Origin of the sequence: Staphylococcus sp. Marseille-Q1834 (genome assembly GCF_916858875.1) — a bacterium.
Taxonomy (GTDB): Bacteria; Bacillota; Bacilli; order Staphylococcales; family Staphylococcaceae; genus Staphylococcus; species Staphylococcus pragensis.
The window spans coordinates 980,416-1,095,758 of sequence record NZ_CAKASN010000001.1 but is presented as its reverse complement, the minus strand read 5'-3'; the positions used below and the strand labels follow the sequence as shown (position 1 = coordinate 1,095,758).

At 34.0% G+C, this 115,343-nt stretch carries 107 protein-coding genes, 2 pseudogenes and 3 riboswitches (1 of these 112 running past the window's edge); of the genes and pseudogenes, 45 read left to right on the top strand and 64 right to left on the bottom strand.

The genetic code is table 11. The features are described from left to right. Window positions 1-64 precede the first annotated feature (64 nt). Window positions 65-1,840, bottom strand: coding sequence for an oleate hydratase (locus tag LIX58_RS05485; RefSeq protein WP_226386150.1), 1,776 nt, complete (start codon window positions 1,838-1,840; stop codon window positions 65-67). A gap of 198 nt (window positions 1,841-2,038) precedes the next feature. Here LIX58_RS05485 and LIX58_RS05480 point away from each other — a divergent pair, with 198 nt between their 5' ends. Further along, window positions 2,039-2,626 carry a TetR/AcrR family transcriptional regulator gene (locus tag LIX58_RS05480; RefSeq protein ID WP_154837085.1) on the top strand — a complete coding sequence of 196 codons (588 nt, stop codon included), beginning with the start codon at window positions 2,039-2,041 and terminating at the stop codon, window positions 2,624-2,626. A 98-nt stretch (window positions 2,627-2,724) separates the two neighbouring features. Here the strand turns inward: LIX58_RS05480 and LIX58_RS05475 are convergent, their stop codons facing one another. The 3 genes from LIX58_RS05475 to LIX58_RS05465 are packed head-to-tail and all read right to left on the bottom strand — an operon-like array spanning window position 2,725 to window position 5,673. Beyond that, on the bottom strand, window positions 2,725-3,378 hold the full coding sequence (locus LIX58_RS05475; protein WP_154837083.1) for a DUF6977 family protein: 654 nt from the start codon (window positions 3,376-3,378) through the stop codon (window positions 2,725-2,727). 3 nt (window positions 3,379-3,381) lie between these two features. Further along, window positions 3,382-4,119: a DarT ssDNA thymidine ADP-ribosyltransferase family protein gene (locus LIX58_RS05470; protein WP_154837081.1), complete on the bottom strand. Its 738-nt coding sequence runs from the start codon at window positions 4,117-4,119 to the stop codon at window positions 3,382-3,384. Window positions 4,120-4,125: 6 nt separating this feature from the next. Then, window positions 4,126-5,673, bottom strand: coding sequence for a UvrD-helicase domain-containing protein (locus LIX58_RS05465; RefSeq protein WP_226386149.1), 1,548 nt, complete (start codon window positions 5,671-5,673; stop codon window positions 4,126-4,128). A 144-nt stretch (window positions 5,674-5,817) separates the two neighbouring features. Between LIX58_RS05465 and LIX58_RS05460 the strand changes: the two genes are divergently transcribed. Continuing rightward, window positions 5,818-6,549 carry a nuclease-related domain-containing protein gene (locus tag LIX58_RS05460; protein ID WP_154837077.1) on the top strand — a complete coding sequence of 244 codons (732 nt, stop codon included), beginning with the start codon at window positions 5,818-5,820 and terminating at the stop codon, window positions 6,547-6,549. A gap of 133 nt (window positions 6,550-6,682) precedes the next feature. Here LIX58_RS05460 and pbp4 read toward each other — a convergent pair whose 3' ends face one another. The 6 genes from pbp4 to LIX58_RS05430 all read right to left on the bottom strand — a co-directional run bounded on the left by pbp4 (window position 6,683) and on the right by LIX58_RS05430 (window position 14,711). Beyond that, window positions 6,683-7,834: a penicillin-binding protein PBP4 gene (gene pbp4, locus LIX58_RS05455; protein WP_154837075.1), complete on the bottom strand. Its 1,152-nt coding sequence runs from the start codon at window positions 7,832-7,834 to the stop codon at window positions 6,683-6,685. A gap of 237 nt (window positions 7,835-8,071) precedes the next feature. Further along, window positions 8,072-9,217, bottom strand: a complete 1,146-nt coding sequence (locus LIX58_RS05450) for a polysaccharide deacetylase family protein (protein ID WP_154837074.1) — start codon at window positions 9,215-9,217, stop codon at window positions 8,072-8,074. Window positions 9,218-9,632: 415 nt separating this feature from the next. Then, a complete protein-coding gene (gene rbsK / locus LIX58_RS05445) occupies window positions 9,633-10,514 on the bottom strand; it encodes a ribokinase (protein WP_154837072.1) in 882 nt (293 codons plus the stop codon). 117 nt (window positions 10,515-10,631) lie between these two features. Then, on the bottom strand, window positions 10,632-11,534 hold the full coding sequence (gene yut / locus LIX58_RS05440) for an urea transporter (RefSeq protein ID WP_154837070.1): 903 nt from the start codon (window positions 11,532-11,534) through the stop codon (window positions 10,632-10,634). A gap of 319 nt (window positions 11,535-11,853) precedes the next feature. Further along, a complete protein-coding gene (locus tag LIX58_RS05435) occupies window positions 11,854-13,500 on the bottom strand; it encodes a phospho-sugar mutase (RefSeq protein WP_154837068.1) in 1,647 nt (548 codons plus the stop codon). A gap of 233 nt (window positions 13,501-13,733) precedes the next feature. Next, window positions 13,734-14,711 carry an SMP-30/gluconolactonase/LRE family protein gene (locus LIX58_RS05430; protein ID WP_226386148.1) on the bottom strand — a complete coding sequence of 326 codons (978 nt, stop codon included), beginning with the start codon at window positions 14,709-14,711 and terminating at the stop codon, window positions 13,734-13,736. A 279-nt stretch (window positions 14,712-14,990) separates the two neighbouring features. Between LIX58_RS05430 and LIX58_RS05425 the strand changes: the two genes are divergently transcribed. From LIX58_RS05425 to LIX58_RS05415, 3 genes are all read left to right on the top strand, one after another. Further along, window positions 14,991-15,953, top strand: coding sequence for a rhodanese-related sulfurtransferase (locus LIX58_RS05425; RefSeq protein ID WP_126564572.1), 963 nt, complete (start codon window positions 14,991-14,993; stop codon window positions 15,951-15,953). Between the two features lie 113 nt (window positions 15,954-16,066). Then, window positions 16,067-17,281, top strand: coding sequence for an MFS transporter (locus LIX58_RS05420; protein WP_226386147.1), 1,215 nt, complete (start codon window positions 16,067-16,069; stop codon window positions 17,279-17,281). A 40-nt stretch (window positions 17,282-17,321) separates the two neighbouring features. Beyond that, window positions 17,322-18,296 (top strand): choloylglycine hydrolase family protein, encoded by a 975-nt coding sequence (locus LIX58_RS05415; protein ID WP_154837062.1) that lies wholly within the window; start codon window positions 17,322-17,324, stop codon window positions 18,294-18,296. A 291-nt stretch (window positions 18,297-18,587) separates the two neighbouring features. Here the strand turns inward: LIX58_RS05415 and LIX58_RS05410 are convergent, their stop codons facing one another. Beyond that, the gene (locus tag LIX58_RS05410) at window positions 18,588-19,961 is read right to left on the bottom strand and encodes an MFS transporter (RefSeq protein ID WP_186805187.1); all 1,374 of its coding nucleotides are present in this window, start codon (window positions 19,959-19,961) and stop codon (window positions 18,588-18,590) included. A 205-nt stretch (window positions 19,962-20,166) separates the two neighbouring features. Continuing rightward, on the bottom strand, window positions 20,167-20,940 hold the full coding sequence (locus tag LIX58_RS05405) for an acetoin reductase (protein ID WP_126564661.1): 774 nt from the start codon (window positions 20,938-20,940) through the stop codon (window positions 20,167-20,169). Between the two features lie 265 nt (window positions 20,941-21,205). On the opposite strand from LIX58_RS05405, the gene LIX58_RS05400 reads away from it, so the two are divergent. The 8 genes from LIX58_RS05400 to LIX58_RS05365 all read left to right on the top strand — a co-directional run bounded on the left by LIX58_RS05400 (window position 21,206) and on the right by LIX58_RS05365 (window position 28,346). Next, the gene (locus tag LIX58_RS05400) at window positions 21,206-21,910 is read left to right on the top strand and encodes a DUF969 domain-containing protein (RefSeq protein WP_154837058.1); all 705 of its coding nucleotides are present in this window, start codon (window positions 21,206-21,208) and stop codon (window positions 21,908-21,910) included. Next, on the top strand, window positions 21,903-22,829 hold the full coding sequence (locus tag LIX58_RS05395; RefSeq protein ID WP_226386146.1) for a DUF979 domain-containing protein: 927 nt from the start codon (window positions 21,903-21,905) through the stop codon (window positions 22,827-22,829). Before LIX58_RS05400 ends, LIX58_RS05395 begins: the two co-directional genes overlap by 8 nt. A 22-nt stretch (window positions 22,830-22,851) precedes the next feature. Beyond that, window positions 22,852-23,490 (top strand): pyroglutamyl-peptidase I, encoded by a 639-nt coding sequence (pcp, locus tag LIX58_RS05390; RefSeq protein WP_154837054.1) that lies wholly within the window; start codon window positions 22,852-22,854, stop codon window positions 23,488-23,490. Between the two features lie 225 nt (window positions 23,491-23,715). Continuing rightward, window positions 23,716-25,278 carry an ABC transporter substrate-binding protein gene (locus LIX58_RS05385; protein ID WP_154837052.1) on the top strand — a complete coding sequence of 521 codons (1,563 nt, stop codon included), beginning with the start codon at window positions 23,716-23,718 and terminating at the stop codon, window positions 25,276-25,278. After that, complete coding sequence (locus LIX58_RS05380) at window positions 25,271-26,230, top strand: ABC transporter permease (RefSeq protein WP_154837050.1); 960 nt, start codon at window positions 25,271-25,273, stop codon at window positions 26,228-26,230. The genes LIX58_RS05385 and LIX58_RS05380 overlap by 8 nt, the downstream gene beginning before the upstream one ends. Further along, window positions 26,220-26,987: an ABC transporter permease gene (locus LIX58_RS05375; RefSeq protein WP_154837048.1), complete on the top strand. Its 768-nt coding sequence runs from the start codon at window positions 26,220-26,222 to the stop codon at window positions 26,985-26,987. Before LIX58_RS05380 ends, LIX58_RS05375 begins: the two co-directional genes overlap by 11 nt. Next, complete coding sequence (locus LIX58_RS05370) at window positions 26,954-27,727, top strand: ATP-binding cassette domain-containing protein (RefSeq protein ID WP_154837046.1); 774 nt, start codon at window positions 26,954-26,956, stop codon at window positions 27,725-27,727. The genes LIX58_RS05375 and LIX58_RS05370 overlap by 34 nt, the downstream gene beginning before the upstream one ends. Further along, the gene (locus LIX58_RS05365; RefSeq protein WP_126564667.1) at window positions 27,714-28,346 is read left to right on the top strand and encodes an ATP-binding cassette domain-containing protein; all 633 of its coding nucleotides are present in this window, start codon (window positions 27,714-27,716) and stop codon (window positions 28,344-28,346) included. The genes LIX58_RS05370 and LIX58_RS05365 overlap by 14 nt, the downstream gene beginning before the upstream one ends. 83 nt (window positions 28,347-28,429) lie before the next feature. Here LIX58_RS05365 and LIX58_RS05360 read toward each other — a convergent pair whose 3' ends face one another. Further along, window positions 28,430-29,095 carry a CPBP family intramembrane glutamic endopeptidase gene (locus LIX58_RS05360; RefSeq protein ID WP_126564668.1) on the bottom strand — a complete coding sequence of 222 codons (666 nt, stop codon included), beginning with the start codon at window positions 29,093-29,095 and terminating at the stop codon, window positions 28,430-28,432. Between the two features lie 171 nt (window positions 29,096-29,266). Between LIX58_RS05360 and LIX58_RS05355 the strand changes: the two genes are divergently transcribed. Further along, window positions 29,267-30,082 carry a CPBP family intramembrane glutamic endopeptidase gene (locus LIX58_RS05355; protein ID WP_226386145.1) on the top strand — a complete coding sequence of 272 codons (816 nt, stop codon included), beginning with the start codon at window positions 29,267-29,269 and terminating at the stop codon, window positions 30,080-30,082. 195 nt (window positions 30,083-30,277) lie between these two features. Here LIX58_RS05355 and LIX58_RS05350 read toward each other — a convergent pair whose 3' ends face one another. The 4 genes from LIX58_RS05350 to LIX58_RS05335 form a co-directional block, all read right to left on the bottom strand. Beyond that, entirely contained in the window at window positions 30,278-30,904 is a 627-nt protein-coding gene (locus tag LIX58_RS05350) for an NDxxF motif lipoprotein (protein ID WP_154837042.1), read from the bottom strand. An 83-nt stretch (window positions 30,905-30,987) separates the two neighbouring features. After that, on the bottom strand, window positions 30,988-31,809 hold the full coding sequence (locus tag LIX58_RS05345; RefSeq protein ID WP_126564671.1) for a CPBP family intramembrane glutamic endopeptidase: 822 nt from the start codon (window positions 31,807-31,809) through the stop codon (window positions 30,988-30,990). 105 nt (window positions 31,810-31,914) lie between these two features. Continuing rightward, window positions 31,915-33,447, bottom strand: a complete 1,533-nt coding sequence (locus LIX58_RS05340) for a sodium:solute symporter (RefSeq protein WP_126564672.1) — start codon at window positions 33,445-33,447, stop codon at window positions 31,915-31,917. Window positions 33,448-33,496: 49 nt separating this feature from the next. Continuing rightward, window positions 33,497-34,378, bottom strand: a complete 882-nt coding sequence (locus LIX58_RS05335) for an N-acetylneuraminate lyase (RefSeq protein WP_126564673.1) — start codon at window positions 34,376-34,378, stop codon at window positions 33,497-33,499. Window positions 34,379-34,619: 241 nt separating this feature from the next. Here LIX58_RS05335 and LIX58_RS05330 point away from each other — a divergent pair, with 241 nt between their 5' ends. Then, window positions 34,620-35,483 carry an ROK family protein gene (locus LIX58_RS05330; RefSeq protein WP_126564674.1) on the top strand — a complete coding sequence of 288 codons (864 nt, stop codon included), beginning with the start codon at window positions 34,620-34,622 and terminating at the stop codon, window positions 35,481-35,483. 52 nt (window positions 35,484-35,535) lie between these two features. Here LIX58_RS05330 and LIX58_RS05325 read toward each other — a convergent pair whose 3' ends face one another. After that, window positions 35,536-36,342 (bottom strand): MurR/RpiR family transcriptional regulator, encoded by an 807-nt coding sequence (locus tag LIX58_RS05325; RefSeq protein WP_126564675.1) that lies wholly within the window; start codon window positions 36,340-36,342, stop codon window positions 35,536-35,538. A gap of 215 nt (window positions 36,343-36,557) precedes the next feature. Here LIX58_RS05325 and LIX58_RS05320 point away from each other — a divergent pair, with 215 nt between their 5' ends. Then, complete coding sequence (locus LIX58_RS05320; protein ID WP_126564676.1) at window positions 36,558-37,223, top strand: N-acetylmannosamine-6-phosphate 2-epimerase; 666 nt, start codon at window positions 36,558-36,560, stop codon at window positions 37,221-37,223. Between the two features lie 89 nt (window positions 37,224-37,312). Next, a complete protein-coding gene (nagB, locus tag LIX58_RS05315) occupies window positions 37,313-38,044 on the top strand; it encodes a glucosamine-6-phosphate deaminase (RefSeq protein WP_126564816.1) in 732 nt (243 codons plus the stop codon). A 58-nt stretch (window positions 38,045-38,102) separates the two neighbouring features. Here nagB and LIX58_RS05310 read toward each other — a convergent pair whose 3' ends face one another. Together LIX58_RS05310 and nagA are read right to left on the bottom strand one after the other, a co-directional pair. Continuing rightward, window positions 38,103-38,351 (bottom strand): hypothetical protein, encoded by a 249-nt coding sequence (locus tag LIX58_RS05310; protein WP_126564677.1) that lies wholly within the window; start codon window positions 38,349-38,351, stop codon window positions 38,103-38,105. A gap of 165 nt (window positions 38,352-38,516) precedes the next feature. Then, the gene (gene nagA / locus LIX58_RS05305) at window positions 38,517-39,671 is read right to left on the bottom strand and encodes an N-acetylglucosamine-6-phosphate deacetylase (RefSeq protein WP_126564678.1); all 1,155 of its coding nucleotides are present in this window, start codon (window positions 39,669-39,671) and stop codon (window positions 38,517-38,519) included. A gap of 208 nt (window positions 39,672-39,879) precedes the next feature. Between nagA and LIX58_RS05300 the strand changes: the two genes are divergently transcribed. Together LIX58_RS05300 and LIX58_RS05295 are read left to right on the top strand one after the other, a co-directional pair. Beyond that, on the top strand, window positions 39,880-41,496 hold the full coding sequence (locus LIX58_RS05300) for a BCCT family transporter (RefSeq protein WP_126564679.1): 1,617 nt from the start codon (window positions 39,880-39,882) through the stop codon (window positions 41,494-41,496). Between the two features lie 283 nt (window positions 41,497-41,779). Continuing rightward, a complete protein-coding gene (locus tag LIX58_RS05295) occupies window positions 41,780-42,565 on the top strand; it encodes a putative hydro-lyase (protein WP_126564680.1) in 786 nt (261 codons plus the stop codon). Window positions 42,566-42,630: 65 nt separating this feature from the next. Here the strand turns inward: LIX58_RS05295 and LIX58_RS05290 are convergent, their stop codons facing one another. Beyond that, entirely contained in the window at window positions 42,631-43,830 is a 1,200-nt protein-coding gene (locus LIX58_RS05290) for a DUF819 domain-containing protein (RefSeq protein ID WP_126564681.1), read from the bottom strand. Between the two features lie 194 nt (window positions 43,831-44,024). Between LIX58_RS05290 and LIX58_RS05285 the strand changes: the two genes are divergently transcribed. From LIX58_RS05285 to LIX58_RS05260, 6 genes are all read left to right on the top strand, one after another. Then, window positions 44,025-45,443: an anion permease gene (locus tag LIX58_RS05285; RefSeq protein ID WP_226386144.1), complete on the top strand. Its 1,419-nt coding sequence runs from the start codon at window positions 44,025-44,027 to the stop codon at window positions 45,441-45,443. Window positions 45,444-45,577: 134 nt separating this feature from the next. Further along, complete coding sequence (locus tag LIX58_RS05280) at window positions 45,578-45,745, top strand: hypothetical protein (RefSeq protein ID WP_186805181.1); 168 nt, start codon at window positions 45,578-45,580, stop codon at window positions 45,743-45,745. A 438-nt stretch (window positions 45,746-46,183) separates the two neighbouring features. Next, on the top strand, window positions 46,184-46,441 hold the full coding sequence (locus tag LIX58_RS05275; protein WP_126564683.1) for a hypothetical protein: 258 nt from the start codon (window positions 46,184-46,186) through the stop codon (window positions 46,439-46,441). 163 nt (window positions 46,442-46,604) lie between these two features. Further along, the gene (locus LIX58_RS05270) at window positions 46,605-47,102 is read left to right on the top strand and encodes an HTH domain-containing protein (protein WP_186805180.1); all 498 of its coding nucleotides are present in this window, start codon (window positions 46,605-46,607) and stop codon (window positions 47,100-47,102) included. A gap of 81 nt (window positions 47,103-47,183) precedes the next feature. Continuing rightward, the gene (locus LIX58_RS05265) at window positions 47,184-47,891 is read left to right on the top strand and encodes a hypothetical protein (RefSeq protein ID WP_154837038.1); all 708 of its coding nucleotides are present in this window, start codon (window positions 47,184-47,186) and stop codon (window positions 47,889-47,891) included. A 12-nt stretch (window positions 47,892-47,903) separates the two neighbouring features. Further along, the gene (locus LIX58_RS05260) at window positions 47,904-48,719 is read left to right on the top strand and encodes a hypothetical protein (protein WP_154837036.1); all 816 of its coding nucleotides are present in this window, start codon (window positions 47,904-47,906) and stop codon (window positions 48,717-48,719) included. 53 nt (window positions 48,720-48,772) lie between these two features. Here the strand turns inward: LIX58_RS05260 and LIX58_RS05255 are convergent, their stop codons facing one another. The 4 genes from LIX58_RS05255 to LIX58_RS05240 all read right to left on the bottom strand — a co-directional run bounded on the left by LIX58_RS05255 (window position 48,773) and on the right by LIX58_RS05240 (window position 52,819). After that, window positions 48,773-50,050, bottom strand: a complete 1,278-nt coding sequence (locus LIX58_RS05255; protein ID WP_126564687.1) for a hypothetical protein — start codon at window positions 50,048-50,050, stop codon at window positions 48,773-48,775. A gap of 182 nt (window positions 50,051-50,232) precedes the next feature. Further along, window positions 50,233-50,433 carry a hypothetical protein gene (locus LIX58_RS05250; RefSeq protein ID WP_126564688.1) on the bottom strand — a complete coding sequence of 67 codons (201 nt, stop codon included), beginning with the start codon at window positions 50,431-50,433 and terminating at the stop codon, window positions 50,233-50,235. Between the two features lie 56 nt (window positions 50,434-50,489). Next, on the bottom strand, window positions 50,490-51,455 hold the full coding sequence (gene bioB / locus LIX58_RS05245) for a biotin synthase BioB (RefSeq protein WP_126564689.1): 966 nt from the start codon (window positions 51,453-51,455) through the stop codon (window positions 50,490-50,492). Window positions 51,456-51,628: 173 nt separating this feature from the next. Next, a complete protein-coding gene (locus LIX58_RS05240) occupies window positions 51,629-52,819 on the bottom strand; it encodes an NADH-dependent flavin oxidoreductase (RefSeq protein WP_126564690.1) in 1,191 nt (396 codons plus the stop codon). Window positions 52,820-53,057: 238 nt separating this feature from the next. Here LIX58_RS05240 and LIX58_RS05235 point away from each other — a divergent pair, with 238 nt between their 5' ends. The 7 genes and pseudogenes from LIX58_RS05235 to LIX58_RS05205 all read left to right on the top strand — a co-directional run bounded on the left by LIX58_RS05235 (window position 53,058) and on the right by LIX58_RS05205 (window position 57,943). Then, a complete protein-coding gene (locus LIX58_RS05235) occupies window positions 53,058-54,059 on the top strand; it encodes an LLM class flavin-dependent oxidoreductase (RefSeq protein ID WP_126564691.1) in 1,002 nt (333 codons plus the stop codon). A gap of 21 nt (window positions 54,060-54,080) precedes the next feature. After that, window positions 54,081-54,422: a glycine cleavage system protein H gene (locus tag LIX58_RS05230; RefSeq protein ID WP_103297350.1), complete on the top strand. Its 342-nt coding sequence runs from the start codon at window positions 54,081-54,083 to the stop codon at window positions 54,420-54,422. Next, on the top strand, window positions 54,423-55,223 hold the full coding sequence (locus LIX58_RS05225; protein WP_154837030.1) for a protein-ADP-ribose hydrolase: 801 nt from the start codon (window positions 54,423-54,425) through the stop codon (window positions 55,221-55,223). After that, a pseudogene (locus LIX58_RS05220) lies at window positions 55,207-56,168 on the top strand (SIR2 family NAD-dependent protein deacylase). Before LIX58_RS05225 ends, LIX58_RS05220 begins: the two are co-directional and overlap by 17 nt. Next, window positions 56,128-57,150 carry a lipoate--protein ligase gene (locus LIX58_RS05215; protein WP_126564694.1) on the top strand — a complete coding sequence of 341 codons (1,023 nt, stop codon included), beginning with the start codon at window positions 56,128-56,130 and terminating at the stop codon, window positions 57,148-57,150. Before LIX58_RS05220 ends, LIX58_RS05215 begins: the two are co-directional and overlap by 41 nt. 237 nt (window positions 57,151-57,387) lie before the next feature. Further along, window positions 57,388-57,741, top strand: coding sequence for a hypothetical protein (locus tag LIX58_RS05210; protein ID WP_126564695.1), 354 nt, complete (start codon window positions 57,388-57,390; stop codon window positions 57,739-57,741). A gap of 13 nt (window positions 57,742-57,754) precedes the next feature. Beyond that, window positions 57,755-57,943 (top strand): helix-turn-helix transcriptional regulator, encoded by a 189-nt coding sequence (locus tag LIX58_RS05205; protein ID WP_126564696.1) that lies wholly within the window; start codon window positions 57,755-57,757, stop codon window positions 57,941-57,943. 500 nt (window positions 57,944-58,443) lie between these two features. Here the strand turns inward: LIX58_RS05205 and arcC are convergent, their stop codons facing one another. Beyond that, entirely contained in the window at window positions 58,444-59,373 is a 930-nt protein-coding gene (gene arcC, locus LIX58_RS05200) for a carbamate kinase (RefSeq protein WP_126564697.1), read from the bottom strand. An 18-nt stretch (window positions 59,374-59,391) separates the two neighbouring features. Beyond that, entirely contained in the window at window positions 59,392-60,390 is a 999-nt protein-coding gene (argF, locus tag LIX58_RS05195) for an ornithine carbamoyltransferase (protein ID WP_126564698.1), read from the bottom strand. An 802-nt stretch (window positions 60,391-61,192) separates the two neighbouring features. Between argF and LIX58_RS05190 the strand changes: the two genes are divergently transcribed. Further along, window positions 61,193-61,972 (top strand): CPBP family intramembrane glutamic endopeptidase, encoded by a 780-nt coding sequence (locus LIX58_RS05190; protein ID WP_168210230.1) that lies wholly within the window; start codon window positions 61,193-61,195, stop codon window positions 61,970-61,972. 411 nt (window positions 61,973-62,383) lie between these two features. Here LIX58_RS05190 and LIX58_RS05185 read toward each other — a convergent pair whose 3' ends face one another. The 8 genes from LIX58_RS05185 to LIX58_RS05150 form a co-directional block, all read right to left on the bottom strand. Beyond that, window positions 62,384-62,788, bottom strand: coding sequence for an NINE protein (locus LIX58_RS05185; RefSeq protein ID WP_226386143.1), 405 nt, complete (start codon window positions 62,786-62,788; stop codon window positions 62,384-62,386). Window positions 62,789-62,947: 159 nt separating this feature from the next. After that, entirely contained in the window at window positions 62,948-63,775 is an 828-nt protein-coding gene (locus tag LIX58_RS05180; RefSeq protein ID WP_226386142.1) for a CPBP family intramembrane glutamic endopeptidase, read from the bottom strand. A 37-nt stretch (window positions 63,776-63,812) separates the two neighbouring features. After that, window positions 63,813-64,148, bottom strand: coding sequence for a helix-turn-helix domain-containing protein (locus LIX58_RS05175; protein ID WP_126564702.1), 336 nt, complete (start codon window positions 64,146-64,148; stop codon window positions 63,813-63,815). A 207-nt stretch (window positions 64,149-64,355) separates the two neighbouring features. After that, the gene (locus LIX58_RS05170; protein ID WP_226386141.1) at window positions 64,356-67,724 is read right to left on the bottom strand and encodes a choice-of-anchor I family protein; all 3,369 of its coding nucleotides are present in this window, start codon (window positions 67,722-67,724) and stop codon (window positions 64,356-64,358) included. Between the two features lie 99 nt (window positions 67,725-67,823). After that, window positions 67,824-68,162, bottom strand: a complete 339-nt coding sequence (locus LIX58_RS05165) for a nucleotide pyrophosphohydrolase (RefSeq protein WP_126564704.1) — start codon at window positions 68,160-68,162, stop codon at window positions 67,824-67,826. Continuing rightward, window positions 68,155-69,885 carry a DUF2075 domain-containing protein gene (locus LIX58_RS05160; RefSeq protein WP_154837025.1) on the bottom strand — a complete coding sequence of 577 codons (1,731 nt, stop codon included), beginning with the start codon at window positions 69,883-69,885 and terminating at the stop codon, window positions 68,155-68,157. The genes LIX58_RS05165 and LIX58_RS05160 overlap by 8 nt, the downstream gene beginning before the upstream one ends. Before the next feature lie 177 nt (window positions 69,886-70,062). Then, on the bottom strand, window positions 70,063-72,681 hold the full coding sequence (locus tag LIX58_RS05155) for an ABC transporter permease (RefSeq protein WP_226386140.1): 2,619 nt from the start codon (window positions 72,679-72,681) through the stop codon (window positions 70,063-70,065). Window positions 72,682-72,692: 11 nt separating this feature from the next. Further along, on the bottom strand, window positions 72,693-73,394 hold the full coding sequence (locus LIX58_RS05150) for an ABC transporter ATP-binding protein (RefSeq protein ID WP_226386139.1): 702 nt from the start codon (window positions 73,392-73,394) through the stop codon (window positions 72,693-72,695). 197 nt (window positions 73,395-73,591) lie between these two features. Between LIX58_RS05150 and LIX58_RS05145 the strand changes: the two genes are divergently transcribed. Next, complete coding sequence (locus tag LIX58_RS05145; RefSeq protein WP_126564708.1) at window positions 73,592-74,182, top strand: TetR/AcrR family transcriptional regulator; 591 nt, start codon at window positions 73,592-73,594, stop codon at window positions 74,180-74,182. 53 nt (window positions 74,183-74,235) lie between these two features. Here the strand turns inward: LIX58_RS05145 and LIX58_RS05140 are convergent, their stop codons facing one another. Together LIX58_RS05140 and LIX58_RS05135 are read right to left on the bottom strand one after the other, a co-directional pair. Beyond that, on the bottom strand, window positions 74,236-74,841 hold the full coding sequence (locus LIX58_RS05140; RefSeq protein WP_154837021.1) for a stage II sporulation protein M: 606 nt from the start codon (window positions 74,839-74,841) through the stop codon (window positions 74,236-74,238). Window positions 74,842-75,079: 238 nt separating this feature from the next. Beyond that, complete coding sequence (locus tag LIX58_RS05135; RefSeq protein ID WP_226386138.1) at window positions 75,080-78,277, bottom strand: CDP-glycerol glycerophosphotransferase family protein; 3,198 nt, start codon at window positions 78,275-78,277, stop codon at window positions 75,080-75,082. 228 nt (window positions 78,278-78,505) lie between these two features. Here LIX58_RS05135 and LIX58_RS05130 point away from each other — a divergent pair, with 228 nt between their 5' ends. Further along, window positions 78,506-78,694: a hypothetical protein gene (locus LIX58_RS05130; RefSeq protein ID WP_126564711.1), complete on the top strand. Its 189-nt coding sequence runs from the start codon at window positions 78,506-78,508 to the stop codon at window positions 78,692-78,694. Window positions 78,695-78,913: 219 nt separating this feature from the next. Here LIX58_RS05130 and rarD read toward each other — a convergent pair whose 3' ends face one another. Continuing rightward, a complete protein-coding gene (rarD, locus tag LIX58_RS05125; RefSeq protein ID WP_126564712.1) occupies window positions 78,914-79,819 on the bottom strand; it encodes an EamA family transporter RarD in 906 nt (301 codons plus the stop codon). Between the two features lie 165 nt (window positions 79,820-79,984). On the opposite strand from rarD, the gene LIX58_RS05120 reads away from it, so the two are divergent. Then, entirely contained in the window at window positions 79,985-80,647 is a 663-nt protein-coding gene (locus LIX58_RS05120; protein ID WP_154837015.1) for a hypothetical protein, read from the top strand. Between the two features lie 115 nt (window positions 80,648-80,762). Here LIX58_RS05120 and thiC read toward each other — a convergent pair whose 3' ends face one another. From thiC to LIX58_RS05055, 13 genes are all read right to left on the bottom strand, one after another. Continuing rightward, window positions 80,763-82,499, bottom strand: coding sequence for a phosphomethylpyrimidine synthase ThiC (gene thiC / locus LIX58_RS05115; protein ID WP_126564714.1), 1,737 nt, complete (start codon window positions 82,497-82,499; stop codon window positions 80,763-80,765). A 186-nt stretch (window positions 82,500-82,685) separates the two neighbouring features. Then, a riboswitch (TPP riboswitch) is annotated at window positions 82,686-82,789 on the bottom strand. Between the two features lie 106 nt (window positions 82,790-82,895). Beyond that, on the bottom strand, window positions 82,896-83,111 hold the full coding sequence (locus tag LIX58_RS05110) for a zinc ribbon domain-containing protein (RefSeq protein WP_126564715.1): 216 nt from the start codon (window positions 83,109-83,111) through the stop codon (window positions 82,896-82,898). A gap of 157 nt (window positions 83,112-83,268) precedes the next feature. Further along, window positions 83,269-84,039, bottom strand: a complete 771-nt coding sequence (locus LIX58_RS05105; RefSeq protein WP_154837013.1) for a hypothetical protein — start codon at window positions 84,037-84,039, stop codon at window positions 83,269-83,271. A gap of 5 nt (window positions 84,040-84,044) precedes the next feature. Continuing rightward, entirely contained in the window at window positions 84,045-84,368 is a 324-nt protein-coding gene (locus tag LIX58_RS05100) for a PadR family transcriptional regulator (protein WP_126564717.1), read from the bottom strand. A gap of 619 nt (window positions 84,369-84,987) precedes the next feature. After that, window positions 84,988-85,749, bottom strand: a complete 762-nt coding sequence (locus tag LIX58_RS05095; RefSeq protein ID WP_126564718.1) for an alpha/beta hydrolase — start codon at window positions 85,747-85,749, stop codon at window positions 84,988-84,990. A 27-nt stretch (window positions 85,750-85,776) separates the two neighbouring features. Beyond that, on the bottom strand, window positions 85,777-86,424 hold the full coding sequence (locus LIX58_RS05090) for an ABC transporter permease (protein ID WP_126564719.1): 648 nt from the start codon (window positions 86,422-86,424) through the stop codon (window positions 85,777-85,779). Next, window positions 86,424-87,377, bottom strand: coding sequence for an osmoprotectant ABC transporter substrate-binding protein (locus tag LIX58_RS05085; RefSeq protein ID WP_126564720.1), 954 nt, complete (start codon window positions 87,375-87,377; stop codon window positions 86,424-86,426). Before LIX58_RS05085 ends, LIX58_RS05090 begins: the two co-directional genes overlap by 1 nt. A gap of 18 nt (window positions 87,378-87,395) precedes the next feature. After that, window positions 87,396-88,031: an ABC transporter permease gene (locus LIX58_RS05080; protein ID WP_126564721.1), complete on the bottom strand. Its 636-nt coding sequence runs from the start codon at window positions 88,029-88,031 to the stop codon at window positions 87,396-87,398. Continuing rightward, complete coding sequence (locus LIX58_RS05075) at window positions 88,028-89,215, bottom strand: betaine/proline/choline family ABC transporter ATP-binding protein (protein WP_126564722.1); 1,188 nt, start codon at window positions 89,213-89,215, stop codon at window positions 88,028-88,030. Before LIX58_RS05075 ends, LIX58_RS05080 begins: the two co-directional genes overlap by 4 nt. Before the next feature lie 148 nt (window positions 89,216-89,363). Next, entirely contained in the window at window positions 89,364-89,834 is a 471-nt protein-coding gene (locus LIX58_RS05070; RefSeq protein WP_126564723.1) for a thioesterase family protein, read from the bottom strand. Then, window positions 89,835-90,797 carry a 3-hydroxyacyl-CoA dehydrogenase NAD-binding domain-containing protein gene (locus tag LIX58_RS05065; RefSeq protein ID WP_126564724.1) on the bottom strand — a complete coding sequence of 321 codons (963 nt, stop codon included), beginning with the start codon at window positions 90,795-90,797 and terminating at the stop codon, window positions 89,835-89,837. Further along, complete coding sequence (locus LIX58_RS05060) at window positions 90,797-91,684, bottom strand: 3-keto-5-aminohexanoate cleavage protein (protein ID WP_168210229.1); 888 nt, start codon at window positions 91,682-91,684, stop codon at window positions 90,797-90,799. Before LIX58_RS05060 ends, LIX58_RS05065 begins: the two co-directional genes overlap by 1 nt. 133 nt (window positions 91,685-91,817) lie before the next feature. Then, complete coding sequence (locus tag LIX58_RS05055; RefSeq protein ID WP_126564725.1) at window positions 91,818-92,360, bottom strand: TetR/AcrR family transcriptional regulator; 543 nt, start codon at window positions 92,358-92,360, stop codon at window positions 91,818-91,820. A gap of 196 nt (window positions 92,361-92,556) precedes the next feature. On the opposite strand from LIX58_RS05055, the gene LIX58_RS05050 reads away from it, so the two are divergent. Beyond that, window positions 92,557-93,126 (top strand): LPXTG cell wall anchor domain-containing protein, encoded by a 570-nt coding sequence (locus LIX58_RS05050; RefSeq protein ID WP_126564726.1) that lies wholly within the window; start codon window positions 92,557-92,559, stop codon window positions 93,124-93,126. A 60-nt stretch (window positions 93,127-93,186) separates the two neighbouring features. Here LIX58_RS05050 and LIX58_RS05045 read toward each other — a convergent pair whose 3' ends face one another. The 4 genes from LIX58_RS05045 to LIX58_RS05030 form a co-directional block, all read right to left on the bottom strand. Further along, window positions 93,187-93,600: a carboxymuconolactone decarboxylase family protein gene (locus LIX58_RS05045; RefSeq protein ID WP_126564727.1), complete on the bottom strand. Its 414-nt coding sequence runs from the start codon at window positions 93,598-93,600 to the stop codon at window positions 93,187-93,189. A gap of 14 nt (window positions 93,601-93,614) precedes the next feature. Continuing rightward, window positions 93,615-94,811 (bottom strand): 3M3SH-releasing C-S lyase, encoded by a 1,197-nt coding sequence (locus LIX58_RS05040; RefSeq protein WP_154837011.1) that lies wholly within the window; start codon window positions 94,809-94,811, stop codon window positions 93,615-93,617. A 145-nt stretch (window positions 94,812-94,956) separates the two neighbouring features. Continuing rightward, complete coding sequence (locus tag LIX58_RS05035) at window positions 94,957-95,469, bottom strand: DUF308 domain-containing protein (protein WP_154837009.1); 513 nt, start codon at window positions 95,467-95,469, stop codon at window positions 94,957-94,959. Between the two features lie 99 nt (window positions 95,470-95,568). Next, window positions 95,569-96,141 (bottom strand): ECF transporter S component, encoded by a 573-nt coding sequence (locus LIX58_RS05030; protein ID WP_126564730.1) that lies wholly within the window; start codon window positions 96,139-96,141, stop codon window positions 95,569-95,571. Between the two features lie 101 nt (window positions 96,142-96,242). Further along, window positions 96,243-96,341, bottom strand: a riboswitch (TPP riboswitch). Window positions 96,342-96,440: 99 nt separating this feature from the next. Then, window positions 96,441-96,540: riboswitch (TPP riboswitch) on the top strand. A gap of 70 nt (window positions 96,541-96,610) precedes the next feature. Here LIX58_RS05030 and LIX58_RS05025 point away from each other — a divergent pair. The 4 genes from LIX58_RS05025 to LIX58_RS05010 all read left to right on the top strand — a co-directional run bounded on the left by LIX58_RS05025 (window position 96,611) and on the right by LIX58_RS05010 (window position 100,684). Beyond that, window positions 96,611-97,678 (top strand): long-chain fatty acid--CoA ligase, encoded by a 1,068-nt coding sequence (locus LIX58_RS05025; protein ID WP_226386137.1) that lies wholly within the window; start codon window positions 96,611-96,613, stop codon window positions 97,676-97,678. A gap of 10 nt (window positions 97,679-97,688) precedes the next feature. Beyond that, entirely contained in the window at window positions 97,689-99,122 is a 1,434-nt protein-coding gene (locus LIX58_RS05020; RefSeq protein WP_126564732.1) for an acyl-CoA reductase, read from the top strand. Window positions 99,123-99,142: 20 nt separating this feature from the next. Continuing rightward, window positions 99,143-99,910, top strand: coding sequence for an SDR family oxidoreductase (locus LIX58_RS05015; protein WP_126564733.1), 768 nt, complete (start codon window positions 99,143-99,145; stop codon window positions 99,908-99,910). An 87-nt stretch (window positions 99,911-99,997) separates the two neighbouring features. Next, on the top strand, window positions 99,998-100,684 hold the full coding sequence (locus LIX58_RS05010; protein WP_126564734.1) for a type 1 glutamine amidotransferase domain-containing protein: 687 nt from the start codon (window positions 99,998-100,000) through the stop codon (window positions 100,682-100,684). Between the two features lie 199 nt (window positions 100,685-100,883). On the opposite strand, the gene LIX58_RS05005 is transcribed toward LIX58_RS05010, so the two are convergent. From LIX58_RS05005 to LIX58_RS04985, 5 genes and pseudogenes are all read right to left on the bottom strand, one after another. Next, window positions 100,884-101,741, bottom strand: coding sequence for an ABC transporter substrate-binding protein (locus LIX58_RS05005; protein ID WP_126564735.1), 858 nt, complete (start codon window positions 101,739-101,741; stop codon window positions 100,884-100,886). A gap of 158 nt (window positions 101,742-101,899) precedes the next feature. Further along, a complete protein-coding gene (locus tag LIX58_RS05000; RefSeq protein ID WP_154837007.1) occupies window positions 101,900-102,883 on the bottom strand; it encodes a DUF418 domain-containing protein in 984 nt (327 codons plus the stop codon). A gap of 111 nt (window positions 102,884-102,994) precedes the next feature. Then, window positions 102,995-104,074 (bottom strand): amidohydrolase family protein, encoded by a 1,080-nt coding sequence (locus LIX58_RS04995; protein WP_126564737.1) that lies wholly within the window; start codon window positions 104,072-104,074, stop codon window positions 102,995-102,997. A 120-nt stretch (window positions 104,075-104,194) separates the two neighbouring features. Next, the gene (locus LIX58_RS04990; protein ID WP_126564738.1) at window positions 104,195-105,268 is read right to left on the bottom strand and encodes an NAD(P)-dependent alcohol dehydrogenase; all 1,074 of its coding nucleotides are present in this window, start codon (window positions 105,266-105,268) and stop codon (window positions 104,195-104,197) included. Window positions 105,269-105,434: 166 nt separating this feature from the next. Next, window positions 105,435-107,533, bottom strand: a pseudogene (locus tag LIX58_RS04985) (peptidase domain-containing ABC transporter). A 317-nt stretch (window positions 107,534-107,850) separates the two neighbouring features. On the opposite strand from LIX58_RS04985, the gene LIX58_RS04980 reads away from it, so the two are divergent. From LIX58_RS04980 to LIX58_RS04970, 3 genes are all read left to right on the top strand, one after another. Further along, on the top strand, window positions 107,851-107,985 hold the full coding sequence (locus LIX58_RS04980) for a bacteriocin (protein WP_126564740.1): 135 nt from the start codon (window positions 107,851-107,853) through the stop codon (window positions 107,983-107,985). Window positions 107,986-108,046: 61 nt separating this feature from the next. Further along, the gene (locus LIX58_RS04975; protein ID WP_168210228.1) at window positions 108,047-108,196 is read left to right on the top strand and encodes a hypothetical protein; all 150 of its coding nucleotides are present in this window, start codon (window positions 108,047-108,049) and stop codon (window positions 108,194-108,196) included. Between the two features lie 55 nt (window positions 108,197-108,251). Then, window positions 108,252-108,407, top strand: a complete 156-nt coding sequence (locus tag LIX58_RS04970; RefSeq protein WP_126564741.1) for a bacteriocin-type signal sequence — start codon at window positions 108,252-108,254, stop codon at window positions 108,405-108,407. A gap of 142 nt (window positions 108,408-108,549) precedes the next feature. Here the strand turns inward: LIX58_RS04970 and LIX58_RS04965 are convergent, their stop codons facing one another. Continuing rightward, a complete protein-coding gene (locus tag LIX58_RS04965; protein WP_126564742.1) occupies window positions 108,550-109,932 on the bottom strand; it encodes an NAD-dependent succinate-semialdehyde dehydrogenase in 1,383 nt (460 codons plus the stop codon). A 175-nt stretch (window positions 109,933-110,107) separates the two neighbouring features. Between LIX58_RS04965 and LIX58_RS04960 the strand changes: the two genes are divergently transcribed. After that, complete coding sequence (locus LIX58_RS04960) at window positions 110,108-111,766, top strand: FAD-binding dehydrogenase (RefSeq protein ID WP_154836999.1); 1,659 nt, start codon at window positions 110,108-110,110, stop codon at window positions 111,764-111,766. A 138-nt stretch (window positions 111,767-111,904) separates the two neighbouring features. On the opposite strand, the gene LIX58_RS04955 is transcribed toward LIX58_RS04960, so the two are convergent. From LIX58_RS04955 to LIX58_RS04945, 3 genes are all read right to left on the bottom strand, one after another. Then, complete coding sequence (locus LIX58_RS04955) at window positions 111,905-113,608, bottom strand: ABC-ATPase domain-containing protein (RefSeq protein WP_226386136.1); 1,704 nt, start codon at window positions 113,606-113,608, stop codon at window positions 111,905-111,907. 278 nt (window positions 113,609-113,886) lie between these two features. Then, a complete protein-coding gene (locus tag LIX58_RS04950) occupies window positions 113,887-114,669 on the bottom strand; it encodes a glucose 1-dehydrogenase (protein ID WP_126564745.1) in 783 nt (260 codons plus the stop codon). Between the two features lie 15 nt (window positions 114,670-114,684). Continuing rightward, a protein-coding gene (locus tag LIX58_RS04945; RefSeq protein ID WP_126564746.1) for an MFS transporter crosses the window boundary here: on the bottom strand, window positions 114,685-115,343 show its 3' portion. Its footprint extends 646 nt past the window's final position; the window shows 659 of its 1,305 coding nt (coding positions 647-1,305); its start codon lies beyond the right edge, outside the window — the gene reads right to left on this strand; the stop codon is at window positions 114,685-114,687.

Below are 115,343 nucleotides of genomic sequence, written 5' to 3'. Positions count from 1 at the left end.
ACCCCCGCATGATGGCTGATGTCACGCGGGGGTTAAAGCTTGCACGATAAAAGTTTACCTACACTTATAGTAACTTGTGCTGCTGTAACAATTCTTCAATATAGGTGTTCTTAATCTTTTTCAAGAAAGTATTTAGGGCGAATTGTTGAATTTTATTTTGTTCGGCTAATTCTGTTAAATCTTTGCGATCATTCAATTCATACAGTGCCTCCATGAGCACACGTATATCGAATTCTGACGCAACCACTTCAGGGACACCTCTATCAATATCCAAGAGTTGGTATACCGCTTCCATTACGGTTCTTACGGAATATTCTGTTGTAAAGACCGTATCTCTTTCTGTTTCAGCAAAATTCCCAATAAAGGCTAAGTTACGAGAATCCTTAGGCACAACAAGTGGTCTATCACCAACGGCTCTAGGCATAAAATATGAACAGATATATGGCATATAGACAGGTATACTATTACAGTGATTGTGGGCGAGGTTTTCTATTTGATTGTCAGGGATGCCTATATGATATAACCACTCTTGGCAAATTTCGCTACCACTACATTCAACAATAGTTTTATGAATATAATCGCCTTCTACATTAGAGTATAAAGCGTAAACCCATACACTCATTTCATCGTTTGACTGTGTTTTAAATTGTTGTTGTCGATTAATAGTAAAGCTCATTTGCCAATTAGAATCATTTACAGTAATAATGCCACCTGTAACGGTCTTGCCAGATAAAGGATTTCGTTTACATATACGTTCAATGGTGTCGATAATCGTTTTGTTATTGGTAGTGATAGTTGCTGAGACGAACCAACTTTTGTCAGGTAAATCTTGGTAGAACTTTTCAGGGTAACCAAATTCAGAGCTTTGTTTCGCAAGATTACGCCATAAGTTCCAACTACCGCCGGGTTGATGATTAGGGGACGCCGGCGTGTCATTATCTCCGTAAGTTGAACTTTCTGTGATACTGCCATTCGTCACAAAGACGAAATCATTGGGCGTTAATGTAATCGTTTCAAGTTGACCTTGACGTTTCAATTGAATTTCTCGAGCAACTTTCTCTTTAGTTGTGACATCCACTTTAATATCAAGCACTTGTACATCATACTGGAACTGGACATCATGGAACTTTAAGTAAGCAATCATAGGACGTACGAGTGATTCATATTGATTATATTTGGTGAATTTCAAAGCACTGAAATCAGCTAATCCACCAATATGATGAACAAATCTCATTAAATAGCGACGCATTTCCATTGCAGAATGCCAAGGTTCGAAGGCAAACATTGTTTTCCAATAAATCCAGAAATTGGAATGCATAAAATCATTCGAAAAGACATCTGAAATTTTTACGTCATTCAAATCTGCTTCTCTCTTCAAACATAAAGCGACGATTTCTTTAATGGCTTGTTTTGTTAATGTGAAGTCACCATCAGTGGCTAGCTGATGCCCCCTTTTTTCAATAACACGACATCGTGAGTAATTGGGATCCTCTTTGTTCAACCAATAAAACTCATCTAAAACGGAAGCGCCTTCTATTTCTAATGATGGGATGGAGCGAAATAGATCCCATAAACATTCGAAATGATTCTCCATTTCCCTTCCGCCACGTACAACGTAGCCTTTCATCGGAAGTTCAGCACCATCCAAACTTCCACCAGGTTTAGATAACTCCTCTAAAACATGGATTTTTGACCCATCCATTTGCCCATCTCTAATCAAGAAACATGCAGCTGCTAAAGACGCTAATCCAGACCCGATTAGATAAGCAGACTTTCCCTCTACATTTTCTGGTTTTTTAGGACGCGCAAATGCTTCATAATTTCCATTACTATAGTACATATATTTCACTTCCCAAATGTTTAAAGTATTTTTAATAATTTTCTGAAAAGTAGTAAACTATAAGTAATTCTTTATGAAATTAATCTACCCTTCGACCTTATTATAGGGAGGCCATCATGTTAATTGTGCGTCAATAAGAAGGAAATGTAACTTAAGTGACAAATACGTAAAATTGTCCGATATGGGGAGTGATCAACTTTGAATCCACAAGATTTACGCGTTCAAAAAACACGCCAAGCTATATTAACTACGTTCTTTGAACTTCTCCAAACAAAGACGTTCGAACAAATTACGATTCAAGATTTATGTGATAAAGCCAATATTCGTAGATCTACATTTTATCGTCATTTTAATGATAAATATGATTTATTAAATTACGGTATTGGGCTAATGATTGATCATTTTAGAGCGTTATATTTACCAGAAATTCATCCAGATAATCCTCGTCATTTTTTTGAAAAGTTAATCAAAGATATTTTGCAGTTTATTTATGAGAATAAAGCGATTGTGCGGAGCGTCATTAATTTAAACTATTATGGTGAAGTTTATAGTATCTTTTATGACCAAATTTACGAAGCTGTAAAAAAACAAATTGAATTCGATCAACGAAGCGGGCAATTTTATGTAGATACAATGATGTATGGCCAATTTCTAACCGGAGGCATCTTGAGTGTGATTACTAACTGGCTTCAACAAGGACAACAACAGTCCATTGATAAAGTCACTGCAGAAATCGTGACACTTATTTGTGGCGCTAGAGAAATCCATTTGAAAAAGTTGAAATAGTATGACTATGTCTATCTAAAAAATGAACTATGAATGTTTTATCCAAAATAAAATTCATAGTTCATCTTTAAAATACTTTCAAAAAACTATTAAGTATATTAGCTATACACTAAATTTAAGAATTCTTTAGGTGAGGTTAGTGCTTGTTGTAACTTATTACTTTTAACTAATGAAACGAATATTGAACATGCTTCAGCCTGACAATTAAAGGATCGTTTAGGATTAAATTCAATATCTGTAAAAGCATCAAATTCAATTATTTTATTAGCTAATACTGTGTTTTTAGATAAAGCATTAATATAAAGCCAATTATAAAAATAAGTTTTAGGTTCTAATGGAAATTCTTGGTTAAAACATTCAAATTTAATTAATTTGTCATTGTCATCAATCTCTCGTAACTTGTGCTTTATTTCTTTTATAGATAAATTTTCTTCTAGTAAAAAAGACTGTTTACCTGCTTTTTCATACACTTTACTTGTCTGGAATAATTCTTCGACTGTAAAAATATGTCCTTTTTTTGTTTTAACTTTCAAATTAAACGCACTAGCTTGAACCCCTATGTCTATCGGCGATTTACTTGAAATTTCTAAAATATTGTATTGAGGCATTTTCTTAGAAAATGCTTCATGTAAACTAGTAATATTTTTTTGTTTTTGTGATTTAGAAAAACCTGAAATCCATTTAAATTCAATATTTTTCTTGTCGTAGTATCCATTATTTTTATTTACTAAATATACGTATCTATTAGCCATTTTTTAAATTAATACCCCTTCTTCAGGTAATACACCATCTTGCAATGCTTTATTTATTGAATTTCCTTCAAATAATGGTTCACAGTATTTGATTTTAATCTCACTTAAATCTATTCCACATAATTCCAATCTTAATTTTTCCTTTTCTGCTTTATTCTGATTATGAAAAATTAATCCTTTAATATTCTCTTTTGGAATTTTATGTTTAATCATTACTTCAGCTTGAATATTTGTAGGAATATTATCAGGTGTAAACATACTGCGTTCATATTTTACCCGTTGCTCTTCATGTTTTTTCTTCTGGTTACCATCTATTCTCTTAATTTTCTTTCCATATACTATACTATTAAACATACCTTCAAACGCTTCACTACCACTCTTAATTAATTTACCTCTTTCAGTAGCAGCATTAACAGGACAAAATAAAGTAGTTTCATCAATGATTTCTGGGTCAATTTCTAAAATCACCCATTCACTGAATAATTTTTCCTTTTCTCTATTACGGATTGTATTAAAATACAATCCATTAGGATATTGAACAGACGTACAAATATAATCTTTCTTTCCATCAATTCTTAGTTCATCTGTAGGTTTCAAAAATGATTTATCTGTTATTAAACTATTAGCTATAATACCTTCATGACTATCGTTTCCATCTCCTAAAATAAAAGGTAAATTATTTGTTCTCGTAAAATGACAAAGACGAGTGATATGACGTTTTTTTATAATACTCTTATCCATATTTCATTACTCCCTAAAATATAAATATTTCTCAAATGTTTCTGAGTTTAATAATGGCGATAATTCTCCCGTAGCAGTGATATATAGTCTTTCTCTTGCCCTTGTTATACCTACATATATTCGTGCGATATGCTCTTCTAATAACTCTGTTCCGACTTGCTCAATTGCGAAAGTTTCATCGTCTAAATTAAGTTCTTCATTTTCTAGACTTACTGTTTCCTTGAATGTTTCTGTATCCATAAATGGTAAAAATACGATATCAAACTCTAGTCCTTTAATTTGAAAATACGTTCCTAAATATATTATTCTTTCCGTTCCATTTTTCTGAGCATCTCTGACATTTCTATACTCTATATGTTTTTTTTCTAATTGTTTTTTTACATCTTTATATTTATGAGTTGGAACTATGATAGCAATATTTCGGAATTTATTATCAGTTTGATTTACTTTTTCGAGATAATGCATAATTTCTGCCATTTCCTTGTTCTGATCTTTATATATAATTACTCTTGGTGGTTTTCCTTCACGCTTACCTTTTTTAGCGTTGATATAGTACTCACTGCTTTTATCAAAATAATCAGATTCGGTTATTAGTTCTGCAAATTCACTTATCTCTTTAGTATTACGATAATTATTATCTAAAGTATGTCTTTTAAACTGGTTCATATTGATACCTAATGATTTAAAAGAAACCCTTTTCCCAAAGACACCTTGATTAACATCACCTAATAAAGTTAAAAAACCATAACTTCCTAATAAATCATTAATTGTCATTAGCATATCTGACGTGAAATCTTGAAATTCGTCTATAAATACATATTTATATTTAAATTGACGATTAAACGCCTCTTTTTCAGCTATAAAACTTAACATTTCTCTAACTTTAGTACCGACATCTTCAAAGTCGAAGACCCCTTCATAATCATCTGAAGCTCTTAATTCTTGATATTTTTGATAAACTTCATAAAAATAAGGACGTTTAGCACGTTCTATACGCGTATCTCTTCTTCCAATACGTTCCGCTTCAATATATTCTGTTTCATCTTGAATTGACATTTGTTGCATCCATCTAATTTCATCTATAAAGACTTTAAGTGGTCTTTGTAGTGTTTTTTCTTGAGGATGATTTTTCCTTACTATTTCTAAAGCCTGTTCAACAATTTTATTTTTTTCATTGTTATAATTCTTAGCTACGTTATACTTTTCATTAATATAATTTTTTAAAAGTGGGATTTCATTTCCATAATATTCCCATAATTGAGTGATTAGTTTTTTCATAAATATATGATATGTATCTACAGTTAAATTATGAGGTGCTTCTTCATTTCTTGAAGAAGCAATAGCAGCTAATTTTTCTTTCATATCATTATTTACCGGCTTATTAAAAGTAAGTAACACAATATTTTCAGAAGTATTTACCTTAGCTAGCCAATACACTCTATACAAAGCTAATAATGATTTTCCGCTTCCTGCACTTCCTGTTACAAACAAATTTTTTTCTTCAGGCAAATACAAAATTTCAGTTTGATGACCTATTAATCTAGGTAAACTCATATTCACACTCCCCTATCTCATAAACAATATATTTAATATTTATATTTAGTTTTCCCCTATATTTTTACAAAATAACATCTTCATTCTATAATTGAATTAATTTATTTGTATATTTAAACATTATTAAATTTAGGTGGGCGAGATATGTCATTTTCAAGTGAAGAAACTATTTTAAAGCTACAAAAAGAAAATAAAAAACTCATAGAAGAAAATGAGTCTCTTAAAACTAGAATGAATATTCCTTCAAATAAAGGAGAACAAATAACAGCAGATCATTTACAATTAGTTTTAGAAGATTTAAAAAGAAACGGAGTTATATCAAAATATAAGGTATACAATAATTTATCTATTGATGGAATTGAAAATAATTCTCCTAGACAAATTGATCATTTAATAATCACTACCCGAGGTATTTTCGTTATTGAAACAAAACATTGGAAAGGCGATATTTATTATAATTTTAGTGAGAAAGATTTAAATAAATATAATCTTGGAGGATTAAAAGAGTATTTATATGACGAGGAAGCAAAAAGTTATAAAACTTTCATCTTAGATAGCAATAATTATAATTTAGTATTTAATTCATATGGGCACCCGTTTAAGCAGGTTTTGACAACTGCCAAAGCAGTTAAAGAAAAATTTTCCTTAGATTTTGTAAATCCTATTATTTATTTTAATTATTGCGGTGACTACAAACTTTATATAGGAAATAATGAAAAATATGTAAGTTGTGCTTCTTCTAAAAATGAATTATCTGATACAATCTATAAAAAAATGACTACTGACAATAAATTTAATCGTTATTACTCTGACGATGAAATCAATGAAATTTCTCAAAGAGTAGAACGTCCTTTTAAATTAAACAATAATGATTGAAGAAATTTAAAAATATAAATATATTTAAACACCTCAAAACTATTTATTTGAATAGATAATTTTGAGGTGTCTTTTGAATAATTTTTAAAAATTGTTAGATTAACTTTGTATAGCTAAAAAATATATTTCCTTTTTAATATAAATTCCATTTCTTTTCTACGGCTACTTTAGGAGAGCTTGTGTTAGGTAAAAAACTACGTTTATAAGAGACATAGGCTTGATTATTATTATTTACTTTAATTTGCCATTTCTTTCTATCTTTCGGCACGGTATCATATAAATCCTTTTTCACTTCATAAGTACGGTTTCCTATCGTATGTTTACCTTTAGAAAGCACTTTTTTATATTCATATTGTTGACGATAGTATTGAATAATATGATTTCCTATCTTATTTCTACTGTATCTCGCATACCCATCCCCATAAGGTTTAACGTTCATCACAGTTTCGTTTAAACGTAAGTGATTTAATTTATTAGTTAACGTAATATTGTAACCTTTATCACTTGTCCCTGTTTTTAAACCGTCTGTACCTGGTAAATAGAGCGGTTGAGTTCTTAACGATAGATTCGTATTCGTAAAGGTATAACCTTTTTGTGTATCTTGAAGCATTTGCGTTACCTTCAATATTTCAGGATGCTTAGCGATGAGTTCATGCGCTAATATAGTCATATCTTTCGAAGTACTTGTAGGATAGATTTGGTTTCTATATTTTGACGGTGCAGATGGCCCTAATAAATTATTTTGTGCACCGGCAGGATTAACAAAATGTGTATTATACATATTAAATATTTGGGCTTGTTGATTCATTTTATCTGTAAATGCTGATGTATTGCCACTTACTTTTTCTCCTAAAATGAGAGCTGCTGCATTACTTGAAGGCAAGGCAGCTTGTTTAATTAATTGATCAATCGTATATATTTGTCCTGTCTGTAATGGCACAGAAGTTAAATTGGGTGCTTTAGATAATTGTGCATATTGCGCCTTTATTTTTACAGTGTCATTTAACTTTAGTTTTCCACTATCAATGGCTTCATATACTAAATATAAGGTCATCATTTTAGACAATGAAGCTGGATCAGCCTTTTTATTTCCCTGGTAATCATATAAAATTTGGCCCTGTTGTGTCGTTAAAGTAACACCATCTGGTTGATAATACGAGCTGACTTCATTAGGATGAAGTCGATTAGAAATATTTACTGGTGTTTCTGCTGCATATGCGCTTGTTGCACTTAATAAAGCTATAAAACTGATGCTTCCTATACTCTTTACTATTTTCTGAAACATGTCCTTCCCTACTTTTTATATTTTTTATATTGCACAATTTATTATAACTTATTTTTGCCTGTTAATTACATATTAATTTAAAAAATAAACGACTTTACCATCTATTAATAAAGTTATATTAGTAATTAAATTAATAATAACTCGTTTCATCTTTTCAAAATAAAAACTCTGAAAAGAATTTGATGTGTTCTTCTCAGAGTTTCTATGATTCTACGTGATACCCGACGCATAAATCAGTTATTTATAATCTTTGTCACCTTTAAAATACTTACGGTCCTCTTTGCTATAGACCTTTTCCGGATCTAAGAATGGTTTCAATTTATATTTAAATTCATATAAGTTTAAACCATCGATAGCCACACGGTCTTGATAAACACTGTCTTTACCAATATCTGTAAAGTTATCAGGACCTACACCCGCAATGTATTTAAAGCCTGCTTGATGATCTAAATAATTATATGCTTGCGAGCCTCTATCTTGCGCACCATGTGGGAAAATGAAGAGGTCCGTTTTACCTACGATTGGTGTTACTTCTTTCTCCCATCGCTTAGTATCAGCAACTATACGATCGTATGAACTGTGAGCGAAGTCGATATGTCCCCAAGAATGACTTGCGAATGTCCAACCATCACGTTTCATTGCATTTGCGACTTTAGTGGCTTGTTCTTTACGTTTGTCATAATCTTTACTATCTAATTCATTTGTACGATAGCCAAGTACACCATTGTAACCTGTTAAAGCAACAACACCCTTTTGGCCATTGTATGAGAAATCAGGATGTTTTTTCACGAAGTTATTTAAAATTGGCACGATATCGTTTGTTTCACTTTGTGTAACTTTGCCATCTTTACCTTTTGTTTCAGATACTACGTGATTATTTTTATCTAACACTAAACGGTCTGCATAACCATGCCCACGCATATAGTCATAATAATTCATGTCATCAATAGATAAGATAAGTGGTTTTTTTCCTTTAGGTAATTTAATTTCTTTCTTTTTAACTGGATTTGATTTTAAATCAAAAACATCATGCGGATCTACTAATATGTAATTATGTTTATAAAGCTCATCTAACGATTTATTGAACTCATCAACGGTAATCATCCAATCATTATTCCCTTTAGCAGAACTTGGATCCCCCGTAAATGCTACCTTTGGTTCTGTAATTAGTGGATGATAGAAGACATGCGCAACGTCGCCCTTATATGTAACCCAATCTTTTTGGTCTTTGTTCTCCTTCTTCGCATACATGTTTTCTTCTTTTTTTCTATCTTCTGCGGATTTCTTGTCTTTCCCATCTTGTGATTGTGATGTAGATTGACAGGCACATAAAACAATTGCTAATAAAATGGTGCCTAGCCCAAGTAAATATTTTTTAGCCATTCATCTGCTCCTTTATTCTATGTATAAATTTTATGCCGTTCACCAATTTATTATATAGTATTGTTATATTATTTATAATACATCAATTAGAACTTAACAAAATTTTTACATGAATTTAATCACATAGATGAATAAATAGCCTAATTTTTATTTACCAGTTTCACAATGACATTGATAATAAGAATAAAGACAATAATAGACTTTATAATAAGTTCATATAATTGTGGCATATTCATCGTACTAATCAGGCAGAAAGCAATAATAAGGACGAGTGCTATCTTGTCATAAATATCAAAATTCATATCATTCACCCTTTCTTTGATACAAGCGAACACCGCCCACTTAAGATACACTCTAAAGTTAACGGTGTTCATTATCGTTATCTATTTTAGCTTCTATTTTCAAACATAAAAATTTAAAATTCTAAATCGGCTTCTAAGTCTTCAAACGTTGGCATACCGCCTTGTGCGCCCATGCCTGTCACAGAATAACTAGCGGCTAAGTTAGCAAAAGAAACCGCGTCTGCAAGGTCATATCCTTTCTGTAACCCTACTGCAAGCGCACCATTAAACGTATCGCCGGCGCCAGTTGTATCTTTCACTTCACGCTTAAAGCCTTTTATTTCCACTTGTTCGAGGCCATTATGATATACCGCGCCCAGCTCGCCTAACGTCACGATCAATTTATCAGGATAACGTTCTAAAGCACCATCAACATCGCCTTCAAACAGATTCTCACTTTCTGTTTCATTCGGTGTGAGATACGTCACCTGTTCAAGCACATCATCAGAAATATCTCTGTATGGTGCTGGATTTAAAATAGAAATCACGTCATGTTCATAACAATATTTCACTGCCGCTTCGACCGTTTCAGCCGGAATCTCTTGTTGCAATAGCACGATATCGCCAGGCTGAGTAGACGCTAAAGCCTCTTGAACATAGTCAGGCGTTACTTCATTATTCGCAGATGGCACAACAATAATACTGTTATCGTTATCAGCCAATGTGATGTGCGCAGTACCCGAAGGACCTCCCGTAGGTTTCACATGTTCCACATTAATTTGGTTATGCTTTAAATTTTGGAAAATGTCTTCCCCAAACGTATCGTTGCCAATACGACCAATCATATGTACATCTCGTCCTAAACGTGCAGCTGCTACAGCTTGGTTGGCACCTTTACCACCCGGTGTCGTGAAAAATGACTCGCCGAGTACGGTTTCACCTTTTCCAGGGACCTTATCCGTCGCTACAACTAAATCCATCGACATACTTCCAATTACATAAATTTGTCTCTCCATCGGTTACACCTCTTTATTATTGTCTGATGTCTTAGTCTTATCATACCCAACTTCATTCGAGAGGGAAAATATAAAATAAGAGCCGGATGTTGAAATCCGACTCCCTAACGCTCTACGTTATACTTCATTTGTCTGTGTATCTTTACCAGCAAAGAGCACAAGCCACGTCGCGAAGATAAATGGCGCGGTAAAGATAGGCAAACCTACTGGTGCAAGCATTGTAGCTAAGGCCCCATGCATCACTACTGTAAGCAACAAACCACTTATAACAGCCACGTAGGTATTTAATTTCGTATTGAAAATAGCGCCTAATGCGATACCAGTTAAGATAGAGTTATAACCATACAATCCATTAGTAATTGTAGGATAATCGCCACCAAGTAAGACGATAAAAATTACAGCTAAAATACTTGAAATTACAGCGTAAACCCCTGCTTTAACTGAACCTATAAAGATACCAATTATAATTAAAATACTACCGATGATAGACGTCACAAGGAAGATCTCACTAAAGTTCGTCGTAATCCCACTGAGCCAGCTAATATGATTATGGTTGATTTCTGGGTGCTTAATCTGTTGTGGCAAGATATCGATGCTGACGTGCAATTTCGCAAATTGTGTCGTCATTGCTAAAACAAGCCATGACATTAAAACGAAAGGAAACGTCAACATTGGTACACCAAAAGGTTTCAACAATTCACGGATGGCTGCGCCAACAGGTAACGTTAAAATGGTTGCTAAGATTAACACAACCCATGCTTCTACACTTGATTCCAAGAATAATGCTAAGCCGATTGCGGTTAAAACTGAGTTATAACCTGCTAAACCATCTCGGATTTCTGCGTCACTATAATTAAAAAATGGGGCTAATAGTAGTGCTAAACCGCTTCCTATCATAGCGGCTAAACCAACTTCCCAGTTGGCTATAAATAATCCTATTAAGATGAATAACCCCGTCCACATATTATTCATGAACACAACTTGTCCAATGTTTTTAAAGAATACTTCTAAATATTTCACATACTCACCTTACTCTTTATTATTTTGTTTTATTAACTTCCAAATTTTAACATTTATATTTATTGTTTAAAAATTTAAAATTATAATGATAAAGTTTTTCGAAACATAGTTTGCTTATAAAAATAGAAAACTAGCGATACGCAATACTATATTTCTCTATTCGTAGATTAATTTTAAAAAAAGCGATTAATCATTCTACTTACCTTATTAAAGGATTACATGTCATGATTAACCGCATTTTGTTACTATCAATTTTATTTTATCGTTTTTTTCTTCTATATTATTAAGAAATAAATGAGGAGTTTCTATAATTTTCTCATTATCTTATATCATTAAATATATACTCATATATCTCTTTTGCTACTTGGTCGAAGTTATCGACGTTAAGTGAGATATAGAATTTCAATTTAGGTTCTGTGCCTGAAGGTCTTAGGGCAATGAAGCCTTCTTCAAAGATGATTCTAATGACGTTCGCTTGTGGTAATGTAATGGTTTCTACGTTATTATCTTTTTTATTTACACGTTGTAATGTGTCGTAATCCTCCACTGCGATGACGTTTAAACCTGCGATAGTATCAGGGATATGACGTCTGACTTTAGTCATTAAATCTGCAATATGTTGTTGGCCTCGTTTACCTTCAAACACTTTTGAAACAAGGTGATCACGATAGTGTCCTACCTCATCATAGATTTCGTTTAAAGCGTCATGAAGTGTTTTGCCTTCATTTTCTAAAATAGAAGCATATTTAATAACTAAAGGCACGATTTGAACGGCATCTTTGTCTCGTACGAAATCATCGGCTAGGTAGCCATAACTTTCTTCGTAAGCGAATAGAAATGATTGGTCATCGGCAAATTCGCGAATCGCTTTGGCAATGTGTTTGAAACCAATTAAGACTTCCTTCACAGTGACCCCATGCTGTTGCGCAAGCCGCTTACCTAATTCCCCGCTAACGATAGATTGGATAACAACGGGATGTTTAGGGAGCGTCGTATGTTCAATAAGATATTTAATGAGTAATGCTCCAATTTCGTTGCCACCGAAGTAATAGATTTGACCATCTTTGTGTCGCTCAACAAAACCCATACGATCAACGTCAGGATCTGTGGCGATAATAAGATTTGCGTCAATGTCTTGAGCTTGTTGGATGGCTAAGTCAAAGGCTTCGCGTTCTTCGGGATTTGCGCTTTTCACAGAACTGAAATTAGGGTCGACTTGGCACTGTGCTTCAACCAAGTTAAAGCTTTGAAAATGAAGGTACTGTAAAATATCGGGAATAATGGGTACACCAGTGCCATGTAAACTTGTATATACGACCTTTAAATCTGACTGCGGAATGTCACCGACAAGATGAGTAATTTCATTAATATAATTATTGTAAACGTCATCTGGTAAAGTATGAATATTTTTCTCAATCAGCGTAGGTTCAAAATTTACTTCTAATTGAAGTGGATCTTCTAAGTGATTAATATATTTAGCGACTTCCAATGAAGTTTCTTCATCTAATTGTGCACCATCTGAACCATACACTTTAATACCGTTATAATCTTTAGGATTATGGCTTGCTGTAATCATGATACCTGCAGAAGTATGTAAGTGTCTTACGGCATATGATAATTCTGGCGTAGTCTTATATTGTTCAGCTAAGTAGACTTTAATATGATTTGAAGCAAGAATTTGAGAAATCAGTTCTGCAAATTCTGCAGATAAGTGACGAATATCATAGTGAATGACAATCGAAGGATGCGCCTCTTTATCGTGTAAATAGTTAGCAATACCTAGCGCTAAACGTTGGATAGTATAGCGATTTAGACGACCGGGGCCAAGTCCGAATTGACCTCGAATACCCGCTGTACCGAAAGCTAATTCAGTTTCAAAGCCTTCTTCTTGGAATTCAGGCGTTTGCGCATCATAAAATGATGCCACAAGACTTTCTTCTTTATGTTTCATCCAACTGTCTTTCATCATATACTCCTTTCATACTTATACAGATGTCTTATTATTCTATTTTAGTATACTGGAAATTCGCACAAGTTTCATTGGATTAGAAAATATGCATTACTTAGTAATCATTTAGCACGTCTAAATAAACTTACAAGAAGTTACTCTTAGTGATAAATTACATTTATAAATTAATTCCATTGGCAACACCAAACCCCTCACTATCGCTCTAGTGAGGGGTTTTACTTATTTTATTCTTACTGGAATTGGTAGCTTTCATGTCCTTTGGCGAAGCCTTCTACGGTATAGATCATAGAACCGCTTTCTGAACCATTTTCAATATCATTCGTACAAATTAATAGTTGATTTGTACCTGGAATAAATTGTGGATGTGTTGAACGTAGCATTTTACCTTCATCACGGCCAGGCATTAAAATTTGTCCAATTGGATAACCACGTTTATTAAAGACTAACACACGTCCTTGTCCATACATTGCTACATATAAATTATCATCGCTATCAATACATACTGAGTCTGGTCCTTCATGGCCAGTAAAGTAATATGGAATCGTTGCGCCAAATGGTGCAATCGTTACGCCATCGTCTTCTAATTGGATACGATGAAGTCGATTAGTTGTCGTTTCCGTTACCCATAATACTTTCTCATCCGTACTTAACGCTACACCGTTCGCAACAGAGATATTCTGAATCACCGGTGTGACCGTCTTGAAGTCAGGTGACACATAGTAAACGCCACCTTTAGGATTTGTCGAATAACCTCTGAAATCTGTGAAGTAGAATCCGCCTTTACTGTCGAAGACCATGTCATCAATGCAGTATTCTGAGTTTAATTCAGAAATAATTTCTTCAAAATTGTCACCATGTTCATCCGTCGCAAAGATGCCTCCCGTAGATTCGAAGTCACCTAAATAACATGTGAATAGGCGTCCATCTTTATGGATTTTAACTGCAGCTGGATTTTGTTTTGTTGATTGGAATGCAGTAGATACTTCTTTCGTTTTCGTATCGACTTTAAAGATTTTGCCACCAAATACTTCACATAAAAACAGATTATGGTCTCTATCGAAGATTAATCCTTCCAATTGAAGTCCTTCATCTGAAATTTTTACCCAAGGTTCTGCGGTCACCGTTTGTAATTCACTTTCTGAAATAATCGGCACTGCACTTTTTGACGCTCCAGTATATGTAAGTTTCGGTAATGATTCGTTTGACATAAAATATATTTCCTCCTTTTTGAAAAGTAATATTTTAATATCTCAATTTCTAATATACGCTTTAATATCATGTTACTATATGTAATCGTTTTCAAAAAGAAATAATGCTCACTCACCTAGGTCTGTTGTCCTATTTTCAAAACTGAAATATTGAAAGTTATTGTAAATTTGGTAAAATAATATAATGTTGATTTTTATAAAAAACGAAAAGAACGACAATTTTAACTATTACGGCATGCCCTTACGATAAATTCAAAAATTTAAGAGGAGAATCAGAAAATGGATTATAGAGTGTTATTATATTACAAATATACAACGATTGATGACCCTGAAACATTTGCAGCTGAGCACTTAGAATTCTGTAAAGCAAACAACTTAAAAGGTAGAATCTTAGTTTCTACTGAAGGTATTAACGGTACGTTATCAGGTACGAAAGAAGACACAGATAAATATATCGAGCACATGCATGCGGATGAACGTTTCGCAGATATGACGTTCAAGATTGATGAAGCTGAAGGCCACGCATTCAAGAAAATGCACGTACGTCCTAGAAATGAAATCGTTGCATTAGGTTTAGAAGATGACGTTGACCCACGTGTAACAACAGGTAAATACTACTCACCAAGCGAATTTAAAGAAGCGTTAGAAGATGAGGATACAGTTATCTTAGATGCACGTAATGACTACGAATTTGACTTAGGTCACTTTCGTGGCGCAATTCGTCCAGATATCACACGTTTCAGAGACTTACCAGATTGGATTCGTGAGAACAAAGACCAATTAGAAGGTAAAAACATCGTAACGTATTGTACAGGCGGTATCCGTTGTGAAAAATTCTCTGGCTGGTTAGTTAAAGAAGGCTTCGAGAACGTTGGTCAATTACACGGTGGTATTGCGACTTACGGTAAAGATCCTGAAACTAAAGGGGAATATTGGGACGGTAAAATGTATGTATTCGACGAACGTATCAGTGTAGACGTTAACCAAGTTGAGAAAACAGTTATCGGTAAAGAACACTTCGACGGTACACCTTGCGAACGTTACATTAACTGTGCCAACCCTGAATGTAATAAACAAATTCTTGTTTCAGAGGAAAATGAAGAAAAATACCTTGGCGCTTGTTCATACGATTGTGCCAAACATCCACGTAATCGCTATGTAGCTAAAAATGACATTAGCGAAGAAGAATGGAATCGTCGTTTAGAAAACTTCAAAGACGTTCCAGAACATGCACATGCTTAATATATGAATTATATCCCTTATGAGTTTTAACAGCTCATAAGGGATATTTTTTATACTTACATAGTGCTATAATAGTGTAAAAATACGAGAAACATCAGGAGGGGAATGGCAACATGAAAAAACATAAACATAGTAAAGACTATTTCCATCTATTTTATAGTCAGTTATTTGCTAACACTGGCGATGTTTTAGCTGTTGTTGGTCTTATCGCTATTGTCTTCAACATGACTTCAAAAACGACAGCCGCTTCGATGATACCTATTATTTTTACTTCAGGGGTTTTTGTGAGTAGCTTCATCTCAAACTATATTTATCAATATTTTACGCAAAAACAAGTACTCTCTATATTTCAAGGTCTTAAATTAGTGAGTCTGGCATGTATTGCAAGTTTATTACTGTTTGAGATATCGCCTGTTTTTATTTTTGTTTTACTCTTCTTTAATGCATTGTTTGATGGTTTTACTAACCCAATTAAGAATTCAATGATTCCTTTTATCGAGCATAAAGATGCTATCACCTCAGCAAATGCTTTAATGAACATGATGAGCAGTATTGTTCAACTTTCTACATGGGCATTGGGTGGATTTTTAATGAGTCTTATAGGTGCAAAATACTTATTTTTACTAGCCTTAATACTTGAAGTTATTAGTTATTGTTTTATTTTACGCCTTTCAGAACGCCATATCTATAAACCCGAGAAAGAAAATATTTTTGGTAGTTTCAAAAGCGTTATTCGTGATAACTATCGCAACAAACTAAGTTTATACTTAAACATTTCTATCATTTTTGAATCTTTCGCGACCGCAATCTGGATAGCAGCCATCATTTTGACTTACACAAGAACCTATTTGCATGTCCCAGACTATTGGTTTGGGCTGATTAATGCCTTTTTCTTTAGTGGCACAATTATCGCAGGCTTATGGCTCCATTCTAAGGATCGCTTTTTCACTCAAATTAATTATCCTATTATTATCTACATACCTTTACTTTTAGCATTTATTAATTTAAGTTTTATTCTTCATCATTCAATAATGATTGTTTTATTGTTTTCATTATTTATGGGCATATTCGAAGATATGCGGTATATTTCTTTAAATTCACTTGTTCAACGTAATACACCTAAAGAGGTGCTTACTTCTACTTACATCATGAATAATTTATTTAGTAGCATCTTCTTTGCGATGGGAACTTTCATCATTTCTCTTATAGTAGATATTCATGGCATTATTTGGGCGTATATTATATGTTTTATTATGTATGTCATTACTTTTGTTTTGGGTCTATTTTTCCGAAACTATTTAAACATTGAAAAATATAACTTCTTATAATTAATAATCATTTTTTACTTATAAATGGAGGTTGATACATATGTGTACGGGTTTTACTTTTCAAGCAAAAAATGGCGACATCATTCTAGGCCGAACAATGGATTATGATTATCCATTAACGGGTCACCCTGCCGTGCAACCACGCAATTTCTATTGGGAATCACGCGTAGATTATAAAGGTAAAACGAAGTATGGCTTTACTGGCGCGGGCTCAGATATGGAAGGCTTTATCTTCGGAGATGGCGTGAATGAGCACGGCTTAGCGATTTCAAACCAATACGACCGTGGTTACGCCTCTTATGCGACTGAAATTCGTGAGGGCTGTATCAATATTTCACAAACCGAAGTTCTGACGTGGGCCCTTGGCTACAATCAAACAATTGAAGAACTCATTGATAATGCGAAACAAGTCAATGTCGTTGCGCATACATTAAACGATATTAACGAAGCACCTCCGCTTCATTATCATATTTCTGATGCTACTGGTCGTACGGCAGAAATTACATTTGTGGAAGGCCGTATTGTGGTGCATGATAATCCAGTTGGCGTGCTGACAAATAGTCCGGATTTGAATTGGCACTATGAGAACTTGAAGAACTATGCAAATGTAACGCCTTACAAACCTCAATATAAACGTTACAAAAATTTATATATTGGAAATGAAAGTGGCACATCTGGTTTGCCAGGTGGCTATACATCTGCAGAACGTTATGTCAGAGCAACTTATCTCGTGCATAATATGTTGCCTGACGATGGTGATGATGCGGTGCTCGATGCATTTAGAATTCTAGATAGCGTTAGCATTCCTAAAGGTGCCGTTCGCCCCTCTGAGAATGAGTTCCACTATACGCTGTATCAAACTGTATTCAATTTGACGACGCGTACGTTATATGTGAAGTATTACAATTCTAACCGCATTGCCGAATTACAACTAACCGAGGATTTATTAAATAGCGATGATTTAGTTATCTTTGATCCAATACCACAAGGCTTAACGACAGATAAAGTGAATTAAATATGTACAGTAGTTCTTAGATAGATGTTCACTCGTTTAAGTTGTTGCGCGTTCCTGTGGGAAAGGCTCAAGCCTGTAGTCTTGAGGCTCTTTCTTTTCCACTAGGAGTCTCCACAACTACACTTCGTAATCCATCTTAGAACTACTTATATAAGTACTTGAACACTCACACTTATCAAAAACGCTATTTACTGGTTGGGTAATTTCATTCAACATCTATATCTAAAATTTTAAACAAGTATTTATAAACAAAACAAGCGTGGCTGATTGAACAGTCACGCTTGTTGTTTATTATGCTTTAACGTTTTTAGGTATAAGAATAAATGCTGATATTAGGCCAAGTATCATGATAATAGCACCTGCTAAAAATGAAATCATGGCTGAGGTTTCTACTGTATAGAATTGTTGGCATACGGTGAAGATAGTAGTATTGAAGGCAATACCGAAGGCACCTCCTAAAGTAGCTCCCATTTTATATAAACCTGTCGCAAAACTTACTTTTTCTTCTGGCATGTTAAATACGGCAATCGTTAAACCTGGTGTGGCTACTAAGCCGTTACCAATTGCACAAACCACAAAAGCAAATGTCACGAGACCGATGTACCAACTTTGAGATAAAAATGTACAACTAATTAGGATAATTCCAATAGCCGGGAATAATGGCCCTGCAATTAACATGCTTTTCCCGCCATAACGTTGTATTGCTTTTTCACCTAATCGTATCATTGCGATGGCCATGAAGACGTATGGCACAGTGACCAGACCTGTTTGTACTTCACTCATACCAAATTGTTTTTGTGCATAGCCATTGAAGACGACAGTTGTACCTACACCAGTATTAAGTACAAAATTATTAATTGTAGAACCAAGAAATGCTCGGTTTTTTATAATTGAAAAATCGATAAATGGTGTGGTTCTGCCTTTTTCAAAAAAATAAAAAACGATGAGTGCGATGAGACCAAGTGCTACAACGGTTAGTGTGAAGGTGCTAGTCCAACCGTATGTGAATCCCTGTGTCATGACTAACATTAGGCAGGCGATAAAAATACCGAAGATAATCATTCCTACGTAATCAAATGTTTGATGCTCGCGTTGTGAACGAGGTATTTCTTGTCTGCGACTTAAAATAAGTATTGCAATAATTGATAAAATGATAGAAATAATAAAGACGGTTTGCCATCCTAAATAACTAGAAATAAGGCCACCTACATAGGATGAAAAACCAATTCCACCTACAGTTGCTATCATCATAAAACTATATGCTTTACGCAATTCTTGGCCTTTAAATTTATCTGAGACTAGTCCAATAGTAGATGGCAGTAAAATGGCTGCTGAAAGTCCTTGGAAAATACGGCCAATGACTAGGAACGGTGTAGCTGGGATAAGAATAAGACTAAGACAACCGATAATGCTTAAGACTAGTCCAATGATTGTCATTTTGAGATTTCCTATTTTATCAGCAATATCTCCTGCGCCGACCATGAATATGCCTGTGACGAATGAAACAAGGCTAATTGACAGGTTCATTATCGATGCTGGGGCTTCAAATATTTTTTGGACACTTGTACCTATATTTATAAATGATTGCGCGAACAACCAATATGTTAACACTGCAAAACTTGCTGCGATGACGAGTTTACCGTCAAACTTACGTTGATGTGACATCACATCATACACTCCCTTACTGTGATATATATTTATGCGATCCATTGAGAATGTTTCTCATTTATATAAATATTGTATCATGAAAGAAAAAGGTATACTACGTATAGTTTTACTAATATGTAAAGATAAACTCCCCTCTTCATATTGTTGAGGGGAGTTTTTGCTTGAAACTTAGTTCTTTAAACTTTTCAATTTTATATTCGGTTTATCTATACACTAATCCACCGTCTGTTAAGATGGCTTGACCTGTGATGTAGTCTGAATCTGGTGACGCTAAGAATGATACTAAAGCTGCCACATCTTTAGGTTCTTGATAGCGACCTAATTTAATTGCTGATGAGAATTGTTCGAAAGCATCGCCTGGTTTTAAGCTATCATCTAACTCAACCATAGCAGCATCGATACGATCCCACATTTCAGTTTTAGCTACTCCTGGGCAATAAGCATTGACTGTAATACCTTTTTCAGCTAATTCTTTCGCTGCTGTTTGAGTGAATGAGCGTACTGAATATTTTGTAGCACAATATGTACCTAACACTTCATAAGATTCATGTCCGGCGATACTACATGCGTTAATAATTTTACCTTTGCTATTTTGTTTAATAAATTGTTTTGCTGCTGCTTGAATTCCGAAAAGTGTTCCATAAACGTTAATATGGAATAATTTGTCTAATTCGTCTTCAGTAATTTCTAAAATTGAAGATACTGCGTCAACACCAGCGTTGTTTACAAAGACATCAATGTGGCCAAATTCTGCAACTGCGAATTGAACTAATTCTTCTTGTTCTTTCTTTTTAGATACATCGCTATGGAATGCTACAACATTGTATCCTTTACCTTTAAATTCTTCTTCCGTTTTTAAAAGTGTTGTTTGGTTAATATCTTGAATCACAATATTGAATCCATCATTGGCTAAACGCTCTGCAATCCCTTTACCTAAACCTGCTGCTGATCCTGTAATAACTGCTGTTTTTGTCATAAAACATTCCTCCTTTAGTTTACAAGTAAATTTTATCACATAAGTATAAAATTACTTTAAATAGATATTTATATCCACAAAATTTTCATAAAATATTATACATTTTTAAATAACTCTTCTCTAATATCCTCACATTTCAAAATATAATTCTTTTTATTTTAAATTCACTTCAATATCAAAAATAGTTATGCTAATATTAAGAAAATTAAAACTTTTTATCTTTTGTATTATCTAAATCTAGTTATTACATCAAAGGAGTGGTTTTATGGAATGGCTTAAATTAATTGGTATTTTAATTATCATTATTGGTTTCATTCTCAAATTTGACACAATAGCAATTATTTTAATAGCAGCAGTCGTTACCGGTCTTGTAGCTGGTATGGATATCATTGATGTTCTTTCTACACTTGGCAAAGCTTTTGTAGATCAGCGACTTGTGACTTTATTTATGTTAACTCTTCCAATGGTCGGTTTAATTGAACGTTTCGGTTTAAAGCAACAAGCTTCTAAACTAATTAGCAACGTCAAGAAAATAACGACCGGTCGTCTTCTCACTTTATACTTAATTATCCGTGAAATCGCTGGTGTCGCTTCAATACGTATCGGTGGTCATCCTCAATTTGTTAGACCTTTAATCAACCCAATGGTTCAAGGTGCTCTACGCACACGTTATAACCTATCTGAAAAAGATGTCGATGCTAAAGATATCGAAAAATTAAAAGCTGAAGCCTCTGCAATGGAAAACTATGGTAACTTCTTCGGCCAAAATTTATTTGTTGGGGCAGCAGGTATTTTATTAATGGTAGGTACGTTTCAATCTTTACATATCAAAGTAAATGCAATTAGCTTAGTACTCGCTTCAATTCCAGTCGCAATCATTACTCTTGTATTAGTTTGGATAAAAAACATCTTATTGGATCGTTATTTCAATAAAAAATACGGACAAAAAGAGGTGAATCACCATGAATGAAACAACTTTAAATCATATTTTAGAAATTTTTTATATCCTAATTGGGCTACAATTTCTATACACTGCTTATCGTGCTCTACGCGCAACTGACAAATCTAAAAGCCTAGGTACAGCAGCATTTTGGACTATTTTAGCCATCCTTTTCATAGGTGGTCCATACATTCCAAATGCGATTAACGGTATCCTAGTGCTCTGTATGGGTGCGTTGACCCTTTTCAAACAAGTTAAAATTAAAAATATTATTGAGGTAACGGATAAAGAAGTTGAAAAAGGTTCAGATAAATACGGTAATAAACTCTTTATTCCAGCCCTTGTCTTAGCTGTAGTAGCAGTCATCATTTCAAACTGGACGCCTTTAGGTGGCGCAATTGGTTTAGGCATTTCATCAGTCATTGGCTTAATCGCTGCACTGCTCATTATTAAACCTAAATTATCTTATGTTCTATATGACAGTGACCGTTTGACGCAACAAGTAGGTACCACAGGTATTCTGCCACAATTCTTAGCAGCACTTGGTGTGCTATTTACTGCAAGCGGCGTTGGTCAAGTTATTTCTAAAGGTATTTCATCATTTTTACCTGAAGGAAATCACTTAATTGGAGCCACAGCATACATTTTAGGAATGGTACTTTTCACAATGTTGATGGGAAATGCTTTCGCAGCCTTTACGGTAATTACTGCAAGTATCGGTATTCCTTTTGTTATAGCTCAAGGTGGTGATCCAATCGTTGCCGGCGCATTAGCAATGACAGGCGGTTTCTGTGGCACATTACTTACACCGATGGCGGCAAACTTCAACACATTACCAGTGGCATTACTTGAGATGAAACAAGAGTTTGGTGTTATTAAAGCACAGGCACCTATAGCATTAGCACTTATAGTTATTCACATTGCTCTGATGTATTTCTGGGCATTTTAAAAATTAAAGGAGGAAATGAATAATGAAAATTCTAGTTACAGCATTTGATCCATTTGGTGGCGAAAAGATTAATCCTGCATTAGAGGCAGTTAAACAATTAGAGGAGCACATTGGCGAACATACGATTACAAAGTTAGAAATCCCCACTGTCTTCCATGAATCTAAAGAGGCAGTGGATAAAGAATTGGCTAAAGGTGGCTACGATGCTGTATTAGCAATCGGACAAGCTGGCGGACGTTATGATTTAACACCAGAACGTGTTGGCATTAACATTGATGACGCACGTATTGCAGATAACAAAGGTAATCAACCAATTGATGTCGCTATTCAAGAAGACGGTGCACCTGCATACTTCTCAAACTTACCAGTTAAGAAGATGACAGAAGCGATTAAACAAGCCGGCGTTCCAGCAAGCTTATCAAACACGGCAGGCACTTTTGTCTGCAATCACATCTTATATCAATTAGGTTATCTAGCAGATAAAACTTATCCTGGCTTATTATTTGGCTTCATCCACGTGCCATTTATCCCAGAACAAGTCACAGATAAACCTGAAAAACCTTCAATGTCTATTGAAACGATTGCTAAAGGCTTAACAGCTGCAATCAAAGCAATCTCAAGAGATGAAGACGCAAAAATCGCATTAGGCGAAACACATTAAATTGAACATGCTTTAAATCAATAATTAGTACATCACACTATAAGTGCTTAAATTTATAACTATTCAAGATCAAGGGGGCGTATGCCCTCTTTTTTTCATGTCACAAATTCTAACTTGAATTTTCAAAGAAGGCTTTAAAGGTGTATCATATAATAATAATAAAATTTGTATATGAACTTAATACAAAAAATATATTTATGTATACAAGGGAAAGAAGGTAGTGTATTGAAAAAGCGCATATTTTGTTCACTTTCTATGTGCGCCATGCTCATGTTAAGTGGCTGTGCTCAACAACATCATGACGATAAAGAGGTTAAAGTGTCGTTACCCCGCGAATTTAACCCTAACAAATTAGATGCTCAAGCATTTGATGTTCCTATGCCCGTGTATAGTGCGGTGTACCAACCGCTTGTGACTTATGGCAAAGGTGGCAAAATTGAACCTGGTCTCGCTACATCATGGGAGGCTTCAGAAGATGGTAAAGACTATACGTTCCATTTGAAACATAATGTGAAGTTTAATGATGGTTCTGATTTTGACGCGTCGGCGGTCAAATTTTCAATAGAGAGAGCGAAAGCTACAGATAAAACGAATCCAATGGAAACGCTAGATAAATTGCAATCGGTCAACATTAAAGATAAATATACAGTTGAGATTAAATTGAAGGAATCGTCTAACCAAGTATTGCCTGAACTCACGCAAATTAGACCGCTTCGTATCATGAGTCCTCATGCGGTGAAAGATGGCAAGACGACTGGCAAGTTCGAGAAAGCGATTGGCACGGGGCCATTCAAAGTGGCTGGCTCAACGAATGAAACAGTAACATTTAAACCCAATCAGTATTATCACAATGGCCATCCTCTCGATTACAATCTAACCTTTCAATCGATTGAGGATAGTGATTCGAGACACTTAGCCATTGAAAGTCGTTCTATCGATATTACTGGCGGTTCATTAGGTCAGATGACGCCACAACAAGTCAAAGAATCTTATCGTAGCAATGATTTAAAAGTGAATACTTATCCAAGTACAGAAACTCAATTTATGGGCTTTAACCCTCAGAATAAAGTCTTAAATGATAAACGCATCCGTGAAGCTATCAGTAAGGCGATAGATACTAACGACCTATCTCCTAACAAGCAACTCAAAGGATTATTCCAAAGTGACGTGCCATATGTTAATTCAAATAATCAACACAATCATACATACGCGCCTTCAGATTCAGAGAAATTGCTCAAAGAAGCGAGCTACAAGAAGAATTCTAGCGGTTATTTTGAAAAGGATGGCAAAGTACTGTCACTTAAACTTGCACTTCAAACCCATGAATTTCCAGAGTGGAAAACGAAAGCTGAAATTATGCAACAAGCGTTAAAAAAAGTAGGTATCAAATTAGATATCAATATCCTAGACGCACAAACATATTACGAAACGCTAACAGTACGTAAAGACTTCGACCTTATTTATTACCGTACTTATACAAATGCCTTGATGCCATATAATATCTTAAATGCACGTTTCAAACAAGCGAAGCATCAACCTGGCGTCTTCGCAGATGATTCGAAATTAACAGAAATGATTAAACAGTTCCCTACAATTATTGATAAGCAACAACGTCAAAGTGCTTTCGACAAATTATCTAACTATATTGATAATCAATACTTAGCGGTGCCCATTTCTTACCCAAATGAAACCTTTGTAACGACACCTAAAATCAGCAATTTTGAATTTTCTGGCCAAACAGATGCACCTATAAACTTTGATAAATTGAAGGTAAAGAACCATGAATAATATTATTAAACAATTTATAAAATTAGTAATTTATTTAGTCGTCATTTCATTTATTCTATTTGTTCTTTTGGAAAATACAACCGGCAACCCTGCCGTTCAATATTTACAAGAACATGGTGTAGCACAAATTACACCAGAACGCATTAAAATGGCACAAGAAAAGTTAGGACTTAGCCAAGCGATGCCTATTCGCTACGTACAATGGCTTGGTCATGCCTTTACAGGTGACTTAGGCACAAGCTTTAGTAACGGTGAACCTGTTACTGACCGTATCACGCAAGCAATGGCACCAACATTGAAACTTATTCTCGGTTCAGCGATGATTTTATTCCCATTCGGCTATGTCATTGGTTATTTATGTGGTAATCATCCACGTTCTAAGTGGTCGCAATCAATTATGAGACTCTCTCAACTTATTACATCATTACCAGAGTATTGGCTAGCTATCATTTTCATCTATTATTTTGGTGTGAAATGGCATTTATTCCCATTCGTAGGTAGTAATAGTTGGGAATACTTTGTGCTCCCTATCACTATATTAGTGTTAGTAGAAGGTAGCCATATGATTTTACTCAGCAGTCATCTTTTCGAACGTACACTTCACAACCAACCTTATCAGTTGGCACAATTACGACAATTTAAACTGAAAGATCGCATTTATGTGCAAATCAAAGAAATATTAGCACCATTATTAACCATTACGATTAATAATTTTATTCACTTATTTAGTCGTGTCATTATTCTAGAAGTGATTTTCAGTATTTCAGGATTAGGTAAACTGTTAATCAATGGTATTAATTTGCGCGATTATCCGTTAATTCAAGGTATCTTAATGATTATTATTTTAATGATTATGGTACTCAATTTCCTTGGCGATATTTTACTAGAGAAAAGTGATCCGCGCTTAAGAATGTCTAAAAAGTTAGGAGGCCGTATAACTTATGAAGATTAAACACTGGATATGGCCCATTACCATTTTAGTTCTCGCCATGCTCGCCTATACCTTATATGATAACGCGAATGACATTCACCAATCGGATGCGTTAATTCCACCTAGCTTACATCATTTATTAGGTACAGATGACTTAGGACGCGACTTCTTAACACGTCTTTTTGTCGGCAGTATGGTCACACTTGGCTTAACCACGCTCATTTTAATTGGCACAGTCGTCCTTGGCCTCATCTTAGGATTGATGTCTGCACTTATAGGACGCTGGTTCGATTCGATTATGATGGCGGCAGCTGATATGTTAATTGCGCTTCCTGCGATTATTATTGCATTGGTTGTCCTTGGCTTTGTTAATAATTCGATTGTCGGTTTATGCTTAGCGCTTATTATTGGCTGGTTAGGTCGTTATTTACGTTATTTCAGAAATTTAGCCCGTGATGCACAAACACAACCCTTTGTGAAATATGCATCTTTAAGTGGCTTATCTAAAGTTCAAACGACTATCCATCATGTCATTCCACATCTTTTAAGTAATGTCATGGCACTCGTAACCGCAGATTTCGGTAAATTAATGTTAAGTATTTCTGGTTTGGCCTTTATTGGATTAGGCGTTAAACCACCCTTACCTGAATTAGGCGCTATCCTGTATGACGGTAAGAGTTATTTCTATTCTGCACCTTGGTTATTCTTCTTTCCTGGTGTGTTGTTAGGAGGATTCGCGCTCATATGTCAAATATTGAATCGACGCTTCATTCGTTAAAGTCCTTATTACATTTGGAAAATGTCTCCGTCTACGATGGCGACGTTGCACTATTAAAACATGTAGATTTAGACGTGATTGAAGGTAGTTTCCATTGTTTAGTAGGTGAAAGTGGTAGCGGTAAATCATTACTATCTCGTACTGCTTTACACATGCATCAACCTAACTTACGTTATGAAGGAAAGATTGAAATTAACCTTAATCAAACAGATGCTATGTTCCAAGATGCAAATAGTAATTTCTTTCAAAATGTGCGTATTCAAAAACATTTCGATGCCTTATTTGATTCATTTAATTCTAAATTGTCTCGCGATCAACAACGTGAATTTGTGCTACGTCAATTTAGGAATTTAGGTTTGACACAAGTAGAAGACGTATATCATTCCTATCCTTTTCAATTAAGCGGAGGAATGGCACAACGTGTGGCATTAGTAATGGCAATTATTAGAGAAGCCAAGTTCATGATTGCCGATGAACCTACAAGCGCGTTAGATTATGATAACCGTAATAACTTAATGCGCTTATTAAATCATGTCATTCAAGAACATGGAATGACCATCTTATTTATTACACACGATTTAAGTTTAGTTAGAGAATATGCCACGCATATTAGCGTTATGTATCAAGGCGAAATCATTGAAAGCGGTACGGCTCAACAAATTTTAGAGCACCCTCAGCATAGCTACACACGACAATTGATTGAACTTTCGAATAGGAGAAATCAATATGTTACAAATTAAACAGTTGAATAAATCATTTTCAGATAAAACAATATTTAGAAACTTTAATTATGAAGCTAATAGTCATGAAAACATCATTATTAGTGGAGTTAGTGGGAGCGGTAAGTCTACCCTCGCTCAAATCATTGCCGGTTTAGATGACAACTATCAAGGTATCATCAACTATAACGATTTAACTCTCGGAAAAGTATCACGCTATGAGTGGATGAAACATATTCAATATATTCCACAGTATAATTCAAATACTCTAGATCCTAGAAAGACTGTTGAATGGATATTAAAACAACCTTTGAAAAACTTTCATATCCCTGAACACTTGCATAAAGAAAAAATGCAGAACGCGATGACACTATGTAAATTAGACTCACAGTTATTAAATAAAAAAGTGAGTAATTTAAGTGGTGGCCAATTCCAACGATTATGGATAGCGAAAGCCTTGTTAGTTGAGCCTGACGTCATTATCTTAGATGAAGCTACAACTAACCTAGATGTGATTAATGAAGAACTGATTTTACAGACTTTGCGAGAAATTGAAAACTTGCAATTAATTATTATTACGCATGATCCGTATTTATTACACAGCCTTCCCGGTAAACATTTAAAAATTGGTAGTGATTAAGAAAAGGTTATTAAAAGGAGAGATCTAGTGAATACATTAGACCTCTCCATTTCTATATATTAATGTTAATAATGATTGCATATTTACCAGAAATAATTTTGAATGACAACAAATGAGTTATTTAAAATATGAATTAGTATTGCTACTTCTAAGCGTCCAGTCTTCAAATAAGCAAATACAAATATTAAGCCAGAAAATCCATAAACAAACCATTCTCCAATAGTAATTGGGCCATGGGCACCCGCAAATAATATGACCGAAACAATGGCTCCTATAATTGGCGCGCCTCTAAATATGCCTTTAATAAGTAATCCTCTAAATACAACTTCTTCTAAGATTGGTCCTAAGAGGCCAATTGATAAAAATTGAAGCAAGATTGGCACATTTTTATAATCTTCTTCTAATCCTTTTTCATTATTTGTCTCTGGCATGAAAAAAGATGAAAGATAATCTACACCGAACATTAAAGCAAAACCTATAATGATTAACATCCATTGTTGTTTGGTAATCTTGCTAAAATTAAATAATTTCAACTTAAATAACCATAATAATAAAAATGCGATGACAACTGGAATAATACTAACCCAGAAATATTTAGGGCTCTCTTCTGCTAATGCTAAAACCATCGATTCAGCGAAAAACATTACAACTATCATAAAAATAGATTGTAACAATAATTTCCAATACGCTTTATGCGAAATTTGAAAATCAGTTTGCTTAGTTTGTGAATCTACTTGTTCTTGTGACATTATTTACCTCCTCATTTCTCGGGAAATCTTTTGTTCTCTTAATTAAAACTCCACTTATTTTTAAAAAATAATTTTACTAAACTTATATAGCTTAAATGTCAAATATATGTTACATCCAAAGTGCAGTATCCGTTTTCAAAGTTCTAAATATTAAATAAAGGTGGGTTTAACATGCAAGAATATGAAAATGGGAATACATACGCTTCATCCGCTTCAAACCCTGAATACTCACATCAAGATAAAACTCCACAATCTCAAGAAGAACGTTATCCTAAGGGGAATAAGTTTTTAAATATCCTTATCTTTATTGGTTGGTTCATACTTGCTGAAATTCCAATCGTTACCTTAAGTTTCATTGTTGGATTTTCAGTTCATATAGACTTATTAACTGGCACAGTGTCTACATTACTTTTCCTTCTTTTCACTGGTATCATTGTGTGGTTTGTAAGACGATACTATCAACATCACACATACGAACAACCGAAGAAATTTAAAGGTAAAGACATTGCGATAAATATTGGCTGGGCTGTGTTACTACGCCTACTGGTAATTGGTATGTCTCTATTAATGTTAGTTGTCACAGGCTCAAGAACGACTAAAAACGACCAAATGTTACTTGGCAACATGGATGGACAACCTAGTCCGGATCAATTAGGCCAAGCCTTCCCAGTTATTGTATTTGCGTTAACCATCACGTTCATTGCTCCATATTTAGAAGAATTGATTTATCGTGGTATCTTTAAAGAAACACTCTTTAAACGCAGTCGTTTCTGGTTACCATTCATTCTTTCATCAATTATTTTCGGTTCTCAACATAATCCAACCAATTGGGTAGCTGCATTAATGTATATCTTTATGGGCATGATTTTTTATCTTGCGTATCACCGTAGAGGCAATGTTCGCGATAGTATGATGGTCCACATGATCCATAATGGCGTTACTGGTATATTGATTCTTGTTGGTTATTTCACCGTATTATTTAGTTAAATTATTTAAGTAGTCCGTTTTTAGGACTACTTTTTTTCTTGAAAATGAAGGACAACTGGCGCAGTCATTTTCAAAAATAAAATATCAAAATATGTAACCTACCTATAACATAACAAAATTCTAAGTCATTCAAGCTTAAATGTTTCTTAAATCGCAAAATAAAACAGGACCCCGAGTTTGCGGAGTCCTGTTTTTTTATTTATCAAAAGCGATAGTTTCAATATTTTTCTTTTTCAAGAATTTCTCAATTTTATCTTGTTCACGACCATTAACAATATCTATATTTTTGTATATATTCTTAAACTCTTTTAAATCATCTTCATCTAACTTTTCTTCAGCTTTTTTTGACATACTTCTAGCTTTATTATCCATGTCATTAGATGTTGTAATATATTGACTAATTTTTTTACTATATTTTTCATATTCTTTATTCGGTAATTTATTATTTTTTATGTATTTAGCAAAGTTAGCGTCATTTTGAACTCGTAAATTTAATACTTTATCATAATTTTTCTGCTGTTTTTCAGATAATTTTTTATCAGAATCTAACTTATCTTCATAAGGTTCAGTAGCATCGCTTAGCTTTCTGCTAGAATCTAAATATGTTTTTATATCTTTCTTCATAGTAGCTTCAGAAATTGTTTTATTAGACATTGTTTTATCAAAAATGTGTTCTGGAATTTTATGATTATGACTTTCATTGTTCTCAGTATGTTTATTTTCAGTCTCACTATCTTTTTTATGATTTTCCTCAGAAGATGAACATCCTGCTACTGTAATAACTAATATAAAAGTTGAAATTAATAATGCTATCTTTTTCATATCAAATCTCCTTTTATTTAATTTTTACATTACAGTTTAAGTATAGTGAACTTCTCAGTAACTTTAAACCTTTCTTAAGTAACTCAACTAAGTCGTGAGTTTCTTCTAACTCTTAGTAATAATAAGATGACAACAAGATAACCAAAAATAGAAATAAGTGAAGCTTCGAAGCCAAACTGGTTGCCTGATATAGCTATGTTGTTCGTATGTAATACATATTGCCATACGGCAGTGCTACTTTCTTTTTCAGTGATAAAGATAATTTGAGAAAGATTCCAAAAGAAATGCAAGGTAATACTTGCCCAAATCGTATTGAATTTATAAGTGGCTAAAGCAAACATAAGGCCTACTAGAGAACCACTCATCAATAATAGTAAGAAGCTACTTATATTGAGTGCCCCATTCAATACATGGATCACGCCGAAAAAGACAGATGTCGAAATAATAGCAACTTTAATATTCGTTTGCTTCTCAATATAACCCATTAAGAAGCCTCGACACACCATTTCTTCAACAATCCCGCCGCCAAGTGCAGTAACAAAGATTGACCAAAATATCATACGCATTGTTTCATTTAACGAATTAAAATGATGAATTTTAAATTCACCAGGGACAAAAATGAAATAAATAGCATAAACTAAAATTGGTAATCCTAAACCAAGTAGGACATATGTTTTATGAAATTTAGGTGCAGTAATACGGTACGATTCTAAACTATCTTTGAATATCCTTTTAATAAAAAATCGCACTACGAAAAAAGCGAAAATAATATAAAATATACCTTGTAAAATAACGCCAATTCCTAAAAACTCAATAAGATTATCAAATAATGATGTAATACCTTGGGTAACTCCCATAATTAAAATTGCTAGAATAAACATGCCAATTATTTTTAATAGTTTCATTATGTTACTCCTAATTCTTTTACTTAACAAATTTAGTTTAACACAAGCATTTAAACATAAAATAAGAGTTAGAAAGCGCACTCTCTAACTCTTTTTCACTATATACTATTTTTTCTCAGCTACTTTAGAAATATATGTAGATGCTTTGTCTTTATCAAATATTGTAAGTCCGGTAATATCTTTTGTATTTTTTGAAGGTACAACGAAACTTACTAAATATCCAAAAACAAATGAAACTAAGAATGAAATGATTGACACATAGAATGGTGAATTTCCGCCACCTACACCATTTAAAATGTAAGCAATAATTACGCCGGCAATTAATCCTACAAGCACACCTACTGTATTCGCACGTTTTGTAAAGATACCAACTGCGAAAATACCTGCTAATGGTACACCAAACAGGCCGGTAATAAGTAAGAATAGATCCCATAAGTTGTTAGAATCTGCGTAAATTAAATACATTGAGATAGCATAACTTAGTAAACCTGCTACAACAATAACTAATCTTGCGAAATTAACTTCTGATTTATCTGCTCCTTTTCCAAAGAAACGGTGTTTAATATCTTCAGAAATACAAGCCGAAATTGAGTTTAAACTAGATGAAATTGTTGATTGTGCCGCTGCGAATATTGCTGCGATAAGTAAGCCGCCAACAAACGGAGGCATTTCAGTTAAAATGAAGTACGGTACGATAGATGACGTATTAAAACCTTTAGGCAACATTTCTTCATGATGATAAAATGAATACATCATTGTTCCCATACCATAGAATATAGGTGCTGAAATTAATGCTAGCACTCCATTAGTCCATAAAGATTTCTTTGTCTCTTCCATCGAGTCTGATGCTTGATAACGTTGAACTACATCTTGGCTGGCAGTATATTGATGCAAGTTATTAAAAATATTTCCAAGGAAAATAATTGGGATCGCTGCTGCAGCTGAATTTAACTTCCAGTTATCAGCGCTAATAATCTTTTTATTAGCAATAGCATCACTCATAATCGTACCGAAGCCACCTTTGATTTCAAATGCTCCGATAATAATTATAAGTAATGCGCCCCCTAATAAAATTACGCCTTGTATAAAGTCACTCCATACTACCCCTTCGAAGCCACCTAAGAAAGTATATAAAATACATAAAATTCCTACAAGACTAGCTACGATGTATGGATTCATATCTGAAACAGCAGTAATTGCTAATGTTGGTAAATAAATAACAATTGCAATTCGTCCTAAGTGGAAGATAACAAATAATAATGAACCAATAACACGAATACTTGGTCCAAAACGTGCTTCTAAATATTCATAAGCTGATGTAACACGTAATTTTTTAAAAAATGGTACATAAAATGCGATTAATATTGGAATAATTGCGACAATCGCAATATTTCCTGCTATGTATGCCCAATCCGTTAAAAATGCTTTTTCTGGTGTAGACATAAATGTAATTGCGCTTAAAGTTGTAGCATAAATTGAGAAGCCGATAGCCCATGATGGAAGGCGCCCGCTGGCAGTGAAGAAACTATCTGTATCTTTACCAGCGCGTTTTGTGAAATACGCCCCTATTAATAACATCGTGATTAAATACCCAATTACAGCAACCCAATTCCACATCCCAAATCCAACCTGTTGCATAACTGACACCCCTTGCTTTACAAATTATGTTGTTTACTTGTTGTTATATTTATAAATCATATTTTTTAATTAAATTGTTTAATGCTTCACGATTATCTTCATTAAATGGTGCGAATGGGCGTTTTGGTAAACCACCATCAATACCACGAGATTTTAAGATTTCTTTAAGTGTTGGATAGATACCCATGCCTAACACTGTTTCAATAATGTCGTTTGTATCATGTTGAATTTTATATGCTTCTTCAACTTTGCCTTCACGTGCTAAATCAAAGATTTGACGTGCACGACGACCATTAACGTTATAAGTTGAACCAATTGCACCATCTACTCCAGAAATTGTTGCTTGAACTAACATTTCGTCAAAGCCTGATAAGATTAATTTATCTGGATACGCATTTCTAATACGCTCTAATAAGAAGAAGTTAGGTGCTGTGTATTTTACGCCTACAACTTTTTCATGATTAAAGAGTTCTCCAAATTGTTCAATGCTAATATTTACACCAGTTAAATCTGGAATTGCATAAATAATCATATTGTTTTGTGTAGCTTCAATTATTTCGAAGTAATAATTTTTAATTTCTTCGAATGAAAATGGATAATAAAATGGTGTAACTGCTGATAATGCATCATAACCTAATTCAGTAGCATATTTACCAAGTTCAATTGCTTCATTTAAGTCTAATGAACCTACTTGAGCGATTAAATTTACATCGTCTCCCACAGTTTCTTTAACTACTCTAAAAATTTGTTTCTTTTGTTCTTTACTAATTAAGAAGTTTTCACCAGAACTACCATTAACATATAAGCCATCTAATTTTTCAGTTTCGATAGCATTTTTAGCAATTTGTTTTAAACCTTCTTCTTTCACTTGACCTTGTTCATCAAATGGCACCAATAGTGCAGCGTATAAGCCTTTTAATTTCTCTTCCATATTTGATTACCTCCATTTATTTTTATATGAATTAATTTTTATAAAGTTTGATATAAATTCAACAACAATAATTTCTATTTACAATTTGAATTGTAAACGCTATCATTTCAATGAACAACCATTTTTGAAAAATTTTAACAAAATATACTAAATTTAATGAAAATTATTTTCAAAATAATTCAGAGAATATTCATTCTAGAAAATAACGAATATAATAAACGTTGTATGAGGAGGTTATTGCATGTATAAAATTGCGGTAGATATCGGAGGCACTAATATTAAAGTTGCTGTAATAGATGAAAATCTTGAAATGATAGATTATAAAAAAATTGATACTCCAAACAATATAGATGTATTAATCATTGATGAAACTTACAAAGTGATTCAATCTTTTATGGAGCAATATAATTTGAAAACACCTCATATTGGTATATCAAGTGCAGGTGTTGTTAATTCAGAATTAGGCCAAATTATTTATACAGGACCAACTATAAAAAACTTTGACGGTACTAACTTCTTTGAAGCATTCAAAGATTTATCAACAGATATTACTGTTTATAATGATGTTGATGCTGCTTTACTTGGAGAACTAACCTTCCATAATTATGAAGAAGATAATATCTTTTGTTTAACATTGGGAACAGGTATTGGGGGCGCATTTTATAGTAAAAGTTTAGGTATTTACCAAGGCTCTCGCCATCGCGCAAATGAAATTGGCTACTTACTTTACCGCGCTGAAGATGAAAAAACATTCGAACAAAGAGCTTCAACTTCTTCGCTGAAAGCATTAATGTTAGAGAGAAAGTTCGAATTTGAAACAGATGTTCCTAAATTATTTGATTTAGCAGAAGAAGGAAATCCACAAGCCGTAGATATTTTAAATGAATGGAGTAATCACGTAGCTGAGGGCATTGCTCAAATACAAATCATATACGATCCAGGTCTTATTTTAATTGGTGGCGGTATTTCATCCCAAGGCGATAAACTTTTAAAATATATTGAACCTAAAATTCATAATTATCTTCCAAACGATTATGGCATCGCGCGATTACAAACTACTAAAACAGAAAATCACGCAGCATTGTTTGGTGCTATAAAAAAATAGTATAAAGCCGTATCGTTAGTCTTATTTACTTATCGATACGGCTTATTTATATTTATTCTTTCTCATTATTTAATACAACTTGACGTGTTTGTTGATAAGTACGGTGCATATTAGGATCTCCTAGTAATATATAACTTACAAGATCTATTAAAAAATGAGTAGCTATTTGAGAATTAATGAATCTAGAGTCATTATTACTTGAACGAGCACTTGTTATTAGCACTAAATCTGCATTCTTAGTTAGTGCACTCCCTTCAAAATTAGTAATTACGACTACATAAGCACCTCGTATTTGAGCAATGTTACTCGCTTCAATTAATTCAGATGTTTCACCACTATTTGAAATCGCTACAAACATATCTTTAGATGATAATAATGAGGCTGAAATTTTCATTTGATGTGCATCTGTTGAAATGGAACCTTTGACTCCCATACGCATTGTACGGTAATAAAACTCACTTGCTGTTAATCCTGAACTTCCTAAACCCGCAAAATTAACTTGCCTACATGTTTTTAAATTATGTGCTAATCTTTTTATCTTTTCCTCGGAAATAAACTCACCAGTTTGTTGAATAATATTTTGATGATAACTATGAATCAACTGTACTAATGGCGCATTTTCAACCACTTTTTCTGACTTTTCATGTTGTAAACTAAATTTCATATCTTGAAAGTTATTATAATTTAACTTACTACTAAACCTAGTAATTGTGGCAGGTGATGTGCCGATAGCATAAGCTAAGGAATTAATCGTTGAAAAATTATCATCTAGTTCGTGTGTTTTTATATATTCAATTATTTTCTTATCCATTTTAGTTAATAAATGACTACTACGTTGTACACGATTATCAAATTTCATCTCATCACCTCTGACTTAAGCTATATAAACTTTATTATATATGAAAATATTTTTCAAATTATATTTTTAAATTGATAAATATTTTCTCGATGTTATGATATGAGTAAATAAATTTTAAACAACAATAATCTCAGAACAACACAAAATATTAAGTTGTTTTTGCTTTATAACTTAATAAGCTATTTACAAATTTTAAATATGTGGAGTGAATTTTTATGTTACCAAAAGGTCTAATCGTTTCATGTCAAGCATTACCAGATGAACCATTACATTCATCTTTTATTATGTCTAAAATGGCATTAGCTGCTTATCAAGGCGGTGCATCAGGAATTCGTGCAAATACTAAAGAAGATATCTTAGCTATTAAAGACGAAGTTTCTTTACCAGTGATTGGTATTGTTAAGCGTGACTATGATAATTCAGATGTTTTTATCACTGCTACTTCAAAAGAAGTTGATGAACTTATTGAAAGTGGTTGTGAAGTCATTGCTTTAGATGCTACGAAACAAGAACGACCAAAAGAATCTTTAAAAAAATTAGTAAATTATATCCGTGAAAAAGCACCAAATGTTGAAATTATGGCTGACATCTCAACTGTCGAAGAAGCTGTTCAAGCAGATAATTTAAAATTTGATTACATTGGCACAACATTACGTGGGTATACTTCATATACTAAAGGTCATATTCTTTATGAAAATGATTTTGAATTTTTAAAAGAAATCTTACAGAAAGTAAATGCTAAAGTCATTGCAGAAGGAAACGTCATCACACCTGAAATGTATAAAAAAGTAAGTGAGCTTGGCGTACACTGTACAGTAGTTGGAGGCGCTATTACACGTCCTAAACAAATCACTGAACGTTTTGTAGACGCTATTCAATAAGAGTAGTCTATTTTTAAAAATAGTTCTTATTCATTTACAAAGGGGAATAATTATCTTTAGTTGAATAAACGTATGGAGGCGTTTATATGATGAAATTGATTAATTTAAAAAATAAAGCGATTGCCAGTGATTATGTAGCTATTGAACTTTTGAAACTAATTCAAGACAACCCTAAAGCAATTCTCGGATTGGCTACAGGAAATACAATGACAGATATTTATCCACGTTTTTCTGAATTATTGGAAGCAAACGACACAGATTTAAGCGAAGTACAAACGTTCAATTTAGATGAATACGTGGGCTTAGAACCTGAACATTCTCAAAGTTATCACACGTACATGCATAAGCTATTGTTTGATCATAATTCTAGTTGGCAAGCTTCGAATATTCATATTCCTCAAGGTAAAGTGGATGATTTAGAAGCTGAGTCTAAACGCTATGAAGAATATTTAAAATCTATTGGCAACCCAGATATTCAACTATTAGGAATTGGGGAAAATGGGCATATTGGGTTTAACGAACCTGGCACGTCTTTCGAAAGTGAAACACGTGTGGTGGATTTAACTGATTCAACTGTTAAAGCCAATAGTGTGAATTTCGATAAGATTGAAGATGTACCGAAACAGGCTGTATCTATGGGATTAAAATCAATTATGCGTGCTAACCGTATTATTTTAATCGCATTTGGAGAACGTAAACAAGAAGCAATTCGTCGTTTATTAGAGGGAGAAACAACTGAAGATTTACCAGCATCTATATTGCATAATCACCCTAATGTAGAAATCATTATTGACGACACTATTTATAACAATTTGAAATAAAAAAATAGGACAGTATTCGAAGATTTAAAACCTTTGAATCCTGTCCTTTAATTATTTATTATGAGTGTTTAAATAATTTTAAAATTAAAGACATAATAATGCTTACAATTGCGATAATCGCAAACGTAATTGCGAAAATTAATTCAATTTGATGTAAGTTGAATTGTAAATTAAAATCATTAAAACCGTTAAACGTGCTATAAACTAGTAAGTTAAGTACAAGTACAGCGATTAAAGCTATAATAGACAACCATCCCAAAGTTGTGAAAAAGTTTTTTGCACTTGGAAATCTTAAATCATGTTGCACCGTAATAGCCCCCTTTCGTATCAATATGTCAATTTTTCACATAGTTAATATTTATATTCACTTATTTTCGCAATTTTAAACCTTTTAAAAATATAAATGTGCACAATATGTACGCATCAGACTATAAGTTTTAAAATTTATCATATTCTGACTATGCCGGTAGTCTTAAAAATGATGAATTGTGCCTGCTTTAATCGTTTTACTTATTTCAATTTCATCATTGGCGATAACGATATCTGCATCTTTGCCAATAGCCAAACTACCTTTAGTATCATCAATCTTTAATGCTTTTGCCTGGTTTAAACTAGCTACACGCCATAAATTCTCTAATGAATCATTTGTAAAAGTCATTAAATTACGTAAGCCATCATTCATTTTTAAAATACTACCTGCCAACGCACCACTTGCTAATCTTGCTTCTTTACCTTTTACGATAACATTTTGACCACCTAGGTCGTATTCGCCATCTTTCATACCTTTAGCACGCATAGCATCTGTAATCAAATACATGTGCTCATTACCTTTTTGTTTATAGGCAATATTGACTGAAGCAGGATGTGAATGTACACCATCGACAATAACCTCAGTGTTTAAACCTTTATTCGTCCATGCTGCACCAAAAACACCTGGATCGCGATGTTCGAATGGCGTTGCGGCGTTATATAGATGCGTAATATGCTTAGCGCCATGTTCAACCGCTTCATTTGCTTCATCAAATGTGGCTACTGTATGCCCCATTGAAAAGATAATATCGTCATGTAAAGCATTTAGAGTTTCATGCGCACCCTCTACTTCTGGCGCAAACGTTATAATTTTAATTTGTCCGTTCGCAATCTCTTGAAAATGTTGAATTTTGCTTACTGAAGGGCGTTGTACATATTTTGGATTTTGCGCGCCTACTTTGTGTTCCGAGATAAATGGTCCTTCTAAATGAACGCCACCGATTTCAGCTGCCTCACCTGGTTGCTGATTTGCTTGATAAGCCACAATATTTTTTAATGCTTTTTCAATATTCTCGTCTGATTGCGTCATTGTTGTCGCTAAGAACGTTGTTGTCCCTTCAGATAACAATTGTTCCGCTAAATGTTTCAATCCTTCATATGAGGCGTCCATAGCATCTTCACCGTATCCGCCATGAATGTGAATATCAATAAATCCTGGTAAGACATTTTGTCCTTGAGCATCTACTTGTTGTAAATCGCCTGTATACTCGCCTTCTTGAATATCACTTATTTTGCCATCTTTTACTACAAGATATCCATTTTCAATAACTTGTTCTTCTGTGTAAATTTTCCCATTAGTAATGACATAGTTCGACATGATATACCTTCTTTTCTTAAATATTGTTCTAAATTCATAACAATTATAGCATTTCAGATATTCAATTTATTGCTTTGTAAAAAGTTTTCAAAACAACTTATTATATCGCTAGTTTTCTTAAATTTTCAAAAAAATGAATTTTGAAAATAATTACAATTATAGGTATACTCATAACTAAATAACGTATAAGGGATGACTTAATAAAACTATGAATGACAAGCGTAAGAAAAACAATTATTTCGTTTATATCATTTCGGTAGCCATCATTATTCTTATCACTGCTATGGCAGGCATTTTCCCAAAGGGATTTGGAACTTATGCACAACACGTTTATGATTTTATTTCAAATTCATTTGGTTGGTTATTTTTACTCATTATTTTCATTTTAGATATCTTTTTAATTTCTTTAGCTGTTTCTCGTTATGGTCGTTTTAAATTAGGTGATGACGATGAAGAGCCTGAATTTTCATTTTTATCATGGCTGGGAATGCTATTTTCTGCTGGGCTAGGCGTAGGTATCGTCTTTTGGGGTGTAGCTGAGCCACTGACTCACTATATTCACTCCCCTTTTCCAGGAAAAGTTCCAGATCAATCAGCAGAATCTGCACGTGTCGCTATGGGATATACTTTCTTTCACTGGGGCATTTCGCAATGGTCCATCTTCGCTATGGCCGGCTTAATTGTAGCTTACTTCCAATTCCGTAAAAAAAGAGATGGTTTAATCTCTACTGCCATGGAGCCAGTCTTTGGCGAAGCTTACAAACGTCCGTTCCGCAATATAATCGATATTCTAGCGATTATTGCTACGGTCATGGGGATTGCAACGTCGATTGGCCTCGGTATTATGCAAATTAGTGGCGGTCTAAGTCACGTCTTTCATGTACCAAATAACAATTTCACTAAAATTGCAATTACTGTCTTAATGGTTTGTATTTTCCTAGGTTCAACGATTACTGGTTTAGATAAAGGCGTAAAATGGTTGAGCAATATCAATATTATTTTAGGTGCTGTACTACTCATCTTTATGCTCATATTTGGCGACTTAAAATTTATCTTTGAATCTTACACTTTAGCCATTGGAGATTACATACGAAACTTTGTAGAATACAGTTTACGTATTGACCCATATTCAGGAAAAAATGCATGGATACAGCAATGGACTGTCTTCTATTGGGCATGGGTGATTTCATGGTCACCGTTCATTGGTGGCTTCGTAGCTCGAGTGTCTCGTGGACGAACAATTCGTGAATTCATCATGTGTGTACTCATAGTGCCGCCACTTATTTCATTTGTATGGATTTCAGGCTTTGGTGGTATGGCTGTCAAAATTGCAATGGGTGGCGATAAAATCACTCAACTCGTCGACAAAGACTATACGGTTGCATTGTTCGAGTTGCTATCCAAATTCCCACTATCTGATATCACTAACGCATTAGCAATTGCTTTAATATTCTTACTGATTGTGACAAGTGCTGATTCCACAACACATATTGTAGCTGGTATGGCGACTGGAGGCAGTGAGAATCCTAAAAATAAACATAAAGTCGTTTGGGGTTTACTAATTGGAGCAATTTCAGTTGCGATGACGATTGCGGGTGGTTTAACAAGCTTACAAACCGCTTCAGTCGTAACAGGTTTACCATTCTCTATTATTTTATTACTAATGACAATTTCAATCATGAGAGCCTTACGCCGCGAACATACCAAACACTTCCAAATGTCATATATTGATGACGATAAAGACTACTCTATTCCTTTAGAACAACGTGAATCTGATAGCGATACTGTTGAAAAGGAGCAGAAAGATGACAAGACAGAAACGTAATGAAGAACAATATTTTAATTGATTACCTATCATAGGTGTAATAATAAGTGTATTTCTGTTTATACTCTTTTTCGTTATTTATAAAGTCGATGATAACTGGATGATTGTGAGTTTGTATTGTTTATTACCAATATTTGTGAATTGTTCCATGACTTTGGCATACAAATTCTTTAAAAAGTGATTATTAAAAATTAAATAAGATGTCTCTTGCTATAAGTGTAATTTTTAAATATTGTAGTAATAAGAACTTGAAATAATTAAGGGGATTCAAGGGGGATTAATTATGAATTACAAACAATATTCACCGGAAGCATTACGCCAACTTATTCGAGAAGGTAAATTAACAGGTCACACAAGTGGCATGGCAGAAGGTTATATCCAGGCCAATGTCGTTATCTTACCTTCCGCCTATGCTTATGATTTTTTAAAATTTTGCTTCAGAAATCCAAAGACATGTCCATTATTAGACGTTTCAGAAGTAGGTTCACCTTCTTTTCCTTATTACGGAAAAGATGCAGATATTCGTGCAGAAGTGCCCAAATATCGTATTTATGAACATGGCGAGCTCATAAAAGAAACAGATAATATCACTGATCTTTATACCGACGATATGGTAAGTTTCCTTATCGGCTGTAGCTTTACCTTTGAACATGCACTACTAGAAGCCGGCGTCCCTGTGCGTCATATTGAAGAAGAACACAACGTTCCTATGTATCGCACCAACATTCCAGCCGAACCTAGCGGACAATTCAAAGGCAACATCACCGTAAGCATGCGTCCAATGACCATCGCCCAAGCCATCCAAGCAACCGAAATCACAACGCACTTCAAGAACGTTCACGGTACACCTATTCACATTGGCACGCCAGAAGAACTAGGCATCAACAATATTAACGAACCAGATTACGGCGAACCCGTTACCATTAAAGCAGATGAAGTCCCAGTATTCTGGGGATGCGGCGTTACACCACAATCCGTGGCACTAGACACCAAACCCGACATCATGATCACACATTCCCCAGGCCACATGTTCATCACAGACATTAAAGACAATGAATTAAGTAATTAATATAAAAAATGGGAGATACACAGCATCAAACCCTAGCTGGCGTATCTCCCATTTTTGTATTCTTACTATCCTATTTGTATCAAAAGTTGATAAATTAGTGTGCCGGCATAGTTACCTATGACGTAACCTAAAGTACCTATAATAAGTATAGGCCCAATTAAACCTTGCCATCCTTTGCTTATAGCTAGTGCCGCTGCTGTAGTGGGACCTCCAGCAGTCGCATTACTTGCAAGTAATATTTCCTCAATTTTAAAGTTAAATAATTTACCAATAATCAAACTTAAACCTAAATTAAAAATTAAAATTATTATCACAAAGATAAATAGTAATGGCGCAGTCTTAATAATTGTAACGAAAGATGCTGGCGTACCGATTACAACAAAGAATATGTAAATAATAAATGTTCCTATTTCTGAAGACCCAGCCAACTTATCAAAGAAATCTCCCCAAATAGCTACTGCTAACAACGTTAGTGTAGTCAATAATAAGTATTGATCTCCAAAGAAAGATACTAATATAGTCAGCACTATATTAGACTGTGGAACTACATGTTGAATTAGCTCAGATAATTTAAAACTGATTGCTACTAAAGCAACCGCTATTGCTATCGAAAAAGCTATATCTAATAATTGAATATTTTTGGGTTGCCAATATGATTGTTGTGTTTCTGGAGTTGCTTCATCTTTATAGTCTGTCTTGAACCATTTTTTAATAAATGGCAATGATGGAATTGCAATTAATAACATAAAATACAATGCCATCACACTATTATCAGCAACTACAGTAGATGAAATCATATCACTAGGTGTTTTAAATTTTGTGCTTAACGCTGCAAAGTTAACGCCACCGCCAATATAACTACCTGTCATCATAGCGCCAATCTTAGCTAGATATGGAATCCAACGATGAAGTAAGATAAATCCTACTGTTGTTCCAATAATTGTACCTACCGAAGCGATAAGAAATATATATAATAATCGTCGACTTTCTCTCCATATTTTTAAAATATTAGAACTAAACAATAATAGAGGAATTGATATTGGCACCGCATAATTCCATACTGTGTCATAAACAGGTGATTCAGTCGGTATAACTTTAAAGTTAGATAATAACATAGCGCCGACTAAAGCTATAATTGCCCCTGAAATCGTACTTGCCCATTGATATTTCTGTTCTAGAAATATACTCACTGTAGCCCAGACGATAATAATGGCCCATAACACCCATGTATCGTCTTTAGCTATTAAAGCTCCCATTGTAAACATAAGCCCATCCCCTTCCTTGAGTAACATTTTATACTAAATATCAATTATTTTCGATGCTAGTATACATATTCTTAAGATAGAAAATAATGAGAAATATTCTCAATTAATTACTTACATCCTCTGTACATTCTTAAAAAATAGGTCTATCCTAATGTATGAAATATTGAAAAAATAGATTGAAAGAAGGTTTCATTATGGATAATCCTGTTCAGTATAAGAAGTTTATACTGCCTGTAGTTATCGGTGTCATTCTTGCCTTAACTACGCCTTTTAGACCTGAGGCATTAAGCGTGCAAGCATGGCTCATGTTCGTTATCTTTGTAGCAACTATCGTTGGCTGTATCACACAACCAATGTCTATCGGTGCCGTCTCTATCCTCGGTTTTACCCTTACCGTATTAGTTGGCGTCGTTGATACTAAAACAGCCGTTCAAGGTTTTGGTAACCCTAGTATTTGGCTAATTGCTATGGCATTCTTCATTTCAAGAGGTTTCGTGAAGACAGGTCTTGGTCGTCGAATCGCACTTCAATTCGTTAAACTTTTCGGGAAAAAGACGCTCGGCTTAGCCTACTCTCTTGTCGGCGTTGATTTAATCTTAGCCCCAGCTACACCTAGTAACACTGCACGTGCTGGTGGTATCATGTTCCCTATCATTCAATCCTTATCAAAATCATTCGATTCAGATCCTAAACAAGGTACTGAACGTAAAATGGGGGCATTCTTACTCTTCACAGAGTTCCAAGGTAACTTAATCACTGCGGCAATGTTCTTAACAGCTATGGCAGGTAACCCTTTAGCGCAAAACTTAGCTGAAAAGACTGCACATGTGCATATTACTTGGATGAATTGGTTCTTAGCAGCAATTGTCCCTGGATTAATTTCTCTCATTGTAGTGCCATTTATTATTTATAAAATGTATCCACCTACAGTTAAAGAAACGCCAGATGCTAAAAAATGGGCAGAAGACCAACTTGCAGAAATGGGTCATATTTCTAAAGCTGAAAAATTCATGATTGGCGTCTTCATTATCGCTCTAGTATTGTGGATGACAGGTAGTTATATTGGTATAGATGCAACATTAACAGCATTTATTGCTTTATCATTATTACTCATCACAGGCGTATTGAATTGGAAAGACGTTTTAAACGAAACAGGCGCTTGGAATACATTAGTTTGGTTCTCAGTACTTGTTATGATGGCCGATCAATTAAACAAACTTGGTTTCATTCCTTGGTTAAGCCATCTTATCGCTCACAATTTAGGCGGTTTAAGTTGGCCAATTGTACTTATCATCTTAATCGTATTCTATTTCTACTCACACTATTTATTCGCAAGTTCAACAGCTCACGTGAGTGCGATGTATGCCGCCTTACTTGGTGTAGCCGTAGCAGCTGGTGCACATCCATTATTTAGTGCATTAATGTTAGGTTTCTTCGGTAACTTAATGGCTTCTACAACACATTACAGTAGTGGCCCGGCACCTATCATTTACGGCGCTGGTTATATAAGCCAAAAACGTTGGTGGCTGATGAACCTTGCATTAGGTATCGTTTATTTCATTATTTGGCTTGGCATCGGCTCACTATGGATGAAACTCATTGGACTGATGTAATGGTAAGAAGGAATTCAATTTTAAATTGGATTCCTTTTTTTATCTCAAATATACTTTTATCTAAATTATAATTGTTAACAATATAAAATCGACGTATAATATATAAAAAATATCATAAAAAGGAGTTGACTCTTATGATTCCAGAAGAAAGAGGCTCTTATACATTATCCAAAGAAGAAGCAATGATATTTGCGACTGCAGAATTTAAACCATTTAACAATCACATTGAAAATGAATTAACTACAGCGAATCTACTTGAACTATATGAAAAAATTGAGAAAAGTAAATCATCGAATTTATAATCTTTCCGATTTTGATGACTACTCAAATATAAGTTATTCATTTTTTAAATTTCTCCAAGATAATATCAATCAATTTACTACTTCTTCTAACCCCTCTATAACATCTTACTTACAAAATAAAGCTTTACTTTTAAACCAACAAAATTCTCTACGTACTTATTTTATAGTTGATACAGACACTTTAGACATCATTGGTTATTTTTGTTTAAAAATAGTCAATATAAATACAAATATCTCAATATTGCATGATACAGATGAGTATCGCTTGAATACGCGATACTCATCTGTTGGCGCCGCCATTACCGCGTCTCGGTAATGGCGGTTTTTTGCGTTCTTTTTGTCTTCTTTCTCCCCTTTAATATTCCGTTCTTCGTAAGAGAAAAAAGTCGCCTTGGCAGGCGCCTTTAGTTTCCTACATGAAGAAACGGAGGTGAAACTATGCTTTATGACATTATTACTGAACAGTTAGCTAAATATAATGAAACACCTAGCAGTATCGTTTGCTATTACGAACAAATCGACTTCGGTCTTACTCAAGGCAATGAACAACATTTACTCGAATGCTATTTTCAGAGAATTTTCCATTATTTAAATCATTTAGATAATACACGTTATTTACTACAACAAATTGCGACGACGCCTCATGAATTGACAGAGTGGTACGTATTACATTCATATGTCCTAGGAAATGATTAGTTAGACATCATTCGACTATCCATTTTCAGAAAAAATGAATATATCGCACAAAATTAAATGAAATTAAGATTTTTATAAAATTAAAACTTTCATCTAAATGACTCATGCTGTCTAGGGTCGTTTTTTATAATGAAAATAGGTTTCGTGAAGGGAAGAAATGCGAATGGAACAGGCATATAGAGTACTTAATATCTACTCTAAATTGTTGAAAAAACAAACTGTAAATAAGGCAGATTTAGCCAAACAATTTGAAGTTAACCCAAGGACGATTCAAAGAGATATAGATAATATTCGATATTATCTACATGAAGCTAATCTTCACTCAGACATTGAAGAGGAAATCACTTTTGATCAAAGTAAAAACAGTTATTTTATCAAAAGTATGCATAAAAATATGGGAACGCCACTTCAAGCTACTAAAGTAACTTATGAAATCACACCTCATTTATATCAAAAAATGAAAAATAACTATGACATTAAAGTCTTACAACGAACTTCAAAGTCTCTCACTGTTGAAATTGAAGTGAGTGCGAGAGAAGCGATTGAGTTGTGTTTCAATCATAGAAAATCATTACGTCTTATATCTCCAACTACGTTACTCAATCAATTCACTACAGAACTCATTAAACTTCAAATGATTTATCTAAGACATGAAGTTTAACTATAAGACCAAGGGCAATGGAAGTTTATTTCTTACTTGCCCTTGCCTCTTAATAATCAACTACTTAAAGGAGAATGAAATATGAAGAAAATAAAATATTTAATCGCATTAATCATGATAGGCTTATTAATCCCCAATCTAACAGGATGTAGTAAAAGCATCGAACATAAAAAGAACATTTCAATTAAAGATATTATTAATGATAAGAAAGAACACCTTCTTTATATGGTTAGTAATAAAGATGGTGAGTCTAGAGTAGAATATTTATATTTAACAAAAAATGGACAAATGAAAATGATTGCATTAGATGGCGATTCAAATGTACCACCAGATTTTATTCGTAAGTTAGATGCTGATGAAGTGAAGAAGACACTTGATAGTAAACATGCATCTTATGAAGAAACACCTTATCGTGATGTTAAATCATATATAGAAGTAACCACTGATAACGGTAAACCTTTAATGACACTAGTAACAACAAAGGAAATATCTGAGAAACAAGCTAAAAATAATATTAGTAGCGCTATAGATTCCGTAGAAGAAGGAAAAGATAGTTTGTTAACTTACACTGACGTTAATACAGGCCAATCACAAGATCCTAGTAAAGATATAGAATATACAGGTCAATTCTCAGTTAATCCAGCAGCATTAAATAGCGATTCATCAGACGATTCAGATTACAAATATACGATGATTAAGCTTGATAATAAAGATCAAAAAATTGTAGATCTTTCTCCAAAAGATAAAGACGTTACACAAATCAAATTTTCTGACTTTAAAATGGAATAAGGAGAGTAAAAAATGAACAATTCAAAAGAACAACTTATGTCAGATATTGCCCTAATGATTAAAGGAAAAACTCAAATTCAAAATTGTAACAATACTATTAATAAAGAAAATAATAAACTTCGAAAAATGACATTAAATAATATAAAAAGAAAGAATATGTTATTTTTACTTTTACCAGCACTCGCGATTATAATTTTATCAATTATTTTATTTCAATCAGTTGGCCTACTCTTTATTGGAGTAATTGTATTTGGTGTTTGGTTTTTTCAAAATAAAAAAATTAAAAATCCAAGCAAACATTTCCTGACTTCTAATCGTTATGAAAATGCTCAAAAAGAAGTATTCGAACAAGATAGTGCTAAACTTGCTTTACAAAATATCCGTTCAAATCAAAGTACATTATCCGAAATCAATCAAACTTTAAATGCTTCAGGCGTTTATAATCGTATTCCAAATTCATACTCAAATATTGATGCTTTAAGCGCAATGTTTAATTATTTATATAATCAACGCGCTGATACGTTAAAAGAAGCGATTAACTTATTTGAAACAGAATCACATCAAGCACGTTTAGAAGGTCAACAGAAACATATTCTTTCAAAAGTAACAGAGACAAGTATCGATGCTAGAGCAGCTAGATACGCTTCTAACTTGGCAGCAACGAACTCTGCCGCTTCAGCTCATTGGGCAAGACAAGCAGCACACTACTCTGGAGAAGCGAGAGATTATGCAGCCTCAGCAAATTATCATGCATCAGAAGCAAGTCGTAAAGCAGGTGACGCAGCAGCCGATGCCCATAAAGCACGCAAAAATACAGAAAGATTATAAAATTTTAAAACCACTTATCTAGTCGCAATATTAGATAAGTGGTTTATTTTTTATTAATCGTTATCTTCTTCAAAAATTAAGGTTTTATGAGCTTTTTTTAATTTTAAATAGTGCTCATCAAATTCTCGCTGTTCTTCAAGTTCACGTTTTTCTTCTCTTAAAGGTATATTTTTCGCCTTATAATTAATATTGTTAATAAGCAATGCTCCGCCTGAACGACTTTTAGTATATTTGTCTTTTAAATAATAAAAATAATTATCTTCCAAGTATATTAATATCTCATCAATAAGTTCTTCGTTTAGAATATCATAGCTTTCTTTTAAAGTTCTTCTTATTAAATCCTTCCAAACATATTCATATCTTCTGAAAATAAAAATAGGAATATCTGGCTCAAAATTATTTTTATACTTATTTTCTTCGTTATGCTTAATACTTAGAGCTATTCTTCTTAAAATAATTCTCGGACTAAATAAAGTTGTTTTATTATTATAAGAAATTAATTCTTTGCCAATTAAAGGTGTATCCTCACTTTTTGAATATAATTGTGGATTTTGAGAACGAAACGGAAATACTTCTAAGTTACATAATTTAATTCTATCAATTTTTTCTTTTACATCTTGTAAAGTATTTAATTTTTCACTATTTAAATACGCTTTTCTAAATTGGTTAAAAGTATTTGTTTTAGGTGCTTTTTTTATTAACATTGGATAGTAGTAACGTGCTAAATAATAATGTCCATTAGCCAAATTATTTTGATTATTTATTAAGTTTATTCTTTCATCTTTATCCTTATTTATTAAGTTATTGAATTCTTTACTTAAGATAGAATTATTTAAATCGAAAAGATGATTTTTTACAGAATTACTATCTTTAAAATTAGATAAATCAGAACTAACATCTTCTACGTGTTCACTTTTGAATTTTTCGTAAAACTCGCTCAAATCTTTAGGTGAAGTTTTTTTATCTTCTAAAGCTATATTTGGGTTAGCTAAACATTGAAATATTGTAGCTTTACTTATATTCCCGTGAAAATGATTAGGTATGCCAAAATGAATATTTTTATAAAATGTCATTTTCGGTTTTTTAATAAGGTATGCATATTCATAGTCTTTTTCAATTTCTAACCATGAAAAATCATTTTCGTTGTATATTATTTTATTATCTTTACTTTGTTTAGAATCTATAGAAGAAGTTATTTTTAAAAATTTATTAATTAAATTATTAGCTCTTTCAGTTTGCCATGGATTATATTGTTCTAAAAATTCATCTTGGTCTACTATTAAATTTTTTAATAAATAACTTTCGTATTCTTTTCTTCTTTTCTCTTTCATTTTTCTCATCCCTATTCTTAAAAAGTATTAAGACGTTTGCATAGCTTTATGTCAGTCTCAACACTGATATTTAAGCATTTAATAGGGACACTATATGGGTTTTATTTTTATTATGGTGATATATATAAAAACAAACTATCTTTCCATTGAGATTAATCATCTATTATTTTCAAATATCTAATCTAATTATTCTTATCTATATCATTAATCTCTTTCAAATTAACCAATCCTATGACTACAGGCCCCCACATCAATAAAGATGCCATTAAGAAATTCGTACCCATAACAAAATAAAAAATACAAAAACTTAAAAATCCTACGAAGATTAACATAATATTAAACCAACGTTTTTGCGCTATTTTTGGTTTATTATTAGATTCCATCCTTATTTGCTCCTTTTTTATTTTTTCGCAACAATTATAAATAAACTCAGTATGTTTTACCCGTCAATTTCGAATCCTAAATCTTCAATCATTTGGTAATCGAGTTCGTTAGGTTGTCCGCCTGTAATTAAGTAGTCTCCTACAAAGATTGAATTGGCAGCTTTTAATGCGATAGCTTGTAATGAACGTAAATTAACTTCGCGACCTCCTGCGATACGAATTTCTTTTGTTGGATTAATCAATCGAAACATCGCTATGATTCTCAAACATTTCATTGGCGATAATAAATCCAATCCTCCAAATTTTGTGCCCTTAATTGGATGTAAGAAGTTAATCGGAATGCTGTCTGCGTCGATTTCTTTCAATGCGAAAGCCATGTCGATAATATCTTCATCCGTCTCGCCCATGCCACAAATTACGCCTGAACATGGTGAGATATTGTGTGCTTTCATTATTTCAACGGTGTGCACGCGATCTTCATATGTATGTGTGGTTACGACTTCGCTATGGTATCTTTCACTTGTATTTAAGTTGTGATTATAACGATCCACGCCCGCTTCTTTTAATTTTTCTGCTTGTTCTTCGTTTGTTAATCCTAAGCAAGCACAAATTTTAAGTTGTGGATGCACTGCTTTAATTTCTTCTACTGTGTCGCAAATGTGGTCGACTTCTCTATTCGTTGGTCCTCGTCCGCTCATCACGATGCAGTAGGTACCGATATGATTGTCTGTCGCTACTTGTGCACCTGCTTTAATTTTTTCTGATTCGACTAAGGCGTAACGCTGTTTTTGTTTGATTTTGACAGATTGTCCGCAGTAACCACAGTCTTCTGAACAGATTCCGCTTTTTGCATTTAATATCATATTTAATTTTACTTTCTTGCCGAAGTAATGTTTTCTAACAATGTACGCTTCATTTAATAATTCAAATGTGTCGATTGTCGGATTTTCAAATAATTCTAAAGCTTCGTTTTTGCTTAATAAATCATGGTTTAAGATGCGTTCTGCTAAATTTAAATTCATGTTGTTTCGTACTCCCTATCTTTTAAAATGGCCCAGTGATACGTTCGTGACTAACAATGTAAACTATTAATAATTATAAGTTTACATTAAAACGAACACAAATTAAACTTCTCCTTGAAAATAAAAGAAAACCACATTGATTCTAACTATAAAATCAATGTGGCTTTATAACATTATTCATCATAATTTTTCTCGAGTTTACGTAGTTCGTCGCGTGTTTTCTTCTGCAATCCTTCGCCATAATCCATCATCTGGACAATATCTTTAAAGGCGGCATGCGGAATCGCGAGTTCATCTAACTCCTCAGGGTGCACATGTAAATCAATTTCGTCTTCGCGTCCTTCAGCTAATTTGTGTACGAAGTCAGGTTCTGTAACAAATGGTGAAGACATGCCGACCATATCTGCGTTGTTCAACGCATCTAGCGCAGTTTCTGGAGAATTAATACCACCACTCGCAATTAACGGCACACGTCCATCTAAATATTCATACACTACTTGGTTAACACGACGTCCATAATGCTCGCCTGGCGTACGTGTCTTATTCTGATAAATGTTACGTCCCCAACTCGCAATTGCCAAATATTGAATATTTGCGACTTCTAATACCCAATCCAAATGTTGATTAAATTCGTCGACGGTATAACCTAAATCACTGCCTCTGGTTTCTTCCGGTGTCGCTCTATATCCGAAAATGAAATCATCCGGCGCTTCTTTATCAATCACATTTTGCACTGCCTCCATGACTTCTAAACCAAATCGCGCTCTATTCTCTAACGTATCTACACCATACTCATCATGACGTTGATTTGAAAATGTAGAGAAGAACGTTTGAATTAACAGGCGTTGTGCTACAGAAATTTCTACGCCATCGAATCCAGCTTGAATCGCACGTGATGTCGCATCGGCATATTGTTGAATGACTTCATGGATTTTCTCGACAGACATTTCCAATACGTGATGTTTGATTGGCGAATGTAACGTCATAGGACTTGGTCCGTAAACCTCACCATAGTTCATAATTGCCGTATTTGAGAATCTGCCTGCATGTGCAAGTTGAATAATCGCTTTATTGCCATCTTGCTTCATAGCTTGAGCCACTTTTCTCAAACCTGGGATACAATCATCATCAGAAATGTTAAAACCATATTCGAATAATTGCCCATACGGTTCAATATATGCGGCACCTGTCACTTGTAATGGCGCTGAACCAGCACGTCGCTTGGCATAGCGGATATCTTCCTCTGTAATATGGCCTTCTTTCGTAGAAGAATTGGTCGTCATTGGAGACAACACGAAACGGTTAGCTAATTCTATGCCATTCGGTAAAGTAATTGGTTGTAATAAGGGTTGATATTGTGTCATTATCGGCATCCTCTTTCGTACATGATGTATTATTTTCAAAGTAACACGCCACATCCCAATACTCAATTGACTTGTTTATGAACTTCTTTCATCCCCTTTTCAAAAATGAAAAACATTGCCTGGGAAATTCTTCCAAGCTAGCAAAGCAAAATTTAACAAAAATGGTACAAACACGTTAAAATAGGAGTGGGTATATAAATCAAGGGAATGGTACTTTACAGTTGGAGATGAGTGTCCGATGGAATTCAGTGTTTTAGATTATGCCTTGATAGACGAAGGCAAAGACGCAGCACAGGCGTTGCAAGATACGACAAGACTTGCGAAACTTGCGGACGACTTAGGTTACAAACGTTTCTGGTTAACAGAACATCATGATGTGCCAGCCTTTGCGGGTAGTAGTCCTGAGTTACTGATGATGTATCTCTTAGGACAAACTGAGCGAATCAAGCTAGGTTCTGGTGGCGTCATGTTGCCTCATTATAGTCCGTATAAAGTGGCGGAAAACTTCAAGATGTTGGAGGCGTTGTATCCTGGTCGTGTTGACTTAGGTATCGGGAATAATCCTGGCACTGCGATAGTGAAACGTGCCATGGATGAGGATAAAACCGATTATCTTGATTATAGACAAAGTATCGAGGATATTCGCGGTTATTTAACGCAACCACCTGAGGAACAGCGTGTGGGTAAAGTCATCGCGCAACCACAGATTACTCGCCACCCTGAAATGTGGCTCTTAAGTACAAGTCAGCGTTCTGCCAAGTTTGCAGCTACGCAAGGTATGGGCTACACGCTAGGTACGTTTTTACTACCTAGCCAGGATAAAATAGATGCGGCGAAAAACAGTGTTGCGACGTATCGCAGTCATTTTCAAAAAACGAAGTTAAACATGTCGCCTAAGGTGATGATAACGGCGTTTGTGATTGTGACGGATACGGAAGATGAGGCACAACAACTGTTGCATGCGCTTGATGTGTGGTTGTTAGGTAAACGTCAATTTGCGGAATTCGACCGTTTCCCATCTATCGAAACTGCGAAGAACTATCAACTGAATGATCGTGACAAACGACTCATCGCACAACACCGCGCACGCATCTTAGCTGGTACGGTAAAACAAGTGAAACCGCGCTTGGATGCGATGATTGAGACATTCGAAGCAGACGAAGTCTTGGTCGTACCATTATTACCAGGTATCGAGCAACGATGCCGTACCATCGAACTTTTAGCACACACGTATTTATAAATAGAGAAAGGATGTTATGAAATGGCTAAATTAGCTAATTATTTATATGTTGAAAAGGTAGGAAACCAATATATCTATAGAATGACACCTGAACTTCAAGACGATGTAGGTACAGTAGGTTATGTCGAATTTATGGGTGCTGACGATGTAAATGTAAATGATGAAATCGTAAGTATCGAAGCGTCTAAAACAGTATTAGATGTACAATCACCTCTTGCAGGTAAAATTGTTGAACGTAATACAAAAGCTGAAGATGAACCTTCAATCTTAAATTCTGAAAAACCAGAAGAAAATTGGTTAGTTAAATTAGAAAATGTAGATGAAGAAGCATACAATGCATTACCAGATCCGGATGATGAATAAATGGTAAACACTCAAGAAGAACGTCTGGCTTATTTAATCCGTGCGATGTGGAAAGAGGCGCACGGAAATAAGCCTTTAGACTACCCTGACACTGCCGAGGCACAATGGGAGCTTTACCGTGGATTAGCTAATGTGCGTCCACCGAAGCCTGTGTCTTCGGCATTTTTAGAAGTACAAAACGCATATTTATCTACATTGAATAACCAACAAGACATAACACACATTGAAGATTTAACACCTGTTTTAGGTGAGCAACTTTATTTATGGCAAGGCGATATCACGACGCTTGCTGTAGATGGGATTGTGAACGCTGCAAACAGTCGATTCTTAGGCTGTATGCAAGCTAACCATAATTGTATCGACAATATCATTCATACAAAAGCGGGCGTTCAATTGCGCTTAGCTTGTGCAGACATCATTGAGCAACAAGGCCGCAAAGAAGGCGTGGGTAAAGCTAAAATGACGTCTGGCTATAATCTGCCAGCTAAACATGTGATTCACACTGTGGGACCACAAATTCGTAAGCACCCTGTGTCTCAAATGAATAAAGAATTACTTGCACGTTGTTACCGCAGTTGCTTAGAACTTGCCGATGCACATGACTTACAACACTTAGCTTTTTGTTGTATTTCAACAGGTGTGTTCGGTTTCCCACAAGACGAAGCCAGTCGCATTGCGATTGATACAACGTTGAATTATTTGAGAGAAACAGGTTCACCGCTTAAAGTCATCTTCAATGTGTTTACAGATAAAGATTTAGCATTATATGAGGAGGCTTTCGCTGATGGCAACAGAGACTAATACCGACGCTAAATGGCAAGCACTCGAACTATCTCGCCATGATAACGCTGAGCAATACGAAGTGTTAGCTCAAGCTATAGATGAAGCCGATGCCATTGTTGTGGGCATAGGCGCTGGGATGTCTGCGTCTGATGGCTTCACATATATCGGTGAGCGTTTCACGAAACATTTTCCGGACTTTATAGAAAAATATAACTTCTTCGATATGTTGCAAGCGAGTCTACATCCGTTTGACAGTTGGCAAGAATATTGGGCGTTCGAAAGTCGCTTTGTAAAGCTCAATTACTTAGATCAACCTGTAGGCCCATCTTATGTCGCGCTAAAAGAGATGTTAGCTGACAAAGATTATCATATTATCACAACTAATGCGGATAATGCCTTCGCGGTGGCTGACTATGATATGGATAAAGTCTTTCACATTCAAGGCGAATACATTCTTTGGCAATGTAGCCAACATTGTCATGCGCAAACTTACCGTGATGACGATGCGATTCGTGAAATGGTGGCGCAACAAGAGGATATGAAGATTCCGTATGAACTTATTCCACATTGCCCAAAATGTGATGCGCCAATGGAAATCAACAAGCGTAAAGCACAAGTTGGCATGGTAGAAGACGCAGATTTCCATGCACAACTTGACCGCTACAACGCATTTTTAGATGCTCATAAAGATGGTAAGGTGTTATATCTAGAAATTGGAATCGGCTACACAACACCGCAGTTTGTTAAACACCCCTTCCAACGTATGACACGCCATAATCCAGATGCGATGTTTATGACTTTAAATAAGAAAGCCTATCGCATTCCGAAAAATATTCAAGATAGAACAATTCATTTAACTGAAGATATCGCCTCATTAATTATTAACGCACAAAGAAAATTAACAACTTAGGAGACGAGAACAATGTATTTAATAGAACCTATTCGAAATGGCAAATATATTGACGATGGTGCCGTAAACTTAGCAATGCAAGTTTATGTGAATAATCATATATTCCTAAATGAAGACATCTTGTTACCCTATTACTGCCAGCCAAAAGTAGAGATTGGTCGCTTTCAAAACACGGCAGTAGAAATTAACCAAGACTATGTAGACGACAACGATATTAAAGTCGTGCGCCGTGATACAGGCGGTGGCGCAGTTTATGTTGACGATGGCGCCGTGAATGTATGTTGTATTTTAGAACAAGATACGTCTATTTATGGTGACTTCCAACGTTTCTATCGCCCTGCCATCCAAGCGTTGCATAATTTAGGTGCGACAGATGTCATTCAAAGTGGTCGTAACGATTTAGCATTGAATGATAAGAAGATTTCTGGCGCGGCTATGACGATTCTAAACAATCGTATTTATGGTGGTTACTCTTTACTCCTTGATGTCGATTATGAAGCTATGGTGGAAGTGTTGAAACCTAACCGTAAGAAGATTGAATCGAAAGGTATTAAATCTGTGCGCGCCCGCGTCGGTCAAATTCGTGATTCGTTAGATCCGAAATACAAAGATATTACGATTGAAGAATTTAAAGATTTAATGATTATGCAAATTATGGGCATCGATGACATTAAAGATGCCAAACGCTATGAATTAACCGACGAAGATTGGGCTGGCATCGATCAATTGCTTGCTGAAAAGTATGATAATTGGGAATGGAACTATGGTCGTTCACCACGATACGAATACAACCGTAACGACCGCTTTAGTTGTGGCACAATTGATATTACTTTATCTATTGAACATAACCGCATTGCCGCTTGTCGTATTTACGGCGATTTCTTTGGCCAAGGTAATATTCACGATGTCGAAGAACACTTGCTTGGCACACGTATGGTCAAAGCAGATTTAATCGAACGCCTCAACGCTATTGATTTAAATTATTATTTTGGAAAAGTCACTGCCGAAGAACTAACCGACTTCATTTTAAGTTAATATAGTATATTTTAGAGGTCTGGCCGTCTAACTTCAGACAACCCTCACACTTACCTTTTATGGTTTGAAGCCTATGATTACGCACATTAGCGTAAATCATAGGCTTTTTTATTTGGAAAATTAATAACACACAATGTTTATACTGTTAGCACTTGAAATGTAAAAACAATTTGACATTTAATTTGAATATGTTAATCTACAAGTGTAAAAAACTTTTGACATTTTGAGGTGAGAGATATGACAACTATTTTATTATTCGTAACTGTACTTGTATTCGGAATATTATGGTCCATCTTTACTAATAAGTTTTTACCAAAGGAAACACTATACGAAAACACTTATGAAAAAACGTCAGATAATACTGGATATGATGAAAGACAGCGTGTGATGTTTTTAGAAATATTCTCTAAAACGTTTGTAAGTTTAGTTTATTCTTTTTTCTTTATAATCATTTTTCGAATTTTTGGTGCAAAGTTGGGTCACCATACAGTTTATCCATTCAATGAATTCCCAGAGCTAATTTATCTTATCATTGGTGCTATATTTTTAATTAGTAATTACTTTATAGTTAAAAAGAAATATTCTGGTTAGGAATTGATTGATAATGAAGAATAAAATAAGAGAATATCGGAAACAAATCGGTATGTCTCAAGATACATTAAGCAAAAATGTCAATGTATCTCGACAAACGATTAATGCCATTGAAAATAATAAATACGATCCAACTTTACAACTCGCATTTAAATTAGCGAAACAATTTGATACTACTGTAGACGACTTATTTAATCCTTAAAATAAAAACAAAGGGTGAGAAATATGTTAAAAAAACAAGATGAAATGGAACAACATCAATTTAATGTAGCAGCTAAATGGACTAATCTTTATTGCTTTACTCGTTTATAATTTATATATCAAAATTACAACTGGCACTTTAAATGTCATTTGGTTAATTATGCTTGTTGGTTTAGTTATTTACTGGAGCATTGTCACATATTTAAAGTACAGCACTCGAATTAAAGATTAGACCAAATAAGTGTTGTTCATTATATCGTATTTCTATTCAATGTTATATTTTTACACTAGTAGATGCTATTATATAATTAATAAGTATATGATATATAACAAGCACCAATCCCCTTACTACCGCTAATAGTGAGGGGATTTTTAAGCTCCCTTAATTTTCTCAAATCAAAAAAACTTGAGCTTAAATATGTAAATCACATATATTAAGCCCAAGCTCGTCTTATTTATTAAAAATATATAGGGTGTTATATATAATAACCTTTATTAATATTACTTCTTAATGAGTGTACCAATCTTTCCTTCTAAGGCATCGCCTAAATCTGCTAGAGATGTAATTAACACGCTACCTTCAGGGTTCTTTTCAATGAATTGTAACGCTGCTTCAACTTTAGGTAACATACTGCCTTTCGCAAATTGATTATCTGCAATATGTTGCTTCATTTCATCAACGGTTACTTCACCTAGACCCTCTTGATTATCTTTTCCATAATTAATATAAACATAATCAACCGCAGTTAAAATAATGAGTTGATCTGATTTTAAGTGTGCGGCTAATAAAGCGCTTGTTTTATCTTTATCGATAACAGCGTCTACACCTTTATAATTGCCTTGTTCTTTAACCACTGGAATACCACCGCCACCAGCAGCAATCACGAGCGTACCATGCTTAATTAATGTTTCAATACTGTCTAACTCGACAATATTAATTGGCAGAGGTGAAGGCACAACACGGCGATAACCACGTCCTGAATCCTCTACAAATTGATACCCTTTTTCTTGCATCGTTTTATCTGCTTGTTCTTTAGTATAGAATAAGCCAATTGGTTTCGTTGGATTTTGGAACGCTGGGTCATCACCCGCCACTTCTACTTGCGTAACTAAAGTGACCACTTGCTTATCAATTCCTAATGAATGTAATTCATTTAATAAACTTTCTTGTAATTGATAACCAATATAAGCTTGACTCATCGCACCACATTCAGGGAATGGGAACGGTGGTCCTTGCTCATGCTCAGCTGCATAGTTAAGACCTAAGTTGATACTACCTACTTGAGGTCCGTTACCATGACTAATCACAATTTCATACCCTTTGTTAATTAAACTTACTAAAGACTTAGCTGTTCCTTTTACTAATTCTAATTGCTCTTCAGGTGATTGTCCTAAAGCGTTACCACCTAAAGCTACGACGATTTTAGACATAGGCAGATCCCCCTTTGTTTATTCTCCTAAAATTGCCACCATCACTGCTTTGATTGTATGTGCTCTGTTTTCTGCTTCTTGGAAGACGACAGATTGTTCACTTTCAAACACTTCATCTGTAACTTCCATTTCAGTTAAGCCATATTTCTCTTGGATTTCTTTACCAATTTTAGTTTCTGTATCATGGAAAGAAGGTAAGCAGTGTTCAAAGATAGCACGAGGGTTACCCGTTTTTTCCATCATTTCTTTAGTTACACGGTAAGGTTCTAACAATTTAATGCGCTCTTCCCAAACTTCGTCAGGTTCACCCATAGATACCCATACGTCTGTGTAGATAACGTCTGAGCCTTTTACGCCTTCATCGATATCGTCTGTAACTAAGATTTCGCCACCATTTTTAGCTGCGATATCTTTGCAACGATTTAATAATTCGTCAGTTGGGTTTAACTCTTTAGGACATACAAGGTGGAATCTCATACCCATAATTGCTGCCCCTTGCATTAATGCGTTTGCTACGTTGTTACGTCCATCGCCTACATATGTGAAATTGATTTCGTGGTAAGGCTTTTTCAAGACTTCTTTTGCTGTTAAAAAGTCTGCCAGTACTTGCGTAGGATGATCTTCGTCTGTTAAGCCATTCCATACAGGTACGCCTGAATATTTAGCGAGTTCTTCCACAGTACGTTGTGAGAAGCCACGGTATTCAATGCCATCATACATGCCACCTAATACGCGAGCAGTGTCTTTTGCAGATTCTTTTTTGCCCATTTGGCTTCCAGTTGGTCCAAGATATGTCACGTGTGCGCCTTGATCATAAGCTGCTGTTTCGAATGCACAACGTGTGCGTGTAGAGTCTTTTTCAAAGATTAAAGCAATATTTTTACCTTTTAATTTCTGCTGTTCTATTCCCGCATATTTCGCTCGTTTAAGATCCTCAGATAAATTTAGTAAAAACTCTACTTCTTTTTGTGAAAAGTCTAATAGCGTTAAAAAACTTCTGTTTCTTAAGTTTTGCATCTTGTACAACTCCTTTGTGATTAATTTCACATTTATTGTAAGCGATTACATAAAAGAATACAACACATTATCAAATATATAAAAATATATTTTTGTGTAATTGACAAAATATTTACAATTACATGATATTTGAAATTTATTATGTATTTTGGCGTTACAATAAAAATGATAACCTGTATTTCTATGATTTTATTATTACACAAAATATGCAATAAATAAAAATAATAAGTAAACGTTCCCTGAAAATTTTTAATTTGTTATTAGGACTTTATAAATAGGAAATATTAGTTAATGTGTTTAATATACTTGAGGTCTAAGATAGATTTTCACTCACTTGAGTTGAGACGCTTGCCTAGGGTACAGTTTCAGCCAGAAATTCCTCACAGATAAATCTGTGGGAATTTCTAAGGTCTTCAACTTGTACTGCTCCCTCAGGCGTCGCTCAACTACGTTTCGTTATCTATCTTAGAGTTGTTTAAATGAACACTCTAGCAATTATATTCATAATTACAATACTCGTTGAAAGTCACACAACATCGTTTGTTATTCCTCTTACAGTCACTTAAATTTTTATATTAATATTTAATAATTTAACGTCCCTCTTTGTTGAATACTTCCTTATCACCTATCAAAACTTCCGTTAAAGCTATTTTCTAATTTTCAAATAATATTTGTATCTAATGTAAAGTTTTTCTTAATTTTTTTATGATTTATTAGGCACAAATTTGTATATGTTAATATAAATTATACGTGCGTTTACATTTAATTCATGCACAAATATATGAGAAAGTGGGTTATTAATTTGGAACAAGTTGATTCATCAAATGAGCAAAATAATCAAGTAAATGACAAAATAGTTAGACCTAAAGGAAATCGATTTCTTAATGTATTGATTTTCATCTTTTTTATGATTTTTATACAATTACCAGCTATTCTAGCTTTAAGTACATTAGGATTGGCAGTAACTAATAAAAGTTTAGGCTTAATCATCGGATTGGCTATAGGTTTTATAATTCTTTCAACATTGGTTATATGGTCAGTAAGAACATATTATCGTCGTCATACATATGAAAATATTCATCAATCTTTAAAAGGTAAAGATATTGGTATCAATATTTTATGGTTTATTGGTCTTCGAATTATGATCGTAATAATGAGTTTCTTAATGGTGGCAATTTACGGTCAACATCAATCTAATAATGATAAAGCATTAATGAAAAATTTAGAACGTATTGATACCTTAACACCCTCTATTGTTATTGCTTTAATAATATTTTTTGTAGCAATAACTTTTGTAGCACCTTATGTGGAGGAACATACTTTCCGAGGTATTTTCAAAGAAACTATCTTTAACAAAGGTTCATTTATTCTTCCGTTTATATTATCTTCAGTTATCTTCTCTGCCAATCATAGTGCGGGAAATATCATTGCTTTCTTAATGTACATGTTAATGGGGATGGGTTTGTATCTAGCATATAAACGTAGAGGAAGTCTAAAAGATAGTATACTTGTACATATGTTAAATAACGCTTATGCAAGCGTAGTCCTCATTAGCGCCCTAATTTCTATTATCATGAAATAACTTTCAATAATAATTATTCTTAAAAATAAATATTAAAATTATACTTTTTATCAATAAAAAGGTTTCAATTATTAATGGATGGGTAGAATTCAAATAGATACATAAATTAGTATCTGCATGGGGTCATTATCATATAGTCTTTGTAATATTGAAATGCGTATATTCCTCTCATTTCAAAAGAATTACTCCCTAATTTTCTAGTAAATTCTATATTGCTAAGCATCCCAACAAATAGAATGTGACTTTCCTGACATTTTATTAACACCCAAACATTTGTATTTTCCAAACCACCTATAATGGTGATTTATACACTTATAGTCCTCCCAATGCTATAAGTGTATTTTTATTTTCAAAAATAAAATACCAACACTAAGACAATTATCCTAATGTCGGTACTCACTAAATTTATATTTAAATGTCACCTTGCGCATCGGCAGTTTTAACAAATGCGATCACGCCTTCGACCATTCCAACAACTCCCGGAATACCTGTCCAACAAAATAGTAAATATAAGACTGCTTTCCCATACTGTTTTCTATAAAATCGATGTGCACCAAATCCGCCAAGGAAAAAAGCTAAAGCTGCATAAACATATTTATTCACTATTATTTCGTCTCCTTTAACCAATTGATTTAAAGAAACGCCAAAAAGTTCTGTCATCTCCACCAAAGAATGCATATCTGGAGAACTCACTTCTCGTTCCCAATTTGAAATCGAATGTCGAGAAACATTTAATTTTTCAGCTAATTTTTCTTGAGACATCTTTTTAGACTTCCTTAAGCTTCTAATTCGTTCCCCAACATTGTTATTTTTCAAATTGATCCGCTCCTTTTCGACCTCATCTTATGGTTAAAACCACGTTTATTCTAGCGAAAATTATGAACAAATAGCTATTTTTTGCAGAAATTTAGCTATAATATTAAGATTTGATATATTTTAGACTAACCGATGTAGTGAGACGTCTAAGTTAAAATGTTATTGAGAATTTGCGCGAAGTATTTTTAATAAAACAAATATTGCTATTAAAAATATGACTATTGAAATAACTGAAGCGCTATTACCGTAATCTCCTCCAGTTATTAATATATTGTTGGTCTCGGTAATGTATTGAATAAGGCCGTAGTTTTCATTATGGGTTGTGACGTGAACGAGATCTGCCATGTTCCAACATATATGTAAGAACACACTTGCCCAAATAGAATTAAATTTATACGCCGTTAAACCGTATAAAATACCCGCAATTGTTCCACTGGTTAGTAATAATATTAGACTTACTCCAGACATCCATCCATTAAACAAATGTACTGAAGCGAATAAGATTGATGTAATTATGATAGCTACGGTGATGGTTGTTTTCTTTTCAATATAACCCATTAACAAGCCTCGTACTGTTAATTCTTCAGCTATTGGCGCGCAAATCCCACCCAGGATGATAATTTCAAATAACATCTCAAGATATTCAGTCATATTCTTTGTTTTAGTCACTTCAAAATGACCAGGGACAAAACAAATAAATATCAAAAACATGACTATTGGTATTAGCAAACCTATTGATAAATAACTCATCTTAAATTTAGGCCAGTTAATACGATAGTCTCGTAAGTTCGCTTTAAATCCTTTATTGATTAAAAGTTTAATGAATAGAAATGTAAGCCCGACGTAGGTAAGACCATGTAAAACTGTTTCAAATGAATGTAAATTGATTAAGTGCCATAGAATGGCTATGTTTTGAGCCACTACTGTAATGATGAAAGTTAGGATAATAATACCAATGATTTTTAAAATTTTATTTAATAAAGACATACACAACCTCCTAAGTTATCTTAGGAAACCTATACTATTAACTTGCGAAAATTTGTGAAATTGTGCCACAAATAATAACTACTATAGCTAGTACGAGCCACCATTTTTGAGATAAAAAGTCCCAAAAATTTAAATGTTGAGGCGTTTGATTTACTTCCTCTTTATGTAATGGAGTTTCTTCTCCAGTTAATAATTCATCTGTTGATATACCAAACTTCTCTGCCAATTGAATAATCATTTGAACATTGGGTTCAATTGTTCCCTGTTCCCATTTAGAAATGGTTTGTCGTGTCGTATGTAATTCAGTAGCTAATTGATCTTGAGTTAGATTATTCTTCTTTCGATGCTTTTTAATCTGTTCTGCAAGTTTCATAATATAGGTCACCTCTCTTCAAACTTAGCAAGTTTAGATGTAAATTTCCGCATACAAAATGGTTCATTATCTTAATAATAGATAACATTTTGTCTCCAAAATTTAGCATATCATGATATTTATGTATTTAATCATTATTTATAAAATTAGATAAAAAATAACTCACTAAATGAACTTAATCATCTAGTGAGTTATACGAGTTATATATTATTTTTCAGTTTTTGATGATTTGCGTTTTCTGATGAATGCTAAGCCTAGGCCACCAAATAATACTGACCATAAGGTTGTATTTGTTTCAGTTTGACCTGACTTTGGTAGTTCATTTGTTGCTTTGGCATTAGAAGTATTTGAATGATTTGCTTTATCAGATACTACACTTCCATGGTTAGTTGTATCTGCGTGTTGATTTGATTTTGAAATACTTGCCACGCTTGAGTTATGGCTATTTGAAGTTGCTGATTGGTTATTATGACTTGCTTCTTGTTGATGACTTGTATGAACACTATGATTCACATTTTGAGAAGAACCTTTATCTTCTACTTCATTATGTGTGTTTTGTGCTTTTTCAGTATCTTGAGTATTAGGGTGTGTTTCCTCGTCTTCTTGAGTTGACATTGGTTTTTCATCATTACTATTTGTTTCTTCTTGCTTAGAAGTTTCATTGTCCGTATTTTCTTCATGCTCTGAAGTTCCTTCTTCATGATGAGATGTCTCGTCACCTTTATTATCTTCTTGATCTGAAGTTACGTCGTCGTTATCATTTTCAGAAGCATCGTCATCGTTTTCATTATTTGAAGTATCGTTGACGTTATCAGGTTGTTCTCCATTATCTACCTCATGACCTGTATTTGAGCCTTCATTTTCAGAAGAAGTGTTATCTGAATCATCTTTAGACTCCCCGCTAGTATTTCCTGGGTTATTATTATCTTCAACATCGCCTGTTAAGTCGTCTAATTCCCAAGCTGAAGTTGTACCTGATAATTCGAATGACGCTAATAATGTTGGTTTGCCGTTTGGACTATCTTCAGTACTTTCAAAAGTGATACCTTCTGGTGAAATATCTTTATTATCTGGATCGTATAAATATTTCACAAAATAAGGCTCATTAGGGTTCGTAATGTCATAAATCATGATACCGCCAGCACGTTCTAAACCAACAAATGCATAAGAATGTGCACCTACTTTACCGACAACGACATTCTCAACTTCTGGACCTTTGTCATCGCTACGTCCGTCCACTTCAATCTCATCTGGACCTTCATAGTTACCATTGAAGCGTTCTGGTAATAAATCTAGAATACGTTGTTCAATGTCATTACCACTGTCATAAATCATTTCTAAATCAGACGCTCTTAGGATAGAGAATGAACGACCACCGTATGAAACTAGCGCATTAAATTTGCCATCTTTATCTTTAAATGCATGAGATGTCGTAACTTTTAAACGACCAAGTTGCTCATCATCAAACAAGCCATTTTTAACCATTTCGTCTAACTCATCTTGTGTGAAGCCTTGATAGTAACGTGCATCTAACTTAATATCATCTTTCAATTTCTTCACACGTTTTTCTTCAGAATAACCGTCATAATCTTGTGAATCACCTTCATTCGCAATTAACAGATACGTTTCCCCGTTATATTCATACGTATCGATACCATCCGGTTGTAATAAGCCTAATACTGGAACGCGACGTAATTCTTTTTTATCATCTTTATCTGATGGATCCATTGAATTTTGAGCTAGTGAGTGATCTTTATATGGTAAGCCTTTCACTTGGACAATTTGTGCCTTTTCGATATCAAGCTTCGCAATCGCGCTTACTTCTTGTAACGTCACATAAGCGTATTTACTATTGTCATCTGCCGCAATGTATTCTGGTTCAATATTTAAATAAGCGTCATCGGCATTAGGTCCTAATGCACGGATACCTTTTTGATGTTCTTTCGTGAACGACGCCGTTCTCACATCATTCGCTGTTAAATGTTGAGGCCCTTTCGTCACATCAATGACCGACACTGAGCCTTGAGGATTCACAGTGTAATCATCATTCGGCTCACCTTCATTTGCGACTAATAAATATTTGCCATCTTTAGAGAACGTCACCATATCCGGAAGACTGCCGACCGTTAAATGATTTAAATAATCGCCATTTGAACCGTAGAACACCACGTGTCCGGGCTTAGTCTTATCCACTGCTGGCGCTGACACTGCGACGTAATCACCACTTGGATGTACCGTCACACTTGTTAAATCGCCCGCTTCAATTCCATTATCTTTTAAATACAAACGTTTCACTAAGTTAATTTCGCCATCTTTTCCAGGGTGCTTCACATCAATGATATCTAACGCTTCTTTATCACCATTCACCGAATATGCATAGCCATTCTTCGGATTGTACTTTACAATCTCCGTACCACCCTTATCGAAATCAGCACCACTTGTATAACGACCCTTATGCGTAATATTTAATTGATCTTGTCCTGTCTTAGAAGCATTCTTTGTACGTTGAGCCGAAGTCCACACAGGCGTTGTAGACAGAGTCGCTTTCGGTTGTTGATCTTGAGAGTTCGCATCCTCCTGTAATACTTTGTATAGTTCTTCCTTCTCCTTAGGCGTTAAGTCCTTAACCTCAGTCTTAGGGACATCAGTAATTGCCACACTACCTTCTTCCGTAGAAGTTACTTCATTATTTTTCACTTCTTCTTGAAAAGGTCGATCAGCCGGACTTACTTGAGTAGACTCCCCACCCTCTTGCGTCATGTTTACATGCTTATCTTGAGCTACTGCAGAATCTGAACTTTCGTTACTTTCTTGCGTGATTTTATCATGTCCAGTTTCTGCCTTTTCAGTACTTGGTTGTGTTGATTTTGTAGTTTCTTGGGTAGCCACTTCTTGAGTAGCTTCTGTTGAAGGTGCTTGTTTACTCTCATGTTGAGCTTGTTCTTGAGTCTTTGAAGTTTCTTTTGTAGTTTGTTCTTGTGTAGGTGTTTGTGTTGTTTTATCTTGCGATGATTCTGCTTCATTTGTAGATTGAACTTTTTCTTTAGTAGGTGCTTCTTCTGTTTTTACTTCCTCAATTGAAGTTGAAACGGTATCATTCTTAGTAGTTTCTTGAGTAGCTTGTTCTGTAGAAGGTTGCTCTTGAGTTTGTACTTCTTTAGTAGCTTCACTTTCTTGAGTAGATGAAGCCTCAGAACTTACTTCTTCAGTATTATTTTGTTGTGATGCTTGATTACTTTGAGCATCATTATGTATCGTTTCATTTGATTGAACTTGTGCCTCTTGAGTTTTCACTTCTTCAGTTGATGGTACCTCAGTTGTTTTTGTTTCTTGAGTCGCAACTTCATTTGACTTAGGTTGTTCTACACTTTGAGTAGTACTTTCAACACTAGCTTTCTCTTGCGTAGCTTGTTCTGTAGTATTATTCTCAGAAGATTGAACCTCATTACTCTCAGCAGCAGAAGCTTGTCCGCCACCTAAAAACAATAAGCTCCCAACTAAAATCGACGCCGCCCCAACCGAATACTTACGAATCGAAAACGCCTCACGCTTATTAAATAACTGCTTATTTCTCATAAAAAATCCCCCTGTAAGATGATATACACCACCATCTTACAAGAGGAATATTTATGAATTATTTGAGAGAAGTAAAATTAAAGTAAACTTTATTAATAACTATAATTCATTGTATTTAGAATTATTATTTTTACTCTTTTCAACTGGATATTTTTCGGCATTTTTCACTAATTTTTTTCGTATAATTTCGTTAATGTCGAAATCTAAATTATCAGCTAGCATATAACTGTATATTAAAACATCTGCCAATTCTTCAGCTAATCTTTCTCTTTTAGTATTCACTACTTCTTCAGGGGATTTCCATTGGAATAGTTCTAATAGTTCAGCCGCTTCTAAACTAATTGATAATGATAAATCCTTTTCATTATGAAACTGTCTCCAGTTACGTTCATCTCTAAATTGATTTATTTCTTTTAAAGTATTTTTTGTTTCATTCATTAATCTCACCTATCGATGCTTTTTTTAGTGCTTCTCTTAACTGATCGTCCACTGCATAAATATATAATCCATTTACTCCACGAGTTAAAAGAACATTTAGTTCATTTTTTAAAAGCATATCTGAAAAATATTGTTTTGAACCGTCTTCTAATGTTCTTCTTTGAGTGGCTTTTTTATTTGCACTACTTGATTTATCAAATATTATTTTTCCATCTCGATATTTAACAGAAGGTCCTATTACTACACCGGCATAATTTAAATCTAAACCTTGAATACTGTATGTTGAACCTATTTCATCTAATGTTTGTGATTGTTCAACCCATGGTAATTTTTTCTCTTTTCTATTTACCTTCAGTTGATAGTTCCATGGCATAGACCAATCTCCAATTTTTACTCTCCAGTAATCTTCATTTTTAGGTGCAGTTGGTCCGTATTTCCAGTCAAATGTAGCAAGCATTCGTGAAATACCACTTTCTGTGTTTTGTGCCTTATTTCTAATCTCTTTTTCTAACATATCTGGTGAATCAAATATCTTGATTTCATACCCTTTACTATCATTAGGAATATTATTTATAGTTTGCTCATCTATTAAATTTCTTATCCAATTAAATGTAATTTCGTCACTGTTAATACGCATTTGATTTCTTAATATAATATGATTATTTTTACTTTGTGAATCATTAAAATATTTTTCTAATTGGTCCTCTTCCCATATCTGTCCAGTTGTAAGTACTTGTTTTAAATCAAAAACTATAACTACAACTTTCGCTCTTTCTAATAAATCATCCAAATGATTTTTGCCTTGATAACTTTGTTGACCTTGAGTTAAAAGTAAATGTGCTTCATCTACAATAACTACATCCACTTTATTATTTGGATTATGTGTATTAATAAAACTCGTAGGTTTACCAACAATATTATTATTTTTACTAGAAATACCTAACTTATTAGCTATTTGATTATAAATAGTTACATGTTCATTATGATTAACTAATAAATGAATATCTAAATTTTGATTTAAGTCTAAATTATATTTGCGTAATTCAAAAAGTAACGTACTCATCAAAACTGTTTTACCAGACCCCGCTTCTCCTTCCACTATTATTAATTGACCTTCTTCATCTAAAAGAACCGCTTCTTTAATTTTAGTCAAAATTTCTTCTTTAGCGTTGATTTGTTCTTGAGTCAATTTATGAAATGGAGAAGCTTTAAATATTGCAGAATCTTTAATAATACTTTCTATTGGAAATAATACGTTATTTTCTTTATTTAGCGATTTCCAGATGTCAGAAAATATTTCATCTAACTTTTCAGAAGTATAATATTCGTTTTGCTGATTTGTTCTACTATTATGAACCCTTGAAATATTATCTACGCTTAATAAGTATTGCATCAATCTATTTTCAATATCTAGTGTCAACGACTTATTAAATAGTTCATGGCCAATAACATACATCGACGAATTATTTGATGTTGAAAAGTCTTCCCAAAAAGCTTTTGATTTAATATCTGCATTAAGATGTTGTCTTGTTCTATTTCTTATATCAGCAGTTTCACCGACATAAACTTCAAATTCATTTTTATTTTTTTCATCATTAATTATATATACAGTTGGATATCTTAATAAAAACTTACCGTCTTTAGAAGTTTCCCATTTTTGTACTGACTCATTAAGCCTATCCATTGAATATTGAATGTTTTCAATTTTTAATGATTTTCCCATAACATCACCTATATACTCTATCTTCTATCTATTATCTATTTCATTTTATCAATTTTCGAACTAATTTTATCCATTTTTTTATAAATTCTTAAAAATATACAGATTCTAACTAGGAGTAAAAAAAGATAACTCTATTTTAATTTCAATAGAGTTATCTTTGTCACTTTTCTGTATAATCTATTCCACTGAGTTCAGTGCGCTTAGCATGTCTGTTTTACTGATTTTGCGTGCCATGATGAGCATGACGATGAAGGCGAAGACGAGTGTTAATACGGTTGATAGGCCAAAGTTGGTCCAGTAGAGTGTCATGTCTGCCATGGCATTGTTTGGTGGTAGTGTGCTCATGATGAAGTGATGTAGGTAGTAACCACCTATGAAACCAACTAAGATGCCGACTATGGTTAACAAGATTGTCTCGCGATAGATGTACATGACGGTTTCTTTTTTATAGAAGCCTAAGACTCTTAAGGTTGCGAGTTCTCGCGTACGTTCACTAACGTTAATATTAGTTAAGGTAAATAGTACAACGAATGATAGTGCTGATGATGCCACTACAATAATCAAGACGATGTTGTCTAAGCCGTCTAAGATGGTATTAATTGCTGTTTTAGCTTGATTAGATTGGATGGCTGTTTGAGCTGCGTCTTGGCTATTGAGTTCTTTAGATACGTTGTTGATATTGCTTGCTGAACGATCTGATAAGTTAATAATTTTCGCGTTGTAATTTACTTTGTTGTCGAAGACTTTTTCATAGTAAGTTGGGTTCATAATCATATGATGTCCTGCATACATTTGTGTAATGCCATCTATCTTCACTTTGTGCGTTTTGCTGGCATTATCTTTAATCGTAATATTGTCACCCACTTTGTAGTGACCAAGTTTTGCTAACTTTTCAGTGATAATTGCGCCATTATCGCTTAAGTTCATTTGTTTACCAGTATCGTAATTTTTCAAGGTCATGAATTTGCTGAAATTATCTGTATGTTTAGGAATCATCATTGTAATTTGTTGGTTATCGATGACATTCTTCGGTTTGGCAGTAACCGCTTCATAATACATATCATCTTGGGCTTTAACGCCTTTCATGTCGCTGATTTTCTTTTCATAAGCGTCTTTATCGTGCTGACTGGCATTAGGATTATATACGCCGATAACATCGTAATGAATAATGTCCTTATATTGATTGTCGATAATACCATTTAATGAATCGCGCATACCGAAGCCTGTGATTAATAACGCTGTACATCCAAAGACTCCGAAAATGGTCATTAACATACGACCTTTGTATCTGAATAGATTTCGAGCTGTGACTTTCTTATTGAATGACATGCGTTTCCAAATGAATGGAATACGTTCTAACAGAATTTTAGATCCTGCTTTCGGTGGTTTCGGTAACAAGAGATATTTCGGTTTCTCTTTCAATGCTTTCCACGCAATCACCATTGACGGTACGACTGTGCACAGTAGCGCTAGGATGAAACTAATGATGATCCACAACCAATGTGCTGGTGTTTGAATTGCTGGTACGACCAAGTTAGCTGCGTACGCTTGATAGATGCGTTGTGGTAAGAGCCATGTACCAAAGAAACTACCCACGACTGTGCCGATAATCGCCGCACTCGTGCCATAGATTAAGAACACTTTCATTGTGTCGAACTTGCTGTAACCTAACGCACGCATCAAGCCCATGTTTGTACGTTTCTCTTCAGCCATGCGAGACATCGTGATAAATGTCACTAAGATGGCTACGGCGAAGAAGATAATTGGGAACGTATTCGATAAGACGTCGATACGTTTCGCTGATTCACCAAATTGACTATAACCTTGGTTATAATCGCTACGTGATTTAATTGAAAAATGAACATCATTCAGTTTTTTAATTTCTGATTCTTTATTTTTGAGCTTTTGTTCTGCTTGTGAAATATCTTGTTGTTTCTCTTTATATTGACCCGTTTGTTTTAAGATGGCTTCATTCTCTTTTAATGCCTCTTTTTGTTGGTCTAATTTCTTCTTAGATTTATCGAGTTCGCTTTGTTTATCCTCTTTTAATTGTGAGACTTGTTTGTCTGACCAGTCCATTAAATTTTTCTCATTTTGAGCAACATTTTTATTGATTTGTTTCTCGAATTGATCTGAATAAGCTTGGCTTTTTACATTGTCATATGTGATTTTAGCAACGTTTGCTTTTGTTGTTGAAAAGGCGCTCTTCGCAAGCACGCCAAATGTGTCGATTTGACCTTTACCTGCGCTCGTTACACCCAAATCACGTTTTTGCATGTAATCACTAGAGGTAACGAATCCGACCACTTTATATTTAGAATGTTTAAGTCCAGAAACGTCTTTGTCACCATCATTATTTGTTAACGTGATTATATCGCCAATATGATATTTTGAAGTGTCTTGTTCACTTAATGCAATTTCATTAGATTTTGTAGGCAAACGTCCTTCTTTCGCTTTGTATGTTGAAAGGTCTTCTGTCTTTTCATTTAATCTAATCGCTGTATCAGAATTTGAAATTATAGCATCTTTATAAATACTAAATTCTGTTTTATCAACGTGCTTCATATGCTTAATATAGTTTTTATCATCTTTATCAAAGCCAATGGGACTTGTGACTTGTGCATGCGCCATATGATGTTCTTTGAAATAGTCATCTCCTGTTTGACGCATATCATCCCCAGTCACTTTTAAACCAATCAGTATAAACGCACCTAACGCTAATAGAATTGTGATTGAAATAAATCGTGGGAAGGAAGATTTGAATTCTCGAAGTATATTTTTTCTTAACGTTTTCATATTCTTACCCCCTAATACTCAATTTCTGCGATTGGTTTAGGATTTTCATTAATATAATCTTCCTTAATCTTGCCATCAAAGATTTCAATCACGTGGTCCGCCATCTCTTTTAAAGCGGCGTTGTGCGTTACGATGATAACTGTTTTACCATTTTTGTGGCTCAAGTCTTGTAGTAATTGAAGAATTGTTTTCCCTGTTTTATAGTCAAGCGCAACTGTTGGTTCATCACATAATAGTAAATCTGGATTTTTCGCTACTGCACGCGCGATGGAAGCACGTTGTTGTTCCCCACCTGACAATTGTGATGGAAAGTTATTGATGCGCTTTTCTAATCCCACTTTTTGCAATGTCTCTTTTGGATCTAACGCCTTATCTGATAGTTCAGACGCCAATTCAATATTTTCTAAAGTCGTAAGGTTTGGTATTAAGTTATAGAATTGGAAGACGAAACCAACTGATTTGCGTCGATAACCTGTTAATTCTTTTTCGGAAAATTGAGCAATATCTGTGCCATTAATAATCACTTTACCTTCCGAAGCTGAATCCATACCACCAAGTGTGTTCAGCAAGGTAGACTTACCTGCACCTGACGCTCCGACAATCACCATAAGTTGCCCTTTTTCAAGTTCAAATGAAATATCATTATTGGCGTAGACTTTTTGATCGCCTGTGCCAAAAATTTTTGAGTAATGTTCTAATTGTACATATGCCATGTTCATCTCTCCCAAACATATATAGTTGCATTCTTTACGTGTATCAGTTAATTTTTAATAGACACGTTGTCTATTAGTAAAGTAACACATATTAATTTGTATTTCTTGCCCTATTTTTCTGGAAAATAGACTTAATAGACACATACAAAAGTAACGTTTATTAAAATTGAATTAATAGACATACGGGAGGTCTTAAAATGGATAAACGACAAATTAGAACTAATGATTATTTGAAAAAAGGAATTACAAAATTATTAAATGAAGTGGATTATTCGGACATCACCATTCAACAATTGGCAAATGCCTCAAATATTAATCGCAGTACGTTCTACTTACACTACAAAAGCAAAGATCAGTTCTTAAACTCTATGATTGAAGACACAATTTATGAAATGATTGAATATGTGAAAAAAGGCGAGGCCAAAGGAGACGAAATCTTTAATACAGAATTTAAGATTTCATTCTACAGATTATTAGAATATATAGAAATGAACTTTGACTTCGTAAAAGTACTTATACAGAATATGAACACAACTTACTTCAGAGCACTTCTTGTAGAAAAGGTTAGAGAACACATCTACTATCCATTACTTGAGAAGAACAACGTCGAACTCGATTTCGAAAAAGACATCATTTTAAACTACACAATCCATGGTCATATCGGAGTAATTGAACGTTGGATGAATAGCGAAATGCACTATAGTTCACATTACATCGCCAACATCCTTGTAAATATTTCTAAAAACTCAACCCACGAACTCCTGAATATCCAGTCAGAAATTGAATAAGTGCATAAAAAAGCCAAATGAACTCGGGATGTAGTTCATTTGGCTCTTGGACACTAAGTCATAAGATTATATATGAAGTCTGCTACGTATGTTTCTAAAAAAGCTGCTATGATGATTAATGGTAAGGCGATAAATATATATGATTTGATGACATTGATAAAATTAGTTTTTATCGCATAGTTTTCTTTTTTATTTTTCCTAAAAAGATTGGTAAAACGACGTGTGATCGCTTTGTTCAATAAATATAAAGCGCTTGCTAGAATACAAAAACCCATGATTTCAAATGTATAGTGAGGTATAAATGCAATCGATCCAACTATACCTTTATGTATATCAAAGTTAATAAGGAAGCCTAACATGATTCCTGGCAGAATAATTGTCACTACTAAATTTATTAGATAGAGATACGGTATAGGTAGTAAAGCCAAGATAAACATTTGTAATGGAACTTGAAAGCCATTATTAACAATATATTTCCATACTCTCTCTAGCCCATTAGCGTCACTAATTTTTTCGCTCGTACTTCCTAAATCTTTCAACTCATTAAATGAGGGATGGATAAAATAACAGATAATTGTTGTAATAATTAAGCAAATTGTAGCAATAATAAATATTTTTATAGCACGTTTAATAATATCCAAGTCGAATGATTTTAGCATAAGCAACCTCTCTTTCATCTCTTATACTAACAAACATAACATGAGCCTGGGACATAAATAATATGATGATGCTATTTTGCAAATTCGCAGTAGCTGACTGAACTGAAAAGGCGTTTAAATCAAGCTTTTTCCAGTTCTAGTCATCCTTGCGGGGGTGGGACGACGAATTTAAAAAGAATTCTGTCCCACTCCCCCTTTAACTATTTCTAGCAAAGGAGTCAAAATATATTTATCAGTCTTATTTGAAGAATTTTTCTACTATTATTTTAGAAGCGATGCCTTTTTCAAAGGTACAGAAACGATTGTAAAAAGCTTGATATTTCTCACTATATTCTTCTTGTACGTTAGCAATATTTTTTATTGATTCAATCAAGTCATCATTTGTTTTAATTAATGGACCTGGTGCTTCTTTTTCAAAATCGAAATAAAAGCCTCGTAATTTATTTTTATAAAATTCTAAATCATAGGTAAAGAATAATAATGGTTTCTTTGTATTTGCAAAGTCAAACATGACTGAAGAATAATCTGTGATGCATATGTCTGTAATTAAATACAAACCACTGATTTCTGGGTATTTTGCACCATCAATAACAAATTCTTTTAGTGATTCACTTAAATTTAACGCATTACTAATAATAATATGTGGGCGTAAAATGAGAATATAGTCATCTCCAATACTTTCTTTCAATTTATGTAAATCAAGTTTTAGATTGATGATATGTTTTTTGGCTTTATTAATTTCGTCATCCCTGAAAGTTGGCGCGTATAAAATGATTTTTTTATTACTTTCAATACCTAATTTTTGTTTGATTAATTTTTTCTTCTCAGTCAGATCTATGTTTTCAATATCATAAAAAACATCATTTCTTGGGTAACCTACCTCAAGAATTTCTTTATGATAATCGAATGCTGATTTAAAACACTTGCTTGCATATGGACTTGGGGAAATTAAATAATCCCAGTTTTTAATGGCATGATTAACTCTATTTTTATAATCTTTATCTCGTCCTTGGAATGTATCAACATCATTCAACATTTTCTTTAATGGTGTCCCATGCCATGTTTGTATATAAATCGTATCTTTATGTTTTCTAATATAGTGTGGGAAGTTTTGATTGTTTACCCAATATTTTGCTCTAGACAAGTAATAGAAATATTCAGGTGACAATCTCTTAACTGTTTTAACGTTTGAATCGTTGAATGGATAAAGTGTATTAGCAGCCCAAATGATTTGATACTTTTTATTTTGTTTCTTCAATTCATCATATATAAATTTTGGATTATCACTCACTAATTTCCCTACATTACTTTCAAACACAATTAAATCTTTTTTTACAGGTAATGAGTTTATTAATCCAGCATTAAATACTTCCATTGTTTTAAAATATTTTTTATTTTTTCTAAAACGATTCAGTAAATGTTGCGAAAGAATATCATACTTCATTTTACTTTTAACTTTACTAGTCTTTTTAAAGCTAGTAATTGCATCAAATATTCTCTCACAATTGTGTTGATCTTTATATGCAATAAAACGATTAATACGTTTCTTTAACGACGCATCGATAACAAATTGTTTCTTTTGTAAATTATCTAGTTCTCTTTCTAATGTATCTTGTGAATTAACAATGATTCCCGGTAATTCTTGTTCTATATCAATATGAGAGCCTTCTTTTCCTAGAAATTCATTTCTATCAAATTGATAATAGATGACTGGTTTATTTAAAAAACTAAAATCAAAAGCAACACTTGAATAATCTGTAATCATTAATTTACTTTCTTTTATTAGTTTCTGAACATTTACTTCTCCTTGCTTAATTCGCGTAACATAGTTTGGAACATTGAAATAATCAATAAAAGGTTGCATATTAGGATGTAAACAAAAAACAATGTCAGTACCTTTGTCAGCGATTTCTTTTAGTTGCTGACTATGAAGTAAATTGTTCATTCTTTTTAAGTATTCCGATGTTTTTAACTGATCAATACTTGTTAACCAATCTCTCCATGTTGGAATAATTAATATTTGGTTTTTAACTTCTGAATTAGGATTAAACAATTCATCAAATCTAGCTAGTCCTGTAACAGCAACTTGTTTACTGAAGAAATTCAGATCTTTTACAACTATTTCCTTTTCTCTATTAGAACTCGTGATGAATAAATCTACGTTAAAATCTTTTAACTGGTTACCATTGATATCGCACAAATTCTTTGTACCTAAAACGCCGTGTTGTAAAAATACTTTAATGGCTTTAATTTTACGTGTATAAATTTTACTAGTTGTAGGATAAATTAATTCTGGATGATGCGTAGTACAGATGTAATCTGCTTGAAGCATAATTTTAAAGTGTTCTGCTGAATTATAGAATATGACATTTCCTAAAGGCAAAACATTTTTAGCTTCTTTAGAATTTTTTTCAATAATATAATAAACAGGTTTCTCTGGGTGATGGGTTCTCATATATTTAAAGAAGTGATAACCATTGTCCTGTGCTTTATAAGATTTTTCACCAATTACCCACACTTTTTGTTTTTCTTTTTTTAAAAAGTTGAGACGCTTTGGTCTTTTTAACTCATCCACATATGTTAAATAACTATTAATATCGTATGTATTAATTCTAAAAGATAAATTACGGCCTTTCATAGTAAAATAAGGTGTCAGTGACACTATGTTCCCCTTAAACTCAGTGATGATTTCTCCTTTTAATAGCTTTTCTGCTAATATTCTAGGATTGCCGATTTTTATTTTTATATTTTCCGATGATTCTTGTACTTTGATGTTTAAGTAAATATCGATAACATCCTCATTTTCATATTCATACTTCACGAAGTCTATCAAATCTTGATAGATATCTACTGAAAAATTATAAGTGGATGTATTATTCGTTTGATTAATTTTTTCAAGATTGATATTTACGAATTTTTCTCTTGCCGTCAGTCTCGTTTTTATTAATAGTTGTACATTCTCTAATGTCGAGTTCAGTAATGCAAATTGGCCTGCTATAGATGCTTCCTTATTGTTTATTTTTATAGTATCAATGTGTCTTCTTGAAAAATATGTCTTATTTAAAGCAAGCTCATCCAGTGCTAAATGTAAAAAGCCGTTTCTAGTTATATATGGTTGTATTTTAATATTCTCATTGGCATCAACTACCACTTCAGATAAGCCTAAAACTTCAGTTTGGTTATTTATAACTTTTAAGTTGCGTTGAGTTGTTAAAATTGGCGTCGATTCTTCTACTATGATGTATATTTTTTTATTTTCATATTGATTAAACTTCTTAGCGACTTCTATTAAATCTATTTTAAAATGTAAATCATTTTTAGCGTTTTCTAAAGTGAGCGCATCAAATTCGTTTTTTATGTACAATTTTTCAATCTTATTAATAGGATTCTCAAAATAAATATGCAATATTGATCCATCTTGCTTAATAGTTTGCAAATAAACCCCTTCTTTCAACTAAAAAATCCAAGCAACATATTAATATTTTTCATTATCATCATATAAACCTACTTTTAAATCGATGTATGCGTTACAATATATAATATATTACTAAATAGTATCAATAATTTATAAACTATTTTAATTATATCATAATATATATAATGATTTCGTTGACGTTATCAAACTAAGTTTAGTGTTTACCACAATCAAAAAGGGATTGATAAAGTGAAAAAGTTATTTTTAATTTTTAACAGTGCCTTATGTTTAATGCTGTTCTTTAAAAATAGACAACTTAAGAAAGAGCACAATTTTTTCTTAACAAACATTGAATCTGAAGAAGATAAATTAGATGAAATGGGCTTATGTAAAGATAAAGATGGAAATATTCATCCAAAAGAAGAGGCATTTGAATGAACCAATTAATCTCACATATATGTAACTAAATTTTGTGTTCTAAAGTGGAATTTTTTACATAACACAAGTGGGTTAGCTAGCGTATTTTCGTTAGCTTTTTTATTTTTATGACTGTAGTAGTTAGAAAATACAGTGATTTATATTTTTATATATTATTAACTTCTAATGTTATACAGAAAACTCCTTTAACTATTTCTAGCAAAGGAGTTTTAGCAATGATTATTCAGGTCTTGGGCTACGTTTCATTTTCACATATTGAGAGATACTATAAAGCGCAATACCAATCCAAATAAAAATAAATGTGATGAATTGATGGATATCAAATTGTTCTTTAAAAACAAAGATGCCTAATAAGAAGATTAAGGTTGGGCTAACGTATTGAATAAATCCTGTTAATGATAACGGAATACGTCGTGCACCTGCCGAGAATAAAATGAGTGGTATGGCTGTAACGGCACCTGAGAACATTAACCAGAATGTGTCCATATTCGCACCCACAGATGTTTGGCTTGTTTGCCATAAGTAGATAATATAAATTAATCCGGCTGGCGCTGTTACGATACATTCAATCGTTATTCCACTAATTGCTTCGACTTGAACCAATTTTTTCAATAAACCATAAATACCAAATGAGAAGGCTAACATTAACGAAATAATTGGGAATTCGCCAACTCGAATGGTCATGTATAATACACCGATTGCTGCGCACAGAATGGCGAGAGATTCAAACTTATTAAATCTTTCTTTCAAGAAAATAAATGCTAATAAGATACTTACTAATGGATTGATGTAATAACCAAGACTTGCTTGTAACACATGCCCATTAGAAACTGCCCAAATAAAAGTTCCCCAATTAATTGTAATCACATAACCAGCAATGATAATCGCGACAAGTTGGATTGGATTTGTAAAAAGATGCGTTAGATCACGTTTAAAGGTTTGTGACTTTCTTAAAATGAAGACCATTAAAATCATGAACACCATCGAAAGTACGATACGATAGGCTAAAATTTCAAATGCACTAATTCCACCTATTAAACGCCAATAAATTGGAAGTATTCCCCATAATAAATGTGCCCCTAGCGCAAAGAGTATATCTTTTTTAAATTCAGCATTAGAATCCATCTTTCAACCTCCTAGCTGTATAACCCTGGAAATATGTAATAAGTAATATATCTATCGTATCAATAGTTAAGATTATTGAATACAAAAATTGCTCAAAATTTTAAAACTATATTATTATGTAAAATCGGGTAGTATGTAGTAAATGAATTATAAAGGAGATACAGCATGGATAAAATATTGAGTTTTTTAATTATCATGTGGATGTCAACGATTGGTTTACTTAAATTTTTATATGCTCATTTTAGTTTTCCATTATTAATTCTTTTAGTTATTTTGATATTTTATCCTCAAATTAAAAATATTCTAATGGATTTAAAGAAATTCACTTTTAATTGGAAAGATACAACTTTAGTATTTGAACGAGAAAAAAACGAAACAATAAATGACCTTAATAATCTAGTTAAACTTAAAATTAGTGAAGAAGGTAAATCCTTATTATATGAAGGACATAGAGGTGGACCCTTAAAATATCCAAATAAAAAGGATTATTTATATAAAGGTGAATTAACTATAAACAAAGACTTTTTCATGCATGAAGTTAAAAAAGAAGGTAAACTTCACGTAGTCAATGAATTATACAATTGGTATGAGATTAATCGAAATCAACATTACAATGATAATTTCAGAGGAGCAATTTTAGAAGAAAATAATCCAGTAAATATTAACGCTGATAGAGCTATAAAAAGATTTTATTTATTATGTAATGATGTAGATGATATAGACGATTTTATTAATTTAGATGATATTGATAATTATAGAATCGCTATTTTTACGTTCACAGATACTATTGAAGCTATGACAAAATATGCACAACAAATGGGTACTTAATATATTATATTTTAGACATCCCTACCTCTAACTTCACACAACCCGAAGTCTTACCCAGTGTTTTAAAACTAAAAAAGCAGTGACTTCGAGAGCCACTGCCATAAATCATTTTGTATTATTGATAGATTTTATTGCCTGATTTTCTAAACTCTTCAGCTTTTTCTTTCATACCTTCTAATTGCTCTTTATAAGAGTCACGAATGTCATGGGATAATTTCATTGAACAGAATTTCGGACCACACATACTACAGAAATGCGCAATTTTCGCAGCTTCAGATGGTAAGGTTTCATCATGGAATTCTCTAGCACGTTCAGGATCTAATGATAAGTTAAATTGGTCAATCCAACGAAATTCAAAACGTGCTTTACTAATTGCGTCATCTCGCACTGTCGCGCCTGGTAATCCTTTCGCTAAATCAGCCGCATGTGCTGCGATTTTATAAGTCACTACGCCATCGCGAACATCGTCCTTATTCGGTAAACCAAGATGTTCTTTAGGTGTTACGTAACATAACATCGCTGTGCCATGACTCGCTATTTGAGCTGCGCCAATAGCAGACGTAATATGGTCATAAGCTGGTGCGATGTCAGTAACTAAAGGTCCTAATGTATAGAATGGTGCTTCTTTACAATAGACATCTTCTAAGTCTTGGTTCTCTTTAATTTTATGCATTGGAATATGCCCAGGTCCTTCAATCATGACTTGTACATCATGCTTCCATGCAATCTCAGTTAACTCACCTAGTGTTTTAAGCTCTGCAATTTGGCTTTCATCATTCGCATCATAGATAGAGCCCGGACGTAAACCGTCTCCTAATGACACGGCTACATCATATTTATTTAAGATTTTACAAATATCTTCAAAATGGGTATATAAGAAACTTTCTTCATGATGTGCAAGACACCATTGCGCAATGATTGAGCCCCCGCGTGAGACAATGCCTGTTAAACGGTCGACAGTTAATGGAATATAATGTAACAACACACCGGCGTGAATTGTGAAGTAGTCGACGCCTTGTTCAGCTTGTTCAATAAGTGTGTCTCGATAGACTTCCCAAGTTAAGTCTTCAGCTATCCCATTCACCTTTTCCAAAGCTTGATAAATCGGCACGGTACCGACTGGCACTGGTGAATTACGAATTAAATATTCGCGAGTAGAATGGATATTCTTGCCTGTCGATAAGTCCATCATCGTATCTGCGCCCCAATGAATGGCCCATACCAATTTCTCGATTTCCGCTTCGATTGATGAAGACACAACGGAGTTACCAATGTTCGCATTAATCTTAACTTTGAAGTTCTTACCGATAATCATCGGCTCTGATTCAGGATGATTAATGTTATTCGGAATAATCGCACGTCCTCGCGCAATTTCATCTCTAACGAATTCTGGATCCACTTGTTCACGAAGCGCAACAAACTTCATTTCTTTCGTAATAATGCCGCGTTTCGCATAATGCATTTGCGTTACAACTTTATCTTTCATTGCACGTTTCGGTTGATAATGAAAAGGGTGCGCCACATAGTTCTTGTGTCCATCTTTCTTAAAGCCATTATCAATCGATTGAATCTTGCGTCCTTCGTAACTTTCAATGTCCTCACGTTCCACAATCCATGAACTTCTAAGTTTAGGAAGTCCTCGATTAATATTTACCTCGTAATTCTCATCGTGGTATGGACCTGCTGTGTCATATACAACGACAGGTTCATTCTTGAAAGAGCGATTCTCAAGTTGCGTATCCGACAATTCAATTTGTCGAAATGGTACTTTGATATCAGTGTCTTCTCCTTGTTTGAAAATACGTGTGCTTGCTGGAAAATTCTTTTTAAATTTAATTAATTCTTGTTTCATATACATAACCTTTCTAAGACGCTAGGGTTATCTCAGATGACTGATATAAAATTGCGCACAAAAAAACATTCAGCTAAACACTGAATGCATAAGAAAATAAGCGAAAGTATATTAAACAAATGTATGTATCTCAACGTATTAAAGTAGAACACGGAAGAACCAAGTTCCTTTAATACCTCTTAGTTTAAATGTACTCACTTGCTTCCCTACGCTAGTACTAACTAGATCAGGTAAAAAGGGTTGGAGCCTTAAACTCCTTTCAGCCACTTAAAGCACCCCTAGCAGATGATATTGTATTACAAGCATAATTATACCAAACGTGTCATATTACTACAAATTAAGATTTGTTGTGTACAGAAAAAACAGTGACTTTATTAGCCACTGTCAAAACTTCGCTTATCCACCAAAGAATAAGTCAATAATGTCACTTGTTCTATTATTATCGACTTTATAAAACTCTGTATAACCACAATTTTTACAAGTAATTGTCTTAAAGTTGTTATGTTGTACATCAAACATCTTTGATAAACCTGAACCTGTTGCAGATAACGTGCCTTCTTCCACTTCCGTATGACCACATTTTACACAACCATTACCTTGATTCTCAGACATAAAATCACTCCTTAAATGACTTCTTATCATTCTTATAACCTATAATGCAATGTTTAAGCATTAAACCTTAATACAAGTCTTTACGAACTCTTATAAAGCGCGATTTAATACTCTTTATTAAAATATTATCTTCAAATCAACGCTAGTAAATAATACTTTAATTCTTCTCTTTGCGATTAGTGTAATAAGCGTGAACAAAAAATGCTACTTGCATAAGCGCCAATAAAATGATTGATGCTGTGAGTGATACGATAATGAATTGGCTGTCTGAATGATTATGCGCTCTAAATAATTGGCCAATGATGTTGGGTAGGCAAACGATGAACGCAATAAGTGCGAATATTTTTTGTTTAACGATAAAGCATGCAATCATCACTATTGCGAGTAATACGATGCCTAATATAATACTTTGTGTTTGTGATAAAGTTGCAATTGTATAAATTGGGTAATGCTTTGAGATATAGGTACTTAAAATCATAAGTCCAAATATGATTGCGCCACCTATAAATGCAAATAGATAAACTTTCTTTTGCTCGCCGTATTTAATAAAGATTTTTTTCAAAAGAAATAGCGGAGCTATAATACTTATTACGAATATGAAAATCACGTTTAAGATATAGCTTACCGTTAGCGAGAATTCTTTATCAAATAAGTCCGGAATCGTGTAGATTGCGAACATAAAAATTGCGAAATAAGTAAGATACTTAGGTAAGCCTTTAGTAAAACTCATTTCTTTGGAAAAGTTATCTGCATACTCTTTCACAGGCGTGTTTAAAATACCGCTAACATCATCGCCATTTTGCTCTGCTGTTTCAAAGTGATCTTGTAATTCATCACCAATTGCATGTACTTCTTCTTCGTCTTTACCTCTAAATAATAATTCAGCTTTCAGTTTAAACAAGTAGTCTTCTTGTTCTTTACTTAGCATCTTCATCACTCTCCGAATAAATTATTCATTCCTGAGTTGAGATAACTCCATTTTTCTTTAAAACGTTGTAACTCTTCTTTGCCACTTTCAGAAATAGTGTAATACTTACGTTTTGGTCCGCCGTTGTCTGATTTGCGAGTAGTTGTATTCACATAGCCTTTTTTACTTAATCTCAGAAGCACTGGATAAATACTACCATCGCTTATTTCAGGAAACTGATTTTCTTTTAATTTCTCTAAAATTTCATAACCATACGTTTCGCCTTTTGCTATAAGTCCAAGTATTGCGCCATCTAAAAGCCCCTTCATCATTTGATTGGATACTGACATGTCATCACCTTTTTATTAACTATCTTATAATATAAGATAGTATATTATAAAAAAGAAGTCAACTATCTTACGTTAAAAGATAGTGACTCTTAAATAGTTGCTAAATTGCAGTTTATTAATTTTTATTGGCTCTTACTTTCAGTTTTTAAAAAGATGAAATAAATTTTATTTTTATCTTATAAAAAATATATACAAATGCGTTAATAGGATTATACTAGAAATGTATCACATAGAATTCCATATATGTGATGAATAAATATATGAAGGTGATGCCATGCTAGCAATGCTAGCCGTGTCCATTGTAGCTAGTATAATTAGTCATTTAGTGATTAAATTTTTAGATAGTTTAATCGCTAAGCTAATTAACACGTTACATAAGTGACACAACAAAAAACCCCCAGCAGCTTTGAGGAGCCTGGGGGCTTTTTCATGCTAGTAATGCTAGTTATGTATATATTATATTTCATGTTGTGTAATTTGTAAACTTAAAATCATAATATTATCCCAACTCACCCCTTACAATGAGATTTTAAAGGCATATTATAAGTAAAATAAAAAGGCAATTTCTATCGAAGCTCAATAGAAATTGCCTTGTGATATATATGCGTTTGTTATGTGTTTAGTTTTGTGTAAATGTTTCGATGACTTCTTTGATGGCTTTGTCCCAATATGCATAATCATGTTTCCCTGGGCTTTCTCTGAAGTCGTAGTTAATACCTTTGTCATCGAGATATTTTATGAAATCTAAGTTATCTTGATAAAGTTCGTCTTCGGTCCCACACATAATAAGTAGTTCTGGTAAATCTTGTTTGTTATTAACTGCTTGATCTACTAAATGATATGGATCAAAGTCAGTCCCTTTGACGTCTTTATTTTCACCGAGAATAGATGCTGGTGAGAAATCATAGTACTCATAATCTTTAAGCATTGTAACGTCAAACGGTGCAGAAAGGATGCCTGCTTTCGCGAAGCGCTCACTTTGTGTGAAAGCAAATTTTGTTGTACCGAAACCGCCCATTGAGTGACCAGCGATAAAGTTGTCTGCGCGATCTTTAGATAATGGAAAGATTTGATGAACATAATCATAGACTTCCATTACATAATCATAATAACTATGTCCATATGCCATATTTGTATAGAAACTATGATCGGCGTCCGGCATGATAATGGCAAGTTGATGTTCATTCGCATAGCGTTCAATGCTAGTATAACGTTTGTACGAATGTGTATCGCTTGATAAACCGTGTAACACTAACATTGATTTTAATGGGTTTGCCTCTTCATCTTTTTTAAAAAAGCTTTCATCTTCTGGTAAGATAACGTTTAATGTTTGATGTTTACCAATTGTTGTTGATAAATAATTCAGTTCAATTAATGCCATGTGAGGATTCCTCCTAATCATTCATTATTATGTTGCTGGGTCTAACTTTTTCTCAAGTAAGCGTAAAAGAACGTCGATTAATACAACGATTACGACAATAGGAAGTGCACCAGCAAGGATAAATAAGGTACCGTCTGTTGCGTTAGTACCACGAATGACCACGTCACCTAATGTTGGCGCGCCGATAAATGAACCAACGGCAACTACACCGATTGCAACGACTAATGCAATACGAATACCGCCAATAATAACGGATAATGATAATGGCAATTCAATCATTCGTAATACTTGGTTACGCGTCATGCCCATGCCTTTACCAGCATCTCTAATGTTGGCATCTACACCTGTTATACCCGTATATGTGTTTTTAATAATTGGTAATAGGGCATAAAGGAACACGGTAAATATAACGGTATTCATACCTAAACCAATACCGAGCATTAAAATCGCTAACATTGCAATGACCGGTACTGTTTGAATAATGTTGGCAATAGTGATGATAACACCTGATAATTTGCCAAAACGTGCAATTAAAATACCTAATGGAATACCTATTAAAGCAGCGAATAATACACCATAGACTGACATTAAGAGATGATTAACGAATAGTTCCCAAAGGTAGCCAAAGTTTGTTTGATAATAATTAATTAATTGTTGAAATAAATTACCTTCCATTATTTTTGACCACCTTTCTGTTTATTGTCTTCATCGTCGAAATAATTGTGTTTCTTCAAGAAGTTTTCTGCAACTGTAGCAGGTTCTTGACCTTTACCGTCTGCTAAGTAGTTTAATTTTTGCATTTGTTCAGTTGAAATTTTATCTTCTAATTTCTTAATGATTGGTTTTAATTCAGGTTTTTCTTTTAATAATTCGTCTGTTGCTAGTGGACTGGCATCATATGGTGGGAAGAATTTACGATCATCTTCTAAGACTTTTAAGTCATATGCTGCGATACGTCCATCTGTTGAGTAACCTACTGCAACGTCTAATTGTCCTGCATTTAAAGCATCATAGACTAAACCAATTTGCATTGGTCTTACTGTTCCAAAGTCCATGCCATATTCTTTCTTGAATCCAGGATAACCGTCACCTTTACGGCTCATCCAAGCGCTATCCATACCGATGCGTAAGTCTTTGGCATGTTTTTTCAAATCTGAAACCGTTTCAAGGTTATATTTTTCCGCTGTTTCTTTGGTTACCATTAATGCATACGTATTAGCAAATCCGTATGAGTTAAAGAATGTTTGATCATATTTATCTTTAAAGCCTTTTTTAGTTGCTTTCATTGCTTTGTCAGGATCTTTAATTGGATCTTCACCTAAGGCACCTGTCAAATCTGTACCTGTATAACGCGTACCTGACATATTTGCTTCACCACTTGTAATAGCATTATGTTGAATAACACTTGAACCTAAGTTGTTAATCAACGTTGGTTGAATTTTACCGTTTGTGTCATGTTCAATAAGTAATCTCAGCATATGTGAGATGATTTGCGATTCACTTGTGCCTAAACTTGTAATTCTAACATCGTCATCTGAATTACTGTTTTTCAAACCAGGTAAATTACATCCAGATAACACAGTTAGAGACAATATTAAAACTATGATATATTTTTTATAATTTTTCATAATGTCCTCCTTCATTTATTATCTGGAAACTCTAAGTCCTTTAGGGACCACCCATTTTTCAATAAGAGATAAACAGAAGTCTACAATTAACGCGAGTGCTGTAACTAAAATCGTACCGATAATAATCATTGCAGGTTCATATAAACTTAAACCGTTGAATATAAAGTCACCAAGACCACCTGCACCGACGTAACTGGCTAGTGTTGCCCAACTGATAACATAAACAGATGATAGACGAACACCACTTAGAATCATCGGTAAGGCTAACGGTAACTCTACGTCTTTCATTAATTGAACGCCTGTCATTCCCATACTACGTCCTGCTTCACGAACGTTACCATCAATATTTTGTACGCCAATAACCGTATTATTTAAAATTGGTAAAAGTACATATAAGAATAAAGCTATAATCGCTGGCGTCTTGCCGACACCGAATAACGGAATCATTAATGCTAATACGGCTAATGTTGGAATGGTTTGTAATATTCCGGCAATCGTTAATGCAATCTTAGAAAGGCGTTGTGTCTTTGATAACAAGATGCCTAAGGGTACTGCGATAATAATCGCGATTAAGAGTGAAACGACAGAAATGTAAAGATGTTCTAACGTTTTAGAGAATAATGTGCCTGCGTTGTCAGCTAAAAATTGCATCATTGTTGTTCAGCTCCTAAAGATTCAGGCTCAATAATGCCATCCTCTGAAGTTGACGCCGTTTCATCCTCTTCTCCCCAGATACTGTCATAAACAATATCTACTAAGTTTGCTCTAACTACTAAACCGACAAGTGTACGGTTGTCACTGTCTACTACTGGTACGTTTCTTACATTGCGTTTAAGAATCGTACGTACAGAGTCTTGCAATTTACTATCAATTCTGACGCTATAAATATCACGTTGCATTGTGTCGATTAACTCTTGTTGACGACGTAAGCCTTGGTTAATATCTTCAATATCAAGATAACCTAATAAGTGATTGTCATTGTTCACTACGAAAATGGTATCCACTCTACGTTCACGCATAATGTTTACTGCATCGTTTAATGATTGATCAACGTGTACTGTGACGGGTTTTACCATTGCATCTTCAACTGTACGGATATTTGGACGGTCTTGGATTAGACGATTTTGACCGATAAAGTCACGTACGAAATCATTAGCTGGGTTTCTTAAAATATTGTCTGGCGAATCATATTGAACGACTTTACCGTTTGTCATAATACAGATTTTATCTGCTAATTTAATCGCTTCGTCCATATCATGCGTAACAAAGATAAAGGTTTTACCCAGTTGTTTTTGTAATTTCTTAACTAAGTCTTGAAGTGTATCTCTTGTGATAGGGTCAAGCGCGCCAAATGGTTCGTCCATTAAGATAATGTCTTGTTCAGCGGCTAACGCACGAACAACCCCGATACGTTGTTGTTGACCACCTGATAATTCAGATGGATAGCGATCTAAATATTCCTCTGGTAAATCAGCTAATTTAATAAGCTCTTTTGCTTTCTCATCTTTTTTCGATTGTGACCATTTTAATAATTTAGGTACTAAAACAATATTATCTTTCACTGTCATGTGTGGCATTAAGCCAATTTGTTGAATCACGTAACCAATGCTACGACGTAACTCAACAGGGTTCATTTGACGAATACTCTTACCATCAATAGTAATGTCACCTTCTGTTGCTTCAATCATGCGGTTAATCATACGTAATGCAGTCGTTTTACCACTACCGCTTGTACCGATGAACGCAACAAAGTCTCCTGATTCAATATCAATATTCATATTGTCTACAGCTTTCTTTCCACCTGCATAGACTTTCGATAAGTTTTTAATACTTAACATTTGTCCATTCCTTTCTTTAAGATTGATAATGACCTAAAAAATGAGGACTTAATGTGGATGTTATACAAAGCGCACTAAGTAACAACAAGGCACAATAAGTCCTTCATATCGGGTGCTTCAACTTTTAATGCATGTCGTAGTCTTTCAACTACTTACGCTTAATTTGAATCTGGTGTCCTAACTGTTTAGGTGTTGTCTCTAATTCATGTGTTTCGAAATAGCGATGAATATGCTCAGCGATATGAGATGGGAAAGCATCAGGTTTACCTCTTTCAGTATTGATGCCCATTAACATCACTTCATATGTTGCGCATAGTTCGTCTTGTCCATCTCTTAACTCCATAAATGTGTGTAATCGTTTGCTGTCGTAATCGTAGAGATAAACATTGACTGTAATATCCTCATGCTCTTTCATTTCTTTTAAAAATGTGACATGGTTCTCTAACGTGAAGACAGTATAATTTAATGTCTCAATAGCTTCTAAATCAAGACCAAGATGTGCTAGCCAATCATCCGTAGCTTGGCTAAACACACGATTATATTCAGCATCATTCATATGGCCGTTATGATCGACCCACTCTGTCTTTACTTTTGAATGAAAAGCGTAGCGATTTGTCATTTAAAACACCGCCTGGTTAGATTTTTTCATCGCTGCTGTATCTTCTGGCCAATATTCTTCAGCTAATTTTTTAACTTTAATTAAGAATTCATTTCGTTTTTGGTCTAATTCTGACATTGTATAACCTTGTGATGATGCTTCACTACCGCTAACTACTTTTTCATATAAATCATCTGTAAGCTCTGGTGCGACTAATTTAGTCCATGGTTTCTTCAATGCTGGACCAAATTGTTTTAACATGTGACGCATACCGCCTTCACCACCAGCTAAGTGGAAGGTCATGAACGGACCATATTGCGCATAACGTAAGCCGGCAGCATGTGTAAATGCTTTGTCGACTTCTTCTGTAGTTGCAATACCATCATTGACGATATGCAATGCTTCACGCCAAAGTGCCTCCATAAGACGGTCAGCAATGTGTCCTTCAACTTCGTGTCTTACATGTAAAACATCCATGCCAATATCTTCATATATCTTCTCAGCTTTGATGATTGTTTCTTCTGAAGTTTGTTCGCCGCCTACAATTTCAACTAACGGTAAAATATAGACTGGATGGAATGGATGCGCTACAACAAGTCGTTCTGGATGTGATAAATTCTGTTGTAGTTCTGTAGGCATAATGCCAGAAGTACTTGAGCCAATTGTGGCATCCGCTTTAGCGTAGAAATCAATTTCTTTTAATACTGCGTCTTTAATTTCTTCTACTTCTGGAACATTTTCTTGAATATGATCTGCTTCTTTAACCGCTTCTTCTAAGTTTGGCGTGAAAGTCAGATTATCAAGTGAGGCATTCTCTGCTAAGCCCATTTCTTCGGCATATGGCCAATTTTGTTTAACTTGCGCTAGCATTCTTTCATACGCGCCTTCACTTGGATCTGTAGCGATGACTTCATGGCCATGAGCTAACATTCTAGTTATCCAGCCACTACCAATGACGCCTGTTCCTACAACTGCGAACTTCATTATTGGCCTCCTTTTGGATCTCTTAAATTAAATTTCTCTCTTGCTTCTGCTGGTGTTAATGGTTCGATATCTAATTCAGCTAATATTTTTTTAGCTTCTTCTACAAGTGCTTCGTTTGTTGCTTTAACACCTTTAGAAATATAAATATTGTCTTCTAAACCAACGCGAATATTACCACCGCGTTTTGCAACTTCTTTTACTGTTGGTAATTGCATTTTTCCAATCCCAAATGCTGACCAATGCGCATTCTCTGGAATACGTGATACTAAATAATCAATTGTTTCTGGGTCGTTCTCTGCGCCCCAAGGTATACCTAAACAGAATTGGAACATTGGGTCGCCGTCAATTAATCCTTCATTGATTAATTGCTTCGCAAAGCTGACATGACCTGTATCGAAACATTCTAATTCAGGTTTTACGCCTGCATCTTTGACCATTTGTGCTTGTTCTCTAAGCCATGCAGCTGGACTTATATAAATTGAATCTCCCATGTTTGCGCTACCACAATCTAATGTGCACATTTCTGGAAGTGAATCTTTAACTGGACGATGGCGTTCTTCAGGAGTTTGAATCCAAGTACCTTCACCGCCTGTTTCTGGGTGTTCTTTACTTGGCATGAAGTCTCCGCCACCGCCTGATGTAACGTTAATGATAATATCTTCATCTGCTTCTCTTATTAATCTTACTGTTTCTGCATAAAGTTCTGGATCATGACTGACAGCCCCTGTCTTAGGGTCTCTTACGTGAATATGAGCTACTGTTGCTCCTGCTTTCGCACATTTTATAGCTGAGTCAGCTATTTCTTGTGGTGTAACTGGTACATTTTCATTTTTTTCAATTGTATCTCCTGCGCCTGTAATCGCTGCTGTTAATACAACTTTTTGCATCGTTATCACCTCGGTTGATTTATTTATTACGTTAGTTACTATACCAACTGGTCGGTAAAGTTTCAACAGTCTGTCACATAAAAAGAGCCGAGTAATGTGCTATACACTACTCGGCTCTAAGGCTATAGGAATTTTAATTTTTTTCTTTGATATATTCTTTTAAGCGATTAAGTACTTCTTCACGCATATCTTCATCAATGGCACTAATCCCAAATATTTCTGATAACCATAAGCCATCCACAGCTAAGCGAATAATTGTGGCATCCGCTTTATCTAAGCCATCTTGTTCGATATGTTGTTGCCAATCTTGATAAGACTCTCTTAAAGGTACAAGTAAATTTCTATTAGAGCCTTGAGCAGCTAACATTCCAGACGTGATAGGCGCATTTTCTGTTCGGTGTTCTCGTGTCGCTTCAATAAATGCATTTAGCCATTGACCTTTTATCTCTTGATCTTGATTGATATGTTGATTGACATTATATTTATATAATTCATTAGCATAATTCACTAATTCTTGTATTAAACCATCTTTAGACTTAAAGTGGTATAATAAACCACCTTTACTAACGCCGGCTTTCTTAGCCACGGCATCTAATGTTAAATAATCTGCGCCTTGCTCATTAACAATTGACGCGGCACATTCTAATAAATATTGTTTTTTTGAAGTTCTTGCCAATTTTCCACCAACTTCCTAAATACGCTATATTACTTTGATGTATTTATAGTTATCCAACCATTTTTATATTAAACCTTTTTTAGAAAATGTAGAACAACTAATTTTTATTAAATTACTTTTAAACTAGACATAAAGCGTCTAACCCCATTTTTTATAATAGAGTCATATTCATAATATATAAAGGGGTTTTTTATTGATGAAAAAAGTAGGTATTTTAGCAACTAGTGCTTTTGCAGGAACAGGCTTTGAAGGAAATCAAGCTCACGCTTCAGAATATAGTGATAGTAGTGTGACATTGGCTACTCCACAGGAATGGCAAAAAACACATGATGCTTTATTACAAGCACGCTTAAAAGGCGGAGCTGGAGAAGGCGGTGGCTTTGGTAGTGTTAGTAGTTACCAAAGTTCTTATGCAGAATATGTTAACTATTTAGTAAAATTAAAAGAAGAGTACCCTGATACTTATCCTACTCCAGTTATTCCAACTGAAGGAAAAGCATTTTTAAACACACAATCTACATCAGAGTCTAATAATCAACAAGCAAATGCTAATATTGCTTCTAATGCTCAATCATCACAAGATAACTCAACTATAACTTCTCAAACTTCTCAAGATGCTAACCATTCATCTAACGAAACTACATCAACTAAAGCTTTACCAGAAACAGGTAAAACTTCAAACAGTGGATTAGTAACAACTATCGCGGCTGTATTATTGGCAACAGGTTCATTCTTAGTATTCCGTAGAAAATCTACTACAAAGTAATGAATATAATAAAACCCCCAGGCTCATTTAGAGTGCTGGGGGTCTAATTTTTAGTTATTGTTATTCAATTGGTTCCAAATTCATGATTGCGCCAAAGTTTTGTTGGGCATTAGTAAACGTAATAAATGCTACAAGTTCTACGATTTCTTGGTCTGTTAATCCTTCTTTAAGCACTTCAATAATATTGTTTGGAATTTGATCACCCATTTTAATAAATACCTCGGTAAAGCCAATGCAAATAGAAGATTTTTCATCTTTTAAACTGCCGGTAGGTTGACCTTTTGCTTTACAGTATTTACATCCATTTTTCTGCGCCAACATTCTTCGTATTTCTTCTTTCAATTCTTTACTTAAAGCGCCATCGTTCTCTAATAAATCACTAAGTTGTGTCCATGAAGTCATTAATTCAGGCTGGTGACCTAATAATTTTTGAAATGGTGTACTTCCATTATTTGATGGTTGAATGATTGTCATAATTTCTCCTCTATTTATACTAATGCGTTTTTTATTTTTTGTAGACCTTTTTTCATAATTTCTCGTGGAATGGCAATGTTTATTCTGACGTGACCTTCTGCATTATGAACAAATTGTTCTTCACCTTCAATAATGACACCTGCATGCTTAATAAAATATTTAGCTATAGGTTCGTCGATTTTTTTCTTATCAATGTAATAACTTAAGTCTACCCATGCTAGGTAAGTTGCTTCTGGTATTTTAAATTTTGCATGTGGAAGTTCATTTTCCAAGAATTCTGCTAAATATTTAAAATTGTCATCTAAATAATGATTCATTGCTTCCAACCAGTCTTCGCCCTTTTCATAAGCAGCTTGTGTTGCAACGATGCTCAAAGGATTCTCCGTACTAAAGTGACGTAACTTCCATGTCTTTAGTAATCTTTTATTAGGAATGATAATGTTTGAGAACATAAGACCTGCGATGTTGAACGCTTTACTTTGAGACATTGTGGTAATAATCTTATCGTAATCTGGCACAGCCCTAGCAAATGGAATGTGCGTTTGACCAGCGCGTTTAATATCACAGTGAATCTCATCTGAAATGACCCACACATCATTGTCTTGCATAATTTTTCCTAATTGTTGTAACTCATCTTCTGACCATACTCTACCTGTTGGGTTATGTGGATTAGCAAAGATACACAGTTTTATATTTTCTGTTTCTACTTTTTTACAGACATCTTCATAGTCGATTTCATAATATCCATTGTTATTAATAAGTGGTAAATAAACAGGCAACACATTATTTTTGTCGCATGCCATTTTGAATGGCCCATAACTTGGCGTAAGGATTAAGGCTTTGTCATCCTCGTCGCAAATATAATTTACTAATTCTATGAGGCCAGCCACAATGCCGTGAGAGAAGACGAGTTGTTCTTGAGGAAAAGTATAACCAAAACGTCGTTCAGTCCACGAAACGAAAGCTTCATAATACTCTGAGCCAAAAATATTAGTATAGCCTAGAATTTTTTTATCTAATCTATCACGTATAGCATCTAAAACTACCTCTGGTGTGGCAAAGTCCATATCTGCAACCCACATGCGAATCAATTCATCATTATCTGCTATATCTGAAACGTCAGCATCTCCAAATAAATAACCTTTGTAACCTTCCACATTCATAGCATTGGTATAGCGACGCTCTATAACTTCATCAAAATTGTAATTCAAAGTATCCCCTCCTGAAATTTATTTTCTTAATTATCATTTTAATACTTATTATTTTTAAATTCACTTTTTTAAAAAAGAGCATTATAGCCACCTATTTAAAAAAGCTATTTCCCCAAATACTGAGAAAATAGCTTTTTAGACTCTACTAAGCTAGGCCATCAATAACATAAGTGACGCCTAGTACTGCGAATGTGAAGGCAATCATTAATGATACGAAGATCATACCCATCATTGGATTAAATAGTAAGAGAATTCCTAAAATAAGACCTAGTATATTGACAATAATAGATAAAAATCGTAAGCGATTTTGATGAGAGATTGTAAATAAACCAATAGTTGAACTTACAATAAACCATGCTGCGAACATGAAGACGAAGAATTCAGAACTTGCGCCTACGTTAAACTTTACTAATAACCCAAAAATGATATCGATAATACCAATAATAATGATTAAACCTGTACCGCCTCCAGCTAACGCTTTCGTCGCGCGTCTGAATAACAGTTGGATGATACCGTTAATAAAAATAAATAAACCGATTAACCAAGTTAATGTATAAAAGTTCTTTACAGGATAGCTAAATATAATAATTGCTACTATAAGGAGCAACGTTCCCATAATCAAACTTGACCATTTCAATTTGCCGTTGTTTTGTGACAATATAATAACTCCTTCCAACTAACAAAAACAATAACTTAAGTATAGTCAAGTTATAACTTGGTAACAATAAATAATACTTAAATATTAAAGTGATATATTTTATAATGCATCAATATCATCTTTAGTGGAACTTCGGTATAGATTCGTCACCCCTGTTTTTTCTAGTGCTTTTACAATATAATATCCAAATGCACCTGACAAAAATGTTCCACTTAGAATTCTAATCGTGTACAGCAAAATTATATTCCAAGTTGCTAACTCTCCCAAATAATTGAATAACCAATCAACTGGTATAGTAAATATTCCAGCAGTTGCACCAGCTAACATAGCCACTGCTAGTTTAGTAGATTTATATTTAAAAATTAAAAATATAATTTCACATGCCAAGCCTTGAGCTAAACTATGTAATAATATAGACATATTGATATCACCTGATAAAATTGTCTCCCCAGCTCCTGCAGCTAATTCTGCTAATAAAGCTACACCAGGTTTGCGAATTATTAGAAATGCTACAACCGCAGCGATAAACCAAAGTCCATAGGCTATTTGATCTAAGTGTAGTCCTAAAGGCTTTAACGCTGCCACAGTTAATCCTACACCTTTATAAATTAATCCAAAAATAAAACTAATTAAAACAGTAACTAATATGTCTGCCAGACTTAACTTTTTCAACGTTTTCTTACTCCTTTACACAATTGTGCAGAGAATAGTACATAAAAAAACACAAACTTATCTAACTAGATAGTTTGCGCATATAAAAAAGTATATATTTTTATTATTGATATATACTTCCCTACGCTAGTGCTAACTAGTTCAGGTTCGAAGGGTTTGGATTGCTCCATCTCAGTTTAAAAACACCCCTAGTACTTATATCTGCCTTAATTTAAATATAGTTTTCTTTTATTTTTTTGTCAAAAATTAGTTTTGATATTTAATTCACATTTCAATATAATATTAATAAGACTAAAATTATATATCACTATGGGTGCTATTTGCTGAGAGAAGTTGATAACTTCAACCATTGAACCTGATATGGCTAAAACCAACGTAGGAAAGTGATTTTAGATAGATAATATCCACTAAAGCAGGGAGCACTATAATTGTGTCTCTCTGTTTTTATATTATAAAGGAGTAGATATAAATGACCTTTGATCAAATCAAACAGTATATTTATCAATTTATTGAATATGGAAGCTCAAATGATTTCCCTACAGTTGCTTTAAAGCTATTTGAGTTTCAATATAATGAAAACCATGACTATCAAAAATTTTGCTTATCTCAAGGTAAAACGCCTCAGACAGTTAACGATTGGAAAGATATTCCAGCTGTACCAATTAATGCTTTCAAACATGCAACATTTAGTGCTATACCACCTAAAGAAGCTCAATTTGTCTATATGACTAGTGGTACTACTAGCGGAATTAAAGGTAAGAATTACCATAAAGATTTAGATGTTTATGATTTAGCTATGACTTCCTTTTTCAAAAAAATGTTCCTTTCAGATTGTAGTAAAATTGAAATGTCTATATTATTCCCTACTCCTCAAGAATTACCGAATTCTTCATTAGCTCATTACCTTGAAGTTGCAAAGTCAACATTTGGAACGGTAAATAGTGCTACTTATATAGATAAAAATGGAATTCAATATTCTGAACTCATTAAAGCTTTAAGACAATCTGAAGCACATAAAACTCCGTTTGCTTTACTAGGAGCGAGTTACAGCATTGTTCACTTAATAGAATATCTAGAAGAGCATAATTTAGCTTTTAAATTACCTGTAGGTAGCCGAGTATTAGATACTGGAGGTTACAAAAATCGCTCAAAAGAGCTACCTCAACAAGAATTTTACGATAAAGTATCAAATCTATTTAATATTCCAAAAGATATGTGTATTAATATGTATGGCGTCACTGAGTTAAGTACTCAATTTTATGACAAAGGAAATGAAACCTCTCCATCAATTAAATTCGCACCTCATTGGTGTCGAAGTCGTGTGGTTAACCCTATGACCATGGAAGATGTTGCTTATAATGAAAAAGGTATTTTAATCCATTATGATTTAGCAAACTATAATTCTGTTGCAACAATAATGATGGAAGATGTTGGAGAGCCTACTCAAGAAGGGTTTATTTTACATGGAAGAACTGAAGGAGCATTAGCAAAAGGTTGCTCATTAGCTGTTGAAGAATTTTTAAATTCTAAAAATTAAGGAGATACATATGAAGCTAAAAGTAGGACATGTTCCTTTTATAGACAGTCACGAATTAAGCTATAAAGAAATCAAATTTCAGAATTATACTGCTTTAGTACCTGATTTGACTAAAGCTCAATTAGAATTCGTTTGTTCTAAAATAAAAGAAAATAGAATAAATTTACAAAATTATTCAACTACTAAAATTATTAATTTAATTGATACAGCTATTCATATTTTTTTAGATTCACAGTCTAAATGGCGAAAAAGTATTGATGAAATAATACCTCAAATTACTGGCTATAGTTCAGAAATTCTTAAAGTAGGATTTACTAAATACTTAACTACTTTCAGAAAATATGAACTTCAGCAGTTCATATCAGAAGATTTTTATAATCCTAATATTTTAGAGCAATTTGTTCCTAATCATAAAGGGGGATTCTCAAAGGCCATTGCGCCAGATATTATCACTCACATATGGTCCGGTAATGTTCCAGGCCTTCCTTTATGGAGTCTAATCAGCAGCTTAATAGTTAAGTCTGGAAGTATTTGTAAGTTACCTAAGTCTGAGCCTTTTATTGCTAGCTGGTTTGTTCAACTTTTAACTGAAATCGACCCAATTATTGGAAATAGTATAGCAATTATTTATTGGCCTGGAGGCAATACTGAACTAGAAGATATTGCCATCAATCATTCAGATATCATAATGGGATATGGAAATAATGAGATTTTAAATAAAATTTCTAAACGTATTCCTATTACTAAAAAGTTTCTTAGTTATGGCGAAAAAGTAGGTTTAGCTATAGTAAGCCCCGAAGCTTTAAAATCTAATAAAGTTCAAAAGAACGCTAAAAACTTAGCTTTAGAAATAATGCGATACGATCAACAAGGATGCTATTCTCCACAAATGATATTTGTACAAAAGAGTGCTCAAATTAGTCCTAAAAATTTTGCTCAAATGGTGAGTAGCGCCCTACAACAATTAGAGAAACAATATCCTTTACGTCCACTCTCTTTAGAAGAGAGTATAGAACGTGCTCAAAGAATTAAAGAAATTGAGACACAATCAATTTTTGAGGACAATTTAAAATTATACAAAAATCAAAAATCCTCATGGGTAGTAGTTTATCAAGAAAATCACCTCTTTTACCCTACCCCTTTAAATCGTTTTATTCGAATCATGCCATTTAATTGCATAAATGAATTAGTACAATTAATAACTCCTTATAGAAAATACATACAAACTATAGGGATAGCAGGTTCTAAAGAAACAGTATTTGATTGGTGTGAAAAGCTATCTTGTACTGGAGTCAGTCGTTTTACTAGTCTTAAATCAATGACTCTACCTGAAGAAGGATGGCATCACGATGGCGGTTTTAATCTAAAAGATTTAGTTTCTTATGTAGATATTGAACAAGATTTATTAAGTGACAGTGAAAACTATGTAGAATATGAAATTTAGTGAATGAAGGATTGAATTTAATGAATCATTTTCAAAATAAAGTTATTTTAATTACTGGTGGAAGTAGAGGCATTGGTCGTGCAATTTCGTTAGCATTCGCAAAAGAAAAAGCAACAGTCATAATTAATTACAAAACAAATAATAGTGCTGCAAGCCAGACAGTTCAGGAGTGCAAAAATCTTGGAGCTAATGTCGAAGTTATAAAAACTGACATTAGTAACAAAGATGAAGTTCAAGATATGGTTGAATGCATAATTAAAAAGTATGGTAAAATTTCTTGTTTAGTTAATAACGCATTTGCTCCATTCAAATTTGATGCTGAAAATCGCCTAATGGCAGATGAAGTTTCTTGGGAGGAATATGATTCACAATTTCAAGGTGCTATTAAATACGCTCATAATACTATTCAATGTTGTCTGCCTTATCTTAAAGAAGAAGTTGATAGCTCGATTATTAATGTTACAAGTAATTTAACTAAGCGCCCTATTATTCCATATCATCAATATAATGTTGCTAAATCAGCATTAGAAAGTTTTACTAAAAATCTAGCAATGGACCTAGGCAGATATAACATTCGAGTCAATTGTATAGCCCCTGGTTTAGTTTATCCAACTAATGGAACACATCATACGAAAGAAAGGCTAAAAGAAGATATAATAACTCAAACTCCCTTAGGAAGAATCGCCACTCCAGAAGATATTGCAGGTCCGACTCTATTTTTAGCATCACCATGGAGCCAGTTTATGACTGGACAAGTTTTATACGTTGATGGCGGTTTTACCATTTAATTTAATTTTATAATCACACATAACTCCAGTTTTTTAAGTTTTTAAATAGGGTAGATAGAAAAATATAAAAAATTAGGAGGCTAATTTATGAGTACAAAAAGAGCGTTAGTTGTAGTTACAAGTGTTTCGAAATATCCAGATATGAATCGTCCAACTGGTTTATGGTTTGGCGAAGTGGTACATTTCGCAGATGTACTATATAAAAATGGATATAAAGTACATTATATTAGTCCTGAAGGGGGCTACACAGCAATTGACCCACAAAGTTTACAAGAAGATATGATGACAGATTTAGACTGGAAATATTATCAAGATAAAGATTTCATGACACGTCTTGGTCATACTGTGACACCAGACGCAGTTAAAGCTGAAAATTACGATATTATTTATTATGCTGGTGGACATGGTACGATTTGGGACTTTAAAGATAATGAAGATTTACAAAAATTAACACAAGAAATTTATGAAAGTAATGGTATTGTTTCTTCTGTTTGCCATGGCGCTATCGGCTTACTAAACGTTAAAGACAGCGAAGGACGCAATATTATTGATGGCAAAACAGTCACAGGTTTCTCTAATAGTGAAGAACAAGAAGTTGGCTTAGCTGATAAAGTGCCTTATTTAACTGAAGATGAACTTAAAAACCGTGGTGCCAATTACGAACAAGGTGACAATTGGACTGAATTTGCAGTAGCAGATGGTCGTATTATTACAGGTCAAAACCCACAATCTGGTAAAGCTGTAGCTGAAAAATTCTTAGAATCGCAAAAATAATATTTAAGACTGCCAGCATAGTCAAAATATAAATATATGCCTACTTAAAATGAATGTTTCTTTTATTTTAAGTAGGCATTTTTGCTATTTATTTTCTATAATCTAATTACTTTTCAATAAAAAAGGTAGCTAAAGCTTCACTATTGCGAAGCTCCGCTACCCTTTTTATTATTATACAATTTATATTGTTTCAAACATTTTATTCTTCAACTTTTGTAATATCTTCTAATATTAATTCTGAAGCGATTAAGCCACGATATTTAGCCCAACGTTCACGGTTAACTTCGTGTACGCGATTGTTTTTAACCGCTTCTACTTGTTTCCAAGCATCAGATTCTTTAAGATTGTCATAATCTGTTTGATTGTCATTGTCTACCATGATAAAGATACGTTCTGGGTTAAAGCTTGAAAGTTTATCTGTTTCAACTTTTAAGTAGTCAGCACCCATGTAATCTGGCAATTGATTTTCATCATTTTCAGAAATAGAACTATTAAAGCCAACTTTATTTAAGAATTGACCTACATAAGAATCAGATGCATGTACATATAAGCCTTCTTTAGTTGGTACTGCTGCGATTGTTGTTTTATCTTTATCGATTGTTACATCTTTACTTAAATCTTCAACTTTAGAATTGTGTTGTTCTACAACTTCACGACCTTTGTCGTCTTCTGATGCAATTTCAGCAATTTGTTTGAACACTTCAACACTTTCTTCATAATTTGCGTCAAAGCTTTCTAATAATACTGTTGGCGCAATTTGGTTTAATTGATCGAAGATTTTTTCGTGTCTATTTTTATCCGCTAAGATGATTTGAGGTTCTGCTTTTTTAATAGCTTCAGTGTCTGGTTCTAAACGTGTACCTACTGAAGTATAGTTACCAATTGAATCTTTAATTGATGAATCTAAATTATTTGCGTCATTGTCGTCTGCGATACCAGTTACGTTAATATTTAATTTCGCTAATGCTTCTACAAATGAATATTCTAAAGCGACTGCTGATTCGATTGTATCTGGAACTTTTACTGTAACGCCATTTGTTTGAATTTCTTTAGTCATAATTAAAAATCCCTCCGATTGAGAATACTTATCATTTCTCTTACATTATTTATTATTTACGTTATGGATATTTTTAAACATGATTTATACATAAAAATAATTTTTCGCAATAAAAAACGGTTAACTTACAAGCGTTAACCGTTATATAGCTTTCATTATTATTTCAAATTCTTTGGTACATTTTTATATGTCCATTTACGCCACAACATTTCTAATGGACCTTGGCGATGGTGTGCTAGCCACCAATATGTTAATAGAGTGAACACTACTAGAATAGGTATGCCAATATAAATCGCTTGTAATGGCGTAGGATGTGGATAAGGGAATACAAAAGATAAGAATAAATCTAAGACAATCATTTGAACTAAGAAGTTAGTAAATGCTGTTTTTCCTAATTTTTCAAAAGGTGTCATAACACGTTGAACACTTTCTCTATCAGTAATAAATAGTAGAAGAATAAAGTAAATTATACTTTGGAAAGGCGTTACCATATCTTTAACACTATACCAAGCAAAATGTGCGTTTATCTGTTTTAGTGCCAAAGCGCCTATAATGATAATACTACTTATAGCCAACGTACTTATAAAGAACTTCTTGTACGCTTTAAATCTATAAATGATACCACTTTGTGATAAATATAAGCCAAAAGCCATTACCCCTAAAAACATAATATCAACGTGATTACTTTGAGGTAACCATATTATTATCGCTATATATGCTACAAGGAGTATTATTGAGACCCATAATGTATAGCGTGCTTTAGGTAGTAAAAATAAAAACATCAGAATAAAACCATATATAGCATATTCCGCGTATGGCAATATTAAGATTAATCCTGGAACGCCTACTACAAATAAGAAGATGAGACGGCGAAACATTAATTTAATGGGGGATAAATCTTTTTTACGTGCATTATTCATGAATATGCCCATGCCGATACCAAACAATAATGTAAATAGCGTAATAAAACGCATGTCTATAAACATCGCAAAGAATTGTTTAATAAAGTGATCTATTTGTGTGAAATGGGGTCGTTTCTCTCCTTCCACAATAGGCATAATTTCTCTTACATTGGCAAAGAGAACAATTGCAATCGCAAGTCCTCGAATAATATCTAACCCGATAATACGTTTTTGATTCATAAAAATAACCTCCTTACCTTTTATGGTAGGAGGTTAGAGATCTAGGCGCATTTATCTAATCTTACATTTGAAAGCCGCTTCTTTCACTTTTGAAAGTTATACTTTTTAAGTTTACTTAAATAAATGCATTGTATTTTGGCTAAAGATGTCTTTCTTTTCATTCTCACTAAAAGCATTAGTAGATTCAATATCTTGAATCATTTTAGCTATCCAATGATTAGGGGCATAGTGGGCATCAGATCCAAAGACGATATGTGGAGTAGTCGTTACTTCTTTTAAACTTGAAAAGGTCGATGAACCAGTAGATAAGCCTATATCATAGTAAAAATGACTCATATATTCAGAAGCCGTCTTCGTTAATGTCTTACTTGGTTGCAACCCATTACGGTACAAATTGAACATTTTCGCATATCTGACAGGATGCTTGATAACTTCTTTGACAATTTCAGTTTTACCATTATTCATGAATGATTTAAGTCTCTTTTTAGGATCTTGAATAATATATTTTTGAGTTTCTAAGGTATTATGAACACGCCACTGGATATAAGGTAATGTTCCTCCTGCATGTGCAAGTATAAATTTAATATTAGGATAACGTTCTAACGTCCCACTAAATATTAAATTTGTTGCTGCGCGTGTGGTGTTAAATGTAAATTCTTGAATAAAATCTGCCACGACGTATTGCGGTGGTTTGAAGTCAGCTGAATTAGAACTTGGATGAATAAATACCTTCGCATGACGTTCATTTAACGTTGCCATCACCTTTTCAAAAGCATCATTGCCTAAAAATTCTGTTCCATAATTAGAGAATAACCCAACACCATCTAATCCTAAGACATCAAGCGCGTATTCAATTTCTTTAATTGTTTCTTTTACATAAGGCATTGGCACTAAAGCGAAACTTTTAAACCTATCGGGATAGTCTTTCTTTAACTGTGCTTGGTATTCATTCACTTGACGCGCTACCTTAGCTGCTTTCTTCTTTTTAAATGGTATGGTCGCTGGTTCAGAAATTGACGTGTAACCTACATCAATATTTAATTCATCCATCATATTAATACTATCTTGAGGCTCCCACTTCCTAATCGGAAAGCCACCAGCCGTTGTTACGCCTATTGATTTTAATGCATCTCTATACACTTTCGGAATAATATGGTGATGAATATCTATAATTTGACGCTCATTTCCCATAAATTTAACCCTCTTCCGTCTTTTATATTCAAAAAATCGGGCAATGTCGTGATACTCATTTGCCCGATTTTAATTAACCCTATTATAACTTTCTTACTTTACTTATTAAATTGTCATAAATTATTTATCTAAAAAGCCGTTTGGATAAACCATCACTTTCAAGGCGTCACCTTTACTAGTACGTGTTAATTCCATCGCTTGTTTAGTATCATCAAGCTCGAATTGATGTGTGAATAATGAATCAATGTCTGCATCTGTTGTGCTTAAAATTTGAATACCTTGTGGGTACGTATTCGCATATCTAAATACACCGACAATGTTAATTTCATGATTTGCGATAAATGGCACGTTAATTTCGTTCATGTCTTCTTGAGGTAAACCAACGATTGCTAATGTACCGCCATCTTTTAATGAATCTAACGCGTTTCTTAAAGCGATTGGGTTACCTGCAGTTTCAATCGCATAGTTAACGCCTTTACCATCAGTTAATTCATTAATACGTTCTAATACGTCTTCATTTTTAATGTTAATTGCTGTCGTTGCGCCTAGACGTTTTGCAGCTTCTAAACGATTGTCTTCTAAGTCTGAAACGATGATGTTTGTAGCGCCATATGCTTTCGCAGCTACGACTGCCATTAAGCCTACAGGACCCATTCCCATAATTACTACTGTTGAACCTGGTTTAATATCGGCACGTTTACATGCTTGTAAACCTACTGAGAATGGTTCAACTAACGTTGCTTGTTCATATGTAACTGAGTCAGGTAGATGATAAATGAAATCTGCTGGATGACTTACATATTCACAGAATGCGCCATCGTATGGTGGTGTCGCCATAAATTCCATATGTGGACATAAGTTATATTTACCTGATTTACAGTATTCACATTCACGACAAGGTTCACCTGGTTCGATAGCTACACGATCGCCTACTTTAAAGTCTGTTACTTCATCCCCAACTTGAGCGACCATACCTGCACATTCGTGACCTAAAACGATTGGTTTTTCAACTACGAATTCCCCTACACGGCCATGCGCATAATAATGAACGTCTGAACCACAAACGCCTACTGCCATCATTTTGATTAAGACATCTTTAGGTCCGATTGACGGTATGTCTCTTTCAATAATTTCAATATCATAAGGTTCATGCATTAATGCAACTTTCATTTTTTCTGGAATTGATTCACTCATTTTAAACATCCTCCTAAGTTTATGTATCTCTCCTTTATTTTTCCATTGAAAATGGTTTGTGTAAACGATTTCACAAATATTTTGATAGTAATTTTAAACAAAAATAATTAAATCACAACATTTTTTGGGTAATAAAAATATACTAATCTTTAAAATAATGATTATCTTAATCTCTACCTGCCATTTGTAGCTGCCATAAGTGATAATACTCTCCTTTTAGTTGTATTAATTCTTCATGTGTCCCACTTTCTTTAACCTCTCCATCCTTAAGTGCATATATTCTATCAGCGTTTTTGATTGTGCTCAATTTATGAGAGATGATAACCACTGTCTTCCCTTTCATAGTTAGTTCATCTATATTTGAAATAATTTTATGTTCTGTTAAGCTATCTAACGCACTGGTAGCCTCGTCAAAAATATTAATATCTGAATTTTTTAAAAAATTACGTGCTAAGGATAGACGTTGTGCTTGACCACCTGATAAATTAGCTCCCTCTTTTTCTAACATAGTATTAAAATGATCAGGCAGTTTTTGTATGAATGATTGTGCTTCTGCTAAACGACACGCTTCAAACATTTCCTTATCAGTTTTAAATTTATTACTGCCATACAATAAATTATTTTTTATTGTATCTGCGAATAGAAATGTAGATTGAGATACGTAACCAATGTGTTCACGTAAGTTAGCGAGGCTGATAGAATGTAGAGGTTGGTTATCTATCGTTATTGACCTTCAAAATCCTTATAGTATCCATTTAATAATTTTCCAATAGTAGATTTACCACTTCCACTTTCCCCTACAATAGCTACCTTCTCTCCTTTAGAAATATTTATATTAATATTTTTTAACACTTGACTTCTAAAACCATATTGAAAGCTAACATTTTTCATACTAATATGATTTTCAAAATGAAATTCTTTTTTTGAGGAATTAAGCATTTGTTCTGTTTCTAAATCTGTTATTTCAGCAATTCGTCTTGCTGATACAAAGGAAGATTGCAATGATGGTTGAATATTGATTAAACGTTCAATTGGATCTAAATAATAAATAGTCAATGCATTAAATGCTAGTAAACTACCTAGAGTCATTTGATTATTCATAACTAAATAACTTCCAATCCATAAAATAATAAGACTAATCGTTAACTTTAAAAAGTTATTAATAGTTAACTGTGTATTAGAAAACCTTCCCAGTTTAAGCAAATTTTCAATTAATAATTTAAATTTTGTCGTTCCTTGATTAAAACGTTCATCTTCTGCTTGATAACTTTTAATCGTTGCATTGCCATCAAAAGACTCTAATAAATATGAACTTAAGTCTGCGTTATATTCTGCTACTTTTTGATTATATTTTTCAAAAGGTTTTCGTAAAACATAGCTACAAATAATAAATACAGGAATAAAGATAACAGTTATTAATAGTAACAATGGACTCTGCATATATAATAAAATAGCGCCAATAATAATCATTAATGTATCGACAAGCAATGTTACCGTTGAAGAAGATAGCGCTTCGCGTATTTTAGAGGTATCCATAAATCTTTGAAGAATTTCTCCTGATTTACGTGTATCATAAAAGTTCATCGGTAAATGAAGCACGTGATAAAAATAATCCTTCATTAAGTTAAGGTCTATTTTCAAGCTTAAACGTAAAATCAATTGATATCTAAAATAATTTATTAAAGCATTAACCATATATAACATTAAAATTCCTAAACTAACTAAATGTAAATGTTTCAAGATGTTAGATGGGATTATATCATCTGTTAACAGTTTAAAATACATCGCCCCTAAAATTCCGATGACATTAATAAATATGGACATTAATGCTACTAAAAGAAGTTTGCTATAATTCTTCTTGAAAATATCAACGAAAATTTTGAGATACGATGGTGATTCATCTTCTTTTGTAAATGTAGCCATCTTTTCGGTTAGTACTACAACATTAGTCCACATATATTGAAACTCTTGAGAAGACAATTTATATTTTCCTTTAGCTGGATCAACAATATGAAGGGTATCCTTTTTAATATGTTCGATTATTATAAAATGATCATAACCTTGATGATTAACGATGTGAGCTATAATCGGTAACTCTACCGTATGCAAATCATTAAACGATTCAGCTTGAACTCCCGTTAATTTAATACCTATTTGTTCTCCAGCTTTGACTAATCCATATAGATTTGTTCCTAATTTATCTGTTTTAGCGTATTCTCTAAGCCTTGGTATTGAAACACGTTTGCCATAATACTGAGAAATCATTGCTAAACAAGCAGGTCCGCAATCTTTTTCATCATATTGGTGAATATATTTAACTCCCATAATCTTAATTCCTCTCATTCAAGATGAACAATATCTTTTTAATATCTATCTTTATCGTACCTACTATTTTTTAACATTCATTTAATTCATTATTTGGATAATGTTAAAAAATAATTTATATTTAATTACTTAATGTAGAACAAATTCAGTAAAAAATAATTTTTAAAGGCTTAAATCTGACTTTTCTTCGAGTTAACTACTTATTTACATTCTCACGTTACAATGCAGTTGAAAGTTGATAAAGGAGGTGTAACAAAATGAAAGAATTAAACAACGCTGAATTAGAACGCATTAATGGTGGTGCATGTGCTCCAGATGGTGAAGATTCATTCATGTGTGATGTTGGTCAAAAAGCACATGAAATTTGGGATTCAGTAAGAGGTAATAACTAAATTTAATTTTAAAAAATATGACACTTTATTTTCATTATTACTAAAATGGAGGGCGCTTATATTGAAAACATTAGATATTGAAAAATTAAAAGATATTAACGGCGGTGGCATTATTAACATTGGCGCCGATGTGAGAGAATTAGGTCAAATGGGAAATAACGCTTGGAAAGATATTAAATCAGGTTGGCAAGGTAATCACGAAGAAGGCTAAACTAGTTTTAATTTAATCTTTAATTATATTTTCTAAAAACTGGAGGACTTTTCATATGAAAAAGTTAAATAACTCTGAACTTAAAGTAATCAATGGTGGCAAAGATTCTTTCATTGATATTAGTGGAGATATAAGAGAAATAGGCCAAATGATTAACAATGGCTGGAAAGATGTTAAAGACGGTTGGAATGGCAACCACGAAGAAGGATAAAAATAAAATATGAACGGATGAAACAAAATGAAAAAACTTAATATAGATATGATTAAGGCTTATAGTTTAATTGAGATTAATCTATAAGCCTTTACTTTACATAATTATATGAACTTTTTAAGTATAGTTTAAATTCATAAAACTACATATTGCCAATTGATAAATATTTCGTTTCTAAGTAAGGTTCAATACCTTCTGTACCACCTTCACGGCCATATCCACTTTCTTTCATACCGCCAAATGGTGCATGTGCCGCTGATGGACCACCATCATTCCAACCGATAACGCCATAATCAAGTGAATTATATAAGTGGAAACCTGTGCGATAATCGTTTGTAAAGAAGTAAGCAGCTAAGCCAAATTGCGTATCATTCGCCATTTGAATCGCATCTTCTAAGTCAGAGTACGTCGCGATAGGTACAATCGGACCAAACGTTTCTTCTTGCATTGCTAACATGTCTTGGTTCGCATTTGACACGACAACAGGTTTCAAGAAGTTACCGCCTAGTTCTTGGGCGTCTTCTAATGTACGAGATAATTTCGCCCCTTTAGATTCTGCATCTTTCAATTGATTAACTACTTTTTCTACGCCGTCCTTATTGATAAGTGGGCCAATTGTAACACCTTCATCCATACCGTTACCCACTTTTAAATCATGAACTTTTTGCGTTAATTGATCTACAAATTCTTTTTCAACCGCTTCATGTACATACACACGGTTTGCGCAAATACATGTTTGACCTGCATTACGGAATTTAGACGCAATGGTTTGATCTACGGCATAGTCAATATCTGCATCTTCGTGAACGATTAATGGTGCTAGTCCGCCTAGTTCCATTGTTACATTTTCAACAGATTCAGCAGCTTGTGCAATCAGTTTCTTACCGACATCAGTTGACCCAGTAAATGTGACTTTCTGCATGATTGGATGTTTCGTGAAAAGGTCTCCCGCATCTTTACCTGACATAATGACATATTGCACAGCGTCTTCTGGGATACCCGCTTCGTGTGCAAGTTCAATTAAACGAATGGTAGTTAATGGCGTTTGTGTAGCTGGTTTACATACAATCGTACAACCTGCAGCTAACGCTGGCGCAATCTTACGTGTAATCATCGCAGCAGGGAAATTCCATGGTGTAATCGCGCCTACTACACCCACTGGAAATTTCTTTACAATGATATTTTTATCAGGTGTATTGGCAGGAATCGTACGTCCATAAATACGTTTCGCTTCTTCAGCATACCAAGAGACATATGAATTAGCATAATCTACTTCACCTTGAGCTTCTTTTAAAGGTTTACCGCCTTCTTTAGTAATCAATTCTGCTAATTCATCTTTATGTTCATCAATAAGTGAGAACCATTGATATAATTTATCAGCACGTTCATATGCGTCTACTTCTCTCCAAGATTTAAAAGCCTCATGTGCCTTCTCAATTTGTTGCTTCGCTGTCGCTTCATCTGTGTAGTCCAACGTTTCGATTACTTCATTTGTTGCCGGATTTAATACTTCTAATGATGCCACTATGATCCACCCCTTTTAAAGTTTGAGAGTTATTGATACAAGTATATACCCGTACAAATAGATAATCTATCAAACCGTTTACATATATCAGAACATCGCTCTACTTCCTATGCTCTGTAATCCTTGATAAAATATGATAAATGCATTTAAATTACGAGTCTTTAAGGAGTTTGTTATGGATAAAAAGATTGTTGTAATCGGTGCTGGGCTAAGTGGTCTTGTTGCTGCGACAGAATTACTGAAAAAAGGTTATCACGTTACAATGTTAGACCAAGAGCCACGCCAAGCGATTGGTGGACAAGCGTATTGGTCATTCGGTGGATTGTTCCTAGTGAATTCTAAAATCCAACAACGTTTAGGAGTAAAAGATTCTTATGAATTGGCGTTAAACGACTGGCTAGGTTCAGCACAGTTTGACCGTCCCGATGATGAAGACTATTGGGCGAGACAATGGGCTGAAGCGTATGTTAGATTTGCGACATTTGAAAAGGAACAATATTTAAAAGAGATGGGCGTGCGCTTAACACCTATTTTAGGTTGGGCTGAACGCGGTGGTGCGTCGGCTTCTGGGCATGGCAATTCTGTGCCACGTTTCCACATTACGTGGGGTACAGGTCCAGGACTTGTGGAACCGTTTGTACAATACATTTTCCAAAAAGAGCAAGAAGGCAAGTTTCAATTTCTACCGCGCCATCAAGTAACAGAAGTCGGTATTGAGAATAATCAAGTGACGCATGTGGCTGGAAATATCTTAGAACCAAGTGACGTTGAACGTGGCGAGAAATCTTCTCGTACTATCATTGATACCTTCCATTATCCCGTAGATGAGTTGTTAATCACTTCTGGCGGTATTGGCGCAAATATGCCGTTAATTCGTAAATATTGGCCTAAACGTTTAGGTAATCCGCCTCAAACAATGATTCAAGGTGTGCCAGATTCTACAGATGGTCGTCTCATTCAGATTACAGAAGACGCTGGGGCAAATGTCGTTAATAAAGACCGTATGTGGCACTACACGGAAGGCATTCAGAACCACAGTCCAATTTGGTCGAATCATGGTATTCGTATCATTCCTGGTCCGTCATCTATGTGGTTCGATGCAACAGGTCGTCGTATGGACGCACCTGATTATCCAGGTTTCGATACGTTGCATACATTAGAAACCATCATGAAAACAGGCTATGATTATTCGTGGTTTATCTTAACGGAAGACATCATTAAGAAAGAATTTGTGTTATCAGGCTCTGAACAGAATCCGGATTTGACGGATAAAGATATTAAGTTGTTAATTCAAGAACGTTTGGGCAGTAAGGCAACTTCTCCTGTAGAAGCATTTATGAATAAAGGGCCAGATTTCGTAATGGCTGATGATTTAGGCACGCTTGTTCGAAAAATGAATGACCTTACAGGTGACGATTTATTAGATTACGAAGCCATTAAACACAAAATTAAAGCCAGAGACTTGCAAATTGATAATAAATTTAGCAAAGATCCTCAAATTTCATTTATTCATAATGCCCGCCAATTCTTAGGAGATAAATTAGTACGTACTGCAAAACCTCATAAAATTTTAAGTGGCAAAAATGGTAAGTTAATCGCAGTTAAATTAAATATTATTAGCCGTAAAACCCTTGGCGGTATTCAAACAAACCTTGATGGCCAAGCACTTAATCATGACATGCAACCTATTACAGGTTTATATGCTGCTGGAGAAGCGTCAGGCTTTGGTGGCGGTGGCGTTCATGGTTATCGTGCCCTTGAAGGTACGTTCCTAGGTGGTTGTATCTTTAGTGGTATCCGTGCAGCTGAAGGCATCCATCACCATATACATTAAAACTAATAAATATTCACACTATAAATTATCAAATTTTATTCTGCATAAAATATCATTCTTTATACATTTTAGTGTAATATGAAAGCGTATTGTGACATGTCTATTCATGACTCACAATACGCTTTTCTTCTATCACAATTATTTAATTTTTAATCCTCTATAACGATTTAACGTACCAATGAATTCTTGTTTGCGTGGTAAAGCTAAATTGCCTGGATGCCCTTCAAAGTGTGATACCGCTTCAAGGCCTTCCTTTTCAATCAACGCGTACATACGATTGGTAGCGTCAATAAGGTTAGTATGTTCATCTATCAGATGACGTCTAAAGTAATCAATCATTACCGTAAGCGCATTCGTCTGACTATCATCAATCAATTGCTCTAAACCAGAAATATTAATAGCCTCTTTACCATACATAATGGTATGCAAACCTTTCGCTTTCAAACGATCATCTTTCCCTTTTTTAGAAAATGAAGCCCCTAAAGGCACACGAGCTGGAATATCACCAAATTGCGCATTTGACTCAGCATCACGCTGATATCCATCTTCATCAGCAATTGCTTTAGCCTCGGACGTCACATCTTTCAAGTGATATTCATCCATCATCAAGACATGATCTGCTACATCAAAGTAATCGCCAGAACCACCAACAATGAGAATGGTAGAAACATTATAATCGTCATACAGCGGTTTAACTTTACTTGAAAATGGCGTAATCGGCTCTTTGTCAGGCGCAATTAACTTCTGCATGCGACCATCACGAATCATAAAGTTCGTAGCAGACGTGTCTTCATCAATTAATAATGTAGATGTTTGCGCTTCTAACGCTTCCATCACGTTCGTCGCTTGAGATGTACTGCCACTCGCATTCTCTGTTGAAAAGTGAGTCGTATCTTTCTTGCCTGGCAAGTTGTCGATAAATGGACTGATGTTTACATTTTGGATACTACGGCCATCTTCAGCGCGAATCTTCATGGCATCATGACGCGTAAGGACAAACTCTCGCCCATCATTAGGAATGTGGTTGTAAACGCCACGTTCAAGCGCTTCAAGTAGTGTTGATTTACCGTGGTATCCGCCACCGACAATGAGCGTGATGCCTTCTGGAATAGACATCCCTGTGACTGCCCGACCACTAGGTAAGTTAAACGTCGTTTCCACTGGTTCAGGACTTCTAAATTTAATGGCATCTTTCATAGGCGCATCAGATACACCACTTTTCCTAGGTAAGATAGAATCGTTAGCGACGAAAGCAACTAAGTTTTGTTGTTCAAGTTGTTCTCTAATATACGTTTGATCCAGTTTTAATGTCACTTGATTCTGAAGCGCTTGTTGATTAATATTTTTGAAAATGAGTGATTGGTCGACAATCGATGGAAGTCCTTGAATTAAAGTATGCGCGGCTGCTTTTCCAAGAATCTTACGCCCTGCAGCTGGCATACCTACTTCAATGCGTACTTCGATATCTTTATCGTTGATAACAACTGCAGTACGCTCCAGAATTTCTTGCCCACAATGGTCGATAAAGATTTTACCGTTTTTACCGGCGCCTTTAACCGTATGATTAAATTTCGCAGCTTGCTTAGCAAACGTTCTTGTTAGAAAGTCAGCCACTGCGATGCGTTTATCCTTCGTATCCAGTAAATTGTCTGGTATTTGAGCGCTATTACGATCAATAATCAAACGCATTTTTGAAGGTGGTGCGAAAGGATCTACTTGCACATGATCTATGGCTAATCGAAATTGATCGAAAGCATATGTGCCTTTTGTTCGTTTATACGCTCCATATTTTTGGCCATCTAGAGACTTCAATGTCTTTTCAAGTTCTGTCGAGCGTTTCATAGTTATTCCTCCGTTCAGTTAGTGTATATAAATTATTTACCCAACCTCCCCGGCCGCCATAACTTTATTCTAGAAATTCTTAATTTTAGGCATAAAAAATAACCATCCCTAACTTTGGCGAGTTAGATGGTTATTTTTTATCCCTAACTAAAAGCCACCGTCTTTTTAACGGGTTTGCTAGAGCAGTAGTGTTAGCGCACTAGTGCTCTTTTCATTTTTATAATAGCACTAGTGCCAAAAAAGTGCAAATTTTCCTTTCTCGTACGTTCAAAGAGAAACTATAATGCAGTGTAACCACCATCAATAGTGAAGACACTACCTTGTGCGAATGATGACGCATCAGAAGCAAGGTATACGACGATACCGCCTAATTCTTCTGGTTCACCTGGACGTCCCATAGGTGTAGCGCCCATCCAGTAATCAATCATTTCTCCACCAGTATTGAACATTGGTTCCGTTAACGCTGTTTTCATGTATCCTGGCGCAATTGTGTTCACTTTAATACCATATTTAGACCATTCCATCGCTAAGCTTTTCGTTAACATGATAACGCCTGCTTTAGAAGCGTTGTAAGATGCTTGTTCTTGTGGTTTGTTGGCGATTAAACCTGACATAGAAGATGTATTGATGATTGAACCATTACCTTGTTTAATCATTTGACGGCCTACCGCTTGTGCTACTAAGAATACGCCGTTTAAGTTTAAGTTAATAACTTTTAACCAGTTTTCGTATGACACATCTTCTGCTTTTTCATTGATTGTCATACCCGCATTGTTTACTAATACGTCAATTTTTCCATATTCTTTAACAACGTCTTCAACCATTTTGTTAACGTCTTCAGGATTTGTAACGTCTACTTTTAATGCTGTCGTTTTAACGCCTTCTTTTTCAGCGATAGCAGTAGCAGTTTCTTGAGCTAAGTCTAATTTAATATCGGCGATAACAATGTCTGCGCCCGCTTGTGCTAAGGCTTCAGCCATGGCTTTACCTAGCCCCATTGCGCCTCCTGTTACAATTGCAACTTTCCCATTAATTTTAAATTGATCAATAATGTTTGTCATGTTTCTCTCACCCTTCTAATTTGTTTGCGCATTAACTGCTGTATTTGATTGTGTGTTAACTGTAGTATTTACTTGTTTACTCGGTTGTTGCACTTTCATAAAGAACGTCAAAATAAAGCCAACAACGTAAAGAATTGCATAAATCCAAATAGTTACTTCTGCTGTTGTAAACGATAGTGCGACACTGGCAAGACCGTAACCAATAAAATTACTTAATCCAGCTGCTAAGTTATGTACAGAAACTGCAGCACCTTTATGATCAGGCACTAATGTTGGGAAGATAGCTGACATCGGCACATACGCTGCAACTGCAAAACCTAACATTAACGCTATTAATGTCGTGATGAAGACATTTGGACCACTCCATGATGGCAAGTAATAGAATGCCAACGTTGATATCGCCATACCAATACAACCGAACCAACGTACTTGACGTACCCAGCCAATCTTGTCACCAACGACACCCCAGAATAAGTTAGTAAAGATTGTGACAAAGTACATCAAGCCCCATACACGTAACCATTGTGATGTAGTGAAACCAAAATCAGATGTATAAACGTGTGGTAAGAATACAACTAAACCAAATAAAGACAATTGGTTGATAATACGTACCACAAAAGCAACAGCTACGTCTTTCTTACCTAAAATCGTAATACCGCGACCAAATTCTTTTA

Bases quoted from the DNA above. Each gene is read 5' to 3' on its own strand.
- LIX58_RS05395 (WP_226386146.1), top strand. From the start codon at position 21,903: ATGAATGAAACAACTTTAAATCATATTTTAGAAATTTTTTATATCCTA.
- LIX58_RS05175 (WP_126564702.1), bottom strand. From the start codon at position 64,148: ATGAAACTTGCAGAACAGATTAAAAAGCATCGAAAGAAGAATAATCTA.
- LIX58_RS05180 (WP_226386142.1), bottom strand. From the start codon at position 63,775: ATGTCTTTATTAAATAAAATTTTAAAAATCATTGGTATTATTATCCTA.
- LIX58_RS05475 (WP_154837083.1), bottom strand. From the start codon at position 3,378: ATGGCTAATAGATACGTATATTTAGTAAATAAAAATAATGGATACTAC.
- LIX58_RS05375 (WP_154837048.1), top strand. From the start codon at position 26,220: ATGAAGATTAAACACTGGATATGGCCCATTACCATTTTAGTTCTCGCC.
- LIX58_RS05235 (WP_126564691.1), top strand. From the start codon at position 53,058: ATGGAATTCAGTGTTTTAGATTATGCCTTGATAGACGAAGGCAAAGAC.
- LIX58_RS05355 (WP_226386145.1), top strand. From the start codon at position 29,267: ATGCAAGAATATGAAAATGGGAATACATACGCTTCATCCGCTTCAAAC.
- LIX58_RS05420 (WP_226386147.1), top strand. From the start codon at position 16,067: ATGAAAAAACATAAACATAGTAAAGACTATTTCCATCTATTTTATAGT.
- LIX58_RS05260 (WP_154837036.1), top strand. From the start codon at position 47,904: ATGAACAATTCAAAAGAACAACTTATGTCAGATATTGCCCTAATGATT.
- LIX58_RS05060 (WP_168210229.1), bottom strand. From the start codon at position 91,684: ATGCAAAAAGTTGTATTAACAGCAGCGATTACAGGCGCAGGAGATACA.
- LIX58_RS05070 (WP_126564723.1), bottom strand. From the start codon at position 89,834: ATGACAAATCGCTACGCTTTTCATTCAAAAGTAAAGACAGAGTGGGTC.
- LIX58_RS05360 (WP_126564668.1), bottom strand. From the start codon at position 29,095: ATGTCACAAGAACAAGTAGATTCACAAACTAAGCAAACTGATTTTCAA.
- LIX58_RS05340 (WP_126564672.1), bottom strand. From the start codon at position 33,447: ATGCAACAGGTTGGATTTGGGATGTGGAATTGGGTTGCTGTAATTGGG.
- LIX58_RS05300 (WP_126564679.1), top strand. From the start codon at position 39,880: ATGAATGACAAGCGTAAGAAAAACAATTATTTCGTTTATATCATTTCG.
- LIX58_RS05020 (WP_126564732.1), top strand. From the start codon at position 97,689: ATGAAGCTAAAAGTAGGACATGTTCCTTTTATAGACAGTCACGAATTA.
- thiC (WP_126564714.1), bottom strand. From the start codon at position 82,499: ATGAAACAAGAATTAATTAAATTTAAAAAGAATTTTCCAGCAAGCACA.
- pcp (WP_154837054.1), top strand. From the start codon at position 22,852: ATGAAAATTCTAGTTACAGCATTTGATCCATTTGGTGGCGAAAAGATT.
- LIX58_RS05460 (WP_154837077.1), top strand. From the start codon at position 5,818: ATGTCATTTTCAAGTGAAGAAACTATTTTAAAGCTACAAAAAGAAAAT.
- LIX58_RS05025 (WP_226386137.1), top strand. From the start codon at position 96,611: ATGACCTTTGATCAAATCAAACAGTATATTTATCAATTTATTGAATAT.
- LIX58_RS05050 (WP_126564726.1), top strand. From the start codon at position 92,557: ATGAAAAAAGTAGGTATTTTAGCAACTAGTGCTTTTGCAGGAACAGGC.
- LIX58_RS05045 (WP_126564727.1), bottom strand. From the start codon at position 93,600: ATGACAATCATTCAACCATCAAATAATGGAAGTACACCATTTCAAAAA.
- LIX58_RS05350 (WP_154837042.1), bottom strand. From the start codon at position 30,904: ATGAAAAAGATAGCATTATTAATTTCAACTTTTATATTAGTTATTACA.
- LIX58_RS05090 (WP_126564719.1), bottom strand. From the start codon at position 86,424: ATGGAAGGTAATTTATTTCAACAATTAATTAATTATTATCAAACAAAC.
- LIX58_RS05410 (WP_186805187.1), bottom strand. From the start codon at position 19,961: ATGTCACATCAACGTAAGTTTGACGGTAAACTCGTCATCGCAGCAAGT.
- LIX58_RS05275 (WP_126564683.1), top strand. From the start codon at position 46,184: ATGCTTTATGACATTATTACTGAACAGTTAGCTAAATATAATGAAACA.
- LIX58_RS05270 (WP_186805180.1), top strand. From the start codon at position 46,605: ATGGAACAGGCATATAGAGTACTTAATATCTACTCTAAATTGTTGAAA.
- LIX58_RS05075 (WP_126564722.1), bottom strand. From the start codon at position 89,215: ATGTTAAGTATTAAAAACTTATCGAAAGTCTATGCAGGTGGAAAGAAA.
- LIX58_RS05465 (WP_226386149.1), bottom strand. From the start codon at position 5,673: ATGAGTTTACCTAGATTAATAGGTCATCAAACTGAAATTTTGTATTTG.
- LIX58_RS05345 (WP_126564671.1), bottom strand. From the start codon at position 31,809: ATGAAACTATTAAAAATAATTGGCATGTTTATTCTAGCAATTTTAATT.
- LIX58_RS05435 (WP_154837068.1), bottom strand. From the start codon at position 13,500: ATGAAAGACAGTTGGATGAAACATAAAGAAGAAAGTCTTGTGGCATCA.
- LIX58_RS05145 (WP_126564708.1), top strand. From the start codon at position 73,592: ATGGATAAACGACAAATTAGAACTAATGATTATTTGAAAAAAGGAATT.
- LIX58_RS05485 (WP_226386150.1), bottom strand. From the start codon at position 1,840: ATGTACTATAGTAATGGAAATTATGAAGCATTTGCGCGTCCTAAAAAA.
- bioB (WP_126564689.1), bottom strand. From the start codon at position 51,455: ATGAATTTAAATTTAGCAGAACGCATCTTAAACCATGATTTATTAAGC.
- LIX58_RS05140 (WP_154837021.1), bottom strand. From the start codon at position 74,841: ATGCTAAAATCATTCGACTTGGATATTATTAAACGTGCTATAAAAATA.
- rarD (WP_126564712.1), bottom strand. From the start codon at position 79,819: ATGGATTCTAATGCTGAATTTAAAAAAGATATACTCTTTGCGCTAGGG.
- LIX58_RS04960 (WP_154836999.1), top strand. From the start codon at position 110,108: ATGGATAAAAAGATTGTTGTAATCGGTGCTGGGCTAAGTGGTCTTGTT.
- LIX58_RS05430 (WP_226386148.1), bottom strand. From the start codon at position 14,711: ATGTCAAACGAATCATTACCGAAACTTACATATACTGGAGCGTCAAAA.
- LIX58_RS04970 (WP_126564741.1), top strand. From the start codon at position 108,252: ATGAAAAAGTTAAATAACTCTGAACTTAAAGTAATCAATGGTGGCAAA.
- LIX58_RS05110 (WP_126564715.1), bottom strand. From the start codon at position 83,111: ATGTCTGAGAATCAAGGTAATGGTTGTGTAAAATGTGGTCATACGGAA.
- LIX58_RS05000 (WP_154837007.1), bottom strand. From the start codon at position 102,883: ATGAATCAAAAACGTATTATCGGGTTAGATATTATTCGAGGACTTGCG.
- pbp4 (WP_154837075.1), bottom strand. From the start codon at position 7,834: ATGTTTCAGAAAATAGTAAAGAGTATAGGAAGCATCAGTTTTATAGCT.
- LIX58_RS05470 (WP_154837081.1), bottom strand. From the start codon at position 4,119: ATGGATAAGAGTATTATAAAAAAACGTCATATCACTCGTCTTTGTCAT.
- LIX58_RS05160 (WP_154837025.1), bottom strand. From the start codon at position 69,885: ATGGGAAAATCATTAAAAATTGAAAACATTCAATATTCAATGGATAGG.
- LIX58_RS05230 (WP_103297350.1), top strand. From the start codon at position 54,081: ATGGCTAAATTAGCTAATTATTTATATGTTGAAAAGGTAGGAAACCAA.
- LIX58_RS05450 (WP_154837074.1), bottom strand. From the start codon at position 9,217: ATGGCTAAAAAATATTTACTTGGGCTAGGCACCATTTTATTAGCAATT.
- LIX58_RS05010 (WP_126564734.1), top strand. From the start codon at position 99,998: ATGAGTACAAAAAGAGCGTTAGTTGTAGTTACAAGTGTTTCGAAATAT.
- argF (WP_126564698.1), bottom strand. From the start codon at position 60,390: ATGCAAAACTTAAGAAACAGAAGTTTTTTAACGCTATTAGACTTTTCA.
- LIX58_RS05165 (WP_126564704.1), bottom strand. From the start codon at position 68,162: ATGAATGAAACAAAAAATACTTTAAAAGAAATAAATCAATTTAGAGAT.
- LIX58_RS05205 (WP_126564696.1), top strand. From the start codon at position 57,755: ATGAAGAATAAAATAAGAGAATATCGGAAACAAATCGGTATGTCTCAA.
- LIX58_RS05290 (WP_126564681.1), bottom strand. From the start codon at position 43,830: ATGTTTACAATGGGAGCTTTAATAGCTAAAGACGATACATGGGTGTTA.
- LIX58_RS04955 (WP_226386136.1), bottom strand. From the start codon at position 113,608: ATGAAACGCTCGACAGAACTTGAAAAGACATTGAAGTCTCTAGATGGC.
- LIX58_RS05335 (WP_126564673.1), bottom strand. From the start codon at position 34,378: ATGGAAGAGAAATTAAAAGGCTTATACGCTGCACTATTGGTGCCATTT.
- LIX58_RS05120 (WP_154837015.1), top strand. From the start codon at position 79,985: ATGGATAAAATATTGAGTTTTTTAATTATCATGTGGATGTCAACGATT.
- nagA (WP_126564678.1), bottom strand. From the start codon at position 39,671: ATGTCGAACTATGTCATTACTAATGGGAAAATTTACACAGAAGAACAA.
- LIX58_RS05320 (WP_126564676.1), top strand. From the start codon at position 36,558: ATGTTACCAAAAGGTCTAATCGTTTCATGTCAAGCATTACCAGATGAA.
- LIX58_RS05210 (WP_126564695.1), top strand. From the start codon at position 57,388: ATGACAACTATTTTATTATTCGTAACTGTACTTGTATTCGGAATATTA.
- LIX58_RS05240 (WP_126564690.1), bottom strand. From the start codon at position 52,819: ATGACACAATATCAACCCTTATTACAACCAATTACTTTACCGAATGGC.
- LIX58_RS05095 (WP_126564718.1), bottom strand. From the start codon at position 85,749: ATGGCATTAATTGAACTGAATTATTTATCAACAACAATTGGTAAACAT.
- LIX58_RS04995 (WP_126564737.1), bottom strand. From the start codon at position 104,074: ATGGGAAATGAGCGTCAAATTATAGATATTCATCACCATATTATTCCG.
- LIX58_RS05425 (WP_126564572.1), top strand. From the start codon at position 14,991: ATGGATTATAGAGTGTTATTATATTACAAATATACAACGATTGATGAC.
- LIX58_RS05080 (WP_126564721.1), bottom strand. From the start codon at position 88,031: ATGATGCAATTTTTAGCTGACAACGCAGGCACATTATTCTCTAAAACG.
- LIX58_RS04980 (WP_126564740.1), top strand. From the start codon at position 107,851: ATGAAAGAATTAAACAACGCTGAATTAGAACGCATTAATGGTGGTGCA.
- LIX58_RS05400 (WP_154837058.1), top strand. From the start codon at position 21,206: ATGGAATGGCTTAAATTAATTGGTATTTTAATTATCATTATTGGTTTC.
- LIX58_RS05280 (WP_186805181.1), top strand. From the start codon at position 45,578: ATGATTCCAGAAGAAAGAGGCTCTTATACATTATCCAAAGAAGAAGCA.
- LIX58_RS05225 (WP_154837030.1), top strand. From the start codon at position 54,423: ATGGTAAACACTCAAGAAGAACGTCTGGCTTATTTAATCCGTGCGATG.
- LIX58_RS05330 (WP_126564674.1), top strand. From the start codon at position 34,620: ATGTATAAAATTGCGGTAGATATCGGAGGCACTAATATTAAAGTTGCT.
- LIX58_RS05295 (WP_126564680.1), top strand. From the start codon at position 41,780: ATGAATTACAAACAATATTCACCGGAAGCATTACGCCAACTTATTCGA.
- LIX58_RS05415 (WP_154837062.1), top strand. From the start codon at position 17,322: ATGTGTACGGGTTTTACTTTTCAAGCAAAAAATGGCGACATCATTCTA.
- LIX58_RS05065 (WP_126564724.1), bottom strand. From the start codon at position 90,797: ATGAAGTTCGCAGTTGTAGGAACAGGCGTCATTGGTAGTGGCTGGATA.
- LIX58_RS05150 (WP_226386139.1), bottom strand. From the start codon at position 73,394: ATGGCATATGTACAATTAGAACATTACTCAAAAATTTTTGGCACAGGC.
- LIX58_RS05405 (WP_126564661.1), bottom strand. From the start codon at position 20,940: ATGACAAAAACAGCAGTTATTACAGGATCAGCAGCAGGTTTAGGTAAA.
- LIX58_RS05105 (WP_154837013.1), bottom strand. From the start codon at position 84,039: ATGCTAAGTAAAGAACAAGAAGACTACTTGTTTAAACTGAAAGCTGAA.
- LIX58_RS05155 (WP_226386140.1), bottom strand. From the start codon at position 72,681: ATGAAAACGTTAAGAAAAAATATACTTCGAGAATTCAAATCTTCCTTC.
- LIX58_RS05380 (WP_154837050.1), top strand. From the start codon at position 25,271: ATGAATAATATTATTAAACAATTTATAAAATTAGTAATTTATTTAGTC.
- LIX58_RS05255 (WP_126564687.1), bottom strand. From the start codon at position 50,050: ATGAAAGAGAAAAGAAGAAAAGAATACGAAAGTTATTTATTAAAAAAT.
- LIX58_RS05170 (WP_226386141.1), bottom strand. From the start codon at position 67,724: ATGAGAAATAAGCAGTTATTTAATAAGCGTGAGGCGTTTTCGATTCGT.
- LIX58_RS05265 (WP_154837038.1), top strand. From the start codon at position 47,184: ATGAAGAAAATAAAATATTTAATCGCATTAATCATGATAGGCTTATTA.
- rbsK (WP_154837072.1), bottom strand. From the start codon at position 10,514: ATGGAGAGACAAATTTATGTAATTGGAAGTATGTCGATGGATTTAGTT.
- LIX58_RS05285 (WP_226386144.1), top strand. From the start codon at position 44,025: ATGGATAATCCTGTTCAGTATAAGAAGTTTATACTGCCTGTAGTTATC.
- nagB (WP_126564816.1), top strand. From the start codon at position 37,313: ATGAAATTGATTAATTTAAAAAATAAAGCGATTGCCAGTGATTATGTA.
- LIX58_RS05100 (WP_126564717.1), bottom strand. From the start codon at position 84,368: ATGTCAGTATCCAATCAAATGATGAAGGGGCTTTTAGATGGCGCAATA.
- arcC (WP_126564697.1), bottom strand. From the start codon at position 59,373: ATGTCTAAAATCGTCGTAGCTTTAGGTGGTAACGCTTTAGGACAATCA.
- LIX58_RS04950 (WP_126564745.1), bottom strand. From the start codon at position 114,669: ATGACAAACATTATTGATCAATTTAAAATTAATGGGAAAGTTGCAATT.
- LIX58_RS05005 (WP_126564735.1), bottom strand. From the start codon at position 101,741: ATGACTAAAGAAATTCAAACAAATGGCGTTACAGTAAAAGTTCCAGAT.
- LIX58_RS04990 (WP_126564738.1), bottom strand. From the start codon at position 105,268: ATGAGTGAATCAATTCCAGAAAAAATGAAAGTTGCATTAATGCATGAA.
- LIX58_RS05370 (WP_154837046.1), top strand. From the start codon at position 26,954: ATGTCAAATATTGAATCGACGCTTCATTCGTTAAAGTCCTTATTACAT.
- LIX58_RS05015 (WP_126564733.1), top strand. From the start codon at position 99,143: ATGAATCATTTTCAAAATAAAGTTATTTTAATTACTGGTGGAAGTAGA.
- LIX58_RS05215 (WP_126564694.1), top strand. From the start codon at position 56,128: ATGTATTTAATAGAACCTATTCGAAATGGCAAATATATTGACGATGGT.
- LIX58_RS05365 (WP_126564667.1), top strand. From the start codon at position 27,714: ATGTTACAAATTAAACAGTTGAATAAATCATTTTCAGATAAAACAATA.
- LIX58_RS05325 (WP_126564675.1), bottom strand. From the start codon at position 36,342: ATGAAATTTGATAATCGTGTACAACGTAGTAGTCATTTATTAACTAAA.
- LIX58_RS05085 (WP_126564720.1), bottom strand. From the start codon at position 87,377: ATGAAAAATTATAAAAAATATATCATAGTTTTAATATTGTCTCTAACT.
- LIX58_RS05250 (WP_126564688.1), bottom strand. From the start codon at position 50,433: ATGGAATCTAATAATAAACCAAAAATAGCGCAAAAACGTTGGTTTAAT.